The sequence below is a fragment of the Sulfurihydrogenibium azorense Az-Fu1 genome (assembly GCF_000021545.1).
Classification (GTDB): domain Bacteria; phylum Aquificota; class Aquificia; order Aquificales; family Hydrogenothermaceae; genus Sulfurihydrogenibium; species Sulfurihydrogenibium azorense.
The window spans coordinates 1,376,004-1,490,137 of sequence record NC_012438.1 but is presented as its reverse complement, the minus strand read 5'-3'; the positions used below and the strand labels follow the sequence as shown (position 1 = coordinate 1,490,137).

Below are 114,134 nucleotides of genomic sequence, written 5' to 3'. Positions count from 1 at the left end.
TTAATCAAAGTTTTATCCAGTTTCTTTACTGTAAATCTCATTACATCTGCAAGGTCTTTCATCTTATCTTCTGTTATTGTAGAAAAGTCGTGCCTATGGTATTTGGGAGCTATTTTAATTTCAAACGGGTATAAGCTTGCGTAAGAGCAGTAGGATATAAAGTTTTCATTTTCGTATATGACTCTTTCACCAAGTTGAGACTCTAACTTTATCTCATCACAGGTATAACATCTTTCTTTTTCTAAAAAGTACTTTTTAGACTGTAAAATCATTGTAAATGGTTGTTTTGGTATCATTGGAAGGGCTATGAGCTGACTGTGGGAGTGGACTAAGCTTTTTCCTGCTTCTTTTCCATGGTTTTTAAAAATATGAATGTACTTTATCCTGTAATCGTTGTAAAGGGATTTAATTCTTTCTCGAAAGGTTATAAACATATTTATAAAATCTTGTTGGTCAAAATCTTGAATGTGTTTAAAATGGTCGGGTGTTTCTACGATTACTTCGTGGGCACCAAAACCACCTTTTTTATCAAAGATGTAATAACCTTCTGATATTGGAGAGTTTTCTATCCTCAGTGCAGGATATCTATTGGGAAAAACTCTTGTAAGCCATCCGGGAGTGTTTGGATTTGAGCCATCAGGTCTAATTGCAAATATTTCAGGAGGGGTTTTGTCTTCGTTTCCGTACTCAAAGGGACATTTAGATATGTCTGTGATGGGCTCTTCATAGATAGAGACATTATAGTCGTGAGGTCTTTTTGACCTTTCTGTAGCTATTATAACCCACGTATCTTTTAGGTAGTTGTATCTAAATTCGGACATTTTATCTTCCTATTATTCCTTCTGTTGGAGAAGAAGCAGATGCGTACATCTTTTTAGGTATTCTTCCTGCAAGGTAGGCAAGTCTTCCGGCTATCACTGCATGTTTCATAGCAACTGCCATCTTTATTGGGTCCTTTGCACCGGCTATTGCAGTGTTCATAAGTACACCATCAACTCCAAGCTCCATAACCATTGCAGCGTCAGAGGCTGTTCCTATTCCTGCGTCAACTATTACAGGTATTTTTACAGCTTCTTTTATAAATAGGATGTTGTAAGGGTTTTGAAGTCCAAGACCAGACCCTATAGGAGCTGCCAGTGGCATTACAGCTGCACATCCTATATCTTCAAACCTTTTTGCCATTACTGGGTCATCTGTTATATAAGGTAAAACTGTAAAACCCTCTTTTACAAGTATTTCTGCTGCCTTTAAAGTTTCTACCATATCCGGATAAAGTGTCTTTTGGTCTCCTATAACTTCAAGTTTTACAAATCCGTGGCCTAAAGCTTCCCTTGCAAGTCTTGCTGTTAACACTGCTTCTTCTGCAGTATAACATCCTGCTGTGTTTGGTAATATCATTATTTTTTTTGTGTCTATGTAGTCAAGTAGGTTTTCTTTTGTTGGGTCTGTAATGTTAACCCTTCTAACTGCAACTGTTATCATCTCAGCTCCAGAAGCTTCAGTTGCCTCTTTTGTCTCTTTAAAATCTTTGTACTTTCCGGACCCTACTATTAATCTTGATTTAAATGCCTTTCCACCTATAACAAGTTTATCTTCCTCTAAGAACTTTTCTAAATCAAACATTGAAAACCTCCTGAGGTTATTCGTATAATTAAAATTTAGGCTTTATTTTATCACTCTCAAAAAGTAAAGTAAAGTAAACTTTTACTAACCTAAATATATACATATTCTTTTAACTTTACTATGTGAGGGTTTAATTTTGTCTCTTCTTTTATTTTTCCTTTAAATACTTGCATTACTTCTGGTTCTCCGTGAATTAAAAACAGAGACTGTAAGTCTTTTGTAGATTTTATAAATTTTAGTAGGACTTTTTGGTCAGCATGGGCTGAAAAACCGTTTATTGTGTAAATTCTTGCTTTTACTGCTATTTCCTCTCCATATATTTTTACAACTTTTGCACCATCTACAATCTGTCTACCTAACGTTCCTTTGGCTTGGTATCCCACAAAAATAACAGAAGAGTTTTCTCTCCATAGGTTGTGTTTTAGATGATGTTTTATCCTTCCACCGTTACACATTCCACTTCCTGCTAGTATAATAGCTCCTGACTCTATATCGTTTATTTTCTTTGACGCTTCTACAGACTCTGTAAAGTAAACCCATGGGAATACAAACGGATTTGCTCCTCTCTTTAAATAACTTAAAACTTCTCCGTTTAACTGGTTTGGGAACTGTAGAAAAAGTTTAGTTGCAGAGATTGCCAAAGGACTATCTAAAAAGATTTTACACTTTGGGAGTTCTCCGTTATCGTACATCTTTCTAAGTATAAATAGTATCTCTTGAGCCCTCTCTAATGCAAATGTAGGTATTACTATGTTTCCTCCATCTTTAAAACTTTCTATAATAGCAGCTTTAAACTCTTCTATAGTTTGGTCTAAAGGTCTGTGGTTTCTGTTTCCGTATGTAGATTCTATAAATAAAACATCAGCTCCTTTAGGGTAATCTATTGGCTTTATTACAAGTTTATCATCTGTTCCTAAGTCTCCTGAAAATATAATTTTTTTTGTGTTAAAGTTTTCTCTAACTGTAAGTTCAACGTAAGCACTTCCAAGTATGTGTCCTGCATTCCTAAAAACTACTTCAACATTTTTTGACAGTTTGTACTTTTCGTTGTAATCAAGTAATACTTTGAAGTACTCCATTGACTCAAATACGTCATCTTCATCGTACAAAGGAGGTTTGGCTTCTTCTGGTTTTCCTTTTCTTAAAGCTTTCTTATAGTTAACTTTATACTCCTCTCCCATAACTTTTGCAGCATCTAAGAGCATTATCCTTGCAACTGCGTAAGTAGGTCGTGTAGATATTATTTTTCCTCTAAATCCTTGTTTAACAAGTAAAGGAATCCTTCCACAGTGGTCTATGTGGGCATGGGTAAGGATAAGGTAATCAATCTCTTTAGGGTTAAATCCAAAAGGTTCATAGTTTTTGTCTTCATCTAAACCTTGAAACATTCCACAGTCTATAAGTATGTTCATATGGTCAACTTTAACTAAATGACACGACCCTGTTACACCTTCTGATCCACCAAACGATTGAACTATCATGAAAAACTCCTTTAATGGTGATGATGTCCTATTCCAAAAACCCTTAGTATTGTCCAAATACCAAAAATAATGATAATAACTCCTGCCAACTTAGACAAATTTTTTCTGGTAGCTGGAGATATGGAAGCTATCAATTTTGAAGAAAATAACATGGCAGGAATCGTTCCAAGGCCAAAGAAAAACATCGTAAGCATACCTTTAAAAGGGTCTTTGTCTAAAACAGCCTTCATTAAAAAAGCGTACACTAAAGGGCAAGGTAGAAAACCGTTAAACATACCTAAAAAGAAAGGAGATTTTCTAAATGCGTTTAACATATCAGATATTGTAAAAAATATCACATCTAAAAAGGGAACGCCTTTTTCTTTTATACTTCCTACAACCTGCAGTCCAAACACAACCATTCCTATACCTAAAAATATGGATAAACCTTTTTGAAATACTTGAAACTCAAAATTGTGAAAGTACATTCCAAGCAGTCCTGCTAAAAATCCAAGAAACACGTAAGTAAAAACCCTTCCAAAGTTATAAAGGATATTACCTACCCAAAAATTTTTATAGATAATGAGTGTAGGAATAGCTCCACACATTCCAATACAGTGGTAAGACCCTAAAAACCCGCCTAAGAGAATCATAAAGTATTCAAGCAAACAAGCACCTTAAACAGTTATGTTTGATAAATAAGATAAAGGAAAAAAATTACTCAGTCAATAGATTTAAAAATCAAAATCTTAGTTAAGATAAAAATTTTTAAGTGATTGATTTAAAACGGCAAAAAATTTTTTGACAAACACTATATGTAGTGTTATACTTATAAAAACAAACTATATATAGTGGAGGTGCATCATGGCACTCATCGGTAAAACTTCAGTTAGAGACAATATCAGACTTACAGAAAATCCTAAGTATCCAGTTTTTAGGGAGCTGTATACAAAACAGAAAAAAGCTGTTTGGTTCCCTGAGGAGCTTAACATACAACAAGACGTGTTAGATTACAAATCTTTAACTCCTACAGAAAAAGACCTTTTTGATTCTGCAGTTGGATACTTTGCATCTTCAGAGTTATTGGTTCAAAATGTTTTAGGAAATGGATTTTTCCCGGTACTTACAGACCCTTACGCAAAAATGAGTTTTTCAACTCAGATGTTTATGGAAAACATTCACTCAGACTTCTTTGAGATAATCCTTAACTCTTTCGATATGGATAGGAAAAAAATTTACAACATCACCCTTGAAGACAAGCTTTTAAAAGAAAAACAAGAGTTGATAGTCAGAGCTGTTGACAGAATAACTTACGGTAAAGCAGACCCTGATACATTAGAAGGAAAAAAACAGATACTTACCTCTATCCTTTTGAATAACATCATACAGGAAGGTCTGTTTTTCTATTCAGCTTTTGCACATTTCTTTGCTATGAAAGACACAGGAAAGATGAAAAACGTAGTTGCAGGGGTAGAGCTTATACTAATTGACGAGTCTTTACATCTACAAAACGGTATAGAAGCCATTCTTACGATGGTAGAGGAGAATCCAGAGATTGTAGATGATTACAATTTTGTTGAAAACATAAGGCAGTCTATTATAGATGCTGTAGAGCTTGAACTTAACTACCTAAAAACAAAGTTCGGAGGTACAACCATATTTGGAGTATCTTACAACGAACTTGAAAGGTATATGAAGTACATAGCAGATAGAAGACTTGTAGAACTTGGCTTTGACCCTCAGTTTGGTATAGACCAAAACCCTCTTAAATTCTTACAAAAGGAAGATGTTAAAAAGTTAACAAACTTCTTTGAAGTATCATCTACAGAGTACACAAACTTTTAAGGAGGAGGTTTTATGCAAAGAATAGTTGTTAAGAGGGATGGAAGTGTAGAAAAGTTTCAGATGAAAAAACTTGTAGATGCTATTTTCGCACTTTTAGAAGGATTGGAGCTACCTGATGATTACGAGATAGTGTTTAAAGTTGCAAAGGAACTTGATTTAAAAATCCCGGAAAAGGTTACAACAGAAGAGCTTGATTACCTTGTATTAAAAGCCATAGAGCACCTTATACCAAAAAATTACATATACGATACACTTGCAACAAGGCAGCTTTTAAAGATAATAAACAGAAGAATAGATAGAAGGTTTAACTCTTTTAAAGACTATATAAACTATGCCGTAGAAGAGAAACTTTTAAAACCAGAGTTATTACAGTTTGATATAGATAGATTAGAAAAATCCATAGATTACTCAAGGGATTACAATCTTGATTACTTTGGTCTTTCTACATTAAAAGATAGATACCTAATGAAAGATAGAGACTTTGAGACAATAGAAAAGCCCCAGTGGTTCTTTATGAGAGTTGCTATGGGAATAGGCAACACAGAAGATGAGATAATAAAGATTTACAACAAACTTTCAAATCTTGAGTACCTACACTCAACACCAACCCTCTTTAACTCAGGAACCCTTACAAACCAGTACAGCTCATGTTTCCCTGCAGGAACACCTGTTATAACAATAGATGGAGTAAAGAATATAGAAGATGTTAAAATTGGGGATGTTGTTCTTACAGCTGAAGGAAACTATAAAGTTGTTTCAGGTTTATTCAGTAGAAAGTATCAAAGAGAACTTTACAAACTTTATGTTTGGGGATTATGGGGTAGAGAGGAAACTGTAAAAGCAACAGATGACCACAGATTTTTAGTTTTAAAAAAAGAAGATGTAGAGTGTGATAGAAAATTTGTTAAAGTCTGTCCTCCTTATCAAAATACTGAAAAATGTTATCCTGTTAAGAGACAGTACGCTTATATATGTGAAGAAGTTGAAACTAACTTGTTAGAAAATTTAAAATGGGTTGAAGCAAAAGATATAGAAGCTGGAGATTACATAGTTATCCCATACCCAAAAGGTATAAGTGAAAAAGTTGAGCTAAATATCTTAGATTACATTGATAACCCTTACTTAGTAGAGAAGGATGGATACATACACAAGATAAATCATGATAAACAAAAGAGAACTCCAGAATTTAACGGTCAAATAAACAAAGTTAAAAGTAAGATAAAAATTGATTATGATTTTATGAGATTTTTAGGTTATTATCTTGCTGAAGGTTATATTAATAAATCTGGAAATAAACTTTCTACTGTGTTTACTTTTGGAGTTAAAGATAAGGAGTTTATTGAAGATGTTATCTCTTTAAGTAAAAAACTTTTTGATATCAATCCAACTGTAGCACATAATAAGGATAATTCAGTAAGAATTACTCTAAACAGCACGTATCTATCCCAATTTATTAAAAATTTAGTAGGAACCGGATTTAATAAGAAAATCCTTCCTCCGGAGATAATGCTTGCACATCCTGAGGTTCAGAAAGGGTTAATAGTAGGTTTATTTAGAGGAGATGCTACAGCTGTGAAAGATGGATATAGACTTACACTATCAAATAAATCTCTTATTTACCAAATATTCCACATCTTGTTAAGAATAGGAAGTTTACCTAGAATATCAAAAGCCTCAAAAAATCATCTTGCAACAGAAGACCCTTATTCTGTTTACATATCCATAAATGATAGTGAAGATTTAATAAGACTTATAAACAAAGATACTCATAAAATAACGGCAAAACCAGATAAAACTAAAATAAACAGTTATAGATTTAAATACAAGGATGTTGTTTTTTATAAAATAACAAAGGTGGAAAAAGAAATTTTTGATGGAACTGTTTATGATTTTGAAGTAAAAGGAGACCATAGCTTTGCAGCTAACTTAGTTGCGGCACATAACTGCTATGTCAACGTCATCGATGACTCTTTAGAGTCTATTATGGATAAAGCAAAAGAAACGGCGTTTTTAGCAAAATACGCAGGAGGAGTAGGAACAGACGTAACAAGAATAAGAGCAACAGGCTCAAAGATACACTCCCTTAACGCAAAATCATCAGGAATAATACCGTTTATAAAAATCTTTGATACTATAGTTAACGCAATTCAGCAAGGTGGTAGAAGAAGAAGCTCCCAAGTTATGTACCTACAACCTTGGCATTTAGATGTAGAAGCATTCTTAGATTTGAGAGAAACTACAGGAAACCCTTACTTTAGAACACCTTCTCTCAATACTGCTCTCTGGATGCCAGATGAACTTATGAGAAGAATAAAAGAAGGAGAACCTATTTACCTATTTGACCCAGCAGAATGTCCAAAGTTAGTTACAGCTTGGGGAGAAGAGTTTAAAAAAGAGTATGAAAGTTGTATAGAAAAGGCAGAGAAAGGAGAATTAAAACTCTGGAAAAAGATAGATAGTAGAGACTTTTATAAAAAGTACCTATTTAAACTTGCAAAAACGGGACATCCTTGGCTTACATTTAAGGACAGACACAACGAAAAAAACCCTTGCCCACAGTATAGTGTTATAAACTCTTCTAACTTATGTACAGAGATTTCGATTCCAAACTCTCCAGAGAGTACTGCAGTTTGTACTTTGGCATCTGTTAATTTAGCAAGACATGTAAAAGAAGATAAATCTGATTTTGATTGGGATAAGCTAAAAGATACATTAGAAACTATGGTAGTAGCTTTAGACAACATCCTTGATAAAAACTTCTATCCATCAGAAGAATCAAGAAAGAATACTATGGATTTAAGACCTATCGGTATAGGTGTTATGGGATTCCACGAAGCACTAATAAAGTTAGGCATTCCTTACGACAGTGATAAAGCAGTTGAAACAGCAAGAAAGATAGCTAAGTTTATGAGAGAGGTAACTTACGCAAAATCTGAGGAGTTAGCAAAAGAAAGGGGAGCATTCCCTCACTACTACGAAGCAAACTACAACTACCCACCAAGAAGAAACGCTGTTTTACTAGCAGTTGCACCAACAGCTTCCATATCAATAATAGCTGGTACATCTTCAAGTATAGATAATTACTTCTCTAACATATTCTCAAGGGACACACTGTCAGGAAAGTTTATAGTGATAAACAAACCACTGATGAAAGAGTTAGAAGAAAAAGGATTATGGTCTGAAGAGTTAGCAGAAAAGATAAAAGCTCACCAAGGAAGTATTCAGTATATAGAAGAGTTGGACGGTAAGATAGACAAATCTCTATACAAAACGGCTTACGAAGTATCACCTTACAGACAGATAGACATAGCAGCTGCATTTCAAGAGTACATAGACCAAGCTGTATCTAAATCTTTATACATTGAAGAAGATTTAAGAGACAAGATGGAAGATATATATATGTACGCATGGGAAAAAGGTTTAAAATCCACTTACTACTGCTTTATAGACAAGACAGTTAAAGGCGAAAAATACACACTGAATGTCAATAAACGTGGAGAAAGAAGAGGTTTTGGACTTGCAAAAAGGAACGATAAAGAGTTAGAAAAAGAGCTTGAGGAGATTGAAAGACAGGCAAGGGAAAAGTACGGAGATGAAGTTGTAGATGCTGTAAAAAGCGGCAATATAGAAGGCTGTCCAACAGACCCATTACTTGCAAAAATATGTCCAAGTTGTGAATAGATAATGATAAAAAAAGAAGATTTAGAAAAAGAGATAGAAAATCTACCGGAGGAGGTTATATCCTCCGGTTATTCCAAAGGATACAATCCAAACGATATACTCTGTAGAATGTGTGCCTATAAATCTTGTATGCAAGAAAAAGAGGGTAGATTACTTCTTGGAAGTAAGTTGAAGAAAAAATCCTGATTTAAAACATTTATCTTTCCATCAAAAACGTTAAAATTTTACAAAACAAATTTTAAGGATAGTCTTAAATTGAAATACATAAAAACTGACATTACTTGTAGGTTAGATAACCTTCCGTGGACACCTTTTCATACTAAGTTTATACTGGCTTTAGGTATAACGTGGATTTTAGATGCTTTTGAAGTGGTTATTGTTAGTGTTGTACTAAAATCTATGTCAAAAAGTCTTAACCTTTCTACATTTGAATCTTCATGGCTTGTAAGCAGTTTTTTAGTAGGTGCTTTAGTAGGTGCTTTTATATTTGGTTATCTTGCAGATAGATACGGTAGAAAGAAGATATTCTTTATAACTCTTCTTTTATACTCTTTAGGAACATTTTTAACTGGATTTGTTGACTCTTTCTATCAGGTACTGTTTTTTAGATTTATAACAGGTCTTGGACTTGGTGGAGAGTTTTCTGCAATACACTCTGCCATAGATGAGTTTGTACCTTCCAAATACAGAGGTAGAGTTGACGGCCTTTTAACAGCTTCTTGGAATTTAGGTAGTATTATGGCATCTCTAACGGGAATATATCTACTTTCTCATCTTCCTGAAGAAAAAGCTTGGAGATTTGCTTTTTTATTCGGAGGAGTACTTGCTTTGTTAATAGTAGTAGTTAGATTTTTTATTCCAGAATCTCCAAGATGGCTAATATCGAAAGGCTACATAGATAAAGCTCATCAGATAGTAGAAAGTCTTGAAAAGAAGTACAAAGTAAAACCCATAAAGAAAGAGTGTGAAGTCCCAGTATTTGAAGGAAGCTTATACGATGCTATAAAAATTATCTTTAAAAGATACAAAGGAAGATTTTTATTTGGAACTACTATGAGTTTTACAATACTCACAACTTACTACGGTTTTATAACAATACTACCACTTGTTATAACAAATGAGTATAACCTTCCTACAACTGAAATACCTAAGCTTCTTCTCTATGCAAGCGTTGGAGGATTTATAGGGGGATTGGTTGTATCATTTTTATCTGATAAGATAGGAAGAAAAACAACTGGGACAACTATTGCTTTAATATCAATGCTTTTATCTACAATGTTTTTATTTTCTCAAGATATTTACACTACTGTTTTTATATACTCTTTATTTGCTTACTCTTTTGCCAGTGTTGCTTACGTATCTGCTATGGAAGTTTATCCTTCATACTTGAGAGCTACTGCGATAGGAATTCTTTCTGTGATAGGAAGAATATCAGGAATGCTATCTCCTCCTTTACTCACTTTTTTAGCTGGAATAAATTACAAATACTCTATAATAGGTTTAACAACCTTTTGGCTTGTAGGTTTTTTAGGATTCTTATTATGGTCTAAATTTGGTGTAGAGGCAAAAGGAAAATCAATAGAAGATATTACTTAAACTCTTTTAACTTGGTAAATATCTTCTTTATCTTGATAGTAAAGGATGATTTTAAACTCAGATAAACCTTCTAAAATTTGCTTCATTACACTATCTTTTAACTTGATGTAAGTCTTTGTTGAAGATAGATTTTCTTTGTATTCATCAGTATAGTTTTCTACATCGTAAACAGTATCTTGAGTTTGCCATACCCTTTTTATAAATCCAAAGGTTGGATGTTCTTGTATTTCTATAGGAAACATTGAGATGATTTGAGTGTCTAAAATCTCTATCTCTATTTTTTGAGGGTAAAATCTTGTTAGTCTATACTTTATCATGCTTTATAAAAGGGGCAAAGAGCCCCTTGTATTTTATTAGTCTTGAAGAGCTTCGTAAACGTGTCCTACTAACTCTTCCGATGGTTTTAAAGTTTTCTTTCCAGGTTCCCACTTAGCAGGGCAAGCTTCTTCTGGATGAGACATTAAGTAAGCGTTAGCTTTCATCTTTCTTACTAACTCATCTGCATTTCTACCTACGTTGTAGAAGTTAACTTCTGAAGATACAAGTTTACCTTCAGGGCTTATGATGAAAGTTCCTCTTAAAGCAAGTCCTGTATTACAGTCATAAACTCCAAACATTCTTGAGATTTTTCCTGTTGGGTCAGCTCCCATTGGATACTTAACGTTAGCTAAGAGTTTTTCATCCCTATGCCATGCAAGGTGAACAAACTTAGTGTCTGTAGATACAGAAACAACCTCAGCTCCTAACTTCTTTAATTCTTCATACTTTTCAGCTAAGTCTGCAAGCTCGGTTGGACATACAAATGTAAAGTCTGCAGGATAGAAGAATAAAATAGTCCATTTGTTTTCTTTTTTAGCATCTGCTAATGAAAACTTTCCAAACTTTCCTGTTGCGGGTTCATAAGTTTCCATTTCAAAGTCTGGAACTTGCTGACCTACCAAGATTACTTTTTCTTCCATGATAATACCTCCCTTTAAAGTTTTTTACACTATTAATAATAACAATTCTTAATAAGGTTTTAAAATGATTACTATCATAAAGTTAAAGTATTTTTTATACTTTTGCAACATTTTTTGAATTTTTGCAAAATGAAACGTTGTTTTAAAATTTTTTCTACTCATAACGAATAATTTTTTGGCATAATGTTTGCTTAATATAAAATCGAAATTTAAATTAAAAAGCTGTAATTGACTTTTAAAGTTGAATAGGATATTTTATATCACTGAAAATTTTTAACAGGAGGTATGTAGCATGAAGAAGTTAGTTTTATCTACACTTTCAGTTGCAGTAATGGCTGCAGGTTCTTTTGCAGCAGATGGAAAAGCTCTTTTCCAATCAAAAGGTTGTACAGCCTGCCACCAAGCAGCTGCTGACACTGTAGGACCATCTTTAAAGAAGATAGCTGCTGCTTACGCAGGTAAAGAAGCTAACCTTATCAAGTTCTTAAAAGGTCAAGGAAAAGCTGTAGTTGACCCTGCAAAAGAAGCTGTAATGAAGCCACAAATCAACACAACTAAAGCTATGAAAGACGACGAATTAAAAGCTTTAGCTGAATTTATACTCTCACACAAGTAATTAATTAAGAGGGGGTATTCCCCCCTTTTTTTATCCTAATATGAAAGTTTTATACGGTTTTATTTTAATATTTGTGTATATTTTTGTAATTTATGCTAATGAAGGTAAAGATCTTTATATAAAACATGGTTGTAATGCTTGCCATGACCCATTTGAGAGAAAAACTGGGCCATCCTTTAAAGAAATATCTCAAAGGTACGGTACAAGTAAATCAGCAGTAGAAAAAGTTGCAAAACTTATAATAAAGCCAAACCCTTCTAACTGGCCCGGATTTGCATACATGCCACCTTATAATATCCCTTACCAAGATGCATTAAAACTTGCAGAGTATGTTTTAATACATTCTCAAAAAGAAGAACAAAAAAAGAAAATTTACAAAGATCTATCTCCTGACAGCTCTGAGTTTTACTAACACTCCTTTTTATCGGTTTTATAACTCTTGATTATGTCAAGTAGTTCTACTGGTAAAGGTAAAAGTATAGTGTTTGAGCTATACTGACCTACTGTTGATATTGTCTCTAAGTATCTAAGCTGTATTGCCAGTGGATGTTTTGCAAGGAGTTCAGCAGCCTCTGTAAGTTTTTGGGCAGCTTGATACTCTGCTTCGGCCTGTATAACCTTAGCTCTTCTTTCTCTCTCAGCTTCTGCTTGTCTGGCTATCGCTCTTTTTAACTCCTCGGTAATGTCTATCCTTTTTAACTCTACAGCTACAACCTTAACACCCCACTGGTCTGTTTCTTGGTCTATTATCTCTTGTAATTTTGCGTTTATTTTATCCCTTTGGGATAACAATTCATCAAACTCTGCCTGACCACATACACTTCTTAAGGTTGTTTGAGATATTTGAGATGTTGCATAGAGGTAGTTTTCCACGTTAACTACTGCTTTTATTGGGTCTATAACTTTAAAGTAAACTACTGCGTCAACTTGCACAGATACGTTATCTTTTGTAATTACATCCTGTGTAGGAACGTCCATAGTAACTACTCTTAAATCTACTTTAACCATTTTGTCTATAAATGGAATAAGTATAAATAAACCGGGACCTTTAGCCTTACCTAAAACTCTACCAAGTCTAAATATTACAGCTCTCTCATACTCGTTTACAATCTTAACTGATGTAGCTACAAACACTATCAAAAGTACAACTAAAATCGGTAAAAATCCTACCATAGCTATCACACCTCCAAACTCTGATAAAAGCGATACAATGTTATCAAATCCTAAGATTGATACTATAAATATAACTGCAAAAATTAAAAAAGGGATTAAATCTTTCATCTTTGTCCTACCGTTTCTTCAATCCAGTTTAGGTAATCCTCTGACCCATCTATGATTGGAAGGGCTATTATTTCAGGGACTGTATAACTGTGTAGTTTTTTTACTTCCTCTTTTAGTTTTTCAAACAGGTCTTTTTTTGTCTTTATTATCATTAATGATTCATCGTAATTTTCTATATTCCCTTTCCAGAAGAATATTGAGTTAACTTTTTCAATAATGTTAACACATGCTGCCAACTTATTTTCAACTAAGTAATTTGCTATCTTTTTTGCTTCTTCAAAGGAAGATGTAGTTATCAAAACTACTATATAGCTCATATTATAACCCCCCTGTTTAATCTATAAATCTTTTTGTTATATCCTGATAGCTGTCTATTCTTCTATCTCTAAAAAATGGCCATGTAGTTCTTACAGAATCTATTATAGACAAATCTATTTCACAAATCAACTCTTCTTCTTTATCAATCGACGCTTTTAATAAAAGTTCTCCATAAGGGTCTGATACGAAGCTCTGTCCCCAAAACTCTATTCCTTCGTTTCCATCTGGACTGGCTTCAAATCCTACTCTATTTACTGCTACTACATAGCAACCATTTGCAACTGCGTGTCCCCTTTGAACTGTTTCCCATGCGTTGTACTGTTGTTTTCCAAATTGCTCTTTTTCTGAAGGAAGCCAACCTATAGCTGTAGGGTAGAATATTATCTTTGCTCCTGACAGAGCTGTTAACCTTGCAGCTTCTGGGTACCACTGGTCCCAGCATATTAAAACCCCTATGTCTGCGTACTTTGTTTTAAAAGTTTTGTACCCTAAATCTCCGGGAGTAAAGTAAAACTTTTCGTAAAAGTGAGGATCATCCGGAATATGCATTTTCCTATACTTTCCTAAGTATTTGCCATCTGCATCTATTACTACAGCTGTGTTGTGATAAATTCCGTCAGTCCTTTTTTCAAACAGTGATGCTACTATTACAACGTTGTTATCTTTTGCGACTTTTTGTAGCGTTTTTATAGTAGGGCTATCTTCGTTAACTACTTCAGCAAGTTTAAAATACTCCCAATCTTCAACTTGACAAAAGTACTTTGATTTAAAAAGTTCTTGAGTAGATACTATGTTAGCTCCACTTTTTGCTAAAGACTTTATCTTTTCTACTGTTTTTTCAAAGTTTTCATTTAAATCATCGCTACACCTCATCTGAATAAGTCCAACATTTACTTTATCCATCTTCCACCTCAAAACGTTTTATAATATTTTAACTATTTTTCGTAGGGGATGAGTCATTGTTTAGAGGTAAAATCAGAAGGATCCACTTTATAGGTATCGGTGGTTCTGGTATGAATGGAATTGCTGAGCTCCTTTTAAACCAAGGTTATACAATTTCAGGAAGTGATTTAAAAGAGTCTTACACAACACAAAGGTTAAGAGAGCTTGGAGCAAAAGTATACATAGGACATAGTGAAGATAATGTTAAAGATGTTGATGTTGTTGTTTACTCTTCTGCTGTAAAACCAGACAATCCAGAGTTAAAAAAGGCAAGGGAGCTGGGTATTCCTACTATTCCAAGGGGAGAGATGCTTGCAGAGTTAATGAGATTTAAGTACGGTATTGCTATAGCAGGCTCCCATGGGAAGACTACTACAACGTCAATGGTAGGAACAGTTTTAGGTAAAACAGGTTTTGACCCAACGGTAGTTATAGGCGGAAAGTTAGAGGCATACGGAAGTAATGCAAAGTTAGGGAGAGGAGAGTTTTTAGTAGCAGAGTCTGACGAAAGTGATGGGTCATTTTTAAAACTTACTCCTACAATTGTTTCAATAAACAACATAGATTTAGAGCATCTTGGATTTTATAAAGATTTGGAAGATATAAAAAATGCATTTGTTGAATTTGCCAACAAAGTACCTTTTTACGGGTTTGTAGTTGCTAATATTGATGATGAAAATGTAAAAAGTATAATTCCAAGAATAGAGAGAAAAATTATTAAATTTGGACTTTCTAAAGATGCAGATATTAGAGGGTACGACTTAAAGCTTGTAAACGGAAGGTATAAGTTTAAAATTAACGATTTTGGAGAGATACATCTATCAGTTCCGGGTATTCATAACGTATACAACGCTCTTGCTACTATTTCTATATGCAACGAGCTTGGAGTTCCTTTCTGTGTTATAAAAGAGTCTTTAGAAAATTTTAAAAACGCAAAAAGAAGGTTTGAGATTAAATACAGTGATGGAATTTTAGTAATAGATGACTATGCACACCATCCTACCGAGATAAAAGCAACCCTTTCAGCTGCCAGAGATATGTATGGTCAAAACCGTATAATATCCGTTTTTCAACCCCATAGATACAGTAGGGTTTACTCTTTGTTTGACGAATTTGTAGAATCTTTTGATATACCTGATATTGTTATCATAACAGATATATACTCAGCAGGAGAAAACCCTATAGAAGGTGTATCAGGACAGTTATTAGCAGACAAGATAAGACAACGAAGGAATAACGTCTTTTACGTAAAAGATGTAAACGAGGCTGAGAGTTTGTTAAAAAGTATAATAAAAAACGGTGATGTTGTTTTAACAATGGGAGCTGGAAACATAACACAGCTGAGTGATAATTTATCAAAGTACTTAGAGGAAAGACGTTAAGAATGTTAAATAAAAGATTTGTTGACTATGATAATATGTCTCTACTTACAGACCTTTACGAGCTTACTATGGCTCAAGTTTACTTTGAAAAAGGTTTAAATAAAACAGCCGTATTTAACTTCTTTATAAGACCAACTAATAAGAGAAACTACTTTCTTTTTACTGGACTGGATTTACTGATAGATTATCTATTAAATATAAAATTCACGGAAGAAGATTTAGAGTTTTTAAGGTCAACTGGAAAGTTTAAAGAAGATTTTTTAAATTACTTAAAAGATTTTAAATTCACAGGTAACCTCTACGCTGTAGATGAAGGAGAAATTGTATTTGCAAACGAGCCTATAGTTCAAGTAGAAGCTCCAATAATTCAGGCTCAGATTATAGAAACATTTTTAATAAATACATTACAAATATCTATCTTAGTAGGAACAAAAGCTTTAAGATGTTATAGTGTAGCTTCAGATAAAATTTTAATAGATTTTGGACTGAGAAGAGCTCACGGAACTGATGCAGGAATGATTGCAGCCAGAAGCAGTTATATAGCGGGTTTCTCAGGAACTTCAAATGTCTTAGCTGGAAAAATCTTTGGAATACCAATTTATGGAACGATGGCACATTCGTTTGTTATGGCTCACGAAAGTGAAGAAAAAGCTTTTGAAAATTTTGCATCAGTTTACCCTGAAAATACCATATTCTTAGTAGATACTTACGATACTATAGAAGGTGTAAAAAATGCCATAAAAGTAGCAAAGAAAAAAGGCATAAGAATAAAAGGTATAAGAATAGACAGTGGAGATTTATTAGCCTTATCAAGAGAGGCAAGGAAACTTTTAGATATAAACGGTTTTAGAGATGCAATAATATTTGCCAGTGGTGGTATAAACGAGTACAAGATAAAAGAACTTGTAGATAAAAAAGCCCCAATAGATGGCTATGGAGTAGGAACAGAACTTGTTACAAGTGCAGACCTTCCCTATTTAGACTGTGCTTACAAGTTAGTTGAGTATGACGGAAAACCGAAGATGAAACTAAGTACGAAAAAAATGACAGTACCATATAAAAAGCAGCTCTATAGAGTTTTTAAAAATGAAAAGATACTAAAAGACATAGTAAGCCATTTTGATGAACATATAGAAGATGGTGTAAAAATGTTAAAACTTTACATTAAAGATGGGGAGCTTGTAAGGAATACTCCTTCTCTCCATGAGATAAGAGAGAAAACGTTGATAAACTTTAAGACTCTGCCAGACACATTTAAATCTATTACCCAGCACATGACAATCAATCCAGAAATATCTCCAAGACTTATAAAAATCACAGAAGATTTAAGAAAATCAATTAAATCCGGAGGCTAGTTATGAGATTTATATACACTTTGATATTTTTATTTATACTTCCTTCTTTTGCCCAAGTAAACGTTATAACAACAATAAAACCCCTTGCTGATATAGTAAAAGAAGTAGGAAAAGATAAAGTAATAGTAGAGTACTTAATACCACCAAATGTAAATTTTCACCTTTATGAATACAAACCTCAAGATGTAAAAAAAGTTTATAAAGCAGATGTTTTTATTTTCATCGGTTCAGGAGAACCAAATGTAAGCAGTATAGTAAAATCTCTTCCGAAAGGTAATGTACTAAAAGTTATTGATATAAAAGGAATCTATCTTATAAAAGAAGAAGACCATAACGAAGTTCATCCAGCTGTTTGGTTAGACCCTCAAAACGCAAAAGTTATAGCTAAGGAAATATCCTCTTTACTTTCTAAAAAGGACCCAAAAAACAAAGACTTTTACCAAAAAAATGCTGAAAACTTTATAAAACAGTGTGATGAAGTCTTAAACTACGGTAAAACTAAACTTTCAACCTTAAAGAATAAATACTTTGTATCATATCACTACGAGTTTCCTTACTTTGTAAACAGATTTGGTTTGGTGTACTTAGCAGAGATAGAGATGGGACACGGAAGGGAGCCTACTCCTAAACATATCTTAGAAGTAATTCAAAAAATGAAAAAGTATAATGTAAAAACAGTATTTACATCAAGACAGTTTTACAATTCTAAAACAGTGAAAGTTGTGTTAGACCAAGTAGGTGGAAAAGTGGTTTTCTTAGATACGATGGGAGAAAATTCTTCTTACATTGAGATGATGAGGTTTAACATAGACCAAGTTTATAAGGAGCTGGCTACACAATAGCCAGCATTTTTTCCAGAGGTACTCTCGCCTTTTGTATAGTATCTTCATCCAAGATAACTTCGTTAGTCTCTTTTTCTAAAACTTCTAAAACTTTATCAAGGGTATTTTTCTTCATATCACAGCAGTGTACAGAGCCACAGTAGTCTGCAGCTTGAGGAAAAACGTAAGTTTTGTTGGGATTTTTCTTTTTAAGGTAATGGTGTATACCTACTTCTGTACCTATTATTACAGTGTCAGCTTCACAGGTTGTTGCGTACTCTATTATTTGAGTTGTACTTCCTACAAAATCTGCTATTTCTACTGTGTCTGTGTTGCACTCAGGATGAACTGCTATTTTAGCATCTGGATACTGTTTTTTTAATGCAAGGAGTGTATCTTTTGAAAGGTTAAAGTGGGGAGGGCAAAATCCTTTCCAGAGTATAAACTCTTTTTCTGGAACCTGTTTTGCCACATAACTTCCCAAAAACTGGTCTGGAACAAATATTATTTTATTTGCGTCTAACGACTTTACCACTTTAACAGCGTTTCTTGAAGTAACGATTATATCTGATACTGTTTTTACATCTGCGTTTGTGTTTATATAAGATACTACTACTGCGTCAGGATGTTGCTCTTTTAACTTTTTTACTCCTTCTACAGTTGCCATATCTGCCATTGGACATCCACTTTCTGGATTAGGATGAAGTACTTTCTTTGTAGGGTTTAGTATCTTTGCTGTTTCTGCCATGAATCTGACACCACAGAAAACTATAATATCAGCTTCCGATTTTTGAGCTATCCTTGATAACTCTAAAGAGTCTCCTATGTAGTCTGCAATATCCTGTATCTCAGGTCTTTGATAGTAATGGGCAAGAATAACTGCATTCTTTTCTTTCTTAAGTTGATTTATTCTTTCAACAATGTTATTCACCAATCGCCTCCGTAAAAAGTTGTTAATAATTTATAATATAATTGATTTTTCTTCAATAATAAAACTGATGATAAAAATCATTTCGTTTATGGTTAAATAATTTTAACTTTTATCTTATAGTATAGCGGAGGATTTTGATGAGAAAATTTTTAATTTTACTGCTTGTAATCTTTGGATTTTCCTTTGGAGAGATGAGAGCTCCGGACTTTACTTTAAAAGATGAAGACGGAAAAGTTGTAAAACTTTCAGACTTAAAAGACAGTGTAGTTTTACTTAACTTTTGGGCAACTACATGCCATTCTTGCAAAAGAGAGCTTCCGGAGTTAGAAAAGCTATACCAACAGTACAAAGATAAAGTAAAGTTCTATGCTATAGTCATAGATACAGAAGACCCTCAAAAAATCAAAAAAAGTAAAAAAGAAATAGGTTTTTCTTTTCCAGTTTTAATAGGTAACTATCAAGTTATGGAAAAATATAGAATAATAGGTACTCCTATAACTTACGTTTTAGGGAAAGATAACACCATAGGGAAGATCTTTATAGGACCACAACCAATAGAGAAGATAAAAGAAGCAATAGATAAACAACTTCAAAGACAAGGAGCTTAAAGATGGAAAACATAACAGTATGGGCTGCGTTTTTGGGAGGTGTTTTAGCTTTTCTATCTCCTTGCGTTCTTCCTATAATACCGGGTTATATTGCTTATATTTCTGGGGTATCTGCAACTTCTGCTGATACAGAAAAAAAGATAGACTGGCAAACAGTAATATCAGCTGTAGCTTTTGTTTTAGGGTTTTCATTAGTTTTTACTTTACTTGGAGCTGCTTCTACATTTGTAGGTCAGTTTTTACAGGAGTATAAATCTGTTATATCAAAGATTGCTGCTATTGTGGTAATACTTTTAGGTATTCACTTTACTGGTATTTTACAATCTTCTAAAGCTAAAGTGTTTGTTTTATCTGTAAGTGGGCTGTCTTTGGTTTACTACATTTACGAAGTAATATCTTTAAAACAGTACTTTAATACTGGATTTTTCGTTTTTCTACTTGGACTATCTTTGGTTGTATTCTACTTCTCTGGAGCTTATAAAATCTTGTATGAGCAAAAAACAACGGAAGTAAAGAAAAAACCACCTGGTCCGATTGGAGCTTTTTTAGTAGGACTTGCTTTTGCTTTAGGATGGACTCCTTGTATAGGCCCTATTTTAGGTGCAATATTACTTGTAGCTTCCCAGCAAGAGACTGTAAACCAAGGAATGATTCTTCTGTTCGCATTTTCTATGGGACTTGGTATACCTTTTATACTCACTGCAGCTGCTATAAACCTGTTTTTTAAATTTTTTACCGTGGTAAGAAAGTACTTTTTATTTATAGAGGTTGCAGGAGGAATACTTCTTATCCTTATAGGTATTCTTTTAATGACAGGAAACTTTGAGAAAATCTCATCGATGCTCGGTTAATGCTATAATAGTATGAAAAAACCGAGGTGTTGATGGCCAACGTTTCTACAAAGAAGGTTGCCCTATCTGGAATGGTAGGCAACATCTTAGAATGGTACGATTTTACACTCTATGGTTATTTAGCTGTTATTTTATCAAAACTTTTCTTCCCCTCTGATAATGAGTTTGCGTCTCTACTTGCATCTTTTGGAGCTTTTGCAGTTGGTTTTTTCTTTAGACCGTTAGGGTCTGTTATACTTGGTTATATAGGTGATAAGTACGGAAGAAAAAAAGCCTTAATTATATCTATATTCTTAATGGCATTCCCCACGTTTTTTATAGGACTACTTCCCACTTACAACGATATTGGTGTTTTAGCTCCTATACTCCTTATAATCCTTAGAATACTTCAAGGAATATCTACAGGAGGAGAGTATACTACATCTGTTTCTTTTGTTGTAGAACATTCTCCTGCTGAGAAGAGAGGGTTTTATGGAAGTATAAATCTCCTTGGAGCTGTAATAGGTATAATGTTTGGGTCCTTGATGGGAGCTTTTATTACTTCTATCTTCGATAAAGAAAGTTTAGAAACTTTTGGATGGAGGATAGGTTTTCTTTTTGGTATAGTCCTTGCCTTTGTAGGTATATACCTTAGAAGAAAGGCAGAAGAAACACCTGTATTCTTAGCTATTGAAGAGGAAAATAAAACAAAAAATCCGCTTTTAAAGACTTTTATCCATCATCCAAAAGAGTTTTTAATATCAATTATTTACAGCTCCTTGCAAGGAGTTGCATTTTTCCTACTGTTTGTGTACCTGCCTACTTTTTATCAAAAAGTATTAAAAATAGAACCCTCCACTGCTTTATTTATAAACAGTTTTGCAATGACGGTTTTAATCTTACTTATACCTGTGATGGCTTACCTTTCGGATAAGGTAGGTAGAAAACTATTTTTACTAGTATCAACATTTTTATACTCTGTATCTTCAGTCTTTCTTTTTAAGTTAATACTGACAGGAGATATTACAAATATCATAGTAGCCCACGTTTTGTTTGCCGTAATATCTTCAGGGTTTATGGCTATACTTCCTACATTCTTGATAGAGACTTTTCCAGCTGACGTGAGGAATACTGCATTTTCTGTAGGGTATAACATAGCACTTGGTATATTTGGTGGTACTGTTCCTATTGTTGCAACTTACCTAATATCTAAAACTCAAAATCCTTTATCTCCTTCATTTTACCTTACAGCCGTTGCATTTGCCGTGTTTATCACTACATTGTTTATAAAAGAGACTAAAAATAAACCACTTTACTAAGGAGCTGTAAGATGGCTAAGGTTGTAAAGTTTAACTTTGAAGACTCACAAGACAATACTAAAGTTGAAAATTTGCAGCAGGAGACTACCCAACAAGATGAGGAAGACCTTATAAGGCTAGCTTTAGAAGACCATATACTCTCAAACTTTGCAGTAAAAACTATACTAGGAATGGATTTTGTTTATAAAATTAGTAAAAATGACATTGGAGTTATAGGACAACTTGCTTACGAGCATAAAAGAAGGCCTGGTGTCTTTGTTGCAGATTACATAGCAAAAGGTTATAAGCAGAAAGACAAGTACGTAATAGATAGTCTTGCATTTCAGCTTGGAGAACCAGAGTTTTACAAACAGATTTTAAATATCCTAAAAGCCAAAAAAGCTTTACCAGAGTTATAATTATATATTAACTAAAAAGAGAGGTTTAAAAAATGGCATTACCAACTTTAAGAATAGGAAAATATGAAATACAGTATCCAATAATCCAAGGTGGTATGGGTGTTGGAATATCTTGGGAAAACTTGGCAGGAAACGTAAGTAAAAACGGTTGTCTTGGTGTCGTGTCTTCTGTTGGAACAGGTTATAGGTATCCTAACTACGTAAAACTAAAAGATGGAAGACCAGTAGGTAGTAAGTACATACACAATAAAGAAGCTTTAACAAGAATAATAAAAGATGCTAAAGAGATTGCTGGTGGAGAGAAGGCTGTAATAGGTGTTAACATACTTTGTGCAATTACAGATTACGATAGAGTTGTTAGAGATTCAATAGAAGCTGGAGCAAACATTATAATATCAGGTGCAGGACTTCCTCTTAGACTACCAGAGTACGCTGAAGGGTCTGATGTTGCTTTAGTGCCGATAGTATCATCTGCAAGGGCATTAAGGGTTATATGTAAACACTGGAAGAAAAAGTATAATAGACTACCTGATGCGGTAGTTTTAGAAGGGCCGTTATCTGGTGGACACCAAGGTATTCCTTATGAAGACTGTTTTAAACCAGAATACCAACTTGAAAACTTACTACCAGAAGTCTTAAAAGAGAGGGATATGTGGGGTGATTTTCCCGTTATAGTAGCAGGTGGTATATGGAGTAAGGAAGATATTGAGTGGTACATTTCTCAAGGTGCAGCAGGCGTACAGATGGGAACAAGATTTGTAGGAACGTATGAGTGTGATGCTTCTATGGAGTTTAAAAAAGTTATAATAAATGCAAAAAAAGAAGATATAGTTCTTTTAAAGTCTCCTGTTGGATATCCTGCAAGGGGTATAGTTACCAAGTTAATTAAAGATATAGAGAATGGTACAGCTCCAGAAGTTAAATGTATATCAAACTGTGTAGTCCCTTGTAACCACGGAGAAGAAGCTAAAAAAGTAGGCTACTGTATAGCAGATAGACTTGGGGATGCATACCTTGGAAAAGTTGAAACAGGTCTATTCTTTTCTGGATCAAACGGTTATAGGATAAAAAGGCTTGTACATGTAAAAGATCTTATAAGGGAGTTAGTTGAAGGTATTCCTTCAGGGCAAGAGATACCACAAGAAGTAGATTTAGTAAAAACTTAAGATGGTAAAGGTTTGGATGCTTTAACAGTAGCTTGGATTACATACTTTGGAGTACTCTACCTTACTAAGAAAAGAGAAATTAAAGATACATCTTTTTTTTACTCATTTACTGCTTTTTTCTTTTCATTATTAGAGTTTTACTTTAACTACAAAGCATACCATTTTACGATATTTCCTTTGATAATATTTTTACTTACTGTCTCTTTTTTTAATCCAAACAAAAGAAAGTATGCAATTTTATTCCTTTACTACTTATTCCTATCTAGATTAAGTATTTTTTTTCCTGATGTTAGAAATTTAATACTTTCAATGAGTTTTTTACCACTGTTTACCTTCTCTTTAACATCAGACAGACAAACATTTACTTTATATATACTATCTGTTTTTTTATCCTTTATATCCTACTTTAACGAATTTTTATCCTTAGGATTAACATTAGTAGCTATTTCTATTTACAACATTCATTATTTTTTATCAAAAGTTGAAGAAGAAAAAGAAAACTTCAAAATAACTGTTGCTAAAACGATAGACAGTGAGATAAAAAGAGAGTTTGAAAAGTTAGAGTTTAAGCTTCAAACAGCTTATAAAAAACTAAAAGAACTTTTTAAGTTAAGTGTATTTACAGTTAAAGAGCTTTCTTTAAATGATATGGCAGATAAAATAGTAGAAGGCCTTGTGAATTTAGGTTATAGTGGAACTTTTATAAAACTTAGAAATGAAAATATTCAAAAAAAAGAAGGTTTTTTCCCAAACTATAGAATATACTTTGACCAAGATATAGATTCTGTAGTATCTTACGAAGATAATAAAGTTATTTTAATCCCTTTAGTAAGTGAAAATCAGAATTTAGGTATTATAGGAGTTTACTCTAAAATTTCTCTAACACGAGAAGAGGTAGAGTTTTTAATTACCTATGCTAACACTATTTCAACATCTATCGCAAAAACTAACTTTCTTTTAGAAAAGATTAAGTTGAGAGATTTAGTACAAAAAACTATAGAGTCTATAGATTTAGGAATAGTTGTTTTAAACAAAGATTTTAACTTAGAGTTTATTAATAAATCTGCAAAAGTTTTACTTGGAAAAGACCAAGAGTCTGGAAACTTTTTTAAACACTTTACCATATTAAAAAATCTGGAAAATGAATTTAAAGAGGTTATAAACTCTAAAAAGAGTTTTGAAAAGAAAATAACAATTTCAGAAAATCCAAAAAAAATCTGGGAAATAAAAGCTTTTCCAATTTTAACTCAGGAAGAAAGTATTGAAAATATAGTTGTAATTATAGAAGATATTACAGAAAAAGTAGAGATGGAAAATCAAATACTCCAATCTGAAAAATTAGCAGTAATAGGTAAGTTAGTTGCCAGTATATCCCATGAAGTTAAAAATCCCCTTTCTATAATAAATCAGAGTGCTTATTCTTTAAAAAGGAAAGTGAATAAACTTTGCAAAGAAAATGCTGAAGAGATAATAGCAGGTTTAGACAGGATAGAAAAAAGTGTTTACAGAGCAAACGACATAGTTGAAAGACTTTTAAACTTTACAAAACCTTACTACTCAAAAATTGAAAGTATCAATATTAAAGATGTGATAGAAGAAGCAATAAAATTATCCTTTTTGCAAGCTAAAAGGTCTGATATCTCAATTTCTAAAAGATTAAGTAATGCCTATATTAAAGGAGATAGAAATGCATTAATCCAGCTTTTTATTAATATTCTGATAAACGCTATTGAATCTATTGAAGATAAAGGGTCTATAAGTATAAAAGCCTACAAAGATAAGAGTAAAGGTTTAGCTGTGATTAAAATAAGAGATACTGGAGTTGGTATTCCTTCACAGTACTTGGATAAAATATTTGAACCGTTTTTTACAACAAAAGAAAGTGGAACTGGTCTTGGACTTGCAGTTGTTTATAGAATTGTAGAAAGTCATGGTGGTAAAATATATGTTGAAAGTGAAGAAGGAAAAGGTACAGAATTTACAGTAGAACTACCTTTAAATAAAGAGGAAGAAGATGGAGGATAAAGGTTATATCCTTATAGTTGATGATGAGGAGGACATTTTAGTATCCTTTAAAGAGATTCTTGAAGATGAAGGTTATAAAGTTGATATCTCTCCCAATCCTAAAGAAGCTGTAGAGATGGTAAAACAGAACGATTACGACCTTATAATATCAGACCTTAAGATGCCTCAGATGACAGGAGACCAGTTTTTAAAAGAGATAAGAAAATTTAACAATGTAGCTAGTTTTATTGTTTTAACAGCTTATGGAACAGTTGAGACAGCTGTAGACTGTATGAAACACGGTGCTTTTAACTACATATCAAAACCTATAGATTTTAACGACGATAGAACTTGGAGTATGATAAAGGAAGCTATAGAGCTTGCTAAGTATAAGAAAAATACATTTTTTTACAAAAACTATTTATCAACTTTAAAAAATTCCTCTGATATTGAAGGTATAATAACTGTAAATCCCTTAATGAAAGAAATTTTAGATTATTTAAAAAAAATTGCCAACTTTGACTTTACAGTTTTAATATACGGTGAAAGTGGAGTAGGTAAAGAGCTGTTTGCAAAAGCAATACACCAGTTAAGTAATAGAAGAAACAAGGTATTTTTACCTATAAACTGTGCAACTATATCTAAGGATGTGATGGAGTCAGAGTTTTTCGGTGTAAAAAAAGGTGTTTTTACAGGAGCTGACACAGACAGACCGGGTATATTAGAGTTAGCAGATGGAGGGACTGTCTTTTTAGATGAGATATCAGAGATGCCTTTAGACCTTCAAGCAAAGTTTTTGAGATTTTTACAAGAAAAAGAAGTAAGAAGGATTGGGGATACAGTTTCTAAAAAAGTTGATGTTAGAGTGATAGCAGCTACCAACAAAGACTTAAAGCAACTTGTAAAAGAAGAAAAATTCAGAGAAGACCTTTACTTTAGGTTAGAAGGAATAAAGATAGAGATACCACCTTTAAGGGAAAGAAAGGAAGATATACCTGTTTTAGCTTACCACTTTTTAGAAGAGTTTAATAAAAAGTATCAAACAGACATAAAAGGATTTACAGAAGAAGCTCTACAACTTCTTGTTAACTATCACTGGGAAGGAAACGTTAGACAACTTGAAAATGTAGTTAGGGAAGCTTGTATAATCGCTCTTGCAAAAAAAGAGTATATAGATGTATCCTGTTTACCTTCTTACATATCAGGACAGGATAACAGTAAAGCTATGATTTTTGATTACAACTTAGCAAAAAAGCTAAACGACCAAGCATTTACTACTAAGTATTTAAAAAATCTTCTTGCTTTTACAAAAGGAAATATATCAAAAGCTGCAAAACTTGCTAACATAGAAAGACAGTCTTTACAAAAACTCCTAAAAAAGTATGGAGTTGACCCTTCAGAGTTTAGAAAAGAGTGATTACCTGTCTAAAAATATTTTAGACCCTGTTGTCCCTCGTTGACCTTGGTACTTTCCTCTGTAAGGTTTCTCAGCTTTATCTACCATTTGAGCAAAGACTAACTGACAAATCCTCATCTCTGGGTATATCTTTATAGGGACAGAGTTTGCATTGTAAAACTCAAGGGTAATTGTTCCTTCAAACCCTGCATCTACCCATCCTGCATTTTCTATAAAAAGTCCAAGTCTACCTAAAGAAGACCTCCCTTCTACAAAAGCTGTTATGAAATCAGGAAGTTTTATATACTCTATTGTAGTTGCTAAAACAAACTGTTTAGGTTTTATAATAAAACCATCACTGGAAGCTTCTTCCTTTATTAGTCTGTTTGAAAAGTAAGGGTCTCTTACATCTAAAATGTCAATATCATCTGGATAGATAAGAAAGTCATACCCAAGTCTTAAATCAACGGAAGACGGTTGTATTTGGATATCATCTAAAGGGTCTATAACAAGTAAACCTTCACTTATATACTTTCTTATAGTCTTGTCATTTAAAATCATTGTATTATATTATAGCAAAAATTTTTTATAAAAGAGGTGTATTTAATTTGATTATTTACCTAAATCTTAGAGAAGAACTAAAAAGAGAACCTTTTAAAGAGATAGAGCTGAAAATTCCTTTAAAAGATTTAGATCTGCCAGAAAATTACTATATTGAAGATAAAGAGATAGATGTTAAACTTCACCTTTTAAAAGATAAAGATGGGTACGTTATTACTATAACTTTAAACACAAGTATAAATATGAGTTGTGATAGATGTTTAACAGTATTTCCTCAAAAGTTTGATTTTACAGAAAGTATACTCTTTACAAAGAAATTACCTAAACATCAAGAACTGTCTGAAGAAGATTTATACTCTGAATACTTAGAAGATGAAGAAAAGTTTAACTTAAACGAGTTTGTTAGAGAAGAAATCATAGTTAACACACCTATGAAAGTGTTGTGTAGTGAAGATTGTAAAGGCTTGTGTTCTTACTGTGGTATAAATAAAAATGAAGAGTCTTGCGACTGTGAAATCGTAATGAAAAGAAAAGAATCTCCATTTGCAAAACTTCAAAAACTTCTAAAGTAATCTGGTATAATATTTGTTTTAATTTTGAAAAAGGAGGTTTTTTAGATATGGCAGTACCAAAGAGGAAAAAATCAAAAGCTAAAACAGCAATGAGAAGAGCACAGTGGAAACTTTCTATGCCCGGGTTGTCTTTGTGCCCTGAGTGTGGACAACCAAAAGCTCCTCACAGAGTTTGCCCTCACTGTGGATACTACAAAAATAAAGAGGTAATTGAGGTCGTATAAGTGTACATAGCCCTTGACGCAATGGGAGGAGACTACGCTCCTCTCTGTAATATAAAAGGTGCCATTGAGTTTGCAAAAGAATACAAAATAGGGGTTTACTTAGTAGGAAACGAAGAGATTTTAAAACAAGAAATAAAAAAACATAACCTATCAATAGAAAATCTACCCATAGAAATCGTCCATGCTCCAGAAGTTATAGAGATGCACGAATCTCCTTCTATAGCTTTAAGGAAAAAAAGAAACTCTTCTATGCATATAGCAGGAAAACTTGTTAGAGAAGGAAAGGCTTCTGCTTTCGTTTCGGCGGGAAATACTGGAGCTGCTATGAGTGTTGGAAAGTTTATAGTTGGAGCTGCAGAAGGGATAGAGAGACCCGGTATTGCAGTGGCTTTTCCTAATAAGAAAGGTAGTAGGACTGTTTTGATAGATGTAGGTGCAAACGTTGACAGTAGACCAAGACATCTACTTTACTTTGCTGTAATGGGACATACCTACGTTAAAGAGATACTTAAGACTTCAGATAATCCTCGTGTAGGAATACTCAGTATAGGAGAAGAAGAAGGAAAAGGAAACGAACTTGTTAAAGATACTTACCCACTTCTTAAAATGACTAACTTAAACTTTGTAGGTAATGCTGAAGGGAGAGATATCTTTACAGGAGATTTTGATGTTATTGTGTGTGATGGTTTTGTGGGAAACGTTGTTTTAAAAACAAGTGAAAGTCTTGGAATGATAATTCTTGAGATGATTAAAGAGGAAGTAGAAAAAAGTTTAGTTTCTAAAATAGGAGCTGCTCTTATGCTTCCTGCTTTAAGGAGATTTAAAAAGAAAGCGGATTTTGCAGAGTACGGTGGAGCTCCTCTTTTAGGAACTAAGGGAACATGTATAATAACCCACGGAAGAGCTGACGAAAGAGCTATAAAAAATGCTTTAAGATTTGCATCAGAATTTGTAAATCACGACTTTAATAAAAAGTTGTTAGATAATATAAATACTTTACTTCCGGAAGAGTTGAGAAAATCTAAGGAAGATGATTTAAACGGGGTTTTAAATGGGCAGTAAAATAACCGGTCTTGGTATGTACATTCCGGAAAGGGTTTTAACAAACTTTGATTTAGAGAAAATATTAGATACATCAGACGAATGGATTACTACAAGAACAGGTATAAAAGAAAGACATATAGCAGATGAATGGGTTAAAGCAAGTGATTTAGCTTTACACTCTTCAAAAGAAGCTATAGAAATGGCCGGAATATCTCCAAAAGATATAGACGTTATCTTAGTTGCAACTTCTACCCCTGATATGATATTTCCATCAACAGCCTGTTTTTTGTCTGATAAGTTAGGTTGTAAAAATCCTATGGCTTTTGATTTTTCAGCTGCTTGTAGTGGTTTTATATACGGTCTTACGATAGCCGATAGCTTTATAAAATCTGGAAAGGCAAACCATGTTTTAGTTGTCGGTAGTGAAGTTTTTTCTAAAATAATAGACTGGTCTGATAGAACTACTGCAGTTCTATTTGGAGATGGTGCTGGGTCGGTTGTTTTATCTAAATCTGATGATAGTAGTGATATACTCTCTACAGTTATGAAATCGGAAGGGTCTCACTGGCAACTACTTCACTGTCAAGTTGGTGAAAAACTAAGAATGCAAGGAAGAGAGACTTTTAAACATGCCATAAAATCTATGGAACAAGCCTGTAATAAAGCCTTGGCTAAGGCAGGGTTAACGAAAAATGATATAAAACTTGTAATACCTCATCAAGCAAACGTTAGAATAATAGACGCTTTAGCAGAAAAGTTAGAAATTCCAAAAGAAAAAGTGTATGTAAACATTCATAAGTATGGAAACACAAGTGCAGCCTCTATACCTATTGCTATGTACGAGGCTTACAAAGAGGGAAGAATAAACAGAGGTGATTACATTCTTTTAACTGCCTTTGGTGGCGGTTTAACGTGGGGAGCTGTAGTTATAAGATTTTAAAACTCAATATTCCTTTCAAAATCTTCTGGTTTTAAAGAGTCTATCCACTCTTTTATATCTTCTTCTTCTAAATCTATCTCTTTGTTTCCATTTTTAACTTGATTTAAAACTTCTTGAGATACGTATATCGGACTTCCAGACCTTAAGGCTATATTAACGGCATCACTAGGTCTTGCATCTACTTCAACTGTATTACCGTTTGCATCTTTTAATATTATAGAAGCGTAAAATGTGTTATCTTTTACAGTGTGTATGTTTACTTGTTCCACAGTTGAAGATAAGGACTCTATTAAGGCTGTTACCAAATCGTAGGTTAAAGGTCTTGGGTAAGTCATACACTCTAAATACATAGCTATCGAGTTTGCTTCAAAAACGCCTATCCAAATAGGGAGAATATCGTTGGTTTCTTTGCTTTTTAAAACCAGTATCGGCATGTTTGAAATTGGGTCTAGAGTGATTCCTTGCACGTCCATTTCTACCATCATCTTAATCGCCTCCGTTTATTCTTCCTTCTAAAGAAAATCTATTTACTTTTTCAATTTTTACGTTAACTATATATCCTACGTATTCTTGAGGACCATCTACATGAACTAACTTGTTTGTTCTCGTTCTACCTGTTAGTTTACCTTCCTCGTTAACTTCTTCTATTAAAACTTCTACCGTTTTTCCTTCGTAGGATAAGTTCTTTTTAAAAGTTATATCTTTTTGTATGTTTATCAAGTCGTTTAGCCATTTTGAAATAGTTTCTGGTGATTCTGTCATAGGTATATCAGCTGCTGGGGTTCCAGGTCTTGGTGAGTATTTAAATGCAAACACTTGATCGTACTCTACTTCTTTTATAACTTTGACTGTTTCAAGGTAATCTTCGTATGTCTCCCCAGGAAATCCTACTATTATGTCAGTGGATAAGGCTATATCTGGTATGTACTTTTTAAGTAGATCTATTTTTTGAAGGTACTCTTTTTGTGTATAACCTCTATCCATTGCTTGTAGTACTTTATCAGAACCTGCCTGTATTGGAAGGTGTAGAGCTTCACACACTTGTGGTAGGTCTGCCATAACTTTTATCGTATCTTCATCTAAATCTCTTGGATGTCCTGTTGTAAATCTTATTCTTTCTACACCTGGTACACTGGCTACTGCCTGTAGAAGTTCCCAGAATTTAACGTCTCCAAGGTCCTTACCGTATGCTGTTACGTTTTGGCCTATTAGGTGAATCTCTTTTACACCATCTTCTACCAAAAATTGAACTTCTCTTAAGATATCCCCTATTCTACGGCTTCTTTCTTTACCTCTTGTCGTAGGAACGATACAGTAAGTACACTTTTTATCACACCCTCTTATAACGGTTACAAAAGCGGTGTATTTATTTTCCCTAACAGTTGGGAACTGGTCTAAGAGGTTTTCGTTTTCGTCTATCTCTTCAAGTATTTCAACTGCTTTGTTTCCAGATTTTGCCTCTTCTAAAAGCTGGGGTAGATGGTGTATGTTAGTTGTTCCAAAAACCATATCTATAAAAGGTGCTTTTTGTAGTATTTCGTAGCCTGCCCTTTGGGCTAAGCATCCACAAACGCCTATAATGGCATTAGGTTTGTCTTTCTTTATCTTTTTAAACTCTCCTAAAGCTGATAGTACTTTTTGGTCTGGTTTTTCTCTTACAGAACAGGTGTTTACCAAGATAACATCTGCTTCTTTCCAGTCTTGGGCAGGTTCATAACCTAATGTTTTTAATATACCTGCCATCTTTTCAGAGTCGTTAACGTTCATCTGACAACCAAAAGTTCTTATATAATACTTCATTCTCTACCTCTTAACTGTTTTCAAAAACTCTTTTGTATATGTAGTCAATATTCTTTAAAAATTCACCAACATTAAAAATTTTGTCTATTTCTTCTTTTGTCAAGCGTGATGTAACATCTGGGTCTTGTAGTAGAGCATCTTTAAACATAAGGCCTTCTGTATCCCAAGCTTTCATAGCATTTCTTTGAACTATATCGTAAGCCTCATCTCTTGATAATCCTTTTTCTACCAAAGCAACCAACACTTTTGATGAGAAGTATAGTCCTTTTGATTTATCCATATTTTTTCTCATGTTTTCAGGATAAACTACTAACTCTTTTAAGACGTTTTTTGTAAGGTGTAGTATGTAGTCTAAAGCTATAGCACTATCAGGCATAATAACTCTTTCAACTGATGAGTGGGATATGTCCCTTTCATGCCAGAGAGCTATATCTTCCATAGCTGGAATTGCATTTGCTCTTATAACCCTTGCAAGTCCTGTAATTCTTTCACAGGTTATAGGGTTTCTTTTATGAGGCATTGCAGAAGAGCCTCTTTGTCCTTTTTTAAATGGTTCTTGAGCTTCTAACACTTCTGTCCTTTGCAGGTGTCTTATCTCAACTGCTATCTTTTCTAAAGATGAAGCGGTAATTGCCATAGCAGTCATAAACTCTGCATGTCTGTCTCTTTGTATGACTTGGTTTGCTACAGGCTCAGGCTTTAATCCAAGTTCTGCAAGGGTAAGTTCTTCAAGTTGTGGGGGGATGTTTGAGTAAGTTCCAACAGCTCCAGAAATTGTTCCTACTGATACTGTCTCTTTTGCGTTTTGGAGTCTCTTTTTATTTCTTTTAAACTCTTCATACCACAGGGCAAACTTTAAACCAAAAACCATTGGCTCTGCGTGGACTCCGTGAGTCCTTCCCATCATAACTGTATCTTTGTATCTAAAGGCATTTTCTTTTAGTATTTCTAAAAGTTCGTCAACACTTTCTATAAGTAAATCTAAAGCTTCTCTCATAATGAGGGCTAAGGCTGTATCTATAACGTCTGACGATGTAAGTCCAAGGTGTATATACCTTCCGTTTTCTCCAACTTGTTGGGCTACGGCTGTAACGAATGCTAAAACGTCATGGTTGTATATCTTATCAAGTTCGTGTATCTTTTCAACGGTTTGGTCGTCTATATGGGTTTTTTCTATAATTTCTTTTAGTGCGTCATCTGAGATTTTCCCCAGTTTATTCCAAGCTTTACAAACTGCTATTTCTACATCAAGCCACTTTTGAAATTTATTCTTCTCACTCCATATATATCCCATCTTTTCTCTTGTATAACGCTTTATCATGAGAGCTCCTCTTTTAGTATTTTGTTAACAAGTTGTGGGTTGGCTTTTCCTTTTGTTTCTTTCATTATTTGACCTACTAAGAATCCTAATATTTTCTCGTTTCCTGATTTGTATTTTTCTACTTCTGCTGGATGTCTTTCTAAAACTGCTTTTACTATAGACCTTATTTCATCTTCGTTTGATATCTGTTTTAATCCTTTTTCTTCTACTATTGTTTTTGGAGATTTACCTGTTTCAAAGGCAATATCAAACACTTCTTTTGCTATCTTTCCTGATATTGTTCCATCTGCTATTAGAGATACAAGCTCTGCTAAACTATTGGCTGAAATAGGAGAGTTTTCTATATCTATACCTTTTTCGTTTAGTTTTCCAAGTAGTTCGTTTAGTATCCAGTTTGAGACTAATTTTGGATTTTGTGGGAAGAGTTTTACTACTTCTTCAAAGTAGTTTGCAAGGTTTTTGTCTGATGTTAATACTTCTGCATCATAAGGTGGAAGGTTAAAAGATTGGATATATCTGTAATACTTTTGATCTGGAAGTTCTGGAAGGGAATTTTTTATCTCTTCTATCTGTGAGTCTTTTAGTAGTATTGGTAAAAGGTCTGGGTCTGGGAAGTATCTATAGTCATGAGCTTCTTCTTTTGTTCTCATTGTGTAAGTTTTTCCAGAATCAGGGTCAAAGAGTCTCGTCTCTTGAATTATCTTTTCTCCTTTTTTTAGAAGTTTTGCCTGTCTTTCTATCTCATACTCAATAGCTTTTACTATAAATCTAAATGAGTTTATGTTTTTGAGTTCTACTTTCGTTCCCAGTTGACTTGAGCCTTTTGGTTTTAGTGATATGTTTACATCACATCTAAGTTGTCCTTTTTCCATGTCAGCTTCTGATACGCCTATGTATCTCATTATGTTTCTAAGTTTTTCTAAATACTTCCTTGCTTCTTCAGCTGAAGATATATCTGGCTCGGTAACTATTTCCATTAGAGGTGTTCCTGCTCTGTTTAAGTCTACGTAGGATTTACTACCTTCGTGTATTGTTTTTCCAGCATCTTCTTCTATATGAAGTCTGTGGATTCTTATCTTTTTAAAACTGTCTCCTACTTTTATCTCTATGTAGCCGTCAGTTGCTAAGGGTTTGTCATACTGGGATATTTGATAACCTTTTGGAAGGTCTGGATAAAAGTAATTTTTCCTTGCCATTATTGAAAGGTTGTGGACTTTACAATTTAACGCTAAAGCTGCTTTTACGGCATACTCAACAGCTGTTTTGTTTATAACAGGTAAAGTACCTGGATGGGCAAGACAAACGGGACATACGTTTGTATTAGGTGGAGCTCCAAACTCTACTTCACATCCACAGAACATTTTTGTTTTTGTGCTCATCTGAACGTGGGTTTCAAGACCTATAACTACGTCAAACTCTTTTTCTAACGCTACAGCTGACTCCATATCTTTACCTCTTTATAGATTATTTTTTTCCAGAAAGTGGTGCTTTAAGGTTTTTTATAGCTCTTTCTGATGCAAATTTGTATCTTATATCTTGTTTTGCTAGTTTTTCAAGCTCTGCTTTAATCTGTTTTTCTGCTTCGTCAGTTGCGTTTTTATATCCTAAGACGTAGGCAACAATAGCTATTAACGCAAAACCAAAAAACTCAACTATCTTTCCTAAAACTGTAGAAGTAGACTGTAAAAACAGTCCTCCAATTGCCATTATTATTCCAGCACCAAGGATAAATTTCCAGTATTTTAAGATAGTTTCTCCAAGCATAATAACTCCTTGTGGTTAAAAATTTTTTAATATTATACTTGAATTTTTATAAGGTTTGGTGTATATTATTAATCTACCTATGGAGGAGTGGCTGAGTGGACGAAAGCGGGTGATTTGAAATCACTTGAGGGTTGACAGCCCTCCGGGGGTTCGAATCCCTCCTCCTCCGCTTAAAATTTTAAAGACCTTGACAGATGAATAAGTGAAACTACTTAAATTTTTGAGAAATGAAGAAATTTTACTAATTGATATTAGGTATCATTTAGCTTTGCATCGTGAAAACAGAAAATATATTATTGTAATATTCAAGTAGTGATGCGGGTGAAAGTGGGAATATAATAGAAAATATATTTGCATTATGTGAGCTACAATGCAATTAACCTCAACTCTAATTTCCAATTTAAATAATTTTAAAACAAACCAAGACAAGTAGCAAAACTTAAAGCTAAAATGAAGAAGTTTATCTTAGCTTTAAATCCTTCTAAAGATACTGCCCTGATATCCTCTATTCCCATATAGTATAACTTGCTAAATACTGTCTCTATTCTCTTGTTTATCCTTTTGTTTGTGATGTACTTTCCCCTTCTTTCTTATAGCCTCTAACTCTATTCCTAAACTCTTAAATTCTTCTTTTAAATCCTTTGAATTAAAAGCTTTGTCTGCTATTATTGTCCCTTTGTTTAATATATCTATCAAAACACTGTCCTCTTTTACTTCCTTTAAAAAGTTTATATCATGCTTTGAAGCTGGAATAATCTCATATCCTATCGGTCTTTTGTAATAATCCACTATTAATCTTATTTTAAAACCAAACCATTCTTTTGCTGCATTGTTTCCTTTGTATAACTTACCAGAAACTTTCTTGTTTCTTTTCATTCTTTGATTTTTACAAACAGGTATTGGTTTTGTATCTGCTATGTATACTGTGGTTATCTTCTCAGAAAATAAATTTGTAAGAATGATTGAGATTACTTGAGCAAGTTTATATAGTTTTTTAGCTCTTTTTACTATTGCTGGTAATTGAGGAACATAAGGGAAAAGGTCATTGTAATTCTCTTTAAATTCCTTAAGTGTTATTTTGTAATCACCTTTTCTAAAGCTCATAGAAAATATGATGAGAGTTATAAGTTCTGCATCAGAGAATTTAGGATTATTTGTTTTGTGTTTATGTTTTATGAGTTTTAGAATTTCATCTGTCAAAATATAAACGTTTATGATATAATTTCTAAATGTCATGGTTTTACCTCCAGTGGTAGTTTTACTTTATGATACCACTGGAGGTTTTTTATTTCATCTTTTTTTCGAATTGGAAATTAGGGTTAAGGATCTTATAGAAGAGTATGACGCTCTACTTTCATACCCAAACTCCAGATATCCACAAGTTTTCGCCTATAATGGATGGATGTTTTATGACCTTCGGGACCAGATACATGAACTTGGGCTTGACGACCACCCTGAGGTTAAAAAGTTAGATAGGCAGTTTTTAAAAAAGGTCCTTGAGTGGGTACATCCCGACGATTACAAGGCAGAAAAAAAATACCCCAACATGTGGTGGCACAATCTTCAGGAGATAAAACAAGGAACCTACCCTAAAGAAAAACTCCCCGAACATCTTAAAGATCTCATCTCTTTAAGTTATTGAAAAATCATGTTTACTAATTTTTGAAATTTTTCGGTTTTGAGCATTGGGACACACAAAAAATATAAAAATTGAATAATCAAGTAGTGATGAGCTTTCTCATTATTTCCCGAAAAGTGTGCCAAATTTTTGAAAAGTTATATCTGAACTATGTGGGAGAAAAATGCGCATATTTGTAAATGTGATAAAAGAAGAAATGAAAAGAAAAAGACAAATGCCAGTTTATAGACATTTTACAAATAAAATTAAACATTCCAATCAAAATCTTTGATACAGTTAGCAAAACAAATGACCGAAATGTAAAAAATTTAACCCTTTTTAGGCCTTAAAAACTGCTTTGACCTCCTCTAACATTTTTTTTCTATCCTCATCTGATACGTATGGTACGGCGTAAAAGAGTTTATGATGTATAACTTCCATTCCACAGAATGTAAATATTCCTCCTATAGTCTTTTTCAAACATTCTGACATTCCAGTAGATACAGCTGTATTTTCATCTTCTCCCATTGTGTTAAAGATTATTACCTTTTTATCTGTTAAAAGAGGTTTTATTTCTCCGTTTTCTTCTTTGTATGCAAAGCCATAAGAAAAAACTCTATCTATGTATCCTTTTAGTATGGCTGGCATTGAATACCACCAAATTGGATGAATTACAACTAATGTATTAGCATCTTTTACAAGGGTTTGTTGCTGTTTTACATCTTCTAATACTTTTCCTTGCATTATAGCTTCAAAGTCTTGTGGTTTTAAGATAGGGTCAAAGTTAATTTTATATAGATCTACAGTTTCAAAGCTTTTTCCTGCATTTTTTAGAGTTTCTTCAACAGTGTTTTTTATAGCAGAGTTAAAACTCTGTGGATTTGGATGGGCGTAGATTATAAGGTAGTCCATGTTTTAAACCTCCAAAGGAGTTTTATTTAAATTCTAATATTGCATAAGTTCCTGTTGCATATGCGACAAGTTCATCGTTAAAAGTTATCTCTACTACTGCAAAAGCAACACTTTTACCGATTTTTAAAACTTTACCAATAGCTTTTAAAGTACCTTTCTTTGCTGGTCTTAAATAGTTTATTTTTATCTCAATTGTTACGCAGGTTTTTTCTTCTGGTAAGTTTGATATAACCGCATACCATCCAGTATTATCCGCTAAACTTGATATAACTCCACCGTGTACAAATCCAAGATGCTGTAAATGGTAATTTTCTATCTCTACACTTAATACAGCTCTTTCTTTTGATAACTCCTCTACCTTTGCTCCAATATGTTCAAGGAATGGGAGGTTTTCAATTCTCATCTGTAGTTTTTTTATTCAACAGGTTTTTGAATTTTATCTAATTTTACAAGATGTTCATAAACCAATGTTCCGCCTAATTTTCCTTGAAAACCAACTAATCCTATAGAAATTAGTCCTGCAATTAAAAATAAGTAATAAAGTTTCTTATTTTCTTTAAACCAGAGATAAAGTCTCAATCCACCCAAAATTGTAAATATAAAAGGAAGAACATTCCCAAGTTCTTCGTGAGTTTCAAGTATTTTTTTAGCATCTTCTGTCAGAAAATTTTCAACACTTTCTTCTGCTACGTGTCCTGTTAGCATAGCACCCCATACAGCAATAACTCCAAAAAGAAAAGTCCAAAAACCTGCATGTTTAAGGCTCTCCCTGTTAGATATAAATCCTAAAATTTCAAATATCACTCCCATCATCGTTAAAGCTATTGCAAAATGCACTATAGGTGGATGTAGCTCTGTCATTGTTATTTCCCCTTATAATAATTTTCATCTTTAAAGTTTATTTTTAAATGAGTTCCATCACAGAAAGGTTTATTTTTTGATTTTCCACATCTACAGAGTGTAACTCTATTTCTTATTTGGTAGGTGTACCCTTTTGAGGACTCTATCGCTATCCCTCCTTTTACCCATATAGCAGAGCTAACTCCTTTAAGATTATCTTCCAAAATACTTATCTCTTTTTCTAATGTAGGTTCAATGTAATTACCATTTTTATCCTTTAAAACTAATCTTCCTGAAGGACAGTTTGAAACAATTTGCATAATCTCTTCATATTTCTCTTTACTACTGGATTCTTTTATCATATCCCATATTCCTTTTCCTTTTAGACAAAATCTTGCAGAGGCACATAAATGTTTAATATCTAAAAGGTCTAAATCTTGTCCTTCAAATATCTTTATTTCTTCGTCTTTAATCTCTATATCTGCTGTTTCTTCACCATCAAATCCTTCTCTGTGTGAACCATCACAGAAAGGTTTGTTTCTTGATAGTCCACATCTACACAAAGCATAAGTTTCTTTTGTTTCAAACTTTTCTACTTTTTTCCAAGATTGAGGTATTATCATTTTATAACTAACCATCTCTTCCCTATATAAAGGAACACCACCTTCTACAATGTAAGGACCATCTTTTAACACCTTTATTTTCATAACTATATCCAGTTTTTGTCTTTTAAATAAGGAATGAGAGTAAACTATTAAATAGAGTATGATTTATATCAGAAAAAAAAGCCCTCTATGAGTAGAGGGCTGTAGAAAGTTTAACTATTTTTTGATAAAAATTCTTTTATCTTTAACTCCATCATATCTTTAAGGTAAAGTTTTCTTCTTTTTAATCTTTCTTCTTCTGCTTCAAGTTCTGGGTCTGGTGGGAAGTGCTTTTCTAATTTAGAAACTTTCCACTCTAAATCTTTGTGTTCTTCGTACATGTGTTTAAACTCTTCGTCTGTTTCTAAAAGTTTTTGGATTGCTTCTTCCCTTGTCATAGCTTCACTCCTTTATTTAAATTTTTTTAAGTGCCGTGCTCCCAACTTGATAAATACTCTATCTGCTCTGGAGTTAACATATCTATCTGTACTCCCATTGCTTGTAGTTTTAATCTTGCGACTTCAAAGTCAAGCTCATCTGGAACTTTGTAAACAGTTTTTTCTAACTTATCAGCATTTTTGTAAACGTATTCTGCTGATAACGCCTGATTTGCAAAGGACATATCCATAACTTGTGCAGGGTGTCCTTCTGCAGCTGCTAAGTTGACAAGTCTTCCTTCTGCTAAAACGTATATATTTCTTCCATCTTTAAGGGTATACTCTTTGACGTTTTCTCTTATATCCCTTGTTTTTACTGCCATCTCTTGTAGTGCTTTTAGGTTTATCTCTACATCAAAGTGTCCAGAGTTGCTAACGATGGCTCCATCTTTCATAACTTCTAAGTGCTGTTTGTCTATAACGTTTATGTTTCCTGTAACTGTCACGAAAAAGTCTCCTATTTTAGCTGCTTCTATCATAGGCATAACTCTGTAGCCATCCATTACAGCTTCCAGTGCTTTAAGTGGGTCTACTTCTGTGACGATAACGTCAGCTCCCATTCCTCTTGCTCTCATCGCTACACCTTTTCCACACCATCCGTATCCTGCAACTACAAACTTAGACCCAGCTATAAGTCTGTTGGTAGCTCTTAAAATACCGTCAATGGTAGACTGTCCAGTTCCGTACCTGTTATCAAAAAGGTGTTTTGTGTAGGCATCGTTTACTGCTATAACTGGAAACTTTAACACTTTATCCTTTGCCATCGCTTTTAATCTTATTACACCTGTGGTTGTCTCTTCTGTTCCTCCGTAAACGTTTGAAGCTAAATCTTGTCTTTCTTTGTGAAGTAAAGATATTAAATCTGCTCCATCATCCATAGTAATGTTAGGTTTTTTATCTAAAACTGCGTTTAGATGTGCGTAGTAAGTGTCTCTGTCTTCTCCGTGAATGGCAAAAACTGGTATCTCAAAATATTTAACTAATGCAGCTGCTACATCGTCTTGAGTTGAAAGTGGGTTTGAAGCTGTAAGGTAAACGTTAGCTCCACCTTCTTTTAGGGTTATCATAAGGTTTGCAGTCTCTGTTGTAACGTGTAAGCATGCAGCAACTGTTATTCCTTTTAAAGGTTTTTCTTTTTTAAATCTTTCTCTTATCTGTCTTAAAACAGGCATATCTTTTTCTGCCCACTGGATTCTAAGAAGACCTTTATCAGCAAGAGAGATGTCTTTTATGTGGTAGTCCATCTAATCCTCCTAATTTTGGTTAAAAAATTATAACACAGCCTAAAAGTGTCTAAATCCTTTATCGTCTAACTTTTCTAACTTTTCTTGAGTTTTTAAGTAAACACCTTCTCCTTCTTCTATATACCCTATTTTTATTAAATCTAAATCTTTATCGGAAGTTAAAGCAAGTTCATACTCTTCTCCACTGTAAAGAATATACTGGTAAGGGTCTTTGTTGTACTTTTGACAAAAGATTTTTAAGTTGTTGTCTATAGGTAATTTTTCTTTTTCTATTACTATTTTGACTTTACTTCTTTTAGATACATGTCCTAAATCTGATACTAAACCATCACTTATATCTATACAGCTTGAAGACTTCTTTACATTTTCTAATAGGTCTATTCTGGCTTTAGGTCTGTAGTGTTTTTCTATTAACTTTTTTTCAAAATCTTCATAACTGTCTTTATCCATCAAGATAAGTTCTAATCCTGCCTTTGATAAACCCAAGTTTGAAGATATATAAACAAAGTCTCCTACCCTTGCTTTGTCCCTTCCTACAAATATGTCTGTTTGGCCTACCATTGACATATCTATCATTAACTGTTTTGAAGAGGACACATTTCCACCTATTGTAAAAAATCCGTAGTAGTCCTGAGCTTCTTTTATGCCTTCGTAAACACCCTTTATAAACTCATAATCTAAATCTTTTGGTAAAGCCAAAGATACTAAAGCCCATCTTGGTTTTCCACCACAGGAAACTATATCACTTACATTTGAGGTAGAAAGCTTCCAACCTAAATCTTTTGGATTTATCTTTTCTTTGATAAAGTGAGAGCCTTCTACTTGAATATCAACTGTAAATAGTAGTAAATCATTTCCTACCTTAACACAAGCACAGTCATCGCTATAGCCAACGATAACATCTTTATCATCTATTGGTAAAATCTGGTTTAACTTATCAATAAGCCCAAACTCGCCTAAGTTTTCTATCTTCATTTTTTAAAACATCAGTCCCATAGCTTCTTTTACTTCTTCCATTGTTTTACTAGCCACTTCTTTTGCTTTCTCGTTTCCTTCACGGATTATTTTATCAAGTAGCTGTCTGTCTTTTTCTAACTCTTTTCTTTTTTCTCTGATGGGCAACAAAAATTTGTTTAGGTTTTCTGCAAGTATCTTTTTACACTCTATACATCCTATCTCTGCATTTCTACATTTTAAATCTATCTGTTTTACAGTTTCTTGGTCTGTAAAGAATTTGTGATAACTAAATACATTGCAAACTTCAGGCCTACCAGGGATAGACTTTTTAACTCTCTGGGTGTCTGTTTTCATAGATAAAACCTTTTTATTTACTTGTTCTTCATCATCACTTAAAGCTATTGTGTTTCCGTAAGATTTGGACATTTTCCTTCCATCTGTTCCAAGCAGTTTTGAAGCTTCTGTTAGTAATGCTTTTGGTTCTACAAAAACAGGTTTGTAGAGATTGTTAAATCTTCTTGCTATCTCTCTGGTTATCTCTATATGAGGTAGCTGGTCTTCTCCTACAGGGACAGCTTGTGCTTTGTAGATAAGTATGTCAGAAGCCATTAAAACTGGATAACCAAAAAATCCATAAGTGTCTATATCTTTTCCTATATCTCCCTCTTTTAGATTAAACACTATCTCATTTGAAAGATTTTCATCTACAGACAGTTTTATTAAACTTTCTTTAAGATACTCAAAATCTATTTCTTTTTTATGATAAAAACTGTCGTGTACTATCTGTCTAATGGTATCTTCTTCTATCTTTATACCTTTTCCAAGTAAAAAATCTCTAACATACTGAAAAAACAAGTTAAATTTTAAATCTTTGTAAGATGGGTTTAACTCAAGCCAGCTTTTAGGTGTTATCATTCCAAGTAATAATGTAAGTTCTGCATGCTGTTTTACAGCTGACTGGACAAAGATAGTGGCTTTTGATGGGTCTATTCCACAGGATATCCAGTCTATAACAAGGTCATAAATGTTTTCTTTTAAATCAGAGGTATCTTTATACTTGTTTGTTAAAGCATGCCAATCTGCAACAAAGAAAAAACATTCGTTGTTATCTTGAAGGTTAATCCAGTTTTTTATAACACCAAAGTAATGTCCAAGGTGTAGCTTACCAGTTGGACGCATACCACTAACTATTCTCATAAATGTCTTAAACCTCCGATTTTTGTTATAATAATTTTACAATAAATTTGGAGGTTTTGAAATTGATAAGAGGAAGAGTTTGGAAATTCAAAGATGATGTAGATACAGACCAGATAATACCTGCAAGATACCTTGTTACAACAGACCCTAAAGAGCTTGCAAAACACGTTATGGAAGATGCAGATCCTACTTTCCCATCTAAAGTGAAAGAGGGAGATATTTTAGTTGCAGGTAAAAACTTTGGTTGTGGCTCATCAAGGGAGCATGCGCCACTGGCTATAAAAGGAGCAGGTATATCAGCAGTAGTTGCAGAGTCTTTTGCAAGGATATTCTTTAGAAACGCTATAAACTTAGGACTTTTGATAATAGAGTCTCCAGAAGCTGCAAAAGAAGCTGAAGAAGGAGATACACTTGAGATAGATGTAAATGAAGGAATCATAAGAAACTTAACAAAAGGAAAAGAGTACAAAATAAAACCACTTCCTGAGAACTTGCAAGCAATATTAAAAGCAGGTGGTTTAATGGAGTACGCAAAGGAAAGATTAAAAAATGCTTCATAACTTAGTTATACCTGTAGATTTAACAGATACAGGTAAAAAAGCTTTAGAGATAGGGTCTAAAATCTCAAAAGAGTTCAACTCTAAAGTATGGATTATAACAGTTATAGAAAAACCAAATATACCTTTTTTGCAGGAACTTCCTGAAGAAGAAAGAAACGCGGTTTTATCCTTAAATGAAAAACTCAAAAGTAAAGCCATAGAAACCCTTGAAAGTTATAAAGAGTATCTTAAAAGTAAAGATATAGAAGTAGATTACAGGATTTTAGAAGGAGATACTGTAGAAAGTATACTTGACTTTTGTGAAACAGTCCATCCTGACCTTATAATCATGCCATCCCACCAAAAATCTGACATAGAACTTAAGGCTATAGGTAGTGTGTCTTTAAGGGTTGCATCAAAGTCAAAGCACCCAGTTTTGGTTATAAAAGGAAATTTAAACTTTGATAAAATTGTAGTTGCTTACGACTTTTTACCATCTTCCCAAGAAGGTTTACAGTTTGCCGTCAATTTGGCAAAACATTTTGGTAGTCAGTTAGTCGTTGTACACGCAGATAACGACAGTAATTTTTCCCATCTAAAATCAGTCCTTGAAAAAGTAAGACAACACAAGCTTGAAAAATTGTCAGAGTTGAAAAATATATATGAAGACATAAAGCTCTACATGGAAGAAGGGAACCCTGATAAGGTGATTATAAAGAAGGCAGTGGAAGAAAAGGCAGATTTAATATTAGTAGGAAAAAGACAAGTAAAAGAAGGAAAAAGAACATTCATAGGTTCAACATCCTATAAGATTTTAAAAGAATCCGCCGTTTCTGTTTTAATTTATAGAGGTAATTATGAATAAATTATTAAAGTATTTATCTACATTGGCAATTTTAAGTGGGTCAGCTGTAGCATCACCTTTAAAACTTCAATCTGAAAATCCCCTTTTTTACTACGGTGTTTGTAAGATAGCAAAAGACAATCAAGATGCAAAGACAGCTTACGATTTTTGTAAAAAAGCTCTTAGTCTAATGCCTGACACTCCAGCTGTATACAGAGAAACTATCTTTTTGGCTTACTCTTTAGGTAGGAAAGAAGAGGCTTTTGATATACTTAAAAAGTACAACGAAAAGTTTAAAAACGACCCTGAGACCTACCTTTTTACAGCATTTTTTTACTCTGTGATAAAACAGCCAGAAAAAGCTATATCTACCCTTGAAGAAGCATACAAAAGGTTTCCTAACAACGAAAAAGTAATATCAACGTTAGTTGATTACTATTTAGAAAACAAACAGATAGATAAAGCAAGACAGCTTTTAGAAAAGTTATCTACTATCAAAAAAGATGACCCAAACGTTTACTTTAAACTTGCAAGAATATACCTGTTTGAAAACAACCTTCAAAAGGCAGAAGAATACTTAAAACAGACTTTAAAAATAGATAAAAACTTTAAACCAGCTTGGCAGATACTTGGAGAATTATACAAACAACAAAAAAGGTACGATGAAGCAATAAAACTGTATAAATCAGTCTTACAAGACAATCCTCAAAATTTAGATGCATTAAACAGACTTTTTCAAGTTTATGTAGATATTGACGATTTTGAAAATGCTTCAAAAACGATAGATAAAATAATTACTTTAAACCCAAAAGACAACGATGCACTTTTAAAGAAGTTTTTACTTTACATAAAGTACGATAAAGCTAAAGAGATTTTAGAAGATTTGCAAAAAACTGTAAAGGAAAATCCTGATAACCTTTTTGCAAAGTTTATGCTTGGAATGGCTTACGAGTCTTTAAACGACTATAAAAAAGCAAAAGAGATATACGAGGAGCTCTACCAACAACAACCTGACAACCAAGAGTTAGTAGATAGACTTACACAGGTTTACGTGAATTTAAAAGAGTACGACAAAGCCCTTGATGTTTACAACAAACTCTATACACAAAATCCAAATGACTACCGCATCTTACTTGCGATGGCTGACATAGAAGACAAAAGAGGAAACACTCAAAGGGCATTAGAGCTAGTTCAAGAAGCAGAAAAAATAAAGCCTGACGATGCAACAGTCTATTTTTTAAAAGCTATTTACCTTGATAAGTTAAAAAACTGGAAAGAAGCAGAAAAGGCACTACTAAAAGCATTAGAACTTCGTCCAAACTACCCCGATGCTCTTAACTACCTTGGATACACATACATAGACAGGGATATAAACGTTGATAAAGGTATAGAGTTAGTTAATAAAGCACTAAGCCTTGCTCCAGACAATCCTGCCTACTTAGACAGTTTGGCATGGGGATACTATAAAAAAGGTGATTATAAAAAAGCCTACGAGATACTCGAAAAAGTCTTAAAGAAGGTAGATGATGACCCTGTAATAAACGAACATTTTGCCGATGTTTTAACAAAGTTAGGTAAAAGTAAAGAAGCTGTAGAATACTACAAAAAAGCACTAAAATTAATTGAAGAAAAAGGGGAAGGAGAGCCGGGGCAAAAAGATAGAATATTAAAAAAACTTAAGTAGGTGAGAAATAATGAAAAAGTTTTTACTACCTGTTTTAATCTTGTTTGTAGCACTTATTTATTCTTGCTCTCCTACGACTTTTCAACCTTTTTACTGTGAAAATAAATTTAGAGAGATAAAACAAAAAGATAACTCTATTCCGGATAAATTTAGTTTTTCAGCGGCTGCTATGGTTTCAGGAATGCCTGTTCTTGTAAAAGGGGAGTTTAAAGATTATGAAAAATTAGTTTTATCCTCTCCTTTTGGAAAATCTCTTTTAAATGTTGAGAGGCAAAATGGTACTTTATGCGTTAAAGCAGCTGGATTTAGTTCCTGTGATAGTAGTGAGATACTCTCTTTAGTTTCTATGTATATGCCTCAAGCTACAGTCTTAACTGATATAAACCTACTTAAAGGTCTTATATCTAAAAAGTTTAACTTACAACCAAATGAAAAAATTGAGTGCCAATCAAACCAGTTAAAAGTTATAAGACCACAGTACACACTTGTTTACGAGGAAAATGAGTTAAAAAGGATTATCTATAAAGACTATACAGTAGAGTATGGACTTAACAACGAGATAAACATCATCAACAATGGTAAAAGTTTAGTTAAGATAACTGTATCAAACCTAAACTTTGAGAAAAATTAGGAGGTGTATTTAAGTTGAGAGATATAAATAAGCTAAAAGAGATTGCCAGAGAACTTAGAATTGATATTATAACGATGGTTTACAACGCTCAATCAGGACATCCTGGAGGTTCTCTGTCTGCGATAGATATACTTACAGTTTTATACTTTGGAGGATTTTTAAGGTACGACCCTAAAAATCCTTGGTGGGAAGATAGAGACAGATTTATCCTCTCAAAAGGACATGCATCTCCTGCCTTGTACTCAGTTTTAGCAAAAGTAGGATACATAACAAAAGAAGAGTTAAATACATACAGAAAAACAAAAGGGTTTGCACCTGACGGATACAGTAGACTACAAGGACATCCTGCTTGGCAGGGAAATAAACACGGTGTTCCAGGAGCTGAAGCTTCAACAGGTTCACTAGGACAAGGACTTTCTGTAGCAATAGGTCAAGCCTTATCAGGAAAACTTGCGAATAAAGATTACAGAGTTTATGTTATGTTAGGAGACGGAGAAATCCAAGAAGGAATGGTGTGGGAAGCTGCGATGTTTGCAGGACATCACAAGTTAGATAACCTATGTGCAATAGTAGACAACAACAACCTACAGATAGACGGAGATGTTAGACAAATTGTAAATGTGCACCCACTAGCAGACAAGTATAAAGCCTTTGGATGGCACGCTATTGAAATAGATGGACACGATTACCAGCAGATAATAGATGCTTTAGAAGAAGCAAGAAATACAAAAGGAAAACCAACCGTAATAGTAGCCCATACAGTAAAAGGAAAAGGAGTGTCATTTATGGAAAATAACTTTAAATGGCACGGAGTTGCACCTAATAAAGAGCAGTACGAAAAAGCCTTGTTAGAACTAACAGCAGGAGGTGTTTAATTTGATGACAGTTGATATATCTTCTTTACCAAAAAAAGCTTTAAGGGACACTTACGGAGAAGTTTTAGTTGAACTTGGTAAAATAGATCCTAACATGGTCGTTTTAGATGCAGATTTGTCAGAATCTACAAGAACACATAAATTTCATGAAGCTTTTCCAGAAAGATTTTTTAATGTTGGGATAGCAGAGCAAAACTTAATAGGTATAGCAGCAGGTTTAGCATACACCGGAAGAACTGTCTATGCTTCATCCTTTGCAATATTTTTATCAGGAAGACCGTGGGAGATAATTAGACAACAGATAGCCTACAACAAACTCAATGTAAAGTTAGTTGCATCCCATGGAGGTGTTTCTGTAGGCCAAGACGGAGCTTCCCATCAGATGAATGAAGATATTTCCCTGATGAGAACTCTTCCTAATATGAATGTAATAGTACCAGCAGACAGCGTAGAGATGGAAAAGGTTTTAAAGAAAGTCCACTGGATAAAAGAACCTTTTTACATAAGAATGAGTAGAGAAAAATTTCCAGTGATAATGCCTCAAGATTACGAATTTGAATTAGGGAAAGGTTATGTGTTAAAAGAAGGAGAAGATGTTTCTGTAATAGCTTGTGGTGTTATGGTATCAATAGCACTTCAAGCAGCTTACGAGCTGGAAAGTGAAGGGATAGACGTTGAAGTTATAAACATGGCATCTATAAAGCCTATAGATAGAGAGTTGATAGTCCAGACAGCGAAGAAAACAAAAGCTGTAGTAACTTCAGAAGAGCACTCTATAATAGGCGGTCTTGGTAGTGCAGTAGCAGAAGTCTTAGGAGAAGAATGTCCTACCATCTTAGTAAGACACGGTGTAGAAGATAGATTTGGTATATCTGGTCCAGCTTGGGAAGTAATGGAAGAGATGGGATTATCAGTAGAAGGTTTAAAAAATAAAGTAAGGTTAGCTCTTTCTAAAAAAACAAAATGATAGTAAAGATATGTGGAATAACCCAGCCTCAGCAGGCTAAGGAGATATCTCAGCTCGGTGCCAACTACTTAGGCACCATCTTTTACCCAAAAAGCCCCAGATACGTAGATTTAGATAAAATAATAGAGATAAAACAATCACTGAATGAAAGTACAAAGTTAGTAGTTGTAGTGGTAAACCAAGATGAAAAAACAGTAGAAGAGCTGCTTTACATAGCAGATATAATCCAGTTTCACGGGGATGAAGATTACAGCTTTGTAAAAAACTTTCCAAAAGACAGAGTTATAAAAGTGTTTCGTATTAAAGAAGAGTCTCAAATTAAACAGATGGAAGAGTATATGAAAGATGATTACTGCTTGCTTTTAGACACTTACAAAGAAGGTATGTACGGTGGAACAGGAGAGACAATAGACATACAGCTTTTAAAAAAAGTTTTAAAACTTTATGATAAAATTATTGTATCTGGAGGGCTTGGGCTGGATAACATAAAGGAAGTTTTAAGCCAGATAAAGCCTTACGGAGTAGATGCTTCATCAAAACTTGAGATTAAACCTGGAATAAAAGATATTAGCAAGGTAAAACAGTTTATAGAGATTGTAAAAAGTTATGAGTCAAATAATTAAAAATATAAAACCAATTTGGGAAGAAAAAACAACACCTATAGTAGACTTTCTTTATAAGATAAATGTATCACCAAATATTTTGACAGTAGTGGGTTTGGTCTTTGTTTTTGTAGGAAGTTTCTTTATTATTAAAGGTATGTTTTTAGTGGCTGGTATTTTTATACTGGTAGGAAATTTATGTGATGCTCTTGATGGGTACTTGGCAAGGAAGTACAACCAGCAGACATTAATGGGTGCATTTTTAGACTCTGTTATAGATAGGTACTCTGATATAATACCTATTCTATCTTTAATGTACTACTTTAAGAATGATGATTTATTTTTCATTTCCTCATCTTTGGCGTTAATAGGCTCTTACATGACAAGTTATACAAGGGCAAGGTCAGAAAGTTTAGGAGTAGAGTGTAAAGTTGGCATAATGGAAAGACCAGAAAGGTCTTTTGTTTTAATACTCTCCCTGCTAACTGGATTTTTAATCTACGGTGTTGGAATAATTGCATTTTTCTCAAATATTACTGTAATACAAAGAGTTATATGTTTTTATAAAAGTGGAAAGTAATCAACAGGGTGGAGGAAAACTAAATGAGAAAAGAACCTATATACTACTATGATTTAGAAAAAGATAAGTTTTTAGTTGAAGGTTTTGAGGTATTAGCAGACTTCCCTTACCTTCTTTCAAATCCGGAGATAGACTACAAGACATTTATCCACCATTTGGATTTACTAAAAAATGAAGATAAAAAGTATGTATACCATATCAACATAGGTACAAAGACTTTGGAAAAGTATATAGATAAAATAATAGAAGCTATAAAGAAACATCCATTAAAAGATAACTTAGTTATAGAAATATTAGAAGAATCCCATTCTAAAGTAGACTCGTTTATAGAGAAACTCCATCAAAATGCTATAAAAATGTCTATAGATGACTTTGGAACAGAGAGTGCAAACCTTGATAGGGTTATAAAAAATATAGATTTTATAGAAAGTATAAAGATAGACAGGGTGGTTTGGAAAAATTTTACAGAAATTGTTAAAAGTTTAGTAGAATCAAACCTTATAAAAAAAGCAAATATAAAAATTCTTGCAGAAAAAGTAGAAACTGAAGAAGAAGTGAGAAAACTTATCTCATCAGGTGTTAGATATTTTCAAGGGTGGTATTTTAAGGATTTTAAAACTATTGTTTCAAAAGAGAATTTAGAAGATATAAACTTAATACTACAGGATTCTGAACTACTTTCCTATTTATTCAAAAAAACTTTAAAAATATCAAGTTACGATAGTATTGAAGACTTACTAAATACTTTTAAAGCAGTAATAATAGCCCATTTTTACAATATTCCTATAGAAAATAAAGAAGAGTTTGAACAGATTTTAGATATGGTACATAAAAAAGAAAGTTTAAATATCTGCCACAATTTGGATGAAGTAGCTCAAAAAACGTTAAAGAAGTTAAATTTCATTCTTGCATCTTTACAGACCCTTGAAAATCTTTTAAATAAGCTTAAAAATGAAAGAAATAAGATAGAAACTCTTAATGAGATTATGATTGTAAGAGATAGTTTAAAAAAATACAACCTTGATTTAAAGTACCTTCTTGAAAATTTTAAAACTATTCCCCATGAAGATTTTATATCTAAAAAAGAGTTTATGTCTACGTTAAAATACAGGTTTAATAAAAAGCTTCCAACTACTATAGTTTACCTGTATTTCCCTTCTCTTCGTAATGTTTTTTTTAATAAAGGTGTTTATTACTATAAACTGACATTAGACTACTTAATAAATAAACTAAACTACTATCTACCAAAGGATACTGTTGGTGCTCTTGTAGATAATTTTACCATAGGAATTATATTAGATGGGAATATAAAGAAAAATCAAAAATTAATAGATAGCTTGAAAAAACATCTTTCAAACACTACATTTCAGATAGAAAAAAAGTTTATAGAACTAGAACCTAAAATTGCATATACAGACTTTAAAGAAAGTGATGAAGACTCAGAAAAACCTATCTACAGAATTGAAGCTCTTCATTACGAACTTACAAACTTTAATCAAGATGTTGCAAGTGAGTAAAGGATGCTGTCTTCTGTAAGGATAAAAAAGTTTCTATACATTAAAGATGTTGAGATAGACCTACACCCTAAAATGAATGTATTTACAGGAGAAACGGGAGTAGGAAAGTCCTTAGTAATAGATGCTATAACGTTTGTCTTAGGAGAAAAAGGAAATTACGAAGAAGAAGACTACGTAGAGTTAACCTTTGAAGTTGATAACGACTATTCAGAAGATGGTATTTTAGTTATTGCAAGACAGATAAAAAACGGAAAGAGTCTTTACTACCTAAACGGTAGAAAAGTAGGAAAATCCCTTATACAAGAGGTAAGTAGAGACCTTATAGAAGTCCATGGACAACATTACAGCCAAAGACTGTTTGATAAAGATTACCACAGGGAAGTTTACGATAAATATCTAAAGATAGAAGACAAACTACAAGAGTTTCAGCAGCTGTATATTCAGTATCAAAAACTAAAAAAAGAGTATGAAGACATTATCCTAAAACAGTCAGACAGGCTTCAAAAGATAGACTTTTTACAGTTTCAGATAAACGAGCTACAAAGTGCAAACCTGAAAGAAGGAGAAAAACAAAAACTCGAACAAGAGTATAACTACTACTCAAACATACAAACAATAAAAGAAAGTGTAGAGTTTACAAAAGCTTTAATATCCCAAGAAAACGGTATACTTCAAAATCTATCTACAGCTGTAAAAAGTATATCAAAAGTATCAGATTTTGAAGAAAGACTGTCTAAAGTGTTAGACAATTTAGAAAACGCAAAAACCTTGATTGAAGAAACCTACTACGACCTTGAAGACTTTGATTTAGACTTTAACCAAGAAAAACTCCATCAGATAGAAGAAAGGTTAAACTTAATCAATCACTTAGAAAGAAAGTACGGCTACGATGAAAAAGGATTAATCAACCTTCTTGAAAATCTACAAAATGAGTTGGAGACACTACTACACCTTGAAGATAAAACACCTATTTTAGAAAGTCAGTTAAAACAACTCCACAGCCTTGTAGTTGAAAAAGCCAATGAACTATCTAATATAAGAAAAAGTAAAGTTAAAGAGTTTGAGGAAGAGGTGTTAAACCATCTAAAAGACCTTGCCTTTAAATCAGCTGACTTTAAAGTGTTAATACAAGAAAAAGAGTTAGACAGATACGGAATAGATAAAGTCCAGTTTTTATTTTCTGGTAATAAAGGGTTTGAGCCAAAACCTTTAGATGAGATAGCTTCAGGAGGAGAGATATCAAGACTTTCTTTAGTATTAAAACTAATATCTAAAAAGTCTGTTAACACTATGATTTTTGACGAGATAGATACAGGTATAGGTGGTATAACAGCTGTATCTATGGCAAAGAAGTTAAAACAGCTCTCTAAAGACTTTCAAATTATTCTAATAACTCATCTTCCACAGATTGCAGTTATAGGAGATAAACATTTTTATATAGATAAACAAGAAGAAAACGGAAAGACAAGAGCAGTTATAAAACAGTTAACCCAAGATGAAAGAATTAAAGAGATTGCAAGAATGTTAAGTGGAATAGTAAACGAAGACTCTATAAACCTTGCAAAAGAACTTTTAAAACAAGGAGAAGTATGGACAAGATAGTTATTCACGGAGCAAGACAACATAACCTTAAGAATATAGATTTAGAATTACCAAAAAACAAACTTATTGTAATAACTGGACCTTCAGGGTCTGGAAAGTCTTCCCTTGCTTTTGATACAATTTACGCAGAAGGACAAAGAAGGTACGTAGAAAGTCTGTCTGCTTACGCAAGACAATTTTTAGGTATTATGGAAAAACCTGATGTAGACAGTATAGAAGGTTTATCTCCTGCTATTGCTATAGACCAAAAAACTACATCAAAGAATCCAAGGTCTACAGTCGGAACGATAACAGAAATTTATGATTATTTAAGACTATTGTTTGCCAGAGTTGGAAAGGCTCACTGTCCAGAGTGTGGAACGGAGATATCCTCCCAATCTCCTCAAGAGATATCAGAAAGTATAATGAAGCTCCCAGAAGGAACAAAAATTCAAATTCTTGCACCTATCGTTAGAGGACAGAAAGGAGAGCATAAAGAAGTCTTAGAAAGGATAAAAAGGCTTGGATATCCAAGAGTTAGAATAGATGGAGAGATTTACCTTACAGAAGAGATACCAAAACTTGAAAAGAATAAAAAACATACTATAGAGATAGTTGTAGATAGAATAACTGTAAAAGAAGGTATAAGAACAAGGGTAAACGATTCTGTAGAACAAGCTTTAAAACTATCTGATGGGCTTGTTGTAATAAACATAGTAGACCGTCAAGAAGATATAATCTACAGTGAAAAATTTGCCTGCCCAGTACACAACTTCTCAATCCCAGAACTATCTCCGAGATTATTTTCATTTAACAGTCCTTATGGAGCTTGCCCTGTCTGTAAAGGTCTTGGTGTTATACACAAGATAGACGAGTCTGCTTTAATTGATGAAAACAGGTCTGCAATAGAGGCTTTCAGAATATCTGATAGTCTATCTTTTAAATACATCAAGGCAATGGTAGGAGAAATTTTAGACCTTCATAGAGTAAACAGATACAAGAAATTTAAAGACCTTCCACCACACATAAAACACGAGATACTTTACGGAGATGAGTATTTTGAAGGTATAATTCCACACCTTGAAAAAAAGTTTTTAGAAACAGATGTAGAAAAGTACAGAGAAGAAATCGGAAAGTACATTAAAGAGATAAAATGTCTTGAGTGTAAAGGCTCAAGGCTGAGAAAAGAAGCTCTAACGGTTTTAGTTGGAGGAAAGAATATATACGAAGTTGTCCAGATGGATATAAGTCTGGCTTACAGATTTTTTGAAGAGTTTGAAAAATCTCCTATGTCAGAAAAAGATAAAGTTGTAGCAGAAAAAGTTATAAAAGAAATTAAAGAGAGGTTAAAGTTTTTAATAGATGTTGGTCTTGATTACCTTACTTTAGAAAGGTCTGCTACCACTTTAAGTGGAGGAGAAGCCCAGAGAATAAGACTTGCAACCCAGATAGGGTCAAAACTGTCAGGTGTTTTATACGTCTTAGATGAACCTTCAATAGGACTTCATCCAAGGGACACAGAAAAGCTTATTAACACTTTGAAAGAACTTAGAGACTTAGGAAATACTGTTATAGTTGTAGAACACGACCCTGAAACAATAGAAGAAGCTGACTATATAGTTGATATAGGACCTGGTAGTGGTGTTTATGGAGGACAGATTACAGCTGTAGGAACTGTAGAGGAGATAAAGCAAAATCCAAACTCTCTAACAGGAAAGTACTTAAGTGGAAAACTTAAAATACCTTTACCTAAAGAAAGAAGAAGGATAAAAGACAAATACTTAACGATTTACGGTGCAAGACACCATAACCTTAAAAATATAGATGTTAAAATACCTTTAGGTGTCTTTGTGGCTATAACAGGTGTATCTGGAAGTGGAAAATCAACGCTTATATACGATATACTTTGGCAAGCAGCAAAAAATAGATTTTATGAAACAAATGAAGAAGTAGGACTTCACGACAAAATAGAAGGATGGGAACATATAGATAAGGTTATAAACGTTGACCAATCTCCAATAGGAAGGACACCAAGGTCAAACCCAGCTACATACACAAAGGTGTTTGACTATATAAGGGAACTTTTTGCATCAACCATAGAAGCAAAGGCAAGGGGATACACTGCAGGCAGATTTTCTTTTAATGTTAAAGGTGGTAGATGTGAAGCTTGTCAGGGAGAAGGTGTAGTAAAAATCGAGATGCACTTTTTACCAGATATATACGTAACTTGTGAAGTGTGCGGAGGAAAAAGGTACAACAAAGAAACTTTGTCTATTCTATACAAAGGAAAAAATATAGCAGACGTTTTAGATATGACAGTAGCCGAAGCTTTAGAGTTTTTTGAAAATGTACCTACCATTAGGAATAAGCTTAAAGTTCTTCATGATGTAGGACTTGATTATATAAAGTTAGGTCAGCCTGCTACCACTTTAAGTGGTGGAGAAGCTCAAAGGATAAAACTGTCAAGAGAGTTATCAAAAAGGGACACAGGAAGAACTCTATACCTTTTAGATGAACCTACTACAGGACTTCATTCCCATGATGTTGCAAAACTAATTCAAGTACTAAATAAACTTGTAGATAAAGGAAACACTGTAGTTGTCATAGAACATAACTTAGATGTTATAAAATGTGCAGACTGGATAATAGACCTTGGCCCTGAAGGAGGAGAAAAAGGAGGGCAGATAGTAGCCCAAGGGACTCCAGAAATGGTAGCATCTAACGAAAACTCTTACACTGGAAGGTTTTTAAAAAAGTATTTAGTTTAGATTATCTATCTTTTTACAGCTTCACTACCATACATGTTGTAGCTTTTTTTACTCCTGGTATAGAGTTTATGTCCCTTATTACAACTTTTCCTATTTCGTTTTGGTCTTGTCCAACTAAATAAACAATAATGTCGTATATTCCTGTTACTACGTCTGCAGACTTTACGTTAGGGACACTTGCCAAAGCTTTTAAAATAGCAGGGATCTCAGAAGGATTTGCCTCTATCAATACGTAAGCTGAAGCTGCCGTACTTATTTCAATATCTTTAAGTAATTCTTCAAAGGTTATTGGAACTTCTTCTAACTTTTCCATATTCTCTCCTCTCTTTTTTTATAAAATATATCTACTTAAATCTTCGTTAGATATTATATCTCCAAGTTTTTCTCTTACAATGTTTGCGTCAATAATCACTTTTTGACCTTTTAAGTCCGGAGCGTTAAATGAGTAATCTTCCATTATTTTTTCTAAGATTGTATGTAGTCTTCTTGCACCTATGTTTTCTGTCTTTTCGTTTACTTCTTGGGCAAGTCTTGCTATCTCTTCTATAGCATCTTGTGTAAATTCTAACTCTACTCCTTCTGTTAACATAAGGGCTTTATACTGTTTTATAAGTGCATTTTTAGGCTCAGTTAGTATCCTTACAAAGTCTTCTTTAGTCAGAGGTTTTAGTTCAACTCTTATGGGAAATCTACCTTGGAGCTCTGGAATTAAGTCAGAAGGTTTTGAGAGATGAAATGCACCAGCTGCTATAAAAAGTATATGGTCTGTTCTTACAGGTCCGTACTTTGTAGATACAACAGTTCCTTCAACTATGGGTAGTAAGTCTCTTTGAACACCTTCCCTTGATACGTCAGGTCCAGACCTACTACTTGATTTTGAAGCTACTTTATCTATCTCGTCTATAAAAACAATTCCAAAGTTTTCCACTCTCTTTATAGCTAAAGATTGGACTTCATCCATATCTATCAGTTTTTCTGCTTCTTCGTTTTCTATTACTTTTAATGCCTCTTTTACAGTAAGTTTTCTCTTTTTACTTCTAGAGGGACCTAGTGAAGAGAATATCTCTTTTAACTGACTTTCTATATCTTCTAACCCTGGAACAACAACCCCACCAATTACGGCTTGAGCTTTTTCCGTTACGTCTATCTCAACAACTCTATCATCTAATAATCCTTCCTTTAACATTTGCCTAAATTTTTCTCTTGCAGGAGATTCTTCCTCTTCTTCTGTTAAGCTACCGTATCTTCTTGGTCTTTTTGGTACTAAGTAGTCTAAAACTTTTTCTTCAGCTATCTTTCTAGCTTTTTCTCTTACTTCTTCCATTTTTTCTGCTTTTACCATTTTAAAGGCAACGTCAGTAAGCTCTCTAATGATTGACTCTACATCTCTTCCTACGTATCCTACTTCTGTGAACTTTGTTGCTTCAACTTTTATAAAAGGTGCTTTTACTAAAGCTGCTAGTCTCCTAGCTATCTCAGTTTTACCTACACCTGTAGGACCTATCATCAGTATGTTTTTTGGTATTACTTCATCTCTCAGATCTTCTGGTAGGTTTTGTCTTCTCCATCTATTTCTAAGAGCTATAGCTACAGCCTTTTTTGCTTCATATTGTCCAACTATATACTTATCTAACTCTTCTACTATCTGTTTAGGTGTTAATTCTTCCCTTACTTCCACTTACTCCTCCTTTAATCTTCTAAAGTTGAGATGTCTCCAAGTTCTTGTCCTAACTCTTTGGCTCTTAACACTCTTCTCATTATTTTGCCGCTTCTTGTCTTTGGTAGTTTATCTACAAACTCTATCTCGTCTGGAACTGCTATAGCTCCAAGTACTTCTTTAACTGTTTCTTTTATTTCTTCTACAAGTTCAGCAGAAGGAGTATAACCTTCTTTTAAAACAACAAACGCTTTTATAGACTCTCCTTTTATCTCGTTTGGTTTTCCTATTACAGCAGCTTCTGCTACTGCTGGATGTTCTATTATAGCTGACTCAACTTCCGCATTACCTATTCTGTGTCCTGCAACACTTAAAACATCATCAGCTCTTCCAAGTATCATTATATAACCATCTTCATCTATTGTAGCAAGGTCTCCAGCTGAGTAAACGTTTCCGGGGATTTCTTTCCAGTACTTTTCATACCTTTCAGGCTCTCCCCAACAAGTTCTAAGCATAGAAGGCCAAGGCTTCTTTATAACAAGGTGTCCTATCGTGTTAGGTGGCAGTGAGTTTCCTTCTTTATCTACAATGTCAGGAACAACACCAAATAGAGGTTTTCCTGCTTTTCCTGGTTTTGCAGGATAACAAGGTAAAGTAGTTATCATATGAGCTCCTGTTTCTGTTTGCCACCAAGTATCTACAACTACAGCTTTTCCTCTACCTATGTTTTTGTAGTACCAAAGCCAAGCTTCTGGATTTATTGGCTCTCCTACAGACCCTAAAATTTTTAAAGATGATAAATCGTACTTCGCAGGTATCTCGTCTCCAAATCTCATAAGCATCCTTATAGCTGTAGGAGCTGTGTAGAATACGTTAACTCTGTATTTGTCTACATACTCCCACCATATTCCAGGATGAGGGTATACAGGCACTCCTTCCATCATTACAATAGTTGTCCCATTTAAAAGTGGTCCATAGACTATATAGCTATGACCTGTTATCCAGCCTATATCTGCAGTACACCAGTAAACAGTATCTTCTTTTATGTTAAACACTGTTTTAGTAGTTAGGTAAGTGTTTACCATATATCCACCGACTGTGTGTAGCACACCTTTTGGCTTTCCTGTTGTTCCCGATGTGTAAAGTATAAACAGAGGGTCTTCTGAATCCATAACCTCAGGATTGAAGTAGGGAGAAGATGTTTTTATCAACTCCTCAAAACTTACAAACTTCTTACTAAACTCAGATTCTTCTAACTCTCTATCTCTATCCCAAACTATTACATTCTTGACAAAATCTAAGTCATATATGGCTTCTTTCACAATTGGAAGTAGAGGAATCTTTTTGCCCCTTCTCTTTGTGTAGGTTGCAGTTATAACAACTTTTGCCTTTGCGTCGTTTATTCTTAACTTTAAGGCTCCTTCACTAAATCCAGCGAAAACTACACTGTGTATAGCTCCTATTCTTGCACAGGCAAGCATAGAAATTACAGCTTCTACCGTGTTTGGCATATATATAGAGACCCTATCTCCTTTTGATACACCTAACGACTTTAATCCGTTTGCAAGTCTGTTTACTTGTTCGAGTAATTCTCCGTAAGTGAGTTTTTTCTCATTTCCTTCTTCATCTACTGATATGTAAGCTACTTTATTTCTTCTACCTTTTTCAATGTTAGCATCTAAACAATTATAAGTTATGTTTGTTTTTCCATTTACAAACCACTTTGCATAAGGGAAGTTCCACTCTAAGACCTTGTCCCACTTTTGAAACCAGTGAAGCTGTGATGCAACTTCTGACCAGAATTCTTCTGGGTTTTCTATAGATTTTTTATACATACTTTCGTAATCTTGAACGATACACTCTTTTTTAATATCTTCTGGTGGATAGAAAATTTCTTTTACCTGAAGGTGAACTTGCTCTAAATTTTCCATCTTTTACCCCCTCTTTAGGATTTATATAAAACTATGTTTGATTTTTAGATTTATCAAGCCTGTTTTTGTAAGAAGCTTCTACAAAACTTACAAATAAAGGATGGGGGGCAAATGGTTTACTTTTAAACTCTGGATGAAACTGACAAGCTATAAACCATCTGTGGTTAGGTATTTCTACTATTTCTGGTAAATTTCTTGCTTTATACACTCCAGAAACAACTAAACCTTTTTCTTCTAAAATAGGAACATACTTGGGGTTAAACTCGTACCTGTGTCTGTGCCTTTCTGATATCTCGTTTTGTCCGTATATCTGGTATGCTTTTGTACCCGGTTTTAAAGTACATTTGTAAGCTCCAAGTCTCATAGTTCCACCTTTTTTGTCTACATTCTTTTGGTCAGGCATTATATCTATAACTGGATGGGGTGTAAATGGATTAAACTCTGTTGAGTTTGCTCCTTCAAGACCAGCTACAGACCTTGCAAACTCTATAACTGCTATTTGCATACCAAGACATATTCCAAAGTATGGAATGTTATTTTCTCTTGCATACTTGGCAGTTAGTATCTTTCCTTCTATCCCTCTGTCTCCAAATCCACCGGGGACTAGTATTCCATCAAGGCCTTTTAACATTTCTTGATAATTTTCTTGGTTTATCTTCTCTGAGTTTATCCAATGGATGTTGATTTTTACTTTGTTTGGAATTTGGGCATGTATTAAAGATTCGTTTATACTTTTGTAGGCATCTTTTAGTTCTACATACTTTCCAACTATACCTATATCAACTTCTTTCTCTAATTTTGATAGAGCTGTAACTATCTTTTTCCATTTTGATAAGTCAGGTTCTCTATACTCAAGGTTAAGATGTTTTGCTATTGCCTTATCAAGACCTTCTTTTTTAAAGTAGAGGGGTATTTCGTATATTATATCTAAATCTGGAGCTGAGAATACAGAGTCTTCATCAACGTTGGTAAATAGAGATAATTTTCTTTTGATGTCTTTTGGAAGTGGAAACTCTGACCTTCCTATTAAGATGTCAGGCTGGATACCAATAGCCCTTAATTCCTTTACAGAGTGTTGACTTGGTTTTGTTTTTAGTTCTCCTGCAACTTTGATGTAAGGTACATAGGTTAGGTGTATATACATCACATCTTCTTTCTTGTTTTCTATTCCCATCTGTCTGATTGCTTCTAAAAATGGCAGACTCTCTATGTCTCCTACCGTTCCACCTATCTCAACTAAGGTTATATCATGGTTTTCCGCAACTTTTTCTATGGATTTTTTAATCTCGTTTGTAAAGTGAGGTATAACCTGAACTGTAGCTCCTAAAAAAGCTCCCCTTCTTTCTTTTTCAAGAAGGTTATGGTATAGCTTTCCTGAGGTAGTGTTGTTATGTTTTGTCATTACTGCGTTTGTAAATCTTTCGTAGTGGCCAAGGTCAAGGTCTGTCTCAGCTCCATCTTCTGTCACAAAAACTTCTCCGTGTTGGTAAGGATTCATCGTTCCCGGATCTATGTTTAAGTAAGGGTCAAGTTTCATAAGGGTTATTTTATAACCCATACTCTCTAAGATTGAACCTATTGCAGCTGATGTAACACCTTTTCCTAAGGAAGATAAAACACCACCTGTTATGAATATATACTTTTTCAATCCTACACCTCAGGTTATAGTTTTAGTTTTCCTTTAAACTGTTTCTCTATCTCTCTTCTTGTTTCTTTTTCTTTTATATCTTCTCTCTTTTCGTACTTAACTTTACCTTTGGCAAGGGCTATCTCTACTTTAGCTTTTCCGTTTTTAAAGTAAACTTGTAAAGGGACAATTGTAAGACCTTTTTCTTTTACTTTTCCCATAAGTCTTAGTATCTCCCTTTTATGAAGTAAAAGTTTTCTTTTTCTATAAGGGTCGTGTCCAAGTTTGTGGGCAGGTTTGTAAGGTGCAATGTAGCAGTTGTAAAGCCATGCCTCCCCATCTTCAATTATAACAAAACTATCTTTTAAATTACAAGCTCCTTCCCGTAAAGACTTTACCTCTGAACCTGTAAGCACAATACCAGCTTCGTACTTCTCAAGTATGTTGTAATCATGAAATGCTTTTTTGTTTGTTGCAACAACTTTAACAGACATTAAAATCAGCTCCGTTTTTAACTATTCCTTATTTTAAAAGATAACTCTTTTACTGTATCAACCAAGTACTTTACTTTCTCAACATCCATATCTGGATTTAGCCCGTGTCCAAGGTTAAATATATGTCCCGAATCTTTTCCCCAGCTTTCTAATATATACTCAGCCTCTTTTTTAATAGCATTTTTTTCTGCATATAAAATTGTAGGGTCTAGGTTTCCTTGAACAGCTGCATTAGGATATATTTTATTTTTTACATCTTTTATATCTACCATCCAGTCCACACTGTAAACATCAGCTCCAGATTCACCTATAAAGTCTATAACTCCTGCTACTCCTTTTGAAAAGTGAATAACAGGTTGATAGTCTTTTTTGAGATTCTTGATTATTTTCTTTATAGGTGGTAAAGCAAACTCTTTGTAATCTTTCGGCGAGAGATGTCCCGCCCAACTATCAAATATCTGAACAGCATCAGCTCCAGACTTTATTTGGAAGTTTAAGTAATCAATAATAACATCAGCTATTATATCTAAAAGTTTTTTAAACTCTTGTGGATTGTCGTACATAAACTTTTTTGCCTTTTTAAAATCTCGGCTACCTCTTCCTTCTATCATGTATGCGGCTAAAGTAAAAGGAGCTCCTGCAAAGCCTATAACGGGCAGTTCTCTGTTTAAGGTTTGATTTACTCCTTTTATTATCTCTCCTACGTAATGTACATCTTCTGTGTTAAAAGGTTTTAGATTTTCTACATCTTCCACAGATTTAATAGGATTTTCAAATACAGGTCCTTCTCCTTCTTTAAAGTCAAACTTCATACCTATTGATTCCAGTGGAGTAAGTATGTCTGAAAAAATTATTATTGCGTCAACATCAAGAATTTTTTTAGGTAGTAGTGAAGCCTCTACTGCAAGGTCTACGTTTTTGTAGAAGTTTTTAAAACTTCCTGCTTTTTCTCTTAGCTCTCTATACTCTTTCATATACCTACCTGCCTGTCTCATAAGCCAGATAGGTGTTCTTTCTATCTTTTGGTTTTTACAAGCTTTTAAAAATAGGTCATTTTTTAAATTCATTATTTAAGCTCCATATTTTTAAATGCTCTTTTAAGTATCTTTCCCGGTTTAAAGTGAACTGTTTTAGAATAACTTACCCTTTTCTTACCTTTTAGGGGTTTTTTCCTTTTTAACACTTTAAATGTTCCAAGTTTTCTTATTTCTATCTTTTCTCCAGATGCTAGTCCTTCTATCATTTTATCAAATATAGCGTCAACTACTTTTTTTATCTCTTTAGAGTCTATATTTGTATACTTTTCTTTTAATATCTTTACAATATCAGACTTTTTCATACAAGCTCCTCCATATTAATATTCATTTTTATTAGTTGTTCTTTACATCTATCACAGACTTTCTGCCCGTTTCTTCCAACAGATTCATCGTATATCCAACATCTTGGACATTTTTCACCTTTTGCCCTACCGACTGCAACTGTAGAGCCTTTTACAGACTCTCCTTCTATCACTACCTCTGCCTGTGGATTTTCTGATAACTCTACCTGACTTACAGTAAAGAAAAACTTAATCCAGTCTACCCTTTCTTCAATAAGTTGTTTATAGTCTTGTGGAAGTTTTAAGATAACTCTTGCCTCGTAAGGGTGTCTAACTAAATCTTTTTTTCGTGCCTCTTCAACTGCCTTTAGTACATCGTCTCTTATCTGTAGAAGTTTTTCATAGACATTTTCTAAATCTTTGTCTATATACTCTGAGTTTACAGAAGGCAGTAGTTCAAGATGTATACTTTCTTTTAAAGAAGGATCTATCTTCCTTGTATACTGCCATACTTCTTCAGTTGTAAAAGATATTATAGGTGCAAGTAGTTTATTTAGTGATAAAAGAAGCTCCCAAAGAGCTGTTTGTGCAGACTTTCTTTCTAAAGATTTAGGTGCGTATATGTATAAACGGTCTTTTAGTATGTCTAAGTAAATAGCAGAAAGGTCAACTATAAAGAAGTTTTTAACACTGTGGTATATCTTGTGGAATTTTCCCTCTTCATAGGCTTTGTCAGAAAGCTGTATAAGACCTTGCAGTTTAGATAGTATCCATCTATCAAGCTCAAGCATATCTTTGTATTCTACCTTGTCTTGGGAAGGGTTAAAGTCGTAGAGGTTTCCTAAGAAGAATCTAAATGTGTTTCTTATTTTTCTATAGTCTTCGGCTATCCTTTTTATTAGGTTAAAACCTATTTTTATATCTTCTGTGTAATCTTCTGTAACGACCCACAGTCTTAAGATATCAGCTCCGTACTCGTTTATAACTTTCTCTGGAGCTACAACGTTCCCTGCAGATTTAGACATTTTTCTGCCTTTTTCATCAAGGGTAAATCCGTGGGTTAAAACACTGTCGTAAGGAGCTCTGTTATAAGAAGCCACAGACTCTAAAAGTGAAGACTGGAACCATCCCCTGTGCTGGTCTGACCCTTCTAAGTACATATCAGCAGGCCACCTTAACTCTTCCCACTCTCCGTACTTTAAAACTGCAGCGTGAGACACGCCAGAATCAAACCAAACATCAAGAATGTCTTCTTCCTTTTTAAAGTTTTGACTGCCACACTTTTTACATCTATACCCTTCTGGTAATAATTCTTTTACATCTTTCTCAAACCATACATCAGCTCCGTACTCATTGTTTTTGACTAAGTTTGCAACATGCTGGAAAACCTCCATATCTTTAACTATCTCACCACAGTCCTGACAGTAAAAGACTGTAATAGGTACTCCCCAACTTCTCTGTCTTGATATACACCAGTCAGGTCTATTCTCTACCATACTTTTTATTCTGTTTTGACCGTAAGAAGGTATCCATTTAACTCTTTCAATCTCTTTTAATGCTTCTCCTCTAAGGGTGTTTCCACCTTCTAATATAGCATCCATTGAGATAAACCACTGGGGAGTAGCTCTGAATATTACAGGATTTTTACATCTCCAGCAGTGTGGGTAGGAGTGGTTTATAACTTCTTTGTGTATTAGAGCTCCTACTTCTTCAAGTTTGTTTATTATAATTTCATTTGCATCAAAAACCCTTACTCCTTCAAGCCAAGATGGAGCTTCTTTTGTAAATCTTCCTTCATCATCAACAGGAGCAAAAGGTTCTACTTTATACCTTTGACCTATTATATAGTCTTCCTGACCATGTCCTGGAGCCATATGAACAAGTCCAGTACCAGCTGACAACTCTACAAACTCAGAGAGGTATATTTTTGAAACTCTATCAATAAACGGATGGTAGTACTCTTTAAATTCAAGGTCTTTTCCTTTAACTTCTTTTATAACTTCACCTTCTAAATTTGTCTTTTCTTTAAAACTTTCTAACAACTCTTTTGCAATGATTAAAGTACCTTTTTCTGTTTTGTAGTAAACATAATCATACTCAGGGTGAACCATTATTCCAAGGTTTGCTGGAAGCGTCCAAGGAGTAGTTGTCCAGATAACAGGGTAGGCGTCTTCATCTACAAGTTTAAACTTTACGTAGATGGAAGGGTCTTTCTTTTCTTGGTACTCAACCTCTGCCTCAGCTTCTGCAGTTTTATCGTAAATACACCAGTAAACAGGTTTTTTTCCTCTGTATGCTACACCTTTTTCAAATATTCTTCCAAGCTCTAAAATCTCTTGAGCTTGGTAAGATGGTTTCATAGTAAGGTACGGGTTTTCCCAGTTTCCTATGATTCCCAGTCTTTTAAACTCTTGTTTTTGTATTTCTACAAATGTTTTTGCGTATTCTCTACAAAGTTTTCTAAATTCTGACTTTGGAATATCTTCTTTTTTTATTTTCTTTTCTTTTAGCTGTTTTTCAACTTGCTGCTCTATAGGTAGTCCGTGGCAATCCCACCCTGGAACGAATGGAGCGTCTTTACCTTTCATAGACTGATACTTAACAAGAATATCTTTTAAAATCTTGTTTAATGCGTGTCCTATGTGAATATGACCGTTTGCGTAAGGTGGTCCATCATGAAGTATATACTTCTCTTTTCCTTTTCTTTCTTCTCTTAACTTTCCATATAGGTTTATCTTATCCCAAAGGGATAGTATCTCTGGTTCTTTATTTGGTAAGTTTGCCTTCATAGGAAAGTCTGTCTGAGGTAAGTTTAAAGTATCTTTAATTTCCAACTATTTAAACCTCCTTCAAGTTTGGAAAGTATTATTATACCACTTTTAAAGATAAAAAACCTCTTGACAAATCAATAAATTAGGAGTTAAACTTAGATATCACTTTATTTAGGAGGGTTTTTCATGACTAAGTCAGAATTAATCGCAAAGGTAGCTGAAAAGGCAGGCCTTAAAAAGGCTGAAGCGGAAAGAGCTGTAAACGCAGCTATTGAAGCTGTTGTAGAAGCTCTTTCTAAGGGGGAAAGAACAGCTATTCCTGGTCTTGGCGTTTTCAACGTTAGAGAAAGAAAAGCAAGAAAAGGTAGAAACCCAAGAACAGGAAAAGAGATTAAAATCCCTGCAAGAAAAGTGGTAGCATTTACAGCTGCTAAATCTTTAAAAGAAGCTTTAAACGCTAAGAAAAAGTAATTTCTTAGATATTACGGGGCTTTAAAGCCCCGTTTTTATATTATTTATAAACTTCTGTTCCAATACCTTCTTGGGTGAATATCTCTAATAGTATACAATGTGGTATTCTACCATCTAATATGTGTGCTTTGTTTACACCGTTTTCAACAGCATAGGTACAAGCTTTTACCTTTGGAATCATTCCACCTTTTATTACTCCTGTCTTTATCATCTCTTCAATCTCTTTAGTTGATACTGAAGATAAAGTTTTACCTTCTGAGTCTTTTAAACCTTCTATGTCTGTTAGGAATATAACTTTTTCAGCTTTTAAAGATACAGCTATTGCAGATGCTACTAAATCAGCGTTTATGTTGTATGCGTTACCTTCATCATCATATCCTATAGGAGCTATCACTGGAATGTAGTTATCTTCATCAAGATTTATCAAAAGTGAAGGGTCAACCTCTTCAACCTCTCCAACATGTCCAAGGTCTAGTAATTCTGTAGGTCTAAAGTCTCCCATTGATTTAAAGTACTCTTCAGCGTCTAACTTTTTCGCTTTTATAAGACCACCATCTTTCCCTGTAATACCAACTGCCTTTACATGTCCTCCTGAGTAGCTGTTTATAAGTTGAACGATACTTTTATTTACAAGGCCACCTAAAACCATCTCAACTATGTCCATAGTCTCTTTATCTGTTACTCTTAAACCACCTACAAATTTAGACTCTAGCCCCATCTTTTTTAGGTACTGACCTATCTGAGGTCCTCCACCATGGACAATTACAGGGTTAATACCGATATACTTAAGCATAATAACATCTTGAGCAAAAGCAGACCTTAGGTCAGCTTTATCCATGGCATTTCCACCGTATTTAATAACAAAAGTTTTTCCTCTAAAGGTTCTAATGTAAGGTAATGCCTCAAGTAAAATACTCGCCTTTTCAACAACTCTTTCCAATATGAAACCTCCGTGATTTTTAAAAGAAAATTATAATACACTGAGTTTAAAGATAAGAATTTTTTGTTAACCTTTTTATTTTGAGTGAGTAAGGATTTAAAAAAAAGAATGACCCCAACGGGATTTGAACCCGTGTCGCCGGCGTGAAAGGCCGGTGTCCTAGGCCAGGCTAGACGATGGGGCCATATTCTTTTGAAGTGAGTCGCCTGGGAATCGAACCCAGGACCACCGGTTTAAAAGACCGGTGCTCTACCGACTGAGCTAGCGACTCACAATCGAGATTAATAATATATCACATTTGATTTTAAAATGCAATACCTGTGTATAAGTTTCAATACACAGTGAACACCTACCCCTTTAAAATAATTTCAACAAAAACAGGAGGTAGGTTATATGAAAGGTATTATAGGAACCCCTATGTATATGACAACACTCTTTCCTAAAAAACTATCAAACAAGATTAAAGACATTCCTTTAACAAAAGAAGCCAAAAAAAGACTAAAATGGATACAGCACTACCAAGATACAAAAAATATATCCAAAACCTGCAGATACTTCGGAATATCAAGAACTACCTTCTATAAATGGTTTGAAAGATACAAAAAAGACGGACTTGAAGGACTTCTTGATAGACCTAAAACACCAAAAAACACAAGAAAACCAACTATAAGAAATCAGTACAGAGAACAAATAATAAAAGTCAGGAAACAAAACCCAACTTGGAGCAAAGAAAAAATATCGGCATATCTACAAGAAGAAAAAAACATAAAAGTATCACCATCTACAGTGTATAAAGTATTAAAAGAAGAAGGATTAATAGAGAGAACAAAATCAATTAAAATACAAAACAAAAGAAAAAAGAGTATAAAGAAGAAAAGGACAAAAAGAGGCTTGCAAGCACAAGCCCCAGGGGATGTAGTACAAATAGACGTAAAACACCTGAACATCGCAGGTGCAACATATTACCAATTCACAGCTATAGATAAGTATAGCAGATTTTGTTTTGCACGGGTATATGAAAGTAAAAATTCAAAGAAAACAAAAGAATTTTATATTGAGTTAAATGAGTATTTTGAATTTGAGATAAAGAGGGTACAAACAGATAACGGGAGTGAGTTTTTAGGGGAGTTTAACAAGTATTTAACGGATATAGGAGTGGAGCATTACTTTAGCTATCCAAGGAGTCCAAAGACTAATGGTGTTGTAGAAAGATTGATAAGGACAATAGAAGAGGAGTTATGGTTGATAGAGGGATTAGATTACACATTAGAGGAGATGAATAAGAAGTTAAGGAAGTATGTAAGGAAGTACAATTTTATAAGGCCACATCATTCTTTAGGATACAAAAGACCAGCAGACATTGTTTATGGAGTATGATAAAATTTTTAGGTGAAGGTGTTCACGATGTATAGAACTCATACATACCTGTTATAATAAAGTCAAAAAATTCGGAGGTAAAAATGCCGAAACTCGTTTTAGTAAGACATGGACAGTCTTTTTGGAACCTTCAAAACAGGTTTACTGGATGGGTTGATGTTCCCCTTACAGAAAAAGGTAAAGAAGAAGCTTTTAAAGCTGGAGAACTTTTAAAGGATATAAGGTTTAATGTTGCTTACACTTCTGCTTTAACAAGGGCTCAAGAAACACTTAGAATAATCCTTGAAGTGATAGGACTTCAAATTCCTGTTATAAAAGACCAAGCTTTAAATGAAAGACATTATGGTGCTTTACAAGGTTTAAATAAAGATAGAGCAAGACAGAAGTATGGAGCTGAGATAGTTCACCTTTGGAGAAGAAGTTACGATATAGCTCCACCTGAGGGAGAGTCTTTGAAAGATACAGCTGCAAGAACTATACCCTTTTTAGAAAGGGCTATATTAGGTGATATATATGAAGGAAATGATGTTTTAGTAGTAGCTCACGGAAACTCTTTAAGGTCTATTATCATGTATTTAGAAAAGTTAACTCCAGAAGAGATAATAAAGGTTGAACTTGATACAGGAGTGCCAATAGTATACGAGATGGATAAAGAAGGTAATGTTTTAAATAAAGAGATAAGAAGACATTAAAAGAGGGAGTTATGAGATACTTAATAGCAGCAAACTGGAAGATGAACAAAACTGTAGCAGAATCTATTGATTATATAGAAATATTTAAAGATCTTGTTAAAGAGGTGGAAGGAGTAGAAATTATGATAGCTCCTTCCTTTACAGCTTTATCTTCTGTTTCTATTTTACTTGAAAAAACAAACATTAGTTTAGGTGCTCAAAATATGTTTTATGTAGAAAGAGGAGCTTACACTGGTGAGATATCTCCTATTATGCTTACTGAACTTAACGTTAAATATGTGATACTTGGACATTCTGAGAGAAGACATATCTTTGGTGAAAAAGATGAACTAATTAATAAAAAAGTTTTAACTGCTGTAGAGTTTGGTTTAAGGCCTATTCTATGTGTAGGAGAAACATTAGAAGAAAGAGAGCTTGGCAAAACTATGAATGTAGTTGAAAGACAGATAAGAGCCGGTATTGCAGGGTTAGAAAGAGAGATAAGCCTTATAGACATTGCTTACGAACCAGTATGGGCGATAGGAACAGGAGTAAATGCAACTGTAGAACAAGCTCAAGAGGTACATCATTTTATTAGAAATCTTATTAACGATATAAGTAAAGGAAATGATAAAGATACGAGAATACTTTATGGTGGTAGTGTAAATGAAAAAAATGCTTCTGAATTGATAAAAGCTCCTGATGTTGAAGGATTTTTAGTTGGAACCGCAAGTCTTGACCCACAAAAGTTTTATAAAATAATTTTATCTTCTTTGGAGGTTTAAAGGTTGGAATTTTTATTTGGTTTATTATCCGTTGTACTTGTTATAGTATCTGTACTACTTATTATCTTAGTGCTCATGCAGAAAACAAAAGGAGCAGAGATAGGTGCTGTTTTTGGGTCAGGAGCTGCAAAGGCAGTTTTAGGAGCTTCGGCTGCAACTATACTTACAAAGATAACTTACTGGCTTGGTGGTATATTTTTATTTTTAGTACTTACTCTGTCATACTTAAGTGTAAAGATTGCAAAGTCTAACACAGTTATAGAAAACATCCCTTCACAGCAACAGACAGAAAATAAAAAATAATGCAAGAGTATGAAAATCTATACGAGATACTCCTTGCCTTAGGTTTAGGTTTCTTCGTAGGATTAGAAAGGGAATATAAGGCAAAAGGTGAAGTTTTCGCCGGAGTAAGAACCTATCCTTTAATATCTCTTTTAGGATACTTTTCTGCTTTGGTTTCTGATAAGCATTTTGATTTCTTTATTTATATATCTTTTCTATCTATTTTAGGGTTTACCTTGTTTAACTTTTTTCTGGAGTACGAGAAAGATAAAGGAATCACAACAGAAGTATCTGTTTTACTGACTTTTTTAATCGGCGTTTTAGTTTATTTTGACTATTACTATCTATCTGTTTTTCTTGGATTTTTAACGACGTTAATTTTAGCTATAAAGCAACCTTTAGAGAGTTTTGCAAAAAGTTTATATTTTGAAGATGTTATATCTTTGGTTAAATTTTTACTTCTAACAGCTATAGTATACCCTATCTTACCAGATAAAAGTTTTGGACCTTATGAAGCTATAAATTTAAAAGAGATATGGAAAGTTGTTATTATTGTAGCTACAATAGATTTTATAGGTTATATACTTGTAAGATGGAAAGGTGGAAAGTCTCTTTTATGGATAGCCTTGTTTGGAGGACTTATCTCAAGTACTGCAATCACTTATAACTTTTCTATACTTTCAAAGAAAAGCCCTGATTTAAAAAATATACTTTTCAGTGGGATTACACTATCTTGGATAGTTATGAATTTAAGAGTACTGGTTATATCTGGATTTTTAAATGTAGAACTTTTAAAATTTCTTGCACTTCCTTTGTTATTATCTTCGGTAGTTTTACTTTTAATGGTTTATAGGTATATTAAATTAGATACAACAACCGATTTTAAAGAGAGTGAGTTTAAAAATCCTTTTAGAATATTAGAGATTCTTCAATTTGCTATCTTTTACACTTTTATTTTAGTGCTTATTAAGTTTATTCAAAATAAAGTAGGTATTAGTGGCGTTTACTTAGTTAGTTTTGTATCCGGAGTTATAGATGTTGATGCTATAACCTTTTCTGCTGCATCTTTATCAAAAAGTGGCGTTATATTTACAACTACTGCAAGTATTATTGTTATTCTTGCAGTAATATCAAACTCTATTTTTAAATATATTTACGTTTTAATATTTGCAAATGAAAGTCTAAAAAGAGAGATGTTTAAAGTGTTAGTGTTTAATTTGTTTGTATTTTTAAGTTTTATTCTTATACAAATGTTTTTACAAAATCCATAAGTTTGCTATAGCACTCTTCTACTGGTTGCTGAGATTTTTTACACTTTGCTAAAACTTTTACACCTGTCATTTCTTGAATTATCTGTGGATTTGTTTCTTCTGATATATCTTCTCCAGAAAAGCCATTCATAACTATACCAACTATCTGTTTACCTTCTAACGCTCTAATAGTCAAAGCTGTATGGTTTATCGTTCCTAACGATGCCCTAGATACTATTAAAACTGGGATGTTTAAATCTTCAATAAGGTTTAAGTAGGTATAATTCTTCTTTATTGGGACTAAAAGTCCTCCTGCTCCTTCTACGATTACAAAGTCATATTTAGTTTTTAAGTATTTGTAATGTTTTATTATTTTTTGTATATCTATCTCTTTACCTTCAAGTACGGTAGCTGTATATGGTGCTACTGGGTTTTCAAATGTGTAAATGACCACCTCTTCTAAAGGCTGTCCTGTTATTTTAGATATAGTGTAGGCATCTTGTGGGATAGGCTGACAGCCTGTTTCAGCAGGTTTAAAGTAGGCTACATTTACTCCTTTTTCTTTCAGTAGTTTACAAATGGCAGCTGATACTGTTGTTTTACCTACTCCTGTATCTGTTGCAGTTATAAATAAACTGTTAAGCATTTTCTATATCCTGTAAAGTCTCAACGTTTTTAAGATTTAAATCTTTGTTAATTCTCTTTATAAGCCCTGTAAGGACTTTTTTAGGTCCTATTTCGTAAATATCTTTTACTCCCATAGATGATAGATACTCTATAGTTTGAACCCATCTTACAGGACTGTAAAAATGTACTTTTAACTCCTGCTTTATATCCTGTGCTTTTGTTATAGGTTTTGCCGATACGTTTGATATAACAGGTATGCTTGCATCTTTTATCTCTATTTTTTCTAAGTACTCTCCAAACTCCTGTGCTTTTTCTTTTAGCATTGATGAGTGGGCAGGTACAGAGACCACCAGAGGAACGACCTTTTTAGCTCCTTGAGATTTAAGTATCTCCATAGCTTTTTCTACTGCTACTTTTTCTCCAGATATTACAGTCTGCTCGTAAGAGTTGTAGTTTGCTATTTCAACTATACCATCTATCTGTTTTAAAATCTCTTCTATTTTAGAAGCTTCTAAACCTATAATAGCAGCCATTAGCCCAACACCTTCTGGAACTGCAGACTGCATAAGTTTTCCTCTTATATGGGTAATGTAAACTGCATCTTCTAAAGATAAACTACCAGCAACAGCTAGAGCTGTAAACTCTCCTAGTGAGTGTCCAGCTACAAAATCAGGTTCTATACCTTTTTTCTCTTTAAAGATTTTATAGGTTATGTAAGAGGTTAGAACTAAGGCTGGTTGTGTATACTCTGTAAGGTTTAGTTTTTCTTCATTGTTAAATATGATATCTGTAAGATTAAATCCTAATCTCTCGTTAACTTTTTCGTGGAGCTGTCTTACTTCTTCAAAATTTTCGTAAAAATCTTTGCCCATTCCTACATACTGTGAACCTTGACCCGGAAAAACAAACGCCTTCATAAACTCCTCCTTCAAAGTTTTAGGTAATGTATGAAAAAAGTAGCTACTACAAGATATATAGATATACCGATTATATCTGTTAAGGTTAACGATAAAGGTCCTGTTGCTAACGTTGGGTCTTTTTCAAGCTTATACATTATAAAGGGAACTAAACTACCTATCAATCCAGCAAAAACGATACTGAAAAACAGTGCAATTGCTACTATAATTCCAAGTATGTGATTACTTATCCATAAAGATGCAACAACTCCAACCAAAATACCAATTATTATCCCTATAAAAACTGCAACTTTTAACTCTCTAAAAACTGTAAAAAGGTAATCTATGGTATTTTCTGTTAATCTTCCATCTCTTAGTCCTCTTGCTGCTATTATCGCTGCTTGAGAACTTATATTTCCACTTAGAGCTGCCACCATAGGAAGGAAAAATACAACTTGTATAAATTCTGATATTGTATAATCAAACAAACTTATGATAACTGCAGTGATAAACTCTCCTACAGTTGCTATTAAAAGCCATGGTAATCTTAACTTTGCTATTTTGAATGTCTTATCTGCATAAAACAGCTCTTCTTCTTTTGCTCCTGCCATTTTAAAGAAATCTTCTGTTGTTTTTTCTGACATAACATCTAAAATATCTTCTATATAAACAACACCAAGTAAAGTTCCTTCATCATCAACAACAGGAAGAACATATAAATCGTACCTTCTAAAATTTTCTATAGCCTCTTCTTTAGTATCTTCTATGTTTAAAGTTATCAAGTCTCTTTTCATTATGTCTTTAATCATCAGATTAGATGGATAGGTTAATAGGTCTTTTAGTGAAATTACGCCCACTAATTTGTTTTTTTCATCAACTACATATATATAAACCAATTCAATGTCTTGGTTATACTCTTTTACTTTCTGGATAGCATCTTCTACCGTAGATGTGTCTAAAACTGCAAGATAAGAATCGCTTATTATTGATGCAACTTTGTCTTCACCTTCAGAAAGAAGATGTTTTAACTCTTCTTTCTCTTCTCCTTTTAGGTTTTCAATAACAGCCTTTTTAACATCTTCTGGGATATTTTCTATGATTGATGCTATCTCTGGTGTGGGTAGTTTTAATATAAAATCTACGGAATCTTTAATATGAAGAGACCTTATAATCTCTATCTTTACAATATCATCAAGGTCTTTAAAAACCTCAACTGCCTTTTCAGGATTTGTTTTGTAAAGGATGTTAAATATCTTTGTCCTTTCTTCTTTGGAAAGGTATTTAAAAACTTCGGCTATATCTCCTTTATGGGTTTTTGACAAAATTTTCTCTACAGTTTTCAGGTCGTGTTTTTGAAGAGACCTTTTCAGTGTTTCTTTTAAAACTTCAATTATAGGACTCATTTAACAACCTACGATATTTGATTGTATCCAAGCGACCTTAAAAGAGGTAAATCTTCTTTCCAATTTTCTTTTACCTTGACATAAAGATTTAAATGAACTTTTTTACCAAGTAAAAATTCTAACTCTTCTCTTGCCTGAGACCCTATTTTTTTTAGCATCTGACCTTTTTTACCTATGATTATTCCTTTGTGATTATCCCTTTCTACGTATATTACTGCATCTATAATAAGGAGATTCTTATTCTTTTCTCCCTCTTTTATAGATTCAACTTCTACAGCTACAGAATAAGGTACTTCTTGCTTTGTGTTAAAGAATACTTTTTCTCTTATTATCTCTGCTATCCATAATTTTAGTGGTAGGTCTGTAATCATATCTTCAGGGTAAAGGGGTGGAGACTCTGGAAGGTATTTCTTTATAGTATTTAAAAGCTCATCTATGTTTATATTCTTTATAGCAGAAATTGGTACATATTCTTTAAAGTCGTATATCTTTGTTGACTCTTCTATCAGTGGTAGTACTAAGTCTCTTTGAATTTTGTCTATTTTGTTTATTGCAAGTATTACTGGTTTGTTATACTTTTTTATGTAGTTCTCTACTATTTCCTTGTCCTCTTTTGTCCAACCTTTGTCAGCCTCTATTATCATAACTATAACATCAGCATCTTCCATACTTGCAACTGCAGACTCTAAAACTGATTTAGAGAGTAAATCTCCCCCTTTTTGAACTCCCGGAGCGTCTAAAAATATTATCTGGGCGTCTGGAAGATGTTTTACTCCCAGTATTCTCATCCTTGTTGTTTGTGGCTTTGGGCTTACTATACTTAGTTTTGTTCCAAGTATATTGTTAAGTAATGTTGATTTTCCTACGTTTGGTCTTCCTACTAACGCTACAAATCCGGCTTTAAAACTCATTTTTACACCTCTTTTAGTAATAAACTTCTTTTAAATACAATCCTTCTGGTGGTGCTAAAAACTTTCCTTTAGAAGAGTCTTTTGCTTTAATTATATCTTCAAACTCTTGCAAGGACAAGCTTCCTCTACCTATTGCAACTAAATGTCCAACTATCCTACGGACTAAGTTTCTCAAAAAATGGGAAGCTGTTATCTCTATATCTATTATTTTACCATCATAGTACAGTTTTATCTCCCTTAAGTCAACTTCTTTTCTTATGTAGTTTCCCTCTTTTGCCAATGATGTTAAATCTTTGTATTTTTTTAAAATTTCAATGCCTTGAAGCATTTTTACAATGTCTAAATCTTTATCAAAAAACCATCCTCTACCGTATAAAAATGGGTCTGGTTTTGTATATATTCTATATAAGTATGTCTTTCCCTTTGCGGAAAATCGGGCGTTAAAGTTTAGGTCTACTTCTTCTACTTTTTTTACTGATATATCCCTTGGAAGTTTAGCGTTTAGGTATGAGTAAATGGTAGATGGGTCTTTGTAGGAGTAGGTTTTAAAGTTTGCAACCTGATTTAAAGCATGGACTCCCGCATCTGTCCTTCCTGAACCAATTAAGGTTATCTTTTCTTTAAAAAGTTTTTCCAGGAGGTCTTCTATAATTTGCTGTATACCAACTGCATTTTTCTGTCTTTGCCAACCACTATACCTTGTACCTATGTATGATATTGTAAGTTTGTAGTTATATCTTTTTTTCATGAAAAATATTATAATTGATAAAAATTATCTGGGGTAAGTTATGGATGTTTTGTACCTTATACTAAAGTATACTATCTCTATTTTTGCTATAGTTGATCCTTTTGGAGCTATTCCTTTGATTATCTCTGTGTTAAAGAATTTTTCTGATAAGGAAAGAGAATTTATTATTAAAAAAGCTTCTATTTATGGATGTTTTATACTGATATTCTTCTTATTTTTGGGAAACTTTTTTGTTGGAATTTTGGGTGTTAGTATTGCCGATTTCCAAATAGCAGGTGGAATTATACTTCTTTTGATATCTATAAACATTATATTTGGGCAACCATTAAAAGAAAAAATATCTCCTGAAGAGATTCCTTTGATAAAAAAGTTAGAAAATATAGCTCTTATTCCTGTTGCTACTCCTATTTTAGCTGGACCAGGTGCTATGGTTACAGCTATGACAGTAGCATCGTCTCAAGAAAGTCTCTTAAATCTTTTAATAGTTGCAATTTCAATAGTAATAACTTTTTTAATATCTTACTTTATTTTAAAAGCATCTAAATACATCCAAAAACTTTTGGGAGAGATATTTTTAGATATCGTTTCAAGAATGATGGGAATAGTTATAATGGCATTGGCTGTTCAATTTATCGTTAAAGGTATAAAACAAAACTTTTTCCCTATCTTACATTAAAAGAGAGTTTATATAATCCTTATTTCCCAACTTTTCTTGGAATAAATTTATAAACTCTGCAGCTTCTTTGCCATTTACTATCCTGTGGTCAAATGAAAATGTCAGTTTAGCAATATTATCTACTGCTTTACCTACTGCAACTATTCCTACACATTCAGGAGGAATAATAGCGTCAAATGATATAACGTTGTACATTCCTAAATTAGATACAGAAAAGATGGCACCCTCTAAATCTTCTTTTGAGAATCTACTTTCTTTTGCTTTTTGTTTTATTATTTCTAATTCTTTTGCTATATCTTTTAATGTTTTTACCTCTACATTTTTTATAACTGGTGCAAATAGTTCTCCTGCAACATCAACTGCAATAGATATATTTACTGTAGGATATACGTAGTAGTATTCTTCGTCTGTTTTAGTTCTTAGTTTTTCGTATTTATATATACTGTCTCCTAAAATTTTTACAAGCCAAGTAGTTAAAGTAAAACCTGCATCTTTTGGAATATTTGAAAAATTAACTTCTGTAAATATATGAAATACTGGAATTTCTATAGATTTTTTAAGATTTTTGATTAAGCTTTTTCTTATAGAGTTTACACTTTTCTTTAAAGGTATATTTTTTTCTTTTATGTAGGTTAAAACTTCTTTCACTGTTATTTTTTCTATGTTTGTATAAAGCTTTATAATATCTTCTGGATTTATTTGATAGTCTTTAAGTAAGTTTATTACATTTTCATCTAACTTTTGGTTTACTATATACTCTTTTATATCTTTTTCGTGAGCGGGGATAGGTAGTTTACCTTCCTCTTGTAAAGATTTAATATCTATACCTATCTCTTTAGCTAAAACTTTAGCAACAGGAGATGCTGTAGAAGGAGGAAGCTTTTTAGTTTCGATCTCTATTGTTTGTGGTATTTTAATTTCTTTGATCTCTTGTTTGACTGTTTCTATTTTTTTCTCTTCTTTGGATTTTACTTCTGGAGTTTGAATATTCTCTTCTTTCTTTTCAGATATTATAGCTATAACTGTTCCTACTGGAACTTCTGAACCTTCATCAAACAAAATCTTTGTTAAATAACCACTTTTTAGAGAAGGGACTTCCATGATTGCTTTGTCTGATTCTACTTCTAAGATAGGTTCGTTAACTTCCACATAGTCTCCTTCTTTTTTTAGCCATCTGACTATTTTCCCTGTTTCCATTGTATCAGTTAGTTGTGGCATAACTATTTCATAAGCCATTTTGCTTTCCCCACTCTACTATTTTTAAATATATTTTTTCAGGTGTTGGAATTGATAAAAGTTCTAACTTTCTGTTGTAAGGTATTGGTACGTCTTCTCCTGCTATTCTTAAAGGTGGAGCATCTAAGTTATAAAAACATTCTTCTAAAATACTGCTAACTATCTGGGCTCCAAATCCACCGTGTTTTGGATTTTCTTCTACTATTACGAATCTTTTTGTTTTTTTAACTGAATTTGTCAAAGTTTCTAAATCTAAAGGATTTAAAGGTCCTACATCTATAACTTCAACTGATACGTTTAATGTACTTTCTATCTTATCTACAACCTTTAAAACATCGTGAACCATTTTTAAATAAGAAAATATTGTTAGATCTTTACCTTCCTTTAAAACCCTTGCTTTGAAAGGATTATAAAAACTATCTTTAGGTAGGTCAAACTTTTCAAAGTATAAAAGGGTATGCTCTAAGAATACAACTGGGTCATCTAATTTAATTGCTGTTTTTAATCCATGGTAAGCTGTTATACAATCAGAAGCAGTGAAGACTCTAAGACCTGGTATACCAGCAAATAGAGACTCTAAACTTTGGGAGTGTTGAGATGCAAGTTGCTTTACAACACCCTGTGGCATTCTAACAACCATAGGTAAAACTATCTTTCCTCCACTCATATACCTGAGTTTTGCCATGTTGTTTACTATCTGGTCCATTGCAAGCATTGCAAAATTTGCTGTCATTATCTCTGCAATAGGTCTTAAACCTCCTAAAGCCATACCAATGGCGATTCCTACAATAGAGTTCTCTGCTATAGGTGTATCTATTACTCTTTTTTCTCCATACTTTGCGTAAAGCCCTTCTGTAACCTTGTAATTACCTCCGTAAAATCCTACATCTTCTCCTAAGATAACAACAGACTCATCAATTTCCATCATTTCATCGATAGCAAGATTTAAAGCTTCACGGTAGAACATTTTTACATACCTCACAAAATACATCGGTATAAAGTTCTATCTCTTCAGGTTCGGGAGAGTTTTTGGCAAACTCTACAGCTTCTTCTATCTCTTTTTCCACAAGGTTATCTATGTAGTTGATATAATTCTCTGATAATAATCCAGATTTTTTTAACTTTTCAATAGGGTCTTTACTTTTTGCTATCTCTAACTCCCTTACAGACCTATAGTTTCCAGTATCACTCATAGAGTGAGGTTCGTATCTATAAGTAATTGCTTCTATAAAGTAAGGTTTTGATTCTTCTTGAATGTACTCTTTCGCCTCTTTTACTGCTTTGTATACTTCAAATATATCCATTCCATCAATCTGTTTTGAAAGCATATAAGGTTTTGCTTTTAAATAAATGTCTGTTATCGCTGAAGCTCTATCTATCCGTGTTCCAATAGCGTAGTAATTATTTTCACATAAAAATAAAACAGGTAGTTTCCACAGTGAAGCTAAATTTAAAGATTCATAAAAATTTCCTGCATTTGTTGCACCATCTCCAAAGGCTACTAAAACACCTGTGTTTTCTCCTTTAAATTTTCTTGCGTAAGCCATACCAACACTATGGGGAATATGAGCTCCTACAATAGCATTTCCTCCATAAAAGTTAAGTGAAGGTTCATAAAAATGCATAGACCCACCTTTACCTTTAGATATTCCTGTTTTCTTTCCAAACAATTCAGCCATTAAGTATTTTGGGTCTATCCCTTTTGCCAGAGCATAAACATGGTCTCTGTAATGAACAAAAATATCACCTTTATCAAATGCTATGGTAGCTCCCACGTGGACAGCTTCTTCTCCTATAGCTAAATGTAAAAAACCTCCAATGTTTCCTTTCATATACTCTTCTTTTGCCCTTAGTTCAAAAACTCTTCCAAGCTTCATAAAATAATAAAATTTTTCTGCTAATGACTGTTCCATATTAGACTCCTCATTTTTTAGACAGCTTACTTTTATTTTAAATCTACAAACAGATTTCAAATCTTGCAATAATTAAAGAAAAGGAAAATATTAGAACTTAAATATAACATTGTTTGATTTTTCTTTGATGATTACATATAATATTTAGAAAATTATTTGATGAGGTAGTAAAAATGGGATTTTTAGCAGAATATAGACAACATATGGAAGAAAGGGCAAAGTTAGGGATACCTCCTAAACCTTTAAATGCAAAGCAAGTAGCGGCTTTAATAGAGCTTCTTAAGGAAGTACCTATAATCGAAGAAGAATTTTTAATGGATTTACTCGTCAACAGGGTAAGTCCCGGTGTTGATGAAGGAGCTTACGTAAAAGCGGCATTTTTAAACGACATAGTCCAAGGAAAAGCACACTCTTCTGCTATATCTCCAAAAAGAGCTGTTCAGATACTGGGAACGATGCTTGGTGGTTATAATGTAAAGCCTTTGATAGATGCACTTTCCCATAAAGACCCAGAAGTTGCTCAAGAAGCTGCAAACGCTCTTAAAAATACACTTTTAGTTTACGACGCGTTTAACGATATAGTTGAACTTTCTAAAACAAATAAGTACGCTAAAGAAGTTTTAGAGTCATGGGCTAATGCAGAATGGTTTTTAAATAAAGAGCCTTTACCAGAAAAAATAACAGCTATAGTCTTTAAAGTTCCGGGAGAAATAACTACTGATGATCTTTCTCCTGCAACTGAAGCATCAACAAGAAGTGATATTCCTCTCCATGCATTAAGTATGTTAAAAGCAAAAATGCCAGATGCAATTGAGAAGATAAACGAACTTAAAAAATCAGGATATCCAGTAGCTTTTGTAGGAGACGTTGTAGGAACTGGTTCAAGTAGAAAGTCTGCAGCAAACTCTCTAATATGGCATATAGGAAGAGATATTCCTCATGTCCCAAACAAAAGAACAGGAGGTATTGTAATAGGTGGTATCATAGCACCTATATTCTTTAACACCCTTGAAGATTCAGGAGCTCTTCCTATACAAGCAGATGTTACAAAACTTGAAACAGGAGACGTTATAGAAATATATCCATACGAAGGAAAGATAGTTAAAAACGGTGAAGTAGTATCAGAGTTTGAGCTGAAACCAAACACACTTCCAGATGAAGTAAGAGCTGGTGGTAGAATACCTCTAATTATAGGAAGAGGATTAACAAGAAAGGCAAGAGAAGTTTTAGGTCTTGGTGAAGAAAACATTTTCATAAGACCAAAGCAACCACCTGAAAAAGAAGGAGTAGGTTATACTTTAGCCCAGAAAATTGTAGGTAAAGCCTGTGGAATGCCTGGAGTTAGACCGGGAATGTACGTCGAGCCTCAGGTGTTAACAGTAGGAAGTCAGGACACAACCGGTCCAATGACAAGAGACGAGATAATAGAGCTTGCAGCACTTGGATTTAGCTGTGATTTTGTACTCCAGAGCTTCTGTCATACTGCAGCATATCCAAAACCTGAAGACGTAAAACTTCATCACACATTACCTCCATTTATAATCAGTAGAGGTGGAGTATCCTTAAGACCAGGGGACGGAATTATCCACTCTTGGTTAAATAGAATGGTTTTACCGGATACAGTAGGAACAGGTGGAGACAGTCATACAAGATTCCCAATAGGAATATCTTTCCCAGCTGGCTCTGGTTTAGTAGCATTTGCAGCTGTTACTGGAACGATGCCTCTGGTTATGCCTGAATCTGTGTTAGTTAGGTTTAAAGGGGAAATACAACCAGGAATAACTATAAGAGACCTTGTAAATGCAATACCTTACTACGCTATAAAACAAGGCTTATTAACAGTTGAGAAGAAAGGTAAGAAGAACGTATTTGCAGGAAGAATTTTAGAAATTGAAGGATTACCATATTTAAAAGTTGAGCAGGCTTTTGAGTTTGCAGATGCATCAGCAGAAAGAAGTGCTGCAGCTTGTACAGTAAGGTTAAATAAAGAACCTGTAATAGAGTATATACAATCTAATATAAAACTTATTGAAGCAATGATAGAAGCAGGATACCAAGATGCAAGAACACTAAGAAGAAGAGCAGATAAAATGAAAGCATGGCTTGATAATCCTACACTCCTTGAACCTGATGAAAATGCGGAGTACGCAGCTGTTATAGAAATAGATTTAAATGAGATTAAAGAACCTATAGTGGCCTGTCCAAATGACCCAGATGACGTTGCCACACTATCAGAAGTACTTGCTGATGAAAGAAGACCTAAGAAGATAGATGAAGTATTTGTAGGAAGCTGTATGACAAACATAGGACACTACAGAGCATTAGGAGAAATACTTAGAGGAGAAGGACAAGTACCTGTTAGACTCTGGATAGTCCCACCTACTAAGATGGATGAAAGACAGCTTAGAGAAGAAGGTTATTATGCTATATACGGTCAAGCCGGAGCAAGGGTAGAAATTCCCGGATGTAGCTTATGTATGGGTAACCAGGCAAGAGTTAGAGATGGAGCAGTGGTATTTTCAACAAGTACAAGAAACTTTGATAACAGAATGGGTAAAGATGCTAAAGTCTACCTTGGAAGTGCAGAGCTTGCAGCTGTATGTGCAATCTTGGGAAGACTTCCAACTGTAGAAGAGTATATGAGTATAGTTCCTAAAAAGTTAGCTGGAAAAGAAGACGAAATTTATAAATACTTAAATTTCCACCAAGTAGGAAAAGACGAGTTAATATATCTTACGGTATAAAATTTCTTGTCCCCCTGCAAAAAGAGGGGGATTTTTTAAATTTAGATTAAAAATTAATTTATTAAAGAATAAAAATAGGATTTTTATATATATTTACCTATCTCTTCCAACAACTCAAGTAAAACCTTTTTTACACTTTCTTTATCTGTTGCAATTAAAGGTAAAACTTTTATCTCTTCTCCTAAATCTAACGCAGTTCTAATATCTTCTGGACTCCATGCACCTTTTAAGTCTTGTTTGTTGCAACCAACAACAAAAGGAGCAGGATACCTTGATTCAAAATAGTTAATTATTCTTCTTGCTTCGTGGAAAGTTGCCGGGTCAGTACTATCAACTAAAACAACTAATCCAACCATACCTTTACCTAAGATATCCCACATAAAATCAAATCTTGATTGTCCCGGTGTTCCGAAAAGATAAAGGGTATGCTCATCATCTATTTTTATTCTACCAAAGTCCATTGCTACTGTAGTGTGATCTTTTTTCTCTTTCTCCCCAGCTTTTGTAGTTCTTGCCTCGGTTTTTACCGTTTCTATTTCACTGATAGTATTTATAAACTGAGTTTTACCTGCTGCGTAAGGACCTGATATTACTATTTTTATCTTTTTCTCTGCCATTTTACTTACAACCCTCTTATCTTAGATATAATCTTATTAAGGAGTGTTCTTGTTAGGTCAAAACCTAACTTCCTTTCTTTTTTCTTCTCTCTCTGAATTATTCCGCAGGCTAAAAATCCATAAAGGGTTCTTTTTACAATTAAATCATTCACTTTAGAAATATAAATAATATCTGAAACTTTATTCTTTCCATCAATCAAATGTAAGATTTTTTTCTCGTGATCTAACAAGAAAGCTTTTTTTGCTATCTCATCCCAATTTTCTGTTTTTTCAAAGACTAAACCAAAATCAGATATTTTCCTTTCAACTTCTTCTTCTGTTAACTGTCTTGCAAGATACATAATTAACTTTTCGATAGGAATCTTTGACTTTACGTCTGGAGGATACTTTATAAATCCAGATGTAAAGGAAAATTTACCTTCTTTTAAGTTAAGTAGATTAGGTAATTTTGCAACTAAAACATTATACATTTCTTCTTTTGAGATTCCTTCCTTTTTTAATACAGCTTCAAAATCTACATCAAGGTAAACGTAAAAAACTTTTTTAACTTCTCTTATAAAGACTATATCTCCTTCTTTAAAGTATACAGCGTAGTTTGTATCATCCTTTTCTATTACAAGAATACCATCTTTTTTATCTTTCTTTAAAACTTGAAATACGTCAACAAAGTTAAATATTCTTAAATCACCAGCTATAGCCATAGGTTATCATCCTAACTCTGTTTCTAACTTTTTGATAGTCCTTTGTATTTCCATAAGTAAAAGTCCTAACTTTGCATTTGCAGGTGCCAATACTCCTAAAACTGCAACATCCTTAACACCTGTAAATATAACATATCCAGAGGAGCCTTTTATGTAAAGCTGCTCTAGTGATCCTTTATTTAATTCTGCCGTTACTCTTTCTCCAAGGGATAGTATTGCAGCTCCCATTGCGGCTACTCTATCTTCATCTGCACCCGGTGGTAATACAGACGCGATAGCTAAACCGTCGACACTAACAAGTACTGCACCTTCTGCTCCAGCATCTCTTACCAAACTTTCCAATATTTCATAATATTTTACAGCCATGATGCCCTCCAGATTAAATGTTTAACAATTTTTCCTTACACTCTTCTACAAACATTTCTCTTTTTTTACTATCTGGTATTTCTTCGGCAAGGTTGTGGAAAAATTTTACCATAGAAAACTTATTTATCGTATTTGTTTTAAAAAACTCCTGCCTTTTTTTATTAAATAAAAATTTACCAAATGGACCTATATACTTTATAAAGATAATGCCGATTTCATCAAAGATTTTCTCTGTGTCTATAGTTTCTATTCCTTTTTCCGTTAAATTCTCGCTATCTGAAGTCAGTATTTCACTTAAATCAGGCACAGATTGAATATTCAATACATCAGTATTTTCTTGATTTTTAATAGATTCTGCTTCAATATCTTCTTTCAAAATGTCAAATAGGTCTGGATTTTCTATTTTTTCGACTTTCTCAGTTTCTACATTTTGAGTTAAAACTTTTTCTAATTCAGTTATATCTGAGTCTATGCTAACTTCTTTTTGCGGTATTTCTTTTTTAATTAGGTTAATCTCTTCCTTAGTTGATGATTCTTCTTTATCTTTTAACTGGATTTCATATAACTCTAAAAGCTCTTTTTCAAACTTTTTAACTTCTTTTGCTAAATCTACAGCTACCACCTTCAAAAGTGAAAAGTTTGGTTTTCCAATATGGATCATACCTATTGCTATATCCTTACTGACATAGTAAACGAACATAGAAAAATCTTTGTTTTTATTTTCTGAGAACAAAAATTCTGCATTAAAATCTTTTATAGCTTCATTAATTTCTAAAGACCTTTCTATAATTCTTGCAAAGTTAGACTCTAAATTTTCAAATCTTCCTGTGTATTTAGAAACAAAAACTTTACCTTTAACAAATACACCTACATAATAAAGTTTAGTATCGTTATAAACCTTGTTTAAAAGATTGAGGATCTGGTTTTTTACTTCCATAGATTATCAAAGCTCACCTTTTTCTAACTTTTCCATTATAGCTTTAATGCTCATTCTCATTCTATCAAAGGATTCAGCCAGCTCTTCTAACTCATCTCCTGTTTTTTCTACATATATTTCATAATCTAAGTTTCCCATACTTACTTCATGCATACCGTTAACGACAGTTTTTAACTTACTAACTATTTTATCGTCTATAATCTTCTTAATTCCAAACACTGGGATAAGAAACATTATTTGAGAGATAATTACAGATATAACAGCTTTTACCAAAGCATCTTGAACATTTGATGAAGCCAGCATAAAATAAACTAACCCCCCTACAAATAAAGATCCAACAAATGATCCACCAAGAACTATCATAAAGATTTTTTGAGATATAGACTTTCTTTCCATTTTTATACCCCCTTTTACACGACTTATAACTTATTTCGGCTAAATTTTAAAAAACTTAAAAAATTGTACAACAAAAATATTTCTAAAATCATCGTTGTTATATTTACAAACGATGAAACTTTGTGTACTGTTGAAAATTGGGAGTATAGTACTTTAGCTTTTTCATTTTGTTTCTCTTCTAATGCTTGAACATACTGATTTTGAATAGATTGTGCCATAGGAAGCAAGCTTCTGTCTTGTGCCATATTTAATATAACTATAGCTCCAATACTTACTAAAAACCATTTCAAAGATTTTACAATTTCTTTATCTTTAAAAGATAATACTCCTATAATAGTATAGATAACTATTCCCAAAATCCAGTTGATTTTAAAGTAGTAAGGAAATATCAGTTGCATAATGCTTCCAGCTGCAATTTTATCAAAGTTTGAAAAAAGGACGGGAGCAACGACAAAGGATAAAAATACATTACTCCCTATTAAAACACTTATCATTAAGAGTATTACAAAAGCAACATACTTATTCAACAATTTCTAACCCACTGAAGAAAAATGGTATTTCATATGCAGCTGACTCAGGTGAGTCTGACCCGTGAACTGCGTTTTCACCTACATTTGTTCCGTAGAGTTTTCTTAAAGTTCCTTCCTCTGCTTTTGCTGGGTCTGTAGCTCCCATAATCTCTCTTACCCTTGATATTACATTTTCCCCTTCCCATACCATAGCTACTATAGGTCCAGAAGACATAAACTCACAAAGCTGGTCATAAAAAGGTCTTTCTTTATGTACTATGTAAAACTTTCCAGCTTGCTCCTTTGTTAGTTTTAATTTCTTTAGAGCAACTAACTTAAATCCTTCTTCTTCAAACCTTGAGATGATTTTTCCTACTACGTTTTTTCTTACAGCGTCTGGTTTTGCTAAGACTAAAGTTCTTTCCATCGATTTTCCTCCTAATATAGTTTTTATCAAATTATAGCACAAAAATGTTATAATAATTTCAAAATCTTGTTTGGAGGGAAACTATGGCAACCATACTTGAAAACACTCACCAAGTCAATGAAAGATTAAAAGATGTTGTTTCTATTGAAAATGGAAAAATATCTATTTTAGATGAGAAAAAACTAAGAGATGAAGTTATTGATGACCTTATATATACAGCTGTATTTTCCAAAGATTACAACCTTAAAGAAGAAGTTAAGTACATAATAAGGGAGATAGCTAACGAGTTTGGTGCTATTCCATCCTCTATCCACGACTTATACATGGCTGTTGGTAGAGGTGAGACCAAAGACTTTACTACACCTGCAGTTAATATAAGAGGAATGACCTACGATGTTGCAAGGAGAATGTTCAAAGTAGCTTTAAGAAACAATATAGGAGCTATGATATTTGAGATAGCAAAATCAGAGATAGAGTACACCTATCAAAGACCATCTGAGTATGCAAGCTGTGTTTTAGCAGCTGCTATAAAAGAAGGTTATAAAGGTCCTGTCTTTATACAGGGAGACCACTTCCAGTTTTCTTCTAAAAAGTACTTTGAAAATCCAGAAAAAGAACTGCAAGCTATAAAAGACCTTACTAAAGAAGCTGTAGCCGCAGGATTTTATAACATAGATATAGATCCTTCTACTTTGGTAGATTACTCAAAAGAATCCTTAAAAGAGCAGCAGTATCATAACTATCTAAATACAGCTAAAATGACAGACTATATAAGAGAGATACAACCAGAAGGTATAGATATTTCTATTGGAGCTGAGATAGGACACATAGGTGGCAAAAACTCAACAGTAGAAGAATTTGAGGCATTTATGGAAGGATACCTTCAAACTATAACAAAACGCCCGGGAATATCAAAGATATCTGTTCAAACAGGAACGGAGCACGGTGGTATACCACTTCCTGATGGAACTGTAGCAAAGGTAAAACTTGACTTTGATGTTTTAAAGAATATTGGAGAAGTTGCAAAGAAAAAGTACGGTTTAGCTGGAACTGTTCAACACGGAGCTTCTACACTACCAGAAGAGCTTTTTGACAAGTTTCCTCAAAATAACTGCTGTGAGATACACCTTGCAACAGGATTTCAAAACATAATGTTTGACCTTGCACCAGAAAAGTTTAAAGAGGAAGTTTACAAGTTCATAGAAGAAAACTTTAAAGATGAGTGGAAAGAAGGAATGACAAGAGAGCAGTTTTTATACAAATCAAGAAAAAGAGGAATGGGACCGTTTAAGTACCAGTGGTGGACTTTAGAAAACAAGGAAGAGATTTTAGATGCTATAGAGAAAAAGTTTGAGTTTTTATTTAAAAAACTAAATGTATTTGGAACAAAAGAGTATACTGATAAGTATATAAAACTTATTAAAACACCTTACATAAAAGGTTCCACAAAAGACGTTCAACAAAAAGCCCAAGACATAAAGTTAGAAGCAGGAGCTGATTAATTTTGTTAGACAAACAGATAAAAGCTATAAAAGAGATTTACAGAGAGTTTGATAAGGTAAGGGTAAAACACAAGCCTATAATTGTAGGAAAGTTTGCCCTTACCGTTTATACACAAGGAATGTATCCTGCTAACATCATATCTTTACTTTACCTTGATATTCCTCTTTTAGAGAAAGTACTTTCAGACCTTGGTTATCAAAGGTTTGGTGATTTGTGGTTAAAGGACGATATAAATATAGAAGTAAGTAAAGATTTTCACCTTTTAACAGGAATGTTAAACCAGATAGAAGTAGATAAAGAAGAAATCTTAAATGTAATATCCTTAGAAGATTTAATACTTGATATGATGAAGTACTGTGTAGAAGGAGACGATTTGGTTTGTGATCTTGTAAAAATGATTGTAAAGTCCTACTACAAAGTTTTAGATTTTCATTACATATACCAAAGAATAACAGATAAAAGGTTTATACCAAAATTAAAAGAGTATAAAAAGTTGGCGGAGGCCTAAAGATGGATTTAAACAATTTTATCTTAGAAGAAGAAAGAAAGTATCCAAATGCAACAGGTTCTCTATCAAGGGCTTTAGTTGCACTTGAGTCTGCTACAAAGGTTATAGCGTCTCACGTTAGAATGGCAGGGCTTGTAGATGTTTTAGGTAAAGCAGGTAAAACAAACATACAAGGTGAAGAAGTCCAAAAGTTAGATGAACTTGCAAACGATATACTTATCCAGTACTTATCTAAATCGGGAGAGTTTTTTGCCCTTGCATCTGAAGAGTTAGACGAGCCAATCTTTCCAGAAGAAGGAAAAGATGCTAAGTACATTATTGCTTTTGACCCGTTAGATGGATCTTCAAACATAGATGTGAACATAAGTATAGGAACTATATTCTCTATTCATAAAAGAGTAAACTCTGACGTATCTGACTTTTTACAAGAAGGTTATAAACAGGTAGCTGCAGGGTACGTTATATACGGATCTTCTACTATGTTTGTTTTATCAACAGGCAACGGTGTAAACGGATTTACCTTAGACCCTTCTGTAGGAATGTACTTACTTTCCCATCCTAACATGAAAATACCTGAGAAAGGAAAAATATACTCAATTAACGAATCTAACGACAAAAAATGGATAGACAAAGGGTTAAAGGAGTATGTTGAATCACTGAAAGATGAAGGCTACACTTCAAGATATATTGGTTCTATGGTTGCAGATGTTCATAGGACATTAATAAAAGGTGGTATTTTTGCTTACCCAGCTGATGTAAAAAGTAAAAATGGAAAGTTAAGATTACTTTATGAAGCTTCTCCTATGGCATTTTTGATTACTCAAGCAGGTGGATACGCTACAACTGGAAAAGAAGATATCTTAAGTATAAAACCTAATGATATTCATCAAAGAGTACCTGTCTTCTTAGGTGGAAAGTATGAGATAGAGAAGTTAAAAGAGTTCTTAAAAGATGGATAAGTACATAGTTTTAGCTATTGGTGGAGCAATAGGAACTATTTTAAGGTACATTACAGGTGTATATTCTGCAAAGATATTAGGGTCTGACTTTCCATATGGAACGTTGATAGTAAATACAGTTGGATCTTTTATACTGAGTTTTTTTATGATTCTATTTTTAGAAAAGTTGTCTTTAGATCCTTTATGGAGACTTTTTGTGGCAGTTGGATTTTGTGGTAGCTTTACTACTATGTCATCTTTTACTTATGAAACATTTGCCCTTTTAATAGACGGAGATTATATAAAAGCTGGATTAAACGTAATTTTAAATCTAACATTATCTTTAACATCAGCCTTTTTAGGTATAGTTTTTGCTAGGAGTTTACTATGAAAATAGAAGGTGAAGCTTTACTTTTAAGGATACATATAGGTGAAGCTGATAAGTGTGAAGGAAAACCACTTTATAAAAAGATTGTCCAAATCTTAAGAGAAAATCATATAGCAGGTGCAACTGTTCTTAGAGGGATATTAGGATACGGAAAATCTACCGTTATACACTCTGCTTCTATTTTAGACCTATCTGAAGACCTACCAATAATAGTTGAAGTTATAGACAGTGAAGAGAAAATAAAAAATGTAATTCCAATCATAGAAAAGTATGTTAAAAATGGTTTAATTACCATGGAAAAAGTAAAAGTAATCAAATACACAGCCGAAGGAGAGTAGTTTGTTTGCAGGAATAGAGGTTAAAGATAAAGTATTTATTGTCTCTTTGATGGATAACAACAGGTATGTAAAAGGAATATTTAAATTTTATAAAGAAGGGCTTTTGTGGTTTTTAGACCATTACAATCCAGAAATCATTGCTGTAAACTACGATTTTGGAGTAAGTTCAAAACTATCCCTTACAAATAAAGCTTACTCAAATCTTTATAAAGATATAATTGAAACTTTCGAGTACAGACAGGTAGATAAGAAAAGTTTTAGAGAGAAAGAAAAAAGGATATTTAAGTCTAACGTAGAAGAGTTTTGGAAAAAGATAATCCATAAAGATATTCTACCAGCTGAAACTCCTGAAGGTTTAGAACAAAGGCTTTATAACTTGCCGAAAAGTGGAATAAAGTTAAACAAGAAACTTTTATCTCAAGATAAAAGATTTATCGGTAAAGAGTTAGATGCTGTAGTTTTATCCTTTGCAGCTTACAGCTTTTACAACAACCGGTTTGAAACGATAGAACACGAAGGAGGAATATGGATCATACCTCGTTATACTTACGTTTCTAAAAAAGAAAGAGAAGAAGAATCATCTCAAAATCCAGTTTAACTGGTAAGCAATTAGTCCTACATACTCTCTTATCGCTTTAGTAGAGTCTTGTAAAACGTTCATTTTAGGAAAGTAACTGTAAACTGTGTATCTTTTATCCATCTTAAAGTCTGTCGGGTAAGGAATAACATCAAGACCTGCTTTTTGAAAAACGATTACAGACCTTGGCATATGGTATGCAGAGGTAACTAAAATAATCCTTTTAAATCCATTTTTTTCGCATATCTTCTTTACAAAGAAAGCATTCCCTAACGTATCCCTACTGTTTACGTCCGTATAAATCATAGATTTGTCTACTCCAAGTTCATTTAGGATATTTTTCATAACTTCAGCTTCAGGAAGGTTAGTTATAGCAGACCCTCCAGATAAGATTATAGGAAGGTTAAGCTTTTTATGAAGAACAAACCCAGTTAAAACTCTTTTTAGAGAGTCTTCTGTTAAAATACCTGTGTTATAACTTCCACCACCTAAAACAACTATAACATCTCCGTTTAACTTATTAGGAATAGGGTACTTAGTCTCAAGAGGTCTAAGTAAACTATCTTTAACAGGTTCTATTGAAAGTAAATATATAAAAAAAGCTGATAGAAATGAAACAATAAATATCTTTCTATCTTTCCTTCCAAAATATGCTATAACACTAAAAATAACAATAAAAAGCCCTGGAGGTAATATAAAGAAAGTTATTAGTTTTTTTAAGAAAAACATCTCACACCTTTAAATTATGTTAGAATTATAATAACATATTTACAACTCATTAGGAGGATAACTGTTGCCTTTAATCGTTCAAAAGTATGGTGGCACTTCTGTAGGTAATATAGAAAGGATAAAAAATGTTGCAAGAAAGATAAAAAAGGCTGTAGATGAAGGAAATCAAGTAGTTGTAGTATCTTCTGCAATGACCGGAGAAACTGACAGATTAATTGGTCTTACAAGAGAGCTGTCAAACAGACCAAATCCTCGAGAGCAAGATATGGTTGTAGCAACAGGTGAGCAAGTCGCTATAGGGTTGGTTGCTATTGCATTACAAGAGTTAGGTGTGCCAGCTATTAGTTTAACAGGTTGGCAAGTGCCTATCATAACAGATAACGTCCACACAAAAGCAAGAATAAAAAAGATAGATACCCATAGAATAAGAAAACATCTTGACGAAGGAAAGGTTGTTATAGTAGCCGGATTTCAAGGTGTAAGTGAAGATGGAGATATTACAACGTTAGGTAGAGGAGGTTCTGATACTTCGGCGGTAGCTTTGGCTGCAGCGTTAAAGGCCGATGTATGTGAGATTTATACAGACGTTCCAGGTGTCTTTACAGCTGACCCAAGAATAGTAGAAAATGCGAGAAAAATACCTGTAATATCTTACGAAGAGATGATGGAAATGGCATCTTTAGGATCTAAAGTGATGCAGATAAGGTCTGTAGAGTTTGGAGCCAAGTATGGCGTAAAAATACATGTAAGGTCTTCTTTTAACGATGAAGAAGGAACTTGGATAATGGAGGAGAATGAAGAGATGGAAAAAGTAGTAGTAAGAGGGATTTCTCACGAATTAAAAGAGTCAAGAATAACAGTTGTTAGAGTACCTGACAAACCCGGGGTAGCTGCAAAACTTTTCAAAGCCTTAGGAGATAAGAATATAGTCGTTGATATGATAGTTCAGAACGTTTCCCACAAAGGATTTACAGATATCTCTTTTACTGTTAATAAAACTGATGCAGATTACGCTGAAGAGATAGCAAGGGAAGTGGCGAAGGAAGTTGGAGCTGAAGATGTTGAAAGAAACGATAAAATTGCAAAAATCTCAGTAGTAGGCCTTGGTATGAAAACCCACTCAGGTGTTGCTGGAAAGATGTTTGAAGTCCTATACAAAGAAGGTATCAACATATACGCAATATCAACTTCTGAGATAAAAATATCTTGTCTTATAGATGAAAAGTATGCAGAGCTTGCAGTAAGGGCTCTCCACGAAGCTTTTATAGAGAACATGGAAGGTGATATACAGTATGAGTAAACTAAAAACCTTTACAAAAGAGATAAAGAAAGTTTTAATTGCAAACAGAGGAGAGATAGCTACCAGAATAATAAGAGCTTGTAAAGAGCTTGATATTAAAACTGTAGCTATTTACTCTGAAGCAGACGCAAAAAGTATATACGTTAAAAAAGCTGATGAGGCATATTTAATTCCTGGTGATCCTATCCAAGCATACTTAAACTACTTTAGAATAGTTGACCTTGCAAAACAAACAAAATGTGATGCTATACATTCCGGTTATGGATTTTTATCAGAAAACCCTGAGTTTGCAGAGTACTGCTGGAAACAAGGGATTGTGTTTATTGGACCACATCCGGATCACATAGCCCTTTTTGGCGATAAAATGGCAGCCAAGAAAAAGATGAGAGAACTTGGAGTGCCTGTTTTACCAGGAAGTGATGAGCCTATCTCAGACATTAAAAAAGCAAAAAAGATAGCAGATGAGATAGGTTATCCAGTAATACTGAAGGCTGCCTTTGGTGGTGGCGGAAGAGGGATGAGAATAGTTAGAGAAGAATCAGAATTTGAAGACCTGTTTAAATCAGCTTTTAATGAAGCAAAGAAGTTTTTCGGAAGAGGAGACGTATTTATAGAGAAGTACGTTGAAAATCCAAGACATATAGAAATACAGATAATGGCAGATAAGTACGGAAACGTAGTCCATTTAGGAGAGAGAGATTGTTCAATCCAAAGAAGACACCAAAAAGTAGTTGAGATAGCAAGGTCTCCAACGTTAAACGAAGATGTTAAAAGAGAGTTGTATAGAACTTCAGTTAAAGCAATGTTTAAAGTAGGATATGAAAATGTTGGAACGATAGAGTACCTTGTTGATGAAAAAGATAACTTTTACTTTATAGAGATGAACACAAGACTTCAAGTTGAGCATACTGTTACAGAGATGGTTACAGGTATAGATATAGTCCAGCAGATGATAAAGATAGCCCAAGGAGAAAAGTTAGGTTTTCTACAAGAAGATATTACAATGCGTGGATACGCAATAGAGTTTAGAGTCAACGCAGAAGACCCTAAAAGAAACTTTGCTCCATCAGTAGGAGCTATAACTTCTTACCACTCTCCAGGAGGACCCGGTGTTAGAGTAGATGCAGCTGTATATAAAGATTATGTAATACCGCCTTACTACGACTCTATGATAGCAAAACTATCAGTCTGGGCTTTAACTTGGGACCAAGTTGTAAACAGGGCAAGAAGAGCTTTAGATGAGTTTATAGTTAGAGGAGTCCCTACAAATCTACCTCTCCTTAGGGCAATAGTAAGAGACGAAGATTTTATAAAGGGTAAGTTTACTACAAGATATATTGAAGAAAAACTTCCTACATTTAACTTAGAAGATAAAACAGCTGACTTAGAAGACTTAGTAGCTGCTATAGCTGGAGCAATAGCCGCATACCATAAAATTTAAGGAGGTTTGAGATGTCTATAATTGTTGACGTTTATGGAAGAGAGGTTTTAGATTCAAGAGGAAATCCTACAGTTGAAGCTACGGTTGTTTTAGAAAGTGGATCCGTAGGATCTGCAATAGTGCCAAGTGGTGCATCAACAGGAGTAAATGAAGCCTTAGAGCTTAGAGATGGAGACAAAAAAAGATTCTTAGGAAAAGGTGTTTTAAAAGCCGTAGAAAATATAAACACTAAGATAGCTGACCTTTTAATTGGAGAAGAGTCTGAAAACCAAGTTAGAATAGATAGAATAATGATAGAAGCTGATGGAACTGAAAATAAATCAAACTTTGGTGCAAACGCAATACTTGCCGTATCTTTAGCAGTTGCAAGAGCAACAGCTGTAGAGAAAGAGATGTCTCTTTACAGGTATTTAGGTGGATGTAATGCAAAGGTTTTACCTGTACCACTTATGAACGTAATCAACGGTGGAGCCCACGCAGATAACGACCTTGATTTTCAAGAATTTATGATAGTACCAGTATGTGGTGGATCTTTTAAAGAAGCTTTAAGGGCAGGAGTAGAAACATTTCACGTTTTAAAATCGGTTTTAAAAGAAAAAGGATACTCGACTAACGTAGGAGATGAAGGAGGTTTTGCACCAGCCTTAAGATCAACAAAAGAAGCTCTTGATCTTTTAATGATGGCTATTGAGAAAGCTGGATACACACCAGGAGAAGATATATTCTTAGCCTTAGATGCTGCATCTTCTGAGTTTTACGAAAATGGAAAATATAAATTTGAAGGTAGAGATCTCACAAGTGAGGATATGGTTATCCTTTACGAAGAGATAGTAGGAACATATCCAGTTATATCCATAGAAGATGGACTTGCAGAGAATGACTGGGAAGGATGGAAAAACCTCACTGCAACAATAGGAAATAAGGTACAACTTGTTGGAGATGACCTTTTTACAACAAATCCTAAAATAATACTTGAAGGAATAAAAAATAATGTTGCAAACTCTGTTTTAATTAAATTAAACCAAATAGGTACTTTAACCGAAACGTTAGATGCTATAGAACTTGCAAAAAGTAATAACTATACGGCAGTAATATCCCACAGATCTGGAGAGAGTGAAGATACGTTTATAGCTGATTTAGCAGTTGCAACAAACGCAGGACAGATAAAGACAGGGTCAGCTTCAAGGACTGACAGAATAGCAAAGTATAACCAATTACTTAGAATAGAGGAAGAACTTGGTAAAGATGCAGTATTCAAAGGAAAAGAAGCTTTCAAAAAGTTTAGATTTTAACCAAAAACTCATAGACCGCAGCTTAAAGGCTGCGGCTTTTATTTTACTCATAACAGCCATTTACACTATAGGTTTTGGAGAAAACAACATCTTTGAATACTTTAAAAAAGTAGAAACAAGAAATAACTTACAAGCCCAGATAGATACTATAAAGAGAGAGAACCAAGACTTAGAAAAAAAGATATACTACCTACAAAACGACCCATTTTACGTAGAGAAGATGGCAAGAGAGAACCTTGGGCTTATGAAAGATAACGAGGAAGTTTACGTGATTGTAGGTATGAAAAAAGAATCTAAAGAAGAAAACCAAGAAAGTCAAGAGAGATGGATAGATAAAATAAAAGCAAAATATCAACAATTTAAACTACAATGAAACATATTGAACTTTTCATGTTTGATTTAGATGGAACTTTGTTAGATTCAGCAGAAGATATAGCTATTGCCGTAAACTATGCATTTGAAAAGTTAAAGATTCCAACAAAAACAACACAAGAAGTAGTCTCAAAAGTAGGTTATGGAGCTAAAAAGCTTATAGAAGACCTAATACCAGACTATCCACAAGATATAAGAGACAAAGCTTTAGAACTTTTTAGAGAGTTTTACTTTGAAAATCCTGTTATCTATTCAAAACTTTACGAAGGAGCACAAGAAACAGTTATAAAAATAAAAGAAAGTGGCAAGTTAACAGCAGTAGTCACAAATAAGTACGAAAATTTATCAAGAAGAATATTAGATAAACTTGGTATTTTAAACTACATAGATTTAGTGGTTGGAGCTGATACAACTTCTGAAAAAAAACCAAGTCCAGTGCCAGTTTTTTACACTTTAGAAAAGTTAAAAGTTAGCAACCAAAACTCAATCCTTATTGGAGACAGTGAAACAGACATTCTCACAGCAAAAAATGCCCAAGTCAAAAGCTGTCTTGTCCTACATGGTTATGGAAACAAACAACTGGCTTTATCTTTAAACCCTGAATACGTAATAAATAGTCTAAAAGAAGTAGAGGTGTAAACATGGCTCAAAAATGGAGAACTAAGATATCGTTTAACACAAAAGAAGAGACTTATATACGAGGATACCCTTTAACCCAGATGATAGGTAAACTTTCCTTTTCTGAAGGCATCTATCTACTTTTAAAAGGGGAACTCCCAACAGAAAAAGAAAAGAAGATGTTTGATGCAATATTTGTGTCTGTAATAGACCACGGGGTAGCTCCACCATCAGTAGTTGCTCTGAGAAACGTTATATCAGGAGGAAACAGCCTCCACGTAGGGGTAGCTGCAGGAGTACTTACATTTGGAGATTATCACGGTGGAGCTTTAGAAGATGCTATGAGATTCCTGCAAGAGTATGGAAAAGATGAGGAAGATGTAGAAGCTGTAGCTACAAGACTTGCAGAGAAAGTGGTAAAAGAGAAGTGGAAGATATCAGGATTTGGACATAAATACTATAAAGACTTTGACCCTAGAACAAAAAAACTTATGAACTTAGCAAAAGAGTTAGGTCTTTTTGGAAAACACTGTAGACTTGCTTTGGCTTTAGAAGAAGAGATATACAAAATAAAAGGTAAAAAACTTGTGTTAAACGTAGATGGTGCAATTGCAGCCATAACCTCTGATATGGGATTTGATTACAGACTTGGAAAAGGGTTTTTTATTATAGGTAGAATCCCAGGACTTGTTGCCCATGCATTTGAAGAACTAACTCAAGAACCACCTTTCAGAAGGTTAGATGAAGAAGAGATAGAGTATCAAGGCCATCCACCAAGAAACCTTGAATAGTAATGAACTTAGAAAAGGATAAAACAAAGAGAAATCTTATCATATTCCTTGTTTCTTTTATTCTATTTTTAGGTGGAAATTACTATATCTTTAACAAACTTGAAAAGGTTAAAGATGTACTTAACCCTTACATTTTCTTATTCATTTTAAACATTGATGTAATCTTCTTTATAATCATATTTGCATCTTTACTTAGATACATTATAAAAATCTTTTTCCAAGAAGGTATCAAAGGAAAACTAAGGTTAAAACTTACAGTTATATTAGTTTTAATGATTATAATCCCTTCAATGATACTTTTTACAGTGTCTGTTTCTATTATATCAAGTGCCACAAACCTTTGGTTTTCTGGAAAAGTAGGAAATGCCCTTAGTAAGTTAGACACGATAGTAACCCAAAACATTACCTCAAACCAAGAATGGGTGTATAAAATCTATACATCAATCAAAGAAGGTGTATTAAAACCCAAAGATGCAGTAGATTTTTTAGGACTTAGAACAGTTGCTATAAACGATAGTGAAGGAAGACTTTTAGAGTTTTATGGAAAACCCTACGATAGAGAAATTTTAAATGCCCTTGGGAAAGAAGGCTTTATCACTTATGAAAACAAGATTGTTTATCAAAACATTTTAGACAGTAATAGAAAAATACTTTTAGTTTACGAACTACCCAAAGATATAATCCTTTCAAAGGAAGATACAGCTCTAATACTTGAGATTTACAACCAGTTAAAGTTTTACAAAACACCTATCCGTATAGGTTATATCCTCATACTACTCACAATTACCATATCAGTTATATTTGCTGCCTTTTGGCTCAGTAGATTTATAATAACCAACATCACAAAACCTCTAGAAGCTCTCGTAGATGCTTCTAAAAGACTCTCAGAAGGTGATTTATCTGTAAAGATAGATTTAAAAGCACAAGATGAGTTTGGAATACTGATAGAAGAGTTTAACAAAATGGTAGATAGACTTAACCTACTTTACAAAAAGTTAGAAGAAAGAAATAATATACTTAGGAAGAATAAAGAGTACTTAGAAGCAATTTTAAATAACATAAGAGCAGGTGTAGTTTACTCTTCAGAGGATGGAAAAGTGGAGAATATAAATCTATCTGCTAAATCAATTTTGGGAGAGGATGTTGAAAGATTCAAAAGAAAGCACATAAAGGACTTTGCTAACGAGTTTAAGTTAGATTTATCAAATGAAAAAGAACAGATAGTAGAGATAAATGGTAAAACTTTACTAGTTAAAATAACGAATATATCAAAAGAAGGATACGTTATTGTTTTCGATGACATTACAGATATCATATCAGCACAAAAATTAAAGATGTGGAAAGAAGTAGCCCAAAGAATAGCCCATGAGATAAAAAATCCACTTACACCAATAAAGCTGTCTGCAGAAAGGATAATAAACCAGTGGAAAAAGAAAAACCCAAACATAGACCAGATTATAGAAAAAGCAACATTAGTTATAATCTCTGAAACAGAGCATCTATCTCAACTTGTTAAGGAGTTTAACCAGTTTGGTCTTTCTTTCTCAGAATTTGAAAAAGAGATTGTAGACCTTTGTCAGCTATTGAACGAAACGGCTGAAAGTTATATAGATGAACGATTTAAAGTTGAGATAGAATGCCAGTATAAACCTTTTATCAAAGGGAATAAAAAACTTTTAAAGCAGGCATTTTCAAATATAATTCAAAACTCTTACGAAGAAGCTGACTATTTAAAAATTACTGTAAAGCTACAAGAAAACAGTGTGTTAATACTTTTTGAAGACAACGGAAGAGGAATAACAAAAGAAGATTTAGATAAAGTGTTTTTACCTTACTACTCTAAAAAACCGAAAGGTAGCGGACTTGGACTAGCGATTACAAAAGAGATAATAGAAAACCATAATGGAGAAATACAAGCATTAGAAAGTAGTAAAGGTGCAAAATTTTTAATAAAGCTATCTAATTTTTAGTGTTGATAAGGCTATAATTGAAAGAAGGAGAGATATTATCCATACTCTAACTACTATCTTTGGTTCAGGAATACCGTGAAGTTCAAAGTGGTGATGAATAGGAGCCATTTTAAAAAGTCTTTTACCACCTGTTAACCTGTAGTAGCTTACTTGAGCTATAACAGATAAAGTCTCTAATACAAATATCCCACCTACTATAGCTAAAACAATCTCTTGTTTTGTTATTATAGATGTAAGTCCTAAAACAGCACCTATAGATAGAGCTCCTGCATCTCCCATAAACATCTCAGCTGGAAAGGAATTAAACCATAAAAACCCAAGTCCTGCACCCAGTAAGGCCAGAAGGAAAACAGTTATCTCTCCACTACCTTCAACGTAAGGAACTATAAGATATTTAGATAAAACAATATTACCACTGATGTAAGCAAACACCGCAAAAGTAGAAACTGATATTAAAGAAGGTCCTATAGCCAAACCATCAAGTCCATCTGTTAAGTTAACAGCGTTTGATGCACCTACTATTATAAAAATCATTAAAGGAATATAAAAAATACCCAAATCTAAACTTAAATTTTTAAAAAATGGGAAGTATAAAACAGTATTAAACTTAGGATATAGATACAACACTACAGATATTAAAGTTGCTGATACAAGCTGCATCAAAAATTTTGCCTTAGAAGACAAACCTTTTTTATCCTTTATTTTTTTATAATCATCTAAAAACCCAATAAGACCAAAAGATAAAAATGTAAACATTAAAAGCCATATATAAACATTATCAAGACGACACCATAAAAAGGATGTAAATAAAACAGATAAAAGTATCAAAACTCCTCCCATTGTAGGTGTGTGTTTCTTTATCTGATGCCAATCGGGAGTATCCTGTCTTACATACCCACCTTGTTTATTTTGAAAGACTTTTAACCTTTCTATAATGTAAGGACCCAAGATTAACGATATAAAAAATGCTGTCAGTAAAGCATAAAAGCCTCTAAATGTTATATACTTGAATATGTTTACATCTAAATACTCATAAAATATATGGTAAAACATTAAATCTCCTTTTTAACACCTATTAATAGAAAAAAGTCTATCTAAGATGATAGCAGCTGCGTTTCTTACGGATAGATGATTGTAATCTCCTGGACCTAATATAGGTTCTAAAATGTAATCACAGCTCTCAACTAACTCTGGAGGCATACCCCAACCTGTTCCAAGTAAAATAAGATACACGTCATCCTTTTTATTTAAAATCTCTCTCATCTGGGAATAACTTACAGTTTGAGGATACTTTTTCGCTGAAGTTGCTATTAATTTTGGATACTTTCCTTTTTCTTCTTTTATCTTTTCTAACATCTCTGTGATAGAAGAAACAACTTTTACTAAACTACCTGCCATAGACCTTTTTGGGTTAAAAGAAGCTCCAAAACCTTCCGTCCAGTACTTTATCTGCTCTTTTATAACAAACTGCTGAGCCTCAAGTGGCTGTACTATGTAATAACCTGCAAGTTCGTAAGTCCTTGCTGGCCTTGCTATATCATGGAAATCTAAAGTTGTAAAAGATGTACATACCCATTTTTTTTCTTTGTTTAAAGCAGGGTAATGAACTACAGATATGTAAACATGGTCGTTATGCATCCTTATTTCCCCCAGCAGGTTTTATACCATCCTTTACAAGTTTATAAACAATACTGTCAACTACTGCTTGCCAAGAGGCTTCTATAATGTTATCAGAAACTCCTACAGTTCCCCATTTTTTACTTTTATCTCTACTTTCTATTAGCACTCTTATTTTTGCAGCTGTTCCACCACTTTCGTTAACTATTCTAACTTTATAGTCTATAAGCTCAACTTCTGCAAGTGAAGGATATACAGCTGTCAAAGCCTTTTTTAATGCTTTATCCAATGCATTAACAGGACCATAACCTAAAGATGCGGTATGCTCGTAATGATTTTCTATTTTTATCCTTACTGTTGCTTCTGATATAGGACTTTTGTCTGTGTACCTTCTTGCTATTAAAACTCTGTAAGCATCTAAATCAAAGTACTTCGGTAGCGTTCCTAGATGTTTTCTTATAAGTAGTTCTAAAGAAGCTTCAGCTGCTTCAAAGTGATAACCTTGATTTTCTAACTCTTTTATTTCTTGTACAAGTTTTGTAAGTCTTTCATCTTTTTCATCTATTTCTATTCCTATCTCTTTTGCTTTGTATATAATATTACTTTTTCCTGCTAAGTCTGATACCAATACTTTTCTTCTGTTGCCTACTTCTTGTGGTAAGATGTGTTCATAACTTCTTGGATTTCTTAAAACTGCTGATGCGTGTACTCCACCTTTATGGGCAAATGCACTATCTCCAACGTAAGGCATATTTTTTGGTACTGGCATATTTAGGATATCTGAAACGAAGTTAGATATTTCTTTTAACCTTTTTATATTTTCTCTTGGGACTGTTTCGTATCCAAGTTTTAAAGATAGATTAGGAATGATAGAGCAGAGGTTAGCATTTCCACATCTTTCTCCTATACCGTTTATGGTCCCATGTACTTGGATCGCTCCATGTAAGACGGCTACAATAGAGTTCCAAACAGCTGTATCTGAGTCGTTATGGGCGTGAATGCCTAGTTTAGCAGTGATACCTGCCTCTTTTACAGCTTTAAACGCTTTTTCTATATCTGTAGGAAGGCTTCCTCCGTTTGTATCACAAAGAATTAAAAAGTCAGCTCCCCCTTGTTGAGCTACTTTTAAAACTTCTATAGCGTAATCTGGGTTTTCTTTAAATCCATCAAAAAAGTGTTCTGCATCAAAGATAACTTCATCTACATACTTTTTTAAATAAGAGATAGAATCGTATATCATCTCAAGATTTTTTTCTAAGGTTGTCTTGAGAGCTTGGGTTACATGTAAATCCCAAGATTTACCAAAAATAGTTATAACTGGTGTTTCTGCCTTTATTAAATCCTGAATCTGTGGATCTTCCTCTACTTTTAAAGAAGATCTTCTTGTAGATCCAAAAGCTGTTATTTTGGTATTTTTTAAGTTTAACTTTTTTACTTCTTTGAAAAATGTCATATCTTTTGGATTTGAACCTGGCCAACCACCTTCTATGTAGTGTACGCCAAAATCTGCTAACTTTTCTGCAATTCTTAACTTATCTTCAACAGATACACTTACACCTTCTGCTTGTGTTCCGTCCCTTAGTGTTGTATCGTATATTAATACTTGTTTTTCCATATCAAATCCTCACGTTTACATTTTTTTCCTTTAAAAACTGTTTTAATTCTTTTATCCCTACCTCCTTAAAGTGGAATAAGGAAGCTGCTAAAGCTGCATCTGCTTTTCCTTCTTCAAAAACTTGATAAAAATCTTCCTTTTTACCTGCTCCCCCTGAAGCTATAACTGGTATTTTAACAGCTTGAGATACAGCTTTTGTAAGTTCTATATCGTATCCTGATTTTGTTCCGTCTTTATCCATAGATGTAAGGAGTATCTCTCCAGCTCCTAAGTCTTCTACAGCTTTTGCCCACTGGACTGCATCTATTCCTGTCGGCGTCCTACCACCGTTTATATAAACTTCCCATTTACTTTCACTTACTTTTTTTGCATCTATAGCCACAACTATAGTAGAAGACCCAAATCTAACTGCTGCACTTTCTACCAAAGATGGATTTTTAACGGCAGCAGTGTTTATAGATACTTTATCTGCTCCATTTTCAAGAAGTTTTCTTATGTCTTCTAAAGACCTTACTCCACCACCTACAGTTAATGGCATAAAAACTGTTTCTGCTGTCTTTTTAACAACATCTAATATAATATTTCTGTCTTCTGCAGAAGCTGTAATATCAAGAAAAACTATCTCGTCAGCTCCTTCTTTGTCGTATGCAGCTGCTATCTCTACAGGGTCTCCTGCGTCTATCAGGTTTACAAAGTTAACACCTTTTACAACTCTACCCTTATTAACGTCTAAACAAGGTATAATACGTTTTGCTAACAATCTTTCTCCTTAAAAAAATTTTGAGATTAATATTTTAAGGCAGATTTTCAATCTCTTCAATGTTTAAAGATTTTATGTAATCTCTGTAAGATGAATCTACTTGTATCCCTTCTGCTTTCAACATCTGGGAAAATTTTTGAAACATTTTATCTCCATGTTTATCTACATCAAAAAGAATAATACACTTGTTAAAGTTATTTAGAATACTTTCTACAACATCGTAATACTTTTTTCCCTGAAGAACAATTATATTACTAATTCCATAGCTTGATAACTTTTTTAAGTCTCTTTTACCTTCTACAAGCACACATGTATAATTATCTTGGGACTCTTCTTTTAGTTTTATCTTCCAATCTTCAAATGAAGAAAACTTACTACTCACTTTTGATTCCAAAAAGTTTTTTAATAAGTTCAAGGATTTTCATAAATAAAGATTTATCTTTCTTAGCTTCGTGAAGTATCTGTTTTACAACTTCTTCACCTTTTGCGTCCTTTAAAGCTGCAGTTAAAATAAGGAAAACTTCCAGTGGATTGAATGGTATTTCAAAAACTTCTGTAACTCCCATAGCTTTGTAATATTCAATATCTTCTTTTGTAATGTCTTCACCAAGTATTATAAACGGAATATCTTTTAAATTTTCATCTCTCTTTAGGATAGATAACAGCTGAAGTGAAGGCAGGTTATCTACTTTTGGAGATGCTATTATTCCGTGGATATCTCTGTTTGTAGTTATGTAATTTTTTGCATCTTCCAAACTTTCAACCATTATAACTTCTGATTGACTTAAAGATGCTACCTCATTTAAAATTTTGTATGAATTTTTGTCTTTTCCTACGTAAAGGATTTTCATCTTATCTCCCCTTTAAATAAAAGTTATCTCAGGCATATTAGGTATAAAACCTTTTTCGTAAGCCTCTTTTAAAAACAGTTGTATTGCTTTTTTCCCTCTCTCTCCATAATCTACCGTTAAATCATTTACATACATTCCTATAAATTTATCAGCTTTACTTTTATCCATTCCTCTTGCAAACTTTAATGCATACTCTACAGCTTCTTCCCTATGGGTAAGGGAGTATTTAATGCTCTCTCTTAATATTTCGGAAATTTCTTTCATTATCTCAATACCTAAATCTTTTCTTATTACATTTCCACCTAAAGGTAGTGGTAAACCTCCTGTTTTTTCATGCCACCACTTACCAAGGTCTACAATACATACTAAACCTTCATCTTGATAGGTTAACTGTCCTTCATGTATTATAAGCCCTGCATCTACATTTCCAGATTTTACTTCTTCTATTATTTTATCAAAAGGTATTACAACATAGTCTATGTTTGGTTCAAAGAGTTTTAAGGCTAAAAATGCAGAGGTTAAAGTTCCAGGCACTGCTATCTTTTTATTTTTTAACTCTTTCGGGTCAAAAGGCTGTTTTGCAACAACCATAGGTCCGTAATTATCTCCCATACTTGCACCACTTGATAAAAGGGCATACTTGTCTGCCACGTAGGGAAACGCATGGATAGATATGGCACTCACTTCATACGTTCCTTTAAGGGCTTCTCTGTTGAGAGTTTCTATGTCGGAAAGTATATCTACAAACTCGTATCCTTTAGTGTCTATCTTTTTTTGATTGATAGCGTAAAACATAAATGCATCATCTGAATCAGGACTGTGGGCAACTCTTATAATCAACTTTTTCCTCCTGTTTTTAATCTCCACATACTTCCATTATACTTTCTTTTAGTGAGTCTAAAAAGTAATTTAACTCTTCTTCCTTTATTGAAAGTGGTGGCATGATAACCATTACATCTCCAAGGGGTCTAACCCATATACCTCTCTTAAGCATTGCTTTTGCAACTTTAAAACCAGTTCTTTCTCCGTATGGGTAAGGTTGTTTTGTCTTCTTATCTTTAATAAGCTCTACTCCTGCCATTAAACCGTAATTTCTAACGTCTATAACGTGGTTTAACTCTAAAAATTCGAGTAATCGCTTTTCTAAAATATCTATATTTTTTCTAACATTTTCAAGGGTTTTTTCTTCTTCAAATAGGTCTATATTTGCAAGGGCAACGTTACACGCTATAGGGTTTCCTGTGTAAGTGTGTCCGTGGTAAAAATGTTTTGCTTCTCCAAACTCTCCTAAAAATGCTTCAAATACCTCATCTGTTGTTAACGTTGCAGCTAAAGGTAGATAACCCCCTGTTATCCCTTTACCTAAAGCCATTATATCTGGATTTACACCTTCTTTTATACAAGCAAACATCTCTCCCGTTCTTCCAAATCCGGTAGCAACTTCGTCTACTATCATTAAAACGTTATACTCTCTACATATCCTTTCAACTTCTTTCAAGTATCCTTTTGGGAAAGGAAGTATTCCAGCAGCTCCTTGAACGCCAGCTTCTAACACAAACCCTGCTATCGTTTGATGATGTTTAAAAACAAACTCTTCTACTTCTTCAACAAGTTTTTTTGTAGTTTCATACTCAAGAGCTTTCTCTCTACCTGCTATCTCTAAAGCCTTTAGATAAGGTGATGGAAGTTTGTAAACATCAAATAAAAGAGGTTTATACTTTTCATGAAATATATTTATTCCTCCAACACTTACACTTCCTATAGTATCTCCGTGGTAGGCTTCGCTTAATGTTATAAACTTTGTTTTCTCTTTATAGCCTTTGTTGTGCCAGTAGTGGTATGCAATTTTTATAGCAATTTCCATAGCTTCCGAACCATCTTCACTGTAAAAGACTTTGTTTAGATTTTTAGGTGTTATCTCTACAAGTTTTTTTGCAAGGAGTATAGCTGGAACGTTAGAAGCTCCTAAAGTTGTAAAGTGGGATATTTTACTGACTTGGTCACAGATTGCTTTATTTAATTTTGGATGGTTATGACCATGAACATTACACCACAAAGATGCTACACCGTCTAAATATTTATTACCAAATATGTCGTAAATATAGTTTCCTTCTCCTCTTTCAACTATCACGTTATCTTCTTCTCTATAAACTTTCATCTGGGTAAAAGGGTGCCAGAAATACTCTTTGTCCCATTTAATTAAATCTTTTTTTTCCATATTCTTTTACCTCACCAAGCTTTTATTGCAAAGCTTTTTCCTATAATATCTGTTTTATAAAGCTGTATAAACTTTTTACTAACGAGACTGGTTTTTTCTAATTCTAATATTGAATCATCATCAAAAGCTTCTACAAACTTTTCTGAGTTAAAAAATACCTTATAAGGAATATCTCTACTTACAACGGGAGTTCCTACATCTACAACTTCAAACAATTTTTCTACATCTTCATTGTACATCCTTATACAACCGTGGCTAACTTTCATACCTATGCCGTACTCTTTATTTGTTCCATGCATTAAAAATGAAGTATTTCCAAGTCTCATAGCTCTTGTCCCAAGGGGGTTATCAGGTCCTGGTGGAAAAACAGGTGGTAAATCAGGTTGCTCTTTTCTTATACTCTCAGGTGGATACCAAGCAGGGTTTTTTCTTTTTTGGGTTATCTTAAAATCTCCTACTGGTGATTGGGCTTCGTCTGCACCTATTCCTATTGGGAAGGTTATTATGTAGCTTTTATCTTCTATTAAAACTGGATAGTAAAGTCTTTTTTCATTTATATTTATGTATATAGTTCCGTAAGAGAAGTTTTTGATTGGTAGTATTCTTCTAAAGGGTACGATGATTATCTGATTTTTTCTTATGTCAAAAGGGTCTAAGAATGGATTTGCATTTTTAAGTTCATAGTATCCAAGGTCTAACTTTTTTGATATCTCAAGTAAAGTTTGGTCTTTTTCTGAGATGTATATAGACAACTTTCCTATTATTGGGATTTGAGGGTCTAACTCAAATATGTTTTGACCAAGAATAAAACTTACATTTTTGTAGTTTATAACTTTTGAATCTTCTCCAAAAAGTATAAATCTGTTGCTTTTTGTAAGTCTTTTTATCTTTTCTTTTTTTGATTCTTTCCCTGTTATTATAGCCTCTATTACTTTGCTTGGATCTTCAGTAGTCTCTAACTTTGGATTATCTTGTGTGTTTATACCTAACTTATTTAATATATACTCCTGACCTTCTTGATGTTTTCTCTCAATAAATATTGTCATTGCTATTTGGTAGATTCTATAGAGGGAATAATCATCAAGTCTGTTGTCTTGCAGCTGCTGTATAACTTTATACATTAAATCTTCTTCCCGGGCTTTGTATATAGAAGAAGCAAGGATTAGATTTAAAATAGCATAATTTTGGTCGTTTACCTCGCTTTTTATAAGTGTATCTTGGATAAGATTTATTGCGTTTGTGTAAAGTCCATCGTTGTAAAGCTTTAAAGATTTTAATACCGTATCTTCTACACTTTTTGTCTGAACTTTTTGCTTGGCGATTTTAAATAAGTCTTCAGTTGCATATGAAGTTAATGTTATTGAAAATAATAGTAGTAAAAACTTTTTAACCATCTCCTCGAAAAAACCTCTGTTTAAATGTAAGAATAAATGATTATACCACAAACTTTTTGTGATATAATTGGTAGTAGTTAAGTCTTTCGGAGGTTTATTTACGTGAAAATAGCCCTTGGAAGTGATCATGGTGGATTCTTCTATAAAGAAAAAATAAAGGAGTATTTGAAATCAAAAAAGTATGAAATTATAGACAAAGGCACTTACTCTCCTGAACCTGTTGATTATCCATACTTTGGTGAGAATGTAGGTATGGCAGTTGCATCTGGGGAAGCTGATAGAGGAATAATAATCTGTGGAACAGGGATAGGTATATCTATAGCAGCAAACAAAATAAAAGGTGTAAGAGCTGCCTTGTGTACCAATGAGTTTATGGCAAGGATGGCAAGGTCTCATAACGATGCAAACGTTTTAGCCCTTGGCCAAAGAGTTATTGGTTTAGACCATGCACTTGCAATAGTTGACGTGTTTTTAGAAACTCCATTTGAAGGTGGAAGACACGAAAGAAGAGTTAAACTTATTTTAGATATTGAGGAAGGAAAGATTTAAATCTGGAGGTAAAAAAATTGTTAGAAAATCTTAAAAGCACTGATCCAGAAGTTTATCAGGCAGTTTCTTTAGAGTTTAAAAGACAACAAGAACACTTAGAGATGATAGCATCAGAAAACTACACTTCACAAGCTGTGATGGAAGCTCAAGGCAGCGTCCTTACTAACAAGTATGCAGAAGGACTTCCCCATAAAAGGTATTACGGTGGATGTGAATACGTTGATATAGTAGAAGACTTAGCAATAGAGAGACTAAAAAAACTCTACGGTGCAGAGCACGCAAATGTTCAACCTCACTCAGGGTCTCAAGCTAATCAAGCTGTCTTTTTTTCTCAGCTCCAACCGGGTGATACGATACTTGGAATGAGACTTGACCATGGTGGACACTTAACCCACGGTGCAAAAGTAAACGTATCAGGTGTTGTCTTTAACTCCGTCCAGTACGGGTTAAACCCAAAAACAGAACTTATAGATTACGATGAAGTTTACCGACTTGCAAAAGAGTACAAACCCAAACTAATAATTGCAGGAGCTTCAGCTTACTCTCGAGTTATAGATTTTGCCAAATTTAGAGAAATAGCTGACGAAGTAGGTGCTTTACTTATGGTAGATATGGCTCACTACTCAGGTTTAATAGCAGGTGGAGTTTACCCTAACCCTGTTCCTTACGCTCAGTTTGTAACCTCTACAACTCACAAAACTCTAAGAGGTCCAAGGGGAGGTTTCATACTTTGTAAACAGGAGTATGCTAAAGACATAGACAAGTGGGTTTTCCCTAGACTTCAAGGTGGACCTTTGATGCACGTAATAGCAGCTAAAGCAGTAGCATTTAAAGAAGCTCTTTCTGATGAGTTTAAAAAGTATGCTCAGCAGGTTGTGAAAAATGCTCAAGTTTTAGCCGAAGAACTTATGGCACAAGGTTTAAGAATAGTATCTGGTGGAACAGACTCCCATTTAATGCTTGTAGATTTAAGACCTCTTAACGTTAAAGGAAATCAAGCAGAGGAAGCTCTTGGAAAAGCAAACATTACAGTAAACAAAAATGCTATACCTTTTGACCCAGAAAAACCAACTATAACATCCGGAATAAGACTAGGGACAGCAGCTCTTACTACAAGGGGAATGAAAGAAAATGATATGAGAAGAATTGCAAAAAATATAGTCAAAGTATTGAAAAACCTTGACAATGAAAAGATTATACAAGAAGTAAAAGAAGATGTGCTATCCTTATGCTCATCATACCCTCTCTACCCTAACTGGTGGAAAGACTACGGTTATGGCGAGAAATGAAACCAAAAGTAAAATCTCCACTTCTTCCAGAAGTTTTTAAAATAAAAAAGCTTCTTCGCAGCCTTAACTTACACACAGTCTGTGAGGAAGCTTCCTGTCCCAACATAGGAGACTGTTTTTCCAGAAAAACCGCAACATTTATGATAATGGGTGATGTATGTACACGAAACTGCCCCTACTGTAATGTAAACCACGGAAAACCTCTTCCTTTAAACCCAGATGAACCTGAAAACATAGCAAAAGCTGTTAAAATACTAAGTCTAAAACATGTAGTTATAACATCGGTAGACAGAGATGACCTTCCTGACGGTGGAGCTTCCCACTTTGCTAAAGTCATAGAAAAAGTAAGACAGTTAAACCCAGATACTACCATAGAGGTTTTAATACCAGATTTTAAAGGAAATGTTGAATCATTAAAAATAGTAGTAGATTCTAAACCTGATGTTATTAACCACAATGTTGAGACTGTAAAACAGCTTTACAAAAAAGTAAGACCTCAAGGAAATTATGAAAGGTCTTTAAAGTTGATAAAGACTGTAAAAGAGTTAGACAGCAATATAATAACAAAGTCAGGATTTATGCTTGGTTTAGGTGAAACAAAACAGCAAGTTATAAATTTACTAATAGACTTAAAACAACATAACTGTGATGTGGTAACAATCGGACAGTATTTACAACCATCTAAAAACCATCTTCCAGTAGAAAAGTACTATACAGAAGAAGAGTTTAAAGAGTTTGAAGATATAGGCTATAAAATAGGTTTTAAACAAGTATTTTCAGGCATCCTTGTAAGAAGCTCCTTTCATGCTGGAGAAGTTTATGAGAAAGTTAAGTTATAATATTGGAGAAAAAAATCAAGAATTTGAGATTTATTAACTATGAACCCAGTAATGCTTTATACATTTTATATAGTTTTGGCCTCTATTTTGGCATTTTTTGTAATATACAAAAATTTTAGGTATGTCTTTTGGAAGAAGACCCAAGGAGAGATTTTAGAAAAAAAAGTAGAAAGAGTTCACCAGATAATAAAGTATGAAACCTATAGACCTATTGTAAAGTACAAGTATACCGTAAATGGTAAAGAATTCCAGTCTGATAAAATCTTTCTATCCCCCTTCGAAACAGATAAAAATACAGCTGAGAAGATAATCAATGAGTTTAAATCGGAAAAAGTAGATGTTTTCTACAATCCTTTTAATCCCTCTGAAAGTGTTTTAAAAAGGTCTATAAATGCTGGTTTAGTAGTGATGTTAATAGCTTTAATTGGAATTATGCTTCCATTTTTATACCAAACTTTTATAGAAATTCATGGTTATGGGTTAGATACCAAGACGATAGCAGAAATAGTTAAAAATATTTTACATAAACTTCATGATTAACGGAGGAAAAGTATGATTATTGGAACGCCTCTTTCTCACAACGCAACAAAAATCCTTTTACTTGGAAGTGGAGAGTTAGGAAAGGAGTTTGTCATAGAAGCTATGAGGATGGGAATAGAGGTAATAGCTGTAGATAGCTATCAAAACGCTCCAGCTCAGCAAGTAGCTCATAGATACTATGTAATAGATATGAAAAATGGAAAACAGATAAAAGATATTGTTTACAGAGAAAAACCTGACTTTATAGTCCCTGAAATTGAAGCAATAGATACAGACGATCTAATAGATTTAGAAAAAGAAGGTTTCACGGTTGTCCCTTGTGCTCAAGCTGTTAAATACACTATGAACAGAATAGGAATAAGAAGGCTTGCAGCTGAAAAAGTAGGATTAAAAACTTCAAAATATGCCTTTGCTTCTGATATAGAGACTTACAGAAAAAAAGTTATGGAAATAGGACTTCCATGTGTAGTTAAACCTGTAATGAGTTCCTCAGGAAAAGGACAGTCCGTAGTCAGAAGTTTAGAAGACATAGACAGAGCTTGGTATTATGCCCAAGAAAACGCAAGAGGCAAGGGAAGTGAAGTAATAATAGAAGAGTTTATAAACTTTGACTACGAAATAACACTGCTTACAGTTAGAACAAAAAACCAAGGAACACTTTTTTGTGAACCAATAGGTCATATACAGGTAGAAGGAGATTACTGGGAAAGCTGGCAACCTCATATAATGTCTGAAACTGCACTAAATAAAGCTAAAGAAATTGCAAAAAAAATCACAGACGAGCTTGGAGGATACGGCATATTTGGATGTGAGATGTTTGTAAAAGGAGATGAGGTTTGGTTTAACGAAATATCTCCAAGACCCCACGATACTGGAATGGTAACGTTAATATCCCAAAATATGTCAGAGTTTGAGATACATTTAAGAGCTATACTAGGCTTACCTATAGAAATAAAATTACTTTCACCTTCAGCTTCTTACTGCTTTCATGCAAAAGAGTATGGAGTAGCTCCTATTTATAAAGGAGTAGAACAAGCCCTTTCTCTTGGAGATGTAAAAGTAAGAATATTTGGAAAACCTACTACAAGACCTAAAAGAAGAATGGGCATTACTTTAGCAACTGGAGAAACAGTAGAAGAAGCAAGAAAAAAAGCGAAAAAAGCTGCAGAGTTTATAAAAGTTGAAGTTGATTAATTTTTAAAAAAGGTTTATTATTATATTATTGAAGTTTTTTTAAGATTTTAGGAGGGAAACAAAATTGAAAAGAATAAAACTAATGTCTTTAGCAGTTATATCTACAGCTTTGATAATCGGCTGCTCTAAAAAAGAAGAAACTTCTACAGAATCTCAACAGTCAGCTCCGGTTCAACAAACCCAAACAACACAACAACCGGCTCAGCAACAACAATCTCAGGAACAGCAAAAACCACAAGAGCAAAAATCCGAAGAACAGCAACATCCATCTAAAGAAGAACAAAAATCTTTAGAATCTAAGAAAGAAGAGAAATCTTCAGAACCAAAGAAAGAACAAAAATCTTCAGAATCTAAGAAAGAAGAAAAAAAGACTGAAACAACAGTAGCAAAAGTAGATGGGGAGTCTATTTTTAAATCAAAAGGTTGTACAGCTTGCCACCAAGCAGCTGCTGACACCGTAGGACCAGCTTTAAAGAAAATTGCATCTGCATACAATGGAAAAAAAGAAGATTTAATTAAATTTTTCAGTGGTGAAGGAAAAGCTATAGTTGATCCTGCTAAGGAAGCAGTAATGAAACCACAAATAGAGATAACAAAAAAATTATCTAAAGAAGAGAAAGAAGCTTTAGCAGAATTTATTTTAAAACATTAATTTAAGGAGGTGTGTTATCATGGAAATGACTTTTGGTGGAATTCCAAATGCTGAAGTAATTTTATTGGTTTTAATGTTAACTCAACTTGTGTTCTTATGGGGTTCAATAATGTACAAAATGGGAACAAAAGAGGAAAAGTAATTACGATTAATTAATTTAATAAGTAAGTGGTTGGTAAATAAAATTAAGTTAGAACTCTACATAAGGTTTATTTTGCTTATGTAGGGTTATTTTTTAATTTTTTGTTAAAGGAGATTTTATGGAAAAGAAAGCTTATGCGTTTGTCTTTGCAGGATTTTTTATTACTGAAAAAGACCCACAAGAAATTTTTAGAGAAGATGTAACAGCTCAAGACATGGAAGAAATAGAAAGATTAGTAAAAGAAAAGCTATTTAAACCTGGTGTAGATGTAGCTTTAGCCCCTTCTATAGTCCCTCCACACCAAGCTAACGATTTACTACAAGAGTTTAGTAGGATAATCTTTGGAAGAGGAGAGGAGAATGCTTAGACTTGGAATATCCGGTGTAATGGGTAGAATGGGAAGAACTATTGCAAATCTTGCATCTAATGACCCTGATATATCAATCACAGCAGGTATAGAAAGTCCCGATTGTGCTCATTTACATAACACTATTGGAGAGTTAATAAATAAAAAAGACCTGACAGCTCCAATTACTTCAGATTTATCTCAAGTGATAGACCAGATAGATGTACTTATAGACTTTGCAGCTAATCAGGAAGCAGTTTTAGGACATTTAAGAATTCTTGCAGCAGATAAAAAAGCTGCAGTGATAGGAACAACAGGATTTTTAGATTATCAACTTCAAGAAATAAAAGAAATTTCAAAAGAAATTCCTATTGTTTTAGCTCCGAATATGAGTATAGGTGTAAATCTTTTGTTTAAACTTGTAGAAAAAGCTGCAAGAGTTTTGAAGGATAAAGGTTTTGATATAGAAGTGGTTGAGATGCACCATAGGTATAAAAAAGATGCACCATCTGGAACAGCTATGAAAATAGTGGATATTTTAAAAAGAGAAACGGGTATAGAAAAGATTGTATACGGTAGAGAAGGAATAACAGGAGAGAGAAGTAGTAAAGAGATAGGTGTTTTTGCATTAAGAGGTGGAGACGTAGTAGGAGATCATACAGTTATTTTTGCATCTATGGGAGAAAGAATAGAACTAACTCATAAAGCAAGCTCAAGGGACATATTTGCAAAAGGTGCAATAGAAGCTGCAAAGTGGGTAAAAGATAAACCTGCTGGACTTTACGATATGATTGATGTTCTTGGCTTAAATGAGTAAAGAAGTAAACAGAACTTTCTCTTTTCTATCCATAGGATTACATCTTGTTTCTGGAGTAATAGTTGGAGTAACAATAGGCTATTTACTAGATAAATACTTTGGAACATCACCTTACTTGACTATAATCTTTTTCTTTTTAGGATTAGCAGCCGGATTTAGAAATATGTACATAGACGCCAAGAAGTACATCCAATCAGAAGAAAAAAATAATTAAACTCTTGCTATCTCAAGAATAAATCCTATATTTAAAATTAGACAAAAAAGGTAGGAGGGTAGTCATGAACTTTGAAAAGTATGTAGAAAAAGGAAATCTCTTCTTGAAAGAACTTGCTCAAGAGTTAGGTAATCCTGATGACAAAGAAAAAGCAGGGAGAGTTTTAAGAACAGTATTACATGTTTTAAGAAGAAGATTGACATTAGAAGAATCTTTTGATCTAATTTCTCAACTTCCGATGTGCATTAAAGCAGTTTATATTGATGGATGGAAACCTTCTCCTATGCCAGACAAAACCATCAAAACAGTTGAAGATTTTATACATGAAGTTTTAGAGGAAGATAGGAGAGCTGCAGGTAAAGATTTTGGAAATGAAGAACATGCGAAACAAGTTATAAAAGCTGTATTTAGAGTTATTAAAAGGCATGTCTCCGACGGAGAGATACAAGACGTAAAA

The 114,134-nt window shown here is 33.6% G+C and carries 122 protein-coding genes, 3 tRNA genes and 1 pseudogene (2 of these 126 cut by a window edge); 65 read left to right on the top strand and 61 right to left on the bottom strand.

Features of this window, described 5'->3' with window-relative positions:
* The 4 genes from galT to SULAZ_RS07795 form a co-directional block, all read right to left on the bottom strand.
* On the bottom strand, nt 1-821 hold the 5' portion of the coding sequence (gene galT / locus SULAZ_RS07810) for a galactose-1-phosphate uridylyltransferase (protein WP_012673872.1). The gene continues 214 nt to the left of window position 1, outside the view; the window shows 821 of its 1,035 coding nt (coding positions 1-821); its start codon is at nt 819-821; the stop codon falls past the left edge of the window.
* Nucleotide 822: 1 nt separating this feature from the next.
* Nucleotides 823-1,623, bottom strand: a complete 801-nt coding sequence (locus SULAZ_RS07805) for a thiazole synthase (RefSeq protein WP_012674292.1) — start codon at nt 1,621-1,623, stop codon at nt 823-825.
* An 89-nt stretch (nt 1,624-1,712) separates the two neighbouring features.
* Nucleotides 1,713-3,104, bottom strand: a complete 1,392-nt coding sequence (locus SULAZ_RS07800; RefSeq protein ID WP_012673579.1) for an MBL fold metallo-hydrolase RNA specificity domain-containing protein — start codon at nt 3,102-3,104, stop codon at nt 1,713-1,715.
* An 11-nt stretch (nt 3,105-3,115) separates the two neighbouring features.
* Nucleotides 3,116-3,751: a sulfite exporter TauE/SafE family protein gene (locus SULAZ_RS07795; protein WP_012674070.1), complete on the bottom strand. Its 636-nt coding sequence runs from the start codon at nt 3,749-3,751 to the stop codon at nt 3,116-3,118.
* A 196-nt stretch (nt 3,752-3,947) separates the two neighbouring features.
* On the opposite strand from SULAZ_RS07795, the gene SULAZ_RS07790 reads away from it, so the two are divergent.
* From SULAZ_RS07790 to SULAZ_RS07775, 4 genes are all read left to right on the top strand, one after another.
* Nucleotides 3,948-4,928 carry a ribonucleotide-diphosphate reductase subunit beta gene (locus tag SULAZ_RS07790; RefSeq protein ID WP_012675120.1) on the top strand — a complete coding sequence of 327 codons (981 nt, stop codon included), beginning with the start codon at nt 3,948-3,950 and terminating at the stop codon, nt 4,926-4,928.
* Nucleotides 4,929-4,940: 12 nt separating this feature from the next.
* The gene (locus SULAZ_RS08855; protein ID WP_012673957.1) at nt 4,941-8,609 is read left to right on the top strand and encodes a ribonucleoside-diphosphate reductase subunit alpha; all 3,669 of its coding nucleotides are present in this window, start codon (nt 4,941-4,943) and stop codon (nt 8,607-8,609) included.
* 3 nt (nt 8,610-8,612) lie between these two features.
* The gene (locus SULAZ_RS07780) at nt 8,613-8,795 is read left to right on the top strand and encodes a hypothetical protein (RefSeq protein ID WP_012674653.1); all 183 of its coding nucleotides are present in this window, start codon (nt 8,613-8,615) and stop codon (nt 8,793-8,795) included.
* A gap of 69 nt (nt 8,796-8,864) precedes the next feature.
* Nucleotides 8,865-10,205: an MFS transporter gene (locus SULAZ_RS07775; RefSeq protein ID WP_012674994.1), complete on the top strand. Its 1,341-nt coding sequence runs from the start codon at nt 8,865-8,867 to the stop codon at nt 10,203-10,205.
* Here SULAZ_RS07775 and SULAZ_RS07770 read toward each other — a convergent pair.
* Both SULAZ_RS07770 and SULAZ_RS07765 read right to left on the bottom strand, forming a co-directional pair.
* Nucleotides 10,202-10,522: a hypothetical protein gene (locus tag SULAZ_RS07770; RefSeq protein ID WP_012674229.1), complete on the bottom strand. Its 321-nt coding sequence runs from the start codon at nt 10,520-10,522 to the stop codon at nt 10,202-10,204. The genes SULAZ_RS07775 and SULAZ_RS07770 overlap by 4 nt on opposite strands.
* A gap of 36 nt (nt 10,523-10,558) precedes the next feature.
* Nucleotides 10,559-11,164, bottom strand: coding sequence for a peroxiredoxin (locus SULAZ_RS07765; RefSeq protein WP_012674430.1), 606 nt, complete (start codon nt 11,162-11,164; stop codon nt 10,559-10,561).
* A 292-nt stretch (nt 11,165-11,456) separates the two neighbouring features.
* Between SULAZ_RS07765 and SULAZ_RS07760 the strand changes: the two genes are divergently transcribed.
* Together SULAZ_RS07760 and SULAZ_RS07755 are read left to right on the top strand one after the other, a co-directional pair.
* The gene (locus SULAZ_RS07760) at nt 11,457-11,780 is read left to right on the top strand and encodes a c-type cytochrome (RefSeq protein WP_012674651.1); all 324 of its coding nucleotides are present in this window, start codon (nt 11,457-11,459) and stop codon (nt 11,778-11,780) included.
* Nucleotides 11,781-11,820: 40 nt separating this feature from the next.
* The gene (locus tag SULAZ_RS07755; RefSeq protein ID WP_012674869.1) at nt 11,821-12,192 is read left to right on the top strand and encodes a c-type cytochrome; all 372 of its coding nucleotides are present in this window, start codon (nt 11,821-11,823) and stop codon (nt 12,190-12,192) included.
* Here the strand turns inward: SULAZ_RS07755 and SULAZ_RS07750 are convergent.
* The 3 genes from SULAZ_RS07750 to SULAZ_RS07740 are packed head-to-tail and all read right to left on the bottom strand — an operon-like array spanning nt 12,189 to nt 14,282.
* Nucleotides 12,189-13,061 (bottom strand): slipin family protein, encoded by an 873-nt coding sequence (locus SULAZ_RS07750; protein ID WP_012673660.1) that lies wholly within the window; start codon nt 13,059-13,061, stop codon nt 12,189-12,191. The genes SULAZ_RS07755 and SULAZ_RS07750 overlap by 4 nt on opposite strands.
* Nucleotides 13,058-13,378: a divalent-cation tolerance protein CutA gene (gene cutA, locus SULAZ_RS07745; RefSeq protein WP_012674251.1), complete on the bottom strand. Its 321-nt coding sequence runs from the start codon at nt 13,376-13,378 to the stop codon at nt 13,058-13,060. Before cutA ends, SULAZ_RS07750 begins: the two co-directional genes overlap by 4 nt.
* A gap of 16 nt (nt 13,379-13,394) precedes the next feature.
* On the bottom strand, nt 13,395-14,282 hold the full coding sequence (locus tag SULAZ_RS07740; RefSeq protein WP_012674962.1) for a carbon-nitrogen hydrolase: 888 nt from the start codon (nt 14,280-14,282) through the stop codon (nt 13,395-13,397).
* 56 nt (nt 14,283-14,338) lie between these two features.
* On the opposite strand from SULAZ_RS07740, the gene murC reads away from it, so the two are divergent.
* Genes murC through SULAZ_RS07725 form a run of 3 tightly spaced genes read left to right on the top strand, consistent with a single transcriptional unit; the run spans nt 14,339 to nt 17,900 of the window.
* A complete protein-coding gene (murC, locus tag SULAZ_RS07735) occupies nt 14,339-15,703 on the top strand; it encodes a UDP-N-acetylmuramate--L-alanine ligase (RefSeq protein ID WP_012674911.1) in 1,365 nt (454 codons plus the stop codon).
* Nucleotides 15,704-15,705: 2 nt separating this feature from the next.
* The gene (locus SULAZ_RS07730; RefSeq protein WP_012674064.1) at nt 15,706-17,058 is read left to right on the top strand and encodes a nicotinate phosphoribosyltransferase; all 1,353 of its coding nucleotides are present in this window, start codon (nt 15,706-15,708) and stop codon (nt 17,056-17,058) included.
* A gap of 2 nt (nt 17,059-17,060) precedes the next feature.
* Complete coding sequence (locus SULAZ_RS07725) at nt 17,061-17,900, top strand: metal ABC transporter substrate-binding protein (RefSeq protein ID WP_012674106.1); 840 nt, start codon at nt 17,061-17,063, stop codon at nt 17,898-17,900.
* On the opposite strand, the gene nadA is transcribed toward SULAZ_RS07725, so the two are convergent.
* A complete protein-coding gene (gene nadA / locus SULAZ_RS07720) occupies nt 17,890-18,810 on the bottom strand; it encodes a quinolinate synthase NadA (RefSeq protein WP_012675048.1) in 921 nt (306 codons plus the stop codon). The genes SULAZ_RS07725 and nadA overlap by 11 nt on opposite strands.
* A 137-nt stretch (nt 18,811-18,947) precedes the next feature.
* Here nadA and SULAZ_RS07715 point away from each other — a divergent pair, with 137 nt between their 5' ends.
* The 7 genes from SULAZ_RS07715 to SULAZ_RS07685 are packed head-to-tail and all read left to right on the top strand — an operon-like array spanning nt 18,948 to nt 26,552.
* Nucleotides 18,948-19,418, top strand: a complete 471-nt coding sequence (locus SULAZ_RS07715; protein WP_012673559.1) for a TlpA family protein disulfide reductase — start codon at nt 18,948-18,950, stop codon at nt 19,416-19,418.
* Between the two features lie 2 nt (nt 19,419-19,420).
* Complete coding sequence (locus SULAZ_RS07710; RefSeq protein WP_012674278.1) at nt 19,421-20,269, top strand: cytochrome c biogenesis CcdA family protein; 849 nt, start codon at nt 19,421-19,423, stop codon at nt 20,267-20,269.
* Between the two features lie 32 nt (nt 20,270-20,301).
* Nucleotides 20,302-21,567, top strand: coding sequence for an MFS transporter (locus SULAZ_RS07705; protein WP_012673787.1), 1,266 nt, complete (start codon nt 20,302-20,304; stop codon nt 21,565-21,567).
* Nucleotides 21,568-21,578: 11 nt separating this feature from the next.
* On the top strand, nt 21,579-21,965 hold the full coding sequence (locus tag SULAZ_RS07700; protein WP_012674606.1) for a hypothetical protein: 387 nt from the start codon (nt 21,579-21,581) through the stop codon (nt 21,963-21,965).
* Between the two features lie 32 nt (nt 21,966-21,997).
* The gene (locus tag SULAZ_RS07695; protein ID WP_012673963.1) at nt 21,998-23,131 is read left to right on the top strand and encodes an NAD(P)H-dependent flavin oxidoreductase; all 1,134 of its coding nucleotides are present in this window, start codon (nt 21,998-22,000) and stop codon (nt 23,129-23,131) included.
* 12 nt (nt 23,132-23,143) lie between these two features.
* On the top strand, nt 23,144-25,156 hold the full coding sequence (locus SULAZ_RS07690) for an ATP-binding protein (protein WP_012674756.1): 2,013 nt from the start codon (nt 23,144-23,146) through the stop codon (nt 25,154-25,156).
* A complete protein-coding gene (locus SULAZ_RS07685) occupies nt 25,146-26,552 on the top strand; it encodes a sigma-54-dependent transcriptional regulator (protein ID WP_012673616.1) in 1,407 nt (468 codons plus the stop codon). The genes SULAZ_RS07690 and SULAZ_RS07685 overlap by 11 nt, the downstream gene beginning before the upstream one ends.
* Here SULAZ_RS07685 and dcd read toward each other — a convergent pair whose 3' ends face one another.
* Nucleotides 26,553-27,092: a dCTP deaminase gene (gene dcd / locus SULAZ_RS07680; RefSeq protein WP_012673818.1), complete on the bottom strand. Its 540-nt coding sequence runs from the start codon at nt 27,090-27,092 to the stop codon at nt 26,553-26,555. It lies immediately after the preceding gene.
* 47 nt (nt 27,093-27,139) lie between these two features.
* Between dcd and SULAZ_RS07675 the strand changes: the two genes are divergently transcribed.
* Genes SULAZ_RS07675 through SULAZ_RS07660 form a run of 4 tightly spaced genes read left to right on the top strand, consistent with a single transcriptional unit; the run spans nt 27,140 to nt 29,872 of the window.
* Complete coding sequence (locus SULAZ_RS07675) at nt 27,140-27,664, top strand: YceD family protein (protein WP_012674580.1); 525 nt, start codon at nt 27,140-27,142, stop codon at nt 27,662-27,664.
* Nucleotides 27,665-27,711: 47 nt separating this feature from the next.
* The gene (gene rpmF, locus SULAZ_RS07670) at nt 27,712-27,888 is read left to right on the top strand and encodes a 50S ribosomal protein L32 (protein WP_012674094.1); all 177 of its coding nucleotides are present in this window, start codon (nt 27,712-27,714) and stop codon (nt 27,886-27,888) included.
* Nucleotides 27,889-28,950, top strand: a complete 1,062-nt coding sequence (gene plsX / locus SULAZ_RS07665) for a phosphate acyltransferase PlsX (protein WP_012674830.1) — start codon at nt 27,889-27,891, stop codon at nt 28,948-28,950.
* On the top strand, nt 28,940-29,872 hold the full coding sequence (locus SULAZ_RS07660; RefSeq protein ID WP_012674758.1) for a beta-ketoacyl-ACP synthase III: 933 nt from the start codon (nt 28,940-28,942) through the stop codon (nt 29,870-29,872). Before plsX ends, SULAZ_RS07660 begins: the two co-directional genes overlap by 11 nt.
* Here SULAZ_RS07660 and SULAZ_RS07655 read toward each other — a convergent pair.
* From SULAZ_RS07655 to SULAZ_RS07635, 5 genes are read right to left on the bottom strand one after another with little or no spacing between them, the layout of a single operon-like run.
* Complete coding sequence (locus SULAZ_RS07655; protein WP_041676169.1) at nt 29,869-30,354, bottom strand: bifunctional nuclease family protein; 486 nt, start codon at nt 30,352-30,354, stop codon at nt 29,869-29,871. The genes SULAZ_RS07660 and SULAZ_RS07655 overlap by 4 nt on opposite strands.
* Nucleotides 30,355-30,358: 4 nt before the next feature.
* Entirely contained in the window at nt 30,359-31,672 is a 1,314-nt protein-coding gene (gene miaB, locus SULAZ_RS07650) for a tRNA (N6-isopentenyl adenosine(37)-C2)-methylthiotransferase MiaB (protein WP_012673763.1), read from the bottom strand.
* A 10-nt stretch (nt 31,673-31,682) separates the two neighbouring features.
* Entirely contained in the window at nt 31,683-32,993 is a 1,311-nt protein-coding gene (gene purB / locus SULAZ_RS07645; RefSeq protein ID WP_012674889.1) for an adenylosuccinate lyase, read from the bottom strand.
* Nucleotides 32,990-34,438, bottom strand: coding sequence for an Asp-tRNA(Asn)/Glu-tRNA(Gln) amidotransferase subunit GatB (gene gatB / locus SULAZ_RS07640; RefSeq protein WP_012674285.1), 1,449 nt, complete (start codon nt 34,436-34,438; stop codon nt 32,990-32,992). The genes purB and gatB overlap by 4 nt, the downstream gene beginning before the upstream one ends.
* Nucleotides 34,439-34,457: 19 nt before the next feature.
* A complete protein-coding gene (locus tag SULAZ_RS07635; RefSeq protein WP_012673714.1) occupies nt 34,458-34,757 on the bottom strand; it encodes a hypothetical protein in 300 nt (99 codons plus the stop codon).
* A gap of 81 nt (nt 34,758-34,838) precedes the next feature.
* Between SULAZ_RS07635 and SULAZ_RS07630 the strand changes: the two genes are divergently transcribed.
* Nucleotides 34,839-34,926, top strand: a tRNA-Ser gene (locus SULAZ_RS07630).
* 241 nt (nt 34,927-35,167) lie between these two features.
* On the opposite strand, the pseudogene SULAZ_RS07625 reads toward SULAZ_RS07630, so the two are convergent.
* Nucleotides 35,168-35,993 (bottom strand): annotated as a pseudogene (locus SULAZ_RS07625) (IS982 family transposase).
* On the opposite strand from SULAZ_RS07625, the gene SULAZ_RS07620 reads away from it, so the two are divergent.
* Nucleotides 35,992-36,399, top strand: a complete 408-nt coding sequence (locus tag SULAZ_RS07620; protein WP_012673458.1) for a hypothetical protein — start codon at nt 35,992-35,994, stop codon at nt 36,397-36,399. The pseudogene SULAZ_RS07625 and the gene SULAZ_RS07620 overlap by 2 nt on opposite strands.
* Before the next feature lie 315 nt (nt 36,400-36,714).
* On the opposite strand, the gene SULAZ_RS07615 is transcribed toward SULAZ_RS07620, so the two are convergent.
* The 8 genes from SULAZ_RS07615 to trpS all read right to left on the bottom strand — a co-directional run bounded on the left by SULAZ_RS07615 (nt 36,715) and on the right by trpS (nt 42,606).
* Entirely contained in the window at nt 36,715-37,287 is a 573-nt protein-coding gene (locus SULAZ_RS07615) for an NAD(P)H-dependent oxidoreductase (protein WP_012674859.1), read from the bottom strand.
* 22 nt (nt 37,288-37,309) lie between these two features.
* Nucleotides 37,310-37,690, bottom strand: coding sequence for a PaaI family thioesterase (locus tag SULAZ_RS07610; protein WP_012674116.1), 381 nt, complete (start codon nt 37,688-37,690; stop codon nt 37,310-37,312).
* 11 nt (nt 37,691-37,701) lie between these two features.
* Nucleotides 37,702-38,148, bottom strand: a complete 447-nt coding sequence (locus tag SULAZ_RS07605; protein ID WP_012674485.1) for a DUF2231 domain-containing protein — start codon at nt 38,146-38,148, stop codon at nt 37,702-37,704.
* A gap of 2 nt (nt 38,149-38,150) precedes the next feature.
* A complete protein-coding gene (locus SULAZ_RS07600) occupies nt 38,151-38,834 on the bottom strand; it encodes a CDGSH iron-sulfur domain-containing protein (RefSeq protein WP_012673477.1) in 684 nt (227 codons plus the stop codon).
* A 110-nt stretch (nt 38,835-38,944) separates the two neighbouring features.
* Nucleotides 38,945-39,169: a DUF465 domain-containing protein gene (locus SULAZ_RS07595; protein ID WP_012673955.1), complete on the bottom strand. Its 225-nt coding sequence runs from the start codon at nt 39,167-39,169 to the stop codon at nt 38,945-38,947.
* Nucleotides 39,170-39,195: 26 nt separating this feature from the next.
* Nucleotides 39,196-40,452 (bottom strand): adenosylhomocysteinase, encoded by a 1,257-nt coding sequence (gene ahcY / locus SULAZ_RS07590; protein WP_012673819.1) that lies wholly within the window; start codon nt 40,450-40,452, stop codon nt 39,196-39,198.
* Between the two features lie 39 nt (nt 40,453-40,491).
* Complete coding sequence (gene thiL, locus SULAZ_RS07585; RefSeq protein ID WP_012674086.1) at nt 40,492-41,427, bottom strand: thiamine-phosphate kinase; 936 nt, start codon at nt 41,425-41,427, stop codon at nt 40,492-40,494.
* A gap of 3 nt (nt 41,428-41,430) precedes the next feature.
* Entirely contained in the window at nt 41,431-42,606 is a 1,176-nt protein-coding gene (gene trpS, locus SULAZ_RS07580; protein WP_012674838.1) for a tryptophan--tRNA ligase, read from the bottom strand.
* Nucleotides 42,607-42,668: 62 nt separating this feature from the next.
* Between trpS and leuD the strand changes: the two genes are divergently transcribed.
* From leuD to uvrA, 11 genes are read left to right on the top strand one after another with little or no spacing between them, the layout of a single operon-like run.
* The gene (gene leuD, locus SULAZ_RS07575) at nt 42,669-43,166 is read left to right on the top strand and encodes a 3-isopropylmalate dehydratase small subunit (protein ID WP_012673788.1); all 498 of its coding nucleotides are present in this window, start codon (nt 42,669-42,671) and stop codon (nt 43,164-43,166) included.
* A complete protein-coding gene (locus tag SULAZ_RS07570; RefSeq protein ID WP_012674551.1) occupies nt 43,156-44,010 on the top strand; it encodes a universal stress protein in 855 nt (284 codons plus the stop codon). Before leuD ends, SULAZ_RS07570 begins: the two co-directional genes overlap by 11 nt.
* Nucleotides 44,003-45,673, top strand: a complete 1,671-nt coding sequence (locus SULAZ_RS07565; RefSeq protein WP_012673986.1) for a tetratricopeptide repeat protein — start codon at nt 44,003-44,005, stop codon at nt 45,671-45,673. Before SULAZ_RS07570 ends, SULAZ_RS07565 begins: the two co-directional genes overlap by 8 nt.
* Nucleotides 45,674-45,683: 10 nt before the next feature.
* On the top strand, nt 45,684-46,304 hold the full coding sequence (locus SULAZ_RS07560; protein ID WP_012675111.1) for a hypothetical protein: 621 nt from the start codon (nt 45,684-45,686) through the stop codon (nt 46,302-46,304).
* Between the two features lie 14 nt (nt 46,305-46,318).
* Nucleotides 46,319-47,179, top strand: coding sequence for a transketolase (locus tag SULAZ_RS07555; protein WP_012675065.1), 861 nt, complete (start codon nt 46,319-46,321; stop codon nt 47,177-47,179).
* 4 nt (nt 47,180-47,183) lie between these two features.
* Nucleotides 47,184-48,146, top strand: coding sequence for a transketolase family protein (locus tag SULAZ_RS07550; RefSeq protein WP_012674110.1), 963 nt, complete (start codon nt 47,184-47,186; stop codon nt 48,144-48,146).
* On the top strand, nt 48,143-48,769 hold the full coding sequence (locus tag SULAZ_RS07545) for a phosphoribosylanthranilate isomerase (RefSeq protein ID WP_012673539.1): 627 nt from the start codon (nt 48,143-48,145) through the stop codon (nt 48,767-48,769). The genes SULAZ_RS07550 and SULAZ_RS07545 overlap by 4 nt, the downstream gene beginning before the upstream one ends.
* A complete protein-coding gene (locus SULAZ_RS07540; RefSeq protein WP_012674705.1) occupies nt 48,753-49,328 on the top strand; it encodes a CDP-alcohol phosphatidyltransferase family protein in 576 nt (191 codons plus the stop codon). The genes SULAZ_RS07545 and SULAZ_RS07540 overlap by 17 nt, the downstream gene beginning before the upstream one ends.
* Nucleotides 49,329-49,351: 23 nt before the next feature.
* Nucleotides 49,352-50,845, top strand: coding sequence for an EAL domain-containing protein (locus tag SULAZ_RS07535; protein ID WP_012674890.1), 1,494 nt, complete (start codon nt 49,352-49,354; stop codon nt 50,843-50,845).
* Nucleotides 50,846-50,848: 3 nt separating this feature from the next.
* Entirely contained in the window at nt 50,849-52,447 is a 1,599-nt protein-coding gene (gene recN / locus SULAZ_RS07530; RefSeq protein ID WP_012674543.1) for a DNA repair protein RecN, read from the top strand.
* Nucleotides 52,435-55,194 (top strand): excinuclease ABC subunit UvrA, encoded by a 2,760-nt coding sequence (uvrA, locus tag SULAZ_RS07525; RefSeq protein ID WP_012674873.1) that lies wholly within the window; start codon nt 52,435-52,437, stop codon nt 55,192-55,194. Before recN ends, uvrA begins: the two co-directional genes overlap by 13 nt.
* A gap of 13 nt (nt 55,195-55,207) precedes the next feature.
* Here uvrA and SULAZ_RS07520 read toward each other — a convergent pair whose 3' ends face one another.
* From SULAZ_RS07520 to ileS, 8 genes are read right to left on the bottom strand one after another with little or no spacing between them, the layout of a single operon-like run.
* The gene (locus SULAZ_RS07520) at nt 55,208-55,507 is read right to left on the bottom strand and encodes an Lrp/AsnC family transcriptional regulator (RefSeq protein ID WP_012673915.1); all 300 of its coding nucleotides are present in this window, start codon (nt 55,505-55,507) and stop codon (nt 55,208-55,210) included.
* An 18-nt stretch (nt 55,508-55,525) separates the two neighbouring features.
* Nucleotides 55,526-56,872: an ATP-dependent protease ATPase subunit HslU gene (gene hslU, locus SULAZ_RS07515; protein WP_012675106.1), complete on the bottom strand. Its 1,347-nt coding sequence runs from the start codon at nt 56,870-56,872 to the stop codon at nt 55,526-55,528.
* A gap of 11 nt (nt 56,873-56,883) precedes the next feature.
* On the bottom strand, nt 56,884-58,782 hold the full coding sequence (gene acs, locus SULAZ_RS07510) for an acetate--CoA ligase (protein WP_012674072.1): 1,899 nt from the start codon (nt 58,780-58,782) through the stop codon (nt 56,884-56,886).
* A 31-nt stretch (nt 58,783-58,813) separates the two neighbouring features.
* Nucleotides 58,814-60,430: a CTP synthase gene (gene pyrG, locus SULAZ_RS07505; protein ID WP_012674084.1), complete on the bottom strand. Its 1,617-nt coding sequence runs from the start codon at nt 60,428-60,430 to the stop codon at nt 58,814-58,816.
* A gap of 14 nt (nt 60,431-60,444) precedes the next feature.
* Nucleotides 60,445-60,903: an SsrA-binding protein SmpB gene (gene smpB, locus SULAZ_RS07500; protein WP_012673599.1), complete on the bottom strand. Its 459-nt coding sequence runs from the start codon at nt 60,901-60,903 to the stop codon at nt 60,445-60,447.
* A 17-nt stretch (nt 60,904-60,920) separates the two neighbouring features.
* Nucleotides 60,921-61,970: a uroporphyrinogen decarboxylase gene (hemE, locus tag SULAZ_RS07495; RefSeq protein WP_012674327.1), complete on the bottom strand. Its 1,050-nt coding sequence runs from the start codon at nt 61,968-61,970 to the stop codon at nt 60,921-60,923.
* Complete coding sequence (locus SULAZ_RS07490) at nt 61,970-62,242, bottom strand: HU family DNA-binding protein (protein ID WP_012673831.1); 273 nt, start codon at nt 62,240-62,242, stop codon at nt 61,970-61,972. Before SULAZ_RS07490 ends, hemE begins: the two co-directional genes overlap by 1 nt.
* Complete coding sequence (gene ileS / locus SULAZ_RS07485) at nt 62,239-65,055, bottom strand: isoleucine--tRNA ligase (protein ID WP_012673835.1); 2,817 nt, start codon at nt 65,053-65,055, stop codon at nt 62,239-62,241. The genes SULAZ_RS07490 and ileS overlap by 4 nt, the downstream gene beginning before the upstream one ends.
* 123 nt (nt 65,056-65,178) lie before the next feature.
* Here ileS and SULAZ_RS07480 point away from each other — a divergent pair, with 123 nt between their 5' ends.
* Nucleotides 65,179-65,463 (top strand): HU family DNA-binding protein, encoded by a 285-nt coding sequence (locus SULAZ_RS07480; protein WP_012675031.1) that lies wholly within the window; start codon nt 65,179-65,181, stop codon nt 65,461-65,463.
* Nucleotides 65,464-65,503: 40 nt separating this feature from the next.
* On the opposite strand, the gene argB is transcribed toward SULAZ_RS07480, so the two are convergent.
* From argB to SULAZ_RS07465, 3 genes are all read right to left on the bottom strand, one after another.
* A complete protein-coding gene (gene argB / locus SULAZ_RS07475; RefSeq protein WP_012674657.1) occupies nt 65,504-66,403 on the bottom strand; it encodes an acetylglutamate kinase in 900 nt (299 codons plus the stop codon).
* A 109-nt stretch (nt 66,404-66,512) separates the two neighbouring features.
* Nucleotides 66,513-66,587 (bottom strand) — tRNA-Glu (locus tag SULAZ_RS07470).
* A 14-nt stretch (nt 66,588-66,601) separates the two neighbouring features.
* A tRNA-Lys gene (locus SULAZ_RS07465) sits at nt 66,602-66,674 on the bottom strand.
* Between the two features lie 122 nt (nt 66,675-66,796).
* Between SULAZ_RS07465 and SULAZ_RS07460 the strand changes: the two genes are divergently transcribed.
* From SULAZ_RS07460 to SULAZ_RS07440, 5 genes are all read left to right on the top strand, one after another.
* On the top strand, nt 66,797-67,780 hold the full coding sequence (locus tag SULAZ_RS07460; RefSeq protein ID WP_012673450.1) for an IS481 family transposase: 984 nt from the start codon (nt 66,797-66,799) through the stop codon (nt 67,778-67,780).
* 83 nt (nt 67,781-67,863) lie between these two features.
* A complete protein-coding gene (locus SULAZ_RS07455; RefSeq protein ID WP_012674470.1) occupies nt 67,864-68,472 on the top strand; it encodes a 2,3-bisphosphoglycerate-dependent phosphoglycerate mutase in 609 nt (202 codons plus the stop codon).
* 11 nt (nt 68,473-68,483) lie between these two features.
* Complete coding sequence (gene tpiA / locus SULAZ_RS07450; RefSeq protein WP_012673751.1) at nt 68,484-69,236, top strand: triose-phosphate isomerase; 753 nt, start codon at nt 68,484-68,486, stop codon at nt 69,234-69,236.
* A gap of 3 nt (nt 69,237-69,239) precedes the next feature.
* Nucleotides 69,240-69,539 (top strand): preprotein translocase subunit SecG, encoded by a 300-nt coding sequence (gene secG / locus SULAZ_RS07445; protein WP_012674516.1) that lies wholly within the window; start codon nt 69,240-69,242, stop codon nt 69,537-69,539.
* A complete protein-coding gene (locus tag SULAZ_RS07440; RefSeq protein WP_012673942.1) occupies nt 69,539-70,789 on the top strand; it encodes an MgtC/SapB family protein in 1,251 nt (416 codons plus the stop codon). Before secG ends, SULAZ_RS07440 begins: the two co-directional genes overlap by 1 nt.
* Here SULAZ_RS07440 and bioD read toward each other — a convergent pair.
* Genes bioD through truA form a run of 5 tightly spaced genes read right to left on the bottom strand, consistent with a single transcriptional unit; the run spans nt 70,761 to nt 75,353 of the window.
* Nucleotides 70,761-71,414, bottom strand: coding sequence for a dethiobiotin synthase (bioD, locus tag SULAZ_RS07435; protein WP_012673569.1), 654 nt, complete (start codon nt 71,412-71,414; stop codon nt 70,761-70,763). The two genes, SULAZ_RS07440 and bioD, sit on opposite strands and share 29 nt — an antisense overlap.
* Entirely contained in the window at nt 71,407-72,312 is a 906-nt protein-coding gene (gene fabD, locus SULAZ_RS07430) for an ACP S-malonyltransferase (RefSeq protein WP_012673843.1), read from the bottom strand. Before fabD ends, bioD begins: the two co-directional genes overlap by 8 nt.
* An 11-nt stretch (nt 72,313-72,323) precedes the next feature.
* A complete protein-coding gene (mgtE, locus tag SULAZ_RS07425; RefSeq protein WP_012673551.1) occupies nt 72,324-73,694 on the bottom strand; it encodes a magnesium transporter in 1,371 nt (456 codons plus the stop codon).
* Between the two features lie 8 nt (nt 73,695-73,702).
* Nucleotides 73,703-74,605, bottom strand: a complete 903-nt coding sequence (era, locus tag SULAZ_RS07420) for a GTPase Era (protein WP_012674040.1) — start codon at nt 74,603-74,605, stop codon at nt 73,703-73,705.
* A gap of 13 nt (nt 74,606-74,618) precedes the next feature.
* Complete coding sequence (gene truA / locus SULAZ_RS07415; RefSeq protein ID WP_012674283.1) at nt 74,619-75,353, bottom strand: tRNA pseudouridine(38-40) synthase TruA; 735 nt, start codon at nt 75,351-75,353, stop codon at nt 74,619-74,621.
* Nucleotides 75,354-75,393: 40 nt separating this feature from the next.
* On the opposite strand from truA, the gene SULAZ_RS07410 reads away from it, so the two are divergent.
* Nucleotides 75,394-76,029: a MarC family protein gene (locus SULAZ_RS07410; protein WP_012674630.1), complete on the top strand. Its 636-nt coding sequence runs from the start codon at nt 75,394-75,396 to the stop codon at nt 76,027-76,029.
* On the opposite strand, the gene SULAZ_RS07405 is transcribed toward SULAZ_RS07410, so the two are convergent.
* Genes SULAZ_RS07405 through SULAZ_RS07395 form a run of 3 tightly spaced genes read right to left on the bottom strand, consistent with a single transcriptional unit; the run spans nt 76,021 to nt 79,178 of the window.
* The gene (locus SULAZ_RS07405) at nt 76,021-77,265 is read right to left on the bottom strand and encodes a dihydrolipoamide acetyltransferase family protein (RefSeq protein ID WP_012675116.1); all 1,245 of its coding nucleotides are present in this window, start codon (nt 77,263-77,265) and stop codon (nt 76,021-76,023) included. The two genes, SULAZ_RS07410 and SULAZ_RS07405, sit on opposite strands and share 9 nt — an antisense overlap.
* Nucleotides 77,255-78,232 (bottom strand): alpha-ketoacid dehydrogenase subunit beta, encoded by a 978-nt coding sequence (locus SULAZ_RS07400; RefSeq protein WP_041675895.1) that lies wholly within the window; start codon nt 78,230-78,232, stop codon nt 77,255-77,257. The genes SULAZ_RS07405 and SULAZ_RS07400 overlap by 11 nt, the downstream gene beginning before the upstream one ends.
* On the bottom strand, nt 78,219-79,178 hold the full coding sequence (locus SULAZ_RS07395) for a thiamine pyrophosphate-dependent dehydrogenase E1 component subunit alpha (RefSeq protein ID WP_012673821.1): 960 nt from the start codon (nt 79,176-79,178) through the stop codon (nt 78,219-78,221). The genes SULAZ_RS07400 and SULAZ_RS07395 overlap by 14 nt, the downstream gene beginning before the upstream one ends.
* 173 nt (nt 79,179-79,351) lie before the next feature.
* Between SULAZ_RS07395 and acnB the strand changes: the two genes are divergently transcribed.
* Nucleotides 79,352-81,922, top strand: coding sequence for a bifunctional aconitate hydratase 2/2-methylisocitrate dehydratase (gene acnB, locus SULAZ_RS07390; RefSeq protein ID WP_012674287.1), 2,571 nt, complete (start codon nt 79,352-79,354; stop codon nt 81,920-81,922).
* 83 nt (nt 81,923-82,005) lie between these two features.
* On the opposite strand, the gene SULAZ_RS07385 is transcribed toward acnB, so the two are convergent.
* The 7 genes from SULAZ_RS07385 to ndk are packed head-to-tail and all read right to left on the bottom strand — an operon-like array spanning nt 82,006 to nt 85,875.
* Complete coding sequence (locus SULAZ_RS07385) at nt 82,006-82,539, bottom strand: GTP-binding protein (protein ID WP_012674004.1); 534 nt, start codon at nt 82,537-82,539, stop codon at nt 82,006-82,008.
* A gap of 5 nt (nt 82,540-82,544) precedes the next feature.
* Nucleotides 82,545-83,240, bottom strand: coding sequence for a DUF4388 domain-containing protein (locus SULAZ_RS07380; protein WP_012674583.1), 696 nt, complete (start codon nt 83,238-83,240; stop codon nt 82,545-82,547).
* Between the two features lie 6 nt (nt 83,241-83,246).
* Nucleotides 83,247-83,606 carry a roadblock/LC7 domain-containing protein gene (locus tag SULAZ_RS07375; protein ID WP_012674802.1) on the bottom strand — a complete coding sequence of 120 codons (360 nt, stop codon included), beginning with the start codon at nt 83,604-83,606 and terminating at the stop codon, nt 83,247-83,249.
* Between the two features lie 13 nt (nt 83,607-83,619).
* Complete coding sequence (locus SULAZ_RS07370) at nt 83,620-84,543, bottom strand: DUF8082 domain-containing protein (protein ID WP_012674861.1); 924 nt, start codon at nt 84,541-84,543, stop codon at nt 83,620-83,622.
* Between the two features lie 6 nt (nt 84,544-84,549).
* Nucleotides 84,550-84,939, bottom strand: coding sequence for a HAMP domain-containing protein (locus SULAZ_RS07365; protein ID WP_012674596.1), 390 nt, complete (start codon nt 84,937-84,939; stop codon nt 84,550-84,552).
* Between the two features lie 23 nt (nt 84,940-84,962).
* Nucleotides 84,963-85,433 (bottom strand): DUF4149 domain-containing protein, encoded by a 471-nt coding sequence (locus SULAZ_RS07360; protein WP_187145713.1) that lies wholly within the window; start codon nt 85,431-85,433, stop codon nt 84,963-84,965.
* A gap of 25 nt (nt 85,434-85,458) precedes the next feature.
* Nucleotides 85,459-85,875, bottom strand: coding sequence for a nucleoside-diphosphate kinase (gene ndk, locus SULAZ_RS07355; RefSeq protein WP_012674367.1), 417 nt, complete (start codon nt 85,873-85,875; stop codon nt 85,459-85,461).
* 83 nt (nt 85,876-85,958) lie between these two features.
* Between ndk and SULAZ_RS07350 the strand changes: the two genes are divergently transcribed.
* The 6 genes from SULAZ_RS07350 to SULAZ_RS07325 are packed head-to-tail and all read left to right on the top strand — an operon-like array spanning nt 85,959 to nt 90,148.
* On the top strand, nt 85,959-87,377 hold the full coding sequence (locus SULAZ_RS07350; RefSeq protein ID WP_012673778.1) for a class II fructose-bisphosphate aldolase: 1,419 nt from the start codon (nt 85,959-85,961) through the stop codon (nt 87,375-87,377).
* A gap of 2 nt (nt 87,378-87,379) precedes the next feature.
* Complete coding sequence (locus SULAZ_RS07345) at nt 87,380-87,886, top strand: hypothetical protein (protein WP_012674321.1); 507 nt, start codon at nt 87,380-87,382, stop codon at nt 87,884-87,886.
* A gap of 2 nt (nt 87,887-87,888) precedes the next feature.
* Complete coding sequence (gene fbp / locus SULAZ_RS07340; RefSeq protein WP_012673605.1) at nt 87,889-88,845, top strand: class 1 fructose-bisphosphatase; 957 nt, start codon at nt 87,889-87,891, stop codon at nt 88,843-88,845.
* Nucleotides 88,838-89,215, top strand: coding sequence for a fluoride efflux transporter CrcB (crcB, locus tag SULAZ_RS07335; RefSeq protein ID WP_012674999.1), 378 nt, complete (start codon nt 88,838-88,840; stop codon nt 89,213-89,215). The genes fbp and crcB overlap by 8 nt, the downstream gene beginning before the upstream one ends.
* Entirely contained in the window at nt 89,212-89,550 is a 339-nt protein-coding gene (locus SULAZ_RS07330) for a DUF190 domain-containing protein (RefSeq protein WP_012674240.1), read from the top strand. The genes crcB and SULAZ_RS07330 overlap by 4 nt, the downstream gene beginning before the upstream one ends.
* 1 nt (nt 89,551) lies before the next feature.
* A complete protein-coding gene (locus tag SULAZ_RS07325; protein WP_012675036.1) occupies nt 89,552-90,148 on the top strand; it encodes a hypothetical protein in 597 nt (198 codons plus the stop codon).
* Here SULAZ_RS07325 and SULAZ_RS07320 read toward each other — a convergent pair.
* Nucleotides 90,128-90,856 carry a YdcF family protein gene (locus SULAZ_RS07320; RefSeq protein WP_012674785.1) on the bottom strand — a complete coding sequence of 243 codons (729 nt, stop codon included), beginning with the start codon at nt 90,854-90,856 and terminating at the stop codon, nt 90,128-90,130. The two genes, SULAZ_RS07325 and SULAZ_RS07320, sit on opposite strands and share 21 nt — an antisense overlap.
* 64 nt (nt 90,857-90,920) lie before the next feature.
* Between SULAZ_RS07320 and SULAZ_RS07315 the strand changes: the two genes are divergently transcribed.
* From SULAZ_RS07315 to SULAZ_RS07285, 7 genes are read left to right on the top strand one after another with little or no spacing between them, the layout of a single operon-like run.
* Entirely contained in the window at nt 90,921-92,156 is a 1,236-nt protein-coding gene (locus SULAZ_RS07315) for an aspartate kinase (protein WP_012674034.1), read from the top strand.
* A complete protein-coding gene (locus tag SULAZ_RS07310; protein ID WP_012673469.1) occupies nt 92,149-93,597 on the top strand; it encodes an acetyl-CoA carboxylase biotin carboxylase subunit in 1,449 nt (482 codons plus the stop codon). The genes SULAZ_RS07315 and SULAZ_RS07310 overlap by 8 nt, the downstream gene beginning before the upstream one ends.
* An 11-nt stretch (nt 93,598-93,608) precedes the next feature.
* Nucleotides 93,609-94,889: a phosphopyruvate hydratase gene (eno, locus tag SULAZ_RS07305; RefSeq protein WP_012674249.1), complete on the top strand. Its 1,281-nt coding sequence runs from the start codon at nt 93,609-93,611 to the stop codon at nt 94,887-94,889.
* Nucleotides 94,843-95,262, top strand: coding sequence for an FtsB family cell division protein (locus tag SULAZ_RS07300; protein ID WP_012673916.1), 420 nt, complete (start codon nt 94,843-94,845; stop codon nt 95,260-95,262). Before eno ends, SULAZ_RS07300 begins: the two co-directional genes overlap by 47 nt.
* The gene (locus tag SULAZ_RS07295; protein ID WP_012674752.1) at nt 95,259-95,900 is read left to right on the top strand and encodes an HAD family hydrolase; all 642 of its coding nucleotides are present in this window, start codon (nt 95,259-95,261) and stop codon (nt 95,898-95,900) included. The genes SULAZ_RS07300 and SULAZ_RS07295 overlap by 4 nt, the downstream gene beginning before the upstream one ends.
* 2 nt (nt 95,901-95,902) lie before the next feature.
* On the top strand, nt 95,903-96,670 hold the full coding sequence (locus tag SULAZ_RS07290) for a citryl-CoA lyase (protein ID WP_012674203.1): 768 nt from the start codon (nt 95,903-95,905) through the stop codon (nt 96,668-96,670).
* 2 nt (nt 96,671-96,672) lie between these two features.
* Nucleotides 96,673-98,640, top strand: coding sequence for a sensor histidine kinase (locus SULAZ_RS07285; protein ID WP_012674444.1), 1,968 nt, complete (start codon nt 96,673-96,675; stop codon nt 98,638-98,640).
* Here SULAZ_RS07285 and mraY read toward each other — a convergent pair.
* From mraY to SULAZ_RS07240, 9 genes are read right to left on the bottom strand one after another with little or no spacing between them, the layout of a single operon-like run.
* On the bottom strand, nt 98,626-99,693 hold the full coding sequence (gene mraY, locus SULAZ_RS07280; RefSeq protein ID WP_012674936.1) for a phospho-N-acetylmuramoyl-pentapeptide-transferase: 1,068 nt from the start codon (nt 99,691-99,693) through the stop codon (nt 98,626-98,628). The two genes, SULAZ_RS07285 and mraY, sit on opposite strands and share 15 nt — an antisense overlap.
* 12 nt (nt 99,694-99,705) lie before the next feature.
* A complete protein-coding gene (locus tag SULAZ_RS07275; protein WP_012673525.1) occupies nt 99,706-100,278 on the bottom strand; it encodes an RNA methyltransferase in 573 nt (190 codons plus the stop codon).
* On the bottom strand, nt 100,271-101,872 hold the full coding sequence (gene cimA, locus SULAZ_RS07270; RefSeq protein ID WP_012674645.1) for a citramalate synthase: 1,602 nt from the start codon (nt 101,870-101,872) through the stop codon (nt 100,271-100,273). Before cimA ends, SULAZ_RS07275 begins: the two co-directional genes overlap by 8 nt.
* 1 nt (nt 101,873) lies before the next feature.
* Nucleotides 101,874-102,632, bottom strand: coding sequence for an imidazole glycerol phosphate synthase subunit HisF (gene hisF, locus SULAZ_RS07265; protein ID WP_012673675.1), 759 nt, complete (start codon nt 102,630-102,632; stop codon nt 101,874-101,876).
* Between the two features lie 34 nt (nt 102,633-102,666).
* Complete coding sequence (locus tag SULAZ_RS07260) at nt 102,667-103,014, bottom strand: toprim domain-containing protein (protein WP_041676166.1); 348 nt, start codon at nt 103,012-103,014, stop codon at nt 102,667-102,669.
* Nucleotides 103,007-103,483, bottom strand: coding sequence for a PleD family two-component system response regulator (locus SULAZ_RS07255; protein ID WP_012674049.1), 477 nt, complete (start codon nt 103,481-103,483; stop codon nt 103,007-103,009). Before SULAZ_RS07255 ends, SULAZ_RS07260 begins: the two co-directional genes overlap by 8 nt.
* A gap of 12 nt (nt 103,484-103,495) precedes the next feature.
* Nucleotides 103,496-104,323 carry an MqnA/MqnD/SBP family protein gene (locus tag SULAZ_RS07250; RefSeq protein ID WP_012674097.1) on the bottom strand — a complete coding sequence of 276 codons (828 nt, stop codon included), beginning with the start codon at nt 104,321-104,323 and terminating at the stop codon, nt 103,496-103,498.
* A 16-nt stretch (nt 104,324-104,339) separates the two neighbouring features.
* Nucleotides 104,340-105,701 (bottom strand): adenosylmethionine--8-amino-7-oxononanoate transaminase, encoded by a 1,362-nt coding sequence (gene bioA, locus SULAZ_RS07245; RefSeq protein ID WP_012675040.1) that lies wholly within the window; start codon nt 105,699-105,701, stop codon nt 104,340-104,342.
* Nucleotides 105,702-105,712: 11 nt separating this feature from the next.
* Nucleotides 105,713-107,095: a L,D-transpeptidase gene (locus SULAZ_RS07240; RefSeq protein ID WP_012674333.1), complete on the bottom strand. Its 1,383-nt coding sequence runs from the start codon at nt 107,093-107,095 to the stop codon at nt 105,713-105,715.
* Nucleotides 107,096-107,197: 102 nt separating this feature from the next.
* On the opposite strand from SULAZ_RS07240, the gene rpiB reads away from it, so the two are divergent.
* The 11 genes from rpiB to SULAZ_RS07190 form a co-directional block, all read left to right on the top strand.
* Nucleotides 107,198-107,644 (top strand): ribose 5-phosphate isomerase B, encoded by a 447-nt coding sequence (gene rpiB / locus SULAZ_RS07235; protein WP_012673601.1) that lies wholly within the window; start codon nt 107,198-107,200, stop codon nt 107,642-107,644.
* Nucleotides 107,645-107,661: 17 nt separating this feature from the next.
* On the top strand, nt 107,662-108,933 hold the full coding sequence (gene glyA, locus SULAZ_RS07230) for a serine hydroxymethyltransferase (protein ID WP_012674099.1): 1,272 nt from the start codon (nt 107,662-107,664) through the stop codon (nt 108,931-108,933).
* A complete protein-coding gene (gene lipA / locus SULAZ_RS07225; RefSeq protein ID WP_012675042.1) occupies nt 108,930-109,772 on the top strand; it encodes a lipoyl synthase in 843 nt (280 codons plus the stop codon). The genes glyA and lipA overlap by 4 nt, the downstream gene beginning before the upstream one ends.
* Before the next feature lie 87 nt (nt 109,773-109,859).
* The gene (locus tag SULAZ_RS07220) at nt 109,860-110,312 is read left to right on the top strand and encodes a DUF3592 domain-containing protein (RefSeq protein WP_266105188.1); all 453 of its coding nucleotides are present in this window, start codon (nt 109,860-109,862) and stop codon (nt 110,310-110,312) included.
* A 12-nt stretch (nt 110,313-110,324) separates the two neighbouring features.
* Nucleotides 110,325-111,506, top strand: coding sequence for a formate-dependent phosphoribosylglycinamide formyltransferase (purT, locus tag SULAZ_RS07215; RefSeq protein WP_012673625.1), 1,182 nt, complete (start codon nt 110,325-110,327; stop codon nt 111,504-111,506).
* Nucleotides 111,507-111,570: 64 nt separating this feature from the next.
* Complete coding sequence (locus SULAZ_RS07210; RefSeq protein ID WP_012674356.1) at nt 111,571-112,158, top strand: c-type cytochrome; 588 nt, start codon at nt 111,571-111,573, stop codon at nt 112,156-112,158.
* Nucleotides 112,159-112,177: 19 nt separating this feature from the next.
* Nucleotides 112,178-112,300: a hypothetical protein gene (locus tag SULAZ_RS09205; protein ID WP_012673479.1), complete on the top strand. Its 123-nt coding sequence runs from the start codon at nt 112,178-112,180 to the stop codon at nt 112,298-112,300.
* Nucleotides 112,301-112,418: 118 nt separating this feature from the next.
* A complete protein-coding gene (locus SULAZ_RS07205) occupies nt 112,419-112,667 on the top strand; it encodes a hypothetical protein (protein WP_012675088.1) in 249 nt (82 codons plus the stop codon).
* Complete coding sequence (gene dapB, locus SULAZ_RS07200) at nt 112,660-113,463, top strand: 4-hydroxy-tetrahydrodipicolinate reductase (protein ID WP_012674160.1); 804 nt, start codon at nt 112,660-112,662, stop codon at nt 113,461-113,463. Before SULAZ_RS07205 ends, dapB begins: the two co-directional genes overlap by 8 nt.
* The gene (locus tag SULAZ_RS07195) at nt 113,456-113,677 is read left to right on the top strand and encodes an AtpZ/AtpI family protein (protein ID WP_012674831.1); all 222 of its coding nucleotides are present in this window, start codon (nt 113,456-113,458) and stop codon (nt 113,675-113,677) included. The genes dapB and SULAZ_RS07195 overlap by 8 nt, the downstream gene beginning before the upstream one ends.
* Before the next feature lie 64 nt (nt 113,678-113,741).
* Nucleotides 113,742-114,134: the 5' portion of a DUF2267 domain-containing protein gene (locus tag SULAZ_RS07190; RefSeq protein ID WP_012673897.1), read on the top strand. 42 nt of this gene lie beyond the right edge of the window; 393 of the gene's 435 nt are visible here — the first part of the coding sequence; its start codon is at nt 113,742-113,744; the stop codon falls past the right edge of the window.

What these genes read in the sequence shown, in the direction of transcription:
- SULAZ_RS07240 (WP_012674333.1), bottom strand. Translation starts at nt 107,095, where the DNA reads ATGGTTAAAAAGTTTTTACTACTATTATTTTCAATAACATTAACTTCA.
- SULAZ_RS07740 (WP_012674962.1), bottom strand. Translation starts at nt 14,282, where the DNA reads ATGGATAAAGTAAATGTTGGACTTATTCAGATGAGGTGTAGCGATGAT.
- SULAZ_RS07310 (WP_012673469.1), top strand. Translation starts at nt 92,149, where the DNA reads ATGAGTAAACTAAAAACCTTTACAAAAGAGATAAAGAAAGTTTTAATT.
- SULAZ_RS07440 (WP_012673942.1), top strand. Translation starts at nt 69,539, where the DNA reads ATGCAAGAGTATGAAAATCTATACGAGATACTCCTTGCCTTAGGTTTA.
- SULAZ_RS07610 (WP_012674116.1), bottom strand. Translation starts at nt 37,690, where the DNA reads ATGAGAATTGAAAACCTCCCATTCCTTGAACATATTGGAGCAAAGGTA.
- miaB (WP_012673763.1), bottom strand. Translation starts at nt 31,672, where the DNA reads ATGAAGTATTATATAAGAACTTTTGGTTGTCAGATGAACGTTAACGAC.
- SULAZ_RS07395 (WP_012673821.1), bottom strand. Translation starts at nt 79,178, where the DNA reads ATGGAACAGTCATTAGCAGAAAAATTTTATTATTTTATGAAGCTTGGA.
- SULAZ_RS08855 (WP_012673957.1), top strand. Translation starts at nt 4,941, where the DNA reads ATGCAAAGAATAGTTGTTAAGAGGGATGGAAGTGTAGAAAAGTTTCAG.
- era (WP_012674040.1), bottom strand. Translation starts at nt 74,605, where the DNA reads ATGAGTTTTAAAGCCGGATTTGTAGCGTTAGTAGGAAGACCAAACGTA.
- SULAZ_RS07710 (WP_012674278.1), top strand. Translation starts at nt 19,421, where the DNA reads ATGGAAAACATAACAGTATGGGCTGCGTTTTTGGGAGGTGTTTTAGCT.
- SULAZ_RS07715 (WP_012673559.1), top strand. Translation starts at nt 18,948, where the DNA reads ATGAGAAAATTTTTAATTTTACTGCTTGTAATCTTTGGATTTTCCTTT.
- SULAZ_RS07660 (WP_012674758.1), top strand. Translation starts at nt 28,940, where the DNA reads ATGGGCAGTAAAATAACCGGTCTTGGTATGTACATTCCGGAAAGGGTT.
- SULAZ_RS07570 (WP_012674551.1), top strand. Translation starts at nt 43,156, where the DNA reads ATGCTTCATAACTTAGTTATACCTGTAGATTTAACAGATACAGGTAAA.
- SULAZ_RS07410 (WP_012674630.1), top strand. Translation starts at nt 75,394, where the DNA reads ATGGATGTTTTGTACCTTATACTAAAGTATACTATCTCTATTTTTGCT.
- fabD (WP_012673843.1), bottom strand. Translation starts at nt 72,312, where the DNA reads ATGAAGGCGTTTGTTTTTCCGGGTCAAGGTTCACAGTATGTAGGAATG.
- SULAZ_RS09205 (WP_012673479.1), top strand. Translation starts at nt 112,178, where the DNA reads ATGGAAATGACTTTTGGTGGAATTCCAAATGCTGAAGTAATTTTATTG.
- truA (WP_012674283.1), bottom strand. Translation starts at nt 75,353, where the DNA reads ATGAAAAAAAGATATAACTACAAACTTACAATATCATACATAGGTACA.
- SULAZ_RS07480 (WP_012675031.1), top strand. Translation starts at nt 65,179, where the DNA reads ATGACTAAGTCAGAATTAATCGCAAAGGTAGCTGAAAAGGCAGGCCTT.
- ndk (WP_012674367.1), bottom strand. Translation starts at nt 85,875, where the DNA reads ATGGAAAGAACTTTAGTCTTAGCAAAACCAGACGCTGTAAGAAAAAAC.
- SULAZ_RS07360 (WP_187145713.1), bottom strand. Translation starts at nt 85,433, where the DNA reads ATGATAAGTGTTTTAATAGGGAGTAATGTATTTTTATCCTTTGTCGTT.
- SULAZ_RS07655 (WP_041676169.1), bottom strand. Translation starts at nt 30,354, where the DNA reads ATGGTAGAAATGGACGTGCAAGGAATCACTCTAGACCCAATTTCAAAC.
- SULAZ_RS07350 (WP_012673778.1), top strand. Translation starts at nt 85,959, where the DNA reads ATGGCAACCATACTTGAAAACACTCACCAAGTCAATGAAAGATTAAAA.
- SULAZ_RS07565 (WP_012673986.1), top strand. Translation starts at nt 44,003, where the DNA reads ATGAATAAATTATTAAAGTATTTATCTACATTGGCAATTTTAAGTGGG.
- trpS (WP_012674838.1), bottom strand. Translation starts at nt 42,606, where the DNA reads ATGAGAATAGTTAGTGGTATGCGTCCAACTGGTAAGCTACACCTTGGA.
- SULAZ_RS07595 (WP_012673955.1), bottom strand. Translation starts at nt 39,169, where the DNA reads ATGACAAGGGAAGAAGCAATCCAAAAACTTTTAGAAACAGACGAAGAG.
- SULAZ_RS07770 (WP_012674229.1), bottom strand. Translation starts at nt 10,522, where the DNA reads ATGATAAAGTATAGACTAACAAGATTTTACCCTCAAAAAATAGAGATA.
- SULAZ_RS07705 (WP_012673787.1), top strand. Translation starts at nt 20,302, where the DNA reads ATGGCCAACGTTTCTACAAAGAAGGTTGCCCTATCTGGAATGGTAGGC.
- purT (WP_012673625.1), top strand. Translation starts at nt 110,325, where the DNA reads ATGATTATTGGAACGCCTCTTTCTCACAACGCAACAAAAATCCTTTTA.
- SULAZ_RS07375 (WP_012674802.1), bottom strand. Translation starts at nt 83,606, where the DNA reads ATGGCTGTAAAATATTATGAAATATTGGAAAGTTTGGTAAGAGATGCT.
- SULAZ_RS07540 (WP_012674705.1), top strand. Translation starts at nt 48,753, where the DNA reads ATGAGTCAAATAATTAAAAATATAAAACCAATTTGGGAAGAAAAAACA.
- SULAZ_RS07365 (WP_012674596.1), bottom strand. Translation starts at nt 84,939, where the DNA reads ATGGAAAGAAAGTCTATATCTCAAAAAATCTTTATGATAGTTCTTGGT.
- lipA (WP_012675042.1), top strand. Translation starts at nt 108,930, where the DNA reads ATGAAACCAAAAGTAAAATCTCCACTTCTTCCAGAAGTTTTTAAAATA.
- cutA (WP_012674251.1), bottom strand. Translation starts at nt 13,378, where the DNA reads ATGAGCTATATAGTAGTTTTGATAACTACATCTTCCTTTGAAGAAGCA.
- acs (WP_012674072.1), bottom strand. Translation starts at nt 58,782, where the DNA reads ATGGAAAATTTAGAGCAAGTTCACCTTCAGGTAAAAGAAATTTTCTAT.
- SULAZ_RS07535 (WP_012674890.1), top strand. Translation starts at nt 49,352, where the DNA reads ATGAGAAAAGAACCTATATACTACTATGATTTAGAAAAAGATAAGTTT.
- SULAZ_RS07750 (WP_012673660.1), bottom strand. Translation starts at nt 13,061, where the DNA reads ATGAAAGATTTAATCCCTTTTTTAATTTTTGCAGTTATATTTATAGTA.
- SULAZ_RS07560 (WP_012675111.1), top strand. Translation starts at nt 45,684, where the DNA reads ATGAAAAAGTTTTTACTACCTGTTTTAATCTTGTTTGTAGCACTTATT.
- SULAZ_RS07195 (WP_012674831.1), top strand. Translation starts at nt 113,456, where the DNA reads ATGAGTAAAGAAGTAAACAGAACTTTCTCTTTTCTATCCATAGGATTA.
- SULAZ_RS07545 (WP_012673539.1), top strand. Translation starts at nt 48,143, where the DNA reads ATGATAGTAAAGATATGTGGAATAACCCAGCCTCAGCAGGCTAAGGAG.
- SULAZ_RS07255 (WP_012674049.1), bottom strand. Translation starts at nt 103,483, where the DNA reads ATGAAAATCCTTTACGTAGGAAAAGACAAAAATTCATACAAAATTTTA.
- SULAZ_RS07455 (WP_012674470.1), top strand. Translation starts at nt 67,864, where the DNA reads ATGCCGAAACTCGTTTTAGTAAGACATGGACAGTCTTTTTGGAACCTT.
- SULAZ_RS07295 (WP_012674752.1), top strand. Translation starts at nt 95,259, where the DNA reads ATGAAACATATTGAACTTTTCATGTTTGATTTAGATGGAACTTTGTTA.
- SULAZ_RS07760 (WP_012674651.1), top strand. Translation starts at nt 11,457, where the DNA reads ATGAAGAAGTTAGTTTTATCTACACTTTCAGTTGCAGTAATGGCTGCA.
- dapB (WP_012674160.1), top strand. Translation starts at nt 112,660, where the DNA reads ATGCTTAGACTTGGAATATCCGGTGTAATGGGTAGAATGGGAAGAACT.
- SULAZ_RS07730 (WP_012674064.1), top strand. Translation starts at nt 15,706, where the DNA reads ATGTTAAATAAAAGATTTGTTGACTATGATAATATGTCTCTACTTACA.
- SULAZ_RS07725 (WP_012674106.1), top strand. Translation starts at nt 17,061, where the DNA reads ATGAGATTTATATACACTTTGATATTTTTATTTATACTTCCTTCTTTT.
- smpB (WP_012673599.1), bottom strand. Translation starts at nt 60,903, where the DNA reads ATGTCTGTTAAAGTTGTTGCAACAAACAAAAAAGCATTTCATGATTAC.
- rpmF (WP_012674094.1), top strand. Translation starts at nt 27,712, where the DNA reads ATGGCAGTACCAAAGAGGAAAAAATCAAAAGCTAAAACAGCAATGAGA.
- SULAZ_RS07600 (WP_012673477.1), bottom strand. Translation starts at nt 38,834, where the DNA reads ATGAAAATAAAGGTGTTAAAAGATGGTCCTTACATTGTAGAAGGTGGT.
- SULAZ_RS07275 (WP_012673525.1), bottom strand. Translation starts at nt 100,278, where the DNA reads ATGCATAACGACCATGTTTACATATCTGTAGTTCATTACCCTGCTTTA.
- SULAZ_RS07370 (WP_012674861.1), bottom strand. Translation starts at nt 84,543, where the DNA reads ATGGAAGTAAAAAACCAGATCCTCAATCTTTTAAACAAGGTTTATAAC.
- SULAZ_RS07285 (WP_012674444.1), top strand. Translation starts at nt 96,673, where the DNA reads ATGAACTTAGAAAAGGATAAAACAAAGAGAAATCTTATCATATTCCTT.
- SULAZ_RS07605 (WP_012674485.1), bottom strand. Translation starts at nt 38,148, where the DNA reads ATGACAGAGCTACATCCACCTATAGTGCATTTTGCAATAGCTTTAACG.
- eno (WP_012674249.1), top strand. Translation starts at nt 93,609, where the DNA reads ATGTCTATAATTGTTGACGTTTATGGAAGAGAGGTTTTAGATTCAAGA.
- SULAZ_RS07765 (WP_012674430.1), bottom strand. Translation starts at nt 11,164, where the DNA reads ATGGAAGAAAAAGTAATCTTGGTAGGTCAGCAAGTTCCAGACTTTGAA.
- SULAZ_RS07205 (WP_012675088.1), top strand. Translation starts at nt 112,419, where the DNA reads ATGGAAAAGAAAGCTTATGCGTTTGTCTTTGCAGGATTTTTTATTACT.
- SULAZ_RS07385 (WP_012674004.1), bottom strand. Translation starts at nt 82,539, where the DNA reads ATGGCAGAGAAAAAGATAAAAATAGTAATATCAGGTCCTTACGCAGCA.
- gatB (WP_012674285.1), bottom strand. Translation starts at nt 34,438, where the DNA reads ATGGAGTCAGCTGTAGCGTTAGAAAAAGAGTTTGACGTAGTTATAGGT.
- purB (WP_012674889.1), bottom strand. Translation starts at nt 32,993, where the DNA reads ATGATAAAGCGTTATACAAGAGAAAAGATGGGATATATATGGAGTGAG.
- SULAZ_RS07790 (WP_012675120.1), top strand. Translation starts at nt 3,948, where the DNA reads ATGGCACTCATCGGTAAAACTTCAGTTAGAGACAATATCAGACTTACA.
- SULAZ_RS07685 (WP_012673616.1), top strand. Translation starts at nt 25,146, where the DNA reads ATGGAGGATAAAGGTTATATCCTTATAGTTGATGATGAGGAGGACATT.
- SULAZ_RS07620 (WP_012673458.1), top strand. Translation starts at nt 35,992, where the DNA reads ATGGTTTTACCTCCAGTGGTAGTTTTACTTTATGATACCACTGGAGGT.
- SULAZ_RS07405 (WP_012675116.1), bottom strand. Translation starts at nt 77,265, where the DNA reads ATGGCTTATGAAATAGTTATGCCACAACTAACTGATACAATGGAAACA.
- SULAZ_RS07700 (WP_012674606.1), top strand. Translation starts at nt 21,579, where the DNA reads ATGGCTAAGGTTGTAAAGTTTAACTTTGAAGACTCACAAGACAATACT.
- acnB (WP_012674287.1), top strand. Translation starts at nt 79,352, where the DNA reads ATGGGATTTTTAGCAGAATATAGACAACATATGGAAGAAAGGGCAAAG.
- cimA (WP_012674645.1), bottom strand. Translation starts at nt 101,872, where the DNA reads ATGGAAAAACAAGTATTAATATACGATACAACACTAAGGGACGGAACA.
- ahcY (WP_012673819.1), bottom strand. Translation starts at nt 40,452, where the DNA reads ATGGACTACCACATAAAAGACATCTCTCTTGCTGATAAAGGTCTTCTT.
- crcB (WP_012674999.1), top strand. Translation starts at nt 88,838, where the DNA reads ATGGATAAGTACATAGTTTTAGCTATTGGTGGAGCAATAGGAACTATT.
- SULAZ_RS07520 (WP_012673915.1), bottom strand. Translation starts at nt 55,507, where the DNA reads ATGGAAAAGTTAGAAGAAGTTCCAATAACCTTTGAAGAATTACTTAAA.
- bioA (WP_012675040.1), bottom strand. Translation starts at nt 105,701, where the DNA reads ATGGAAAAAAAAGATTTAATTAAATGGGACAAAGAGTATTTCTGGCAC.
- SULAZ_RS07290 (WP_012674203.1), top strand. Translation starts at nt 95,903, where the DNA reads ATGGCTCAAAAATGGAGAACTAAGATATCGTTTAACACAAAAGAAGAG.
- tpiA (WP_012673751.1), top strand. Translation starts at nt 68,484, where the DNA reads ATGAGATACTTAATAGCAGCAAACTGGAAGATGAACAAAACTGTAGCA.
- uvrA (WP_012674873.1), top strand. Translation starts at nt 52,435, where the DNA reads ATGGACAAGATAGTTATTCACGGAGCAAGACAACATAACCTTAAGAAT.
- SULAZ_RS07780 (WP_012674653.1), top strand. Translation starts at nt 8,613, where the DNA reads ATGATAAAAAAAGAAGATTTAGAAAAAGAGATAGAAAATCTACCGGAG.
- SULAZ_RS07330 (WP_012674240.1), top strand. Translation starts at nt 89,212, where the DNA reads ATGAAAATAGAAGGTGAAGCTTTACTTTTAAGGATACATATAGGTGAA.
- SULAZ_RS07460 (WP_012673450.1), top strand. Translation starts at nt 66,797, where the DNA reads ATGAAAGGTATTATAGGAACCCCTATGTATATGACAACACTCTTTCCT.
- fbp (WP_012673605.1), top strand. Translation starts at nt 87,889, where the DNA reads ATGGATTTAAACAATTTTATCTTAGAAGAAGAAAGAAAGTATCCAAAT.
- hemE (WP_012674327.1), bottom strand. Translation starts at nt 61,970, where the DNA reads ATGAATTTAAAAAATGACCTATTTTTAAAAGCTTGTAAAAACCAAAAG.
- SULAZ_RS07635 (WP_012673714.1), bottom strand. Translation starts at nt 34,757, where the DNA reads ATGCTTGGAGAAACTATCTTAAAATACTGGAAATTTATCCTTGGTGCT.
- SULAZ_RS07550 (WP_012674110.1), top strand. Translation starts at nt 47,184, where the DNA reads ATGACAGTTGATATATCTTCTTTACCAAAAAAAGCTTTAAGGGACACT.
- SULAZ_RS07300 (WP_012673916.1), top strand. Translation starts at nt 94,843, where the DNA reads ATGCAGTATTCAAAGGAAAAGAAGCTTTCAAAAAGTTTAGATTTTAAC.
- SULAZ_RS07755 (WP_012674869.1), top strand. Translation starts at nt 11,821, where the DNA reads ATGAAAGTTTTATACGGTTTTATTTTAATATTTGTGTATATTTTTGTA.
- SULAZ_RS07805 (WP_012674292.1), bottom strand. Translation starts at nt 1,623, where the DNA reads ATGTTTGATTTAGAAAAGTTCTTAGAGGAAGATAAACTTGTTATAGGT.
- SULAZ_RS07490 (WP_012673831.1), bottom strand. Translation starts at nt 62,242, where the DNA reads ATGAAAAAGTCTGATATTGTAAAGATATTAAAAGAAAAGTATACAAAT.
- recN (WP_012674543.1), top strand. Translation starts at nt 50,849, where the DNA reads ATGCTGTCTTCTGTAAGGATAAAAAAGTTTCTATACATTAAAGATGTT.
- mgtE (WP_012673551.1), bottom strand. Translation starts at nt 73,694, where the DNA reads ATGAGTCCTATAATTGAAGTTTTAAAAGAAACACTGAAAAGGTCTCTT.
- bioD (WP_012673569.1), bottom strand. Translation starts at nt 71,414, where the DNA reads ATGCTTAACAGTTTATTTATAACTGCAACAGATACAGGAGTAGGTAAA.
- mraY (WP_012674936.1), bottom strand. Translation starts at nt 99,693, where the DNA reads ATGTTTTACCATATATTTTATGAGTATTTAGATGTAAACATATTCAAG.
- SULAZ_RS07400 (WP_041675895.1), bottom strand. Translation starts at nt 78,232, where the DNA reads ATGTTCTACCGTGAAGCTTTAAATCTTGCTATCGATGAAATGATGGAA.
- thiL (WP_012674086.1), bottom strand. Translation starts at nt 41,427, where the DNA reads ATGAAGATAGAAAACTTAGGCGAGTTTGGGCTTATTGATAAGTTAAAC.
- SULAZ_RS07380 (WP_012674583.1), bottom strand. Translation starts at nt 83,240, where the DNA reads ATGGCTATAGCTGGTGATTTAAGAATATTTAACTTTGTTGACGTATTT.
- SULAZ_RS07615 (WP_012674859.1), bottom strand. Translation starts at nt 37,287, where the DNA reads ATGGACTACCTTATAATCTACGCCCATCCAAATCCACAGAGTTTTAAC.
- SULAZ_RS07695 (WP_012673963.1), top strand. Translation starts at nt 21,998, where the DNA reads ATGGCATTACCAACTTTAAGAATAGGAAAATATGAAATACAGTATCCA.
- SULAZ_RS07800 (WP_012673579.1), bottom strand. Translation starts at nt 3,104, where the DNA reads ATGATAGTTCAATCGTTTGGTGGATCAGAAGGTGTAACAGGGTCGTGT.
- dcd (WP_012673818.1), bottom strand. Translation starts at nt 27,092, where the DNA reads ATGATTTTAAATGACAAGACTATAAGAAAGTATATAAGTGAAGGTTTA.
- SULAZ_RS07320 (WP_012674785.1), bottom strand. Translation starts at nt 90,856, where the DNA reads ATGTTTTTCTTAAAAAAACTAATAACTTTCTTTATATTACCTCCAGGG.